Raw genomic sequence first — 88,966 nt, 5'->3', positions numbered from 1 at the left:
GCGGTCGCCCACCATTTGTTGGTCGTCGGCCTTCGCGCCCCCCGCCCGCGGCGGCCACTACCTCACTTCGAGGAGCCGGCCAGCGGCCGGCACTACCTCACCGGGCCGGCACTACCTCACCGGGCCGGCACTACCTCACCGGGCCTGCATCACCCCGCCGAGGCCCCTGGCCGCGCCTGGGCCTTCCAGCCTGCCGCAACCTCCACTCTGGGGCGGGGCAGATCATGCAGCTGCATGAAGCGCTGGGCGTCTACCGGTCTGCCGAGCAGATAGCCCTGCAGGTAATCACAGCCCAGCCGTTCCAGGTAGGCGCGCTGACCGGCGGTCTCGACCCCCTCGGCCACGATGTCCATGTCCAGGGCATGCCCCAGGGCCACGATCGCCGAGACGATCACCACATCCTCGGAGCTGTTTTCCAGGTCGCGCACGAAGGCATGGTCGATCTTGATCTCGGTGGCGGGAAGGCGCTTGAGGTACAACAGGCTGGAGTAGCCGGTACCGAAGTCATCGATGGAGATGCCCACCCCCAACGCCGCCATGGCCTGCAACAGGGTCAGGCTGGCCTCGGTATCGCGCATCACCGTGTTTTCGGTGATCTCCAGGATCAGCCGGCGCGGCTCGATGCGATGGGTCTGCAGCGCCTCGCGGACTTCCTTCAGCAGGTTGGGCGAGGCGAACTGGATCGGCGAGAGATTCACCGACACCGTCCAGGCGTCATGCCCGGCGTCGTGCCACACGCGCAGCTGGCGGCAGGCTTCATCCAGTGCCCAGCGCCCGATCTCGTTGATCACGCCGCTGCGTTCGGCCAGCCGGATGAAGCGGTCCGGCGGAATCAGGCCCTGTTGCGGATGCCGCCAGCGGATCAACGCTTCGGCGCCGCTGATCGATTGCCCGGCGACGCGGGTCTTGGGCTGGTAGTGCAGGAACAGCTGCTCGCTGCCGATGGCGCGGCGCAGGTCGGCCAGCAGCTGGAACTGCTGCTCGGCGCTGTCATTCATCCAGTCCGCAAACAGCACGTAGGCGTTGCGGCCGGCCTCCTTGGCCTGGTACATCGCCGCATCGGCGAAGGCCATCAGCTGGCGCTCGCTGGCGGCGTGGTCCGGGCAGATCGCGATGCCGATGCTGGCGGTCACCTGCAGGTCGTGGCGCGGCAGCAGTGGCTCGTTGCCGACGGTCTGGATGAGGCGGCTGGCCAGTGTCGCCACGTCCTCGTCGTTCTCGATCGGCACCACCAGCACGAACTCATCGCCGCCCAGCCGTGCCAGCATGTCCGCCGGCCGCAGCAGCTTGCGGGTGCGGTCGGCGACGGCCACCAGCAGCGCATCGCCGGTCTGGTGGCCGTAGGCATCGTTGACCTGCTTGAAGCCGTCCAGATCCATGAACATCACCGCGAAGCGGCTGCCGCGCTGCTCGGCCTCGGCCAGGGCCTGCTCGATGCGCTGCTGCAGCAGCCGGCGGTTCGGCAGGCGGGTCAGGGGATCGTGCAGGGCCGCCTGGGTCAACTCCGCCTGCGCATCATCCAGCGAGCTGCTCAGGTTGGTGTTGCGCAGCCGCAGCAGCTGCGCCTCCATGCGCTGGTCCAGCCAGGACACGATCAGGACCACCGCCAGGATCGCGATGGTCAGGGCCAGCACCACCAGTGCCAGCCATTGCGCCTGCAGCCCATCACCGGCCGCAGCACCGCAGATGCTGTCCGCCGGAAAGCGGGCGGCGGCCATGCCGGTGTAATGCATGCCCACGATCGCGGTGCCCAGCACCAGTGCCGGTGCGGCGCGGTCGCGCAGGCGGTGGTGCGTGCTGCGCAGGCGGAAGGCAATGAACAGGGCCGTCCACGAGGCCGCCACTGCAATCAGCAGCGACAGCGCCACCCAGCCGGCGTGGTAGTCGATGCCGGGCTGCATGTGCAGCGCGGCCATGCCCAGGTAATGCATCGAGGCGATGCCACTGCCCATCAGCACGGCGCCAAGCGCCAGCCGCCCGTGCGGCAGGGTCGGCTGCGAGACCAGCCACAGCGCGAAGATGGAAGAGGCCATGGCGGCCAGCAGCGAGACGGTGGTCAGGCCAAGCGCATAGCCGAGGGGGATCGGCAACTGGAAGGCGAGCATGCCGATGAAGTGCATTGACCAGATGCCCAGCCCCATCGCGCAGCCGCCGCCGACCAACCACAACCAGGTGGTGCGGCGCGTGGTGGCGGTCGTCACCCGGCTGGACATATCCAGCGCGGTAAAGGAGGCCAGTACTGCGACAAGGAACGAAATCACCACCAACCACGGGGTATAGCTGCCGATCAGCATGGAAGACACTCTCCCTGGTCAACATCTGAGCGATACGACAGGACGCACGGCCATCACCGCAAAGACACGGTGAAGATTCTGTCGTTGCGTTGCAAAGGCACTGCCGTCGAGCGGTCAAGACTACCGTCAGGCCCCCGGTGCCCCGCAAGTGGCGTGAGTGCCCCCAACCCATGGCGGCAGGAGGTGTCCCGCCGCGTGTCCCGGGTCAGCGGCTGACACTGTCGGCGGCATCGAAGGCCGCATCGAACAGGCGTTGCACCGGCGGCCCCATCTCGCCGGCCAGCACGGTCAGCAGGAACAGGCCCAGCAGCAGTGCGACCGGCAGGCCGAGCTGGATCGGGTTCAACGCAGGCGCTGCACGAGCCAGCACGCCGAAGGCCAGGTTGATCGCCAGCATCGCCACGGTCAGCGGCAGTGCCAGCGTGAGCGCGCCACGGAACACCTGCAGCAGGAAGGTCGGGGCGATGCTCAGGAATGCCTGCGGATCGGGCAGCGAGGTGCCGATCGGCAAGGCCTTGTAGCTGTCCATCAACAGCGAGATCAACGCCAGGTGGCCGTTGACGGTGAAGAACAGCAACCCGAACAGCAGATAGAACCACTGCCCGATCACGCCGGAACTGCCGCCACGCAGCGGGTCGCTCATCTGCGCGAAGGCCAGGCCGGTACCCTGCGCGACCAGCTCGCCGGCCATCGCGCCGGCTTCGAAGACCAGCCTCAGCAGGAAGCCGATCGATACGCCGATCGCCAGTTCGCGGGCAATGGTCAGCACCGTGGCCGCATCGAAGCCGGTCCATTCCGGCACCGGCGGCAGCATCGGCGACAGCGCGATCGCCAATGCGCCGGCAAGCAGCACGCGGATCCGTGACGGCACCGCGCGTGTACCGATCAGCGGCATGGCCATCAGCATCGCGCCGATCCGCAGCATGGTCCACAGGATCGTGCCGATCATGCCGAAGGCCTGCAGGCCATCGGCGGCCATCTGGGTCGCGGAATCCACGGCGGCTGCCTCAGCCGATCAGATGGGGAATGCGCTGGAACAGCAGCGTGGTGTACTCGACCAGGTGGCCGATCAGCAGGCTGCCCAGCGCGAACAACACCACGGTCAACGCCGCGGCCTTGGCGACGAAGGCGATGGTGGGTTCGTTGAGCTGGGTCGCGGCCTGGACCACGCCGACCACCACGCCGACGATCAGCACGGTGAGCAGCAGCGGGCCGGCAACCCACAACACGGTGATCAGGCCACCACGCAGTTCGGTCAGGGCAAGTTCGGGCGTCATGTCAGTCTCGGGTCCGTTTCGATCAACAGGGTGGGGCGGTCAGACCGCATTGAAGCTGGCGGCCAACGTGCCCACCACCAGAACCCAGCCATCCACCAGCACGAACAACAGGATCTTGAACGGGGCGGAGACCAGCATCGGCGAGAGCATCATCATGCCCATCGACATGAGTACGCTGGCCACGACCAGATCGATGATCACGAATGGAATGAAGATCAGGAAGCCGATTTCGAAGGCGGTCTTGAGCTCGCTGGTAACGAACGAGGCGACCAGGATCGGGAACGGGATGGCATCCGGGCTGTCGTAGGTGCCGTGGCCGGCCATGCCGGCAAAGGTCATCAGATCGGTCTCGCGGATCTGCGCCAGCATGAAGGCGCGCAGCGGCTGGGTGGTCAGGGTCCAGGCCGTCTGGAAATCGATCTCGCCGTTGAGGTAGGGCGCCATGCCGCTGCCCCACGCCTTCTGCCACACCGGCAGCATCACCATCGCGGTGAGGAACAGCGCCAGGCCGAGCAGCACCTGGTTGGACGGGGTCTGGCCGGTGCCCAGCGCCTGGCGCAGCAGGCCCAGCACGATGATGATGCGGGTGAAGGCGGTCAGCACCAGCAGCATCGACGGGATCAGGGTGATCGCCGTCATCAACAGCAACGTCTGCAAAGGCAGGCTGACCGGCTGCCCGCCGATCTTGCCGACATTCACATCCGGCAGTGCCGGCACACCCGGCACGCCGGGCGCGGCCCAGGCCAGGGCCGGCAGCGCGCACAGCAGAGCGGTCAGCAACAGCGGCAGGTAACGGGTCCAGGAAGTACGGGGGCCACGCATGGTCAGGGTTCCTTGCGCAGCCGCTGTTGCAGCAGCTGGGCGAAATTCGGGAGGTGTTTGAAATCGGGAAGGCGCGCCGGCGTCGGGGCCGGCAGGGGGTCGGGCAGCTGATGCAGCGTGTTGATGCCACCGGCAGTGACGCCCAGCAGCAGCTGGGTGCCATTGACCTCGACCACCACCACGCGCTCCTTCGCGCCGACGGTCAGGCTGGCGACCACGCGCAGCCCCTCGGCCGGGCGGAAGCCGCTGCCGGGCATGCGCTTGAGCAACCAGCCCAGCCCGACGATCAACGCCAGCACGCCGAGCAGTGCCAGCACCGCACCGAACATGCCCGGTGCAGCGGCGGCATGCTGGCCGACCTTGACGGTCGAGGCGCCGGCCGCGATCAGCAGCCCGGCACTCAACGCAGTCTCCGGATCCGTTCGCTCGGGCTGACCACGTCGGTCAGGCGCACGCCGAAGCGGTCGTTGATCACCACCACCTCGCCATGGGCGATCAGGGTGCCGTTGACGAACACGTCCAGCGATTCGCCGGCACCGCGCTCCAGTTCCACCACCGAGCCCTGGTTGAGCTGCAGCAGGTTGCGGATCGGCAGGCGGGCGCGGCCCACTTCCAGCGACAGCGTCACCGGCACATCCAGGATCACATCCAGGTTGAGCTCGTCGCCGACCGTGGTGTCATCGGACTGCAGCTGGGTGAACTGTGCCGGTGCCGGCGCGTTGGATTCGATATCGTTCATTGCGGGTCTTCCTGCAGTACGGGAACGCGTGGGCGGATGCCCGGGGGATGGGTGGCGGTGATCTTCACCGCGTTGAAACCGTTGGCGACGCCGAACTCGCCGGTGAACACCGGCACGTTTTCCACGCACACCGGCACCTGCTTGGGCAGCTCGATCGGCAGCACATCGCCGATCTTCAGCTTGGTCAGGTCGCGCAGGCTCATGCGCTTGGTGGCCAGTACGCTGGAGAGCGTGACCTCGGCGATGTTGAGCTGCTCGCGCAGCATCACGCCCCAGCTGGCATCGCGGTCGTTGCGGTCGCTCTGGATGCCCGCGTCAAGCAGCTCGCGGATGGGCTCGAGCATCGAGTAGGGCAGGGTCACGTGGATGTCGCCGCCACCGCCGTCAAGCTCGACATGCAGGCGGCAGACCACCACGTACTCGCGCGGCGTCACGATGTTGGCGAAGTGCGGATTGATCTCGGAGTTGATGTACTCCAGCTCCACATCCATCACCGGCGCCCAGGCTTCCTGCAGATCAGCGAAGGTCTGCTTGAGCAGCAGGTGGATCACGCGCATCTCGGTGGCGGTGAACTCGCGCCCTTCGATACGGGTCGGGTAGCGCCCATCACCGCCGAAGAAGTTGTCCACGATCGCGAACACCAGCGTCGGCTCGAACACGATCAGCCCGGTCCCGCGCAGCGGCTTGAAGCGGATGAGGTTGAGGTTGGTCGGCACGTACAGCGAGTGCATGTAGTCATTGAACTTGATCAGCTCGATGCCACGCACGGAGAGTTCGGCCGAGCGGCGGATCAGGTTGAACAGGCCGATGCGCCACAGGCGCGCGAAGCGCTCGTTGACCATTTCCAGGGTCGGCATGCGGCCGCGGATGATGCGGTCCTGACTGGCGAAATCGTACGAGCGCGCCTCGCCGGGCGTGGGCGCATCGAGGTCGGTCTCAACCGCACCGGAGTCCACGCCATGCAGCAGGGCATCGATCTCGTCCTGGGAAAGCAGGTCATTCATGGTCGCCCTTACTGGGTCACGAAACTGGTGAACAGCAATTCGTCGGCACCGGGCTTGCCGGTCTCGGCCTTGAGCAGCTTCTGCACTTCAGCCAGTGAACTGGCCTGCAGGCGCTCTTTGCCGGCGCGGTCGGCGATGTCGCTCGGCTCGACCTGGGAGAACAGCATCAGCAGCTTGGCGCGGATGGCCGGCGCATGCAGCTTGATCGCCTCCATCGCGGCCGGGTCGCGGCTCATCAGCTGCACTTCGACCTGCAGGTAGCGCGGGCCGTCGAAGCTGCTGTTGAGGTTGACCACGAACGGCGGCTCAAGGCCGAAGTACTGCGCCGGGGCAGGCACCGCGGATTTGCTGGCGGCCGGCTTGGCGGCCTTGTCATCATGCTTGGACTGGGTGAAGTACCAGACCCCGCCACCGGCGGCGCCAGCGGCGAGCACCGCGACCAGGGCGGTGACCAGGAGCGGACTGCGCGGCTTGGCGGCCTTGTCCTTCTCGGCGGATTTCTTGGTTTTATCGGCGGCTGCGGCCACGAGGGGAAGCTCCAGAGGATTGCTTCCTGCCTACATGCAAAGGCCGTGCCTGAATGCTGAAGACGACGTGTCGGCTTTCTGGCGGCGCGGTGGAGCCCGCGCCGCCGCGTGCGATCACGCGTAGGCGTCGACCAGCCCGCGCTGGCGGATCAACTGCGAGGGCGACAGCGTGGTGTCGGCCAGCGCCGGTTCTCCGTCCTCGCCATTCATTCCGCCGCGGCCATCGCCTCGTCCGCCATCGGGCGCGGTCTGCTGGTGGCCTACATCGGCATTGCCAAGCTGGAAGCCCTGCTCGCCAAGCAGGTCGCGCAGGCGCGGCAGGCTGCTTTCCAGTGCATGACGCACGTCGGCGTGGGCGCTGGTGAAGCTCGCATGGACCTTGTCGCCGTCCAGTTGCAGGCGCACCTCGATCGGACCGAGGTCGTTCGGGGTGATCTTGATGTGGGCGTGGCCGATCTTCTGGTCCGCCAGCCAACCGACGCGCGCGCCGACGGCATCGTCGAAATCCTCACCCCCCAGATGCGGGGTGGTGGTAGGCGAGCCGGTGAACAGGCTGGCCACCGTCGGCTTGGCCTCGGTCATGCCCTGCAGTGCATGCAGCATCGGGCTGGCGGGGGCATCGGGGCCGTCGTTGGTGGCCGTGTTCAAGGCGTCCGTGAAGGTTTTGAGCAGCAAGGCATCGTCGGCCGGCGCAGCCTCGGCAGCCAAGGCGGGCAGGGCGATGCTGCCGTCGGTGGATGGCGCGGCAGCCAGCACCGGCGGGGTCGCGTTGGCGGCCGGGGCTGCGGTGGCCACGGCCGGCAGGGCCGCATTGGCGCCCGCGGCGGCGCCGGTCGCGACGGGTGTGACGGGCGTGGGCGCCGGTACCGGCAGGCCGTTCAATGCCAGCCCGGCCAGCCCCAGCGGGGGCCATGCGGCCTCGGTGTCGTCGGCCGGTTCGGCGGCCGGCTTCTCCGCCGTGGCCGGTGCCGTGGCAGCGGTATCGGGGGGGGCGACCGTGTCGTCTGCCTTCCTGGCGCCGGGCCTGGCGGGGCGTGTCGCGGCGTCCTTGTCCTGGCTGGCGGTGCCGGTCGTGGCGCTCTTGCCTGCGTCGCGGCTGCTGCCGGCGTTGCGCGGCGTGTCGTTGCGGGGCGCCTCGCGACCTGGCTTGAGCAGCGCGTCAAAGTCCCGACGGTCGGTGCCGCGGGTGCTGTCCGCGCGGGGGCTGGACGAGGTGCCGCCCGCACTCTGTGCGGAGGCGGCGCCGCCGAGCAGGCCGGAAGGCATCACGGGCTGCCTCCGTTCTCGCCTTCTTCGCGCTGCGCCTGGCGCGAACGGCGGGCGCCGAGATCGTCCATCTCGCGCTGGTCGCGGCGGTCGGTGACCACCTTTTCCTGCGCGCGGTAGCTGGCGGCGAGCTGTTCCAGCACCTGCTTGTCCCGGCTGGCCAGCAACAGGCGGGCGCGCTCGGCGTCCACCTTCTCGCGGTTGTTGTCCACGGTCTGGCGCTGCTGGGCGACCGCACTGTCCAGGCGATCCAGGAAGGCGCGGCGGTTCATCAGCTGGGCCGGGCTGGTGGCCGACATCTGGGCACCGGCGTATTCCTCGGCGTAACGGCGCAGCTCATCCAGGCGCGACACATGCGTGTCGAGCGCACGCTGGCGCTCGGCCAGGTCGCGGGCGACCTCGTCTTCGTGGTCCTGGGCTCGTTTCAGCAAGGGGTCGAAGCGCTTGGATTGGATCATGGCTTAACTCTCTGGTTCCACCAGCCGCTTGAGGGCGGCCTGACTGTGCGGCAGGTCGGCGGCTTTGCCGACGTCCTGGCCGAGGAATTCAACAATGTCCGACCAGCGCTCCAGCGCCTCGTCGGTCGCCGGATCGTTGCCGCGCTGATACGCGCCGATCGCGATCAGGTCGCGGTTGGACGAATACGCCGAGACCAGCCGCTTGAGCTTGCGGATGCGCAGGCGCCACGGTTCGTCGGCAATTTCCGTGACCACGCGGCTGACCGAGGACTCCACGTCGATGGCGGGGTACAGGCCGCTGTCGGCGACGCGGCGCGAGAGCAGGATGTGGCCGTCAAGAATCGCGCGTGCGGCATCGGCGATCGGATCCTGCGGATCATCGCCTTCGGTCAGCACGGTGTAGAACGCGGTGATCGAGCCGCGGCCCTTGGCGCCATTGCCCGCGCGTTCAACCAGTGCGGGCAGCTTGGCGAATACGGAGGGCGGATAGCCGCGGGTGGTCGGCGGCTCACCGACGGACAGGCCGATCTCGCGCTGGGCCTGGGCGAAGCGGGTCAGCGAGTCCATGAGCAACAGCACGTTCAACCCCTGGTCGCGGAACCACTCGGCGATCGCGGTGGCGCGGTAGGCACCGTGCAGGCGGGCCAGCGGCGGGCGGTCGGCCGGGGCCGCCACCACCACGGCGCGGCGCAGGCCTTCTTCGCCCAGCGTGCTTTCCACGAAATCGCGGACCTCGCGGCCACGCTCGCCGATCAGGCCCACCACGATGACATCGGCGGCGGTGTAGCGGGTCATCATGCCCAGCAGGGTCGATTTACCGACACCGGAGCCTGCGAACAGGCCGACACGCTGGCCGCGACCGATTGGCAGCAAGGCGTTGATGGCGCGTACGCCCACGTCCAGCGGCTGGGTGATCGGCTCACGCGAGAGCGGGTTGATCGAGACGCCGGCCATGCCGACGGTGCCTTCGGCGCGGATCGGGCCCTTGCCATCCAGCGGCACGCCGTCGCTGTCGATCACGCGGCCGAGCAGGCCTTCGCCCACTTCCACGCCACCGCGGCCGAGCGAGGGCACGACCCGCGCATTGGGCAGCAGGCCGTGCAGTTCGGCGCTGGGCATCAGGTAGGTGCGTTCACCGGCGAAGCCGACCACTTCGGCATCGACCCAGCCACCGTCGGCCACCTCGACCTTGCAGCTGGCGCCCATCGGCGCTTCACAGCCGACTGCTTCCAGCGTCAGGCCAACCGCGCGGCGCAGCACGCCTTCGCGGATCAGGCCGCGGCCATGCGCGGTATCCGGGCGGATGTTGTCCAGCCGCGACGCCAGCCGCAGGTTGCGCGCGGCGGTCCAATCGGCGGGTGGGGGCAGGGTATCGGTGTTCATGGGGTGGTTCCGGCTTTGCGGATGACCGCATCCAGGGCGCCGCGCAGGCGTGCATCCAGCGTGCCGTCGATGCGCACGGCCTCGGCATGCACGCGCAGGTCGCCGCGGCTCAGGCTCAGATCCGGCGTCAGGCGCTGGTTCGGGGCCAGGTTGAGCACCGGCGCCAGCGCAGCGATGTCGTCCGGATGCAGGCGGACCTCCACATCGCGGCTCGCGCCACCAACGGCATCCACCGCTTCATTGACCAGCTGCGCCAGCAGTTCCGGTTCGGCCTCGTAGGCACGCCCGACCAGGTTGCCGGCCACCCGCACTGCCAGCTCGCCGAGTGCGGCGACCACTTCGTTCTCCAGTCGCACCAGTGGCCGGCTGAAGTTGTCCAGGATGCCTTCGATCTGCGCGATCAGCCGGCGCACTTCCGCCTGGCCCTGGGCCAGCCCTTCGGCGTGCCCCTGATCGAAGCCGTCTTTCTCGGCGCTGTCCTGGATCGCCTGGATTTCTTCCAGGGTCGGCAGCTGCAGCAGCGGTTCCGGCTCGTGCTCCGGATCCGGTTCGGTGAGCTCGAACTGCTCTTCCGGCGGCGGCTCGGGCACCGCCAGCAGGTCCGGGGCAAGCCAGCGCACGGCGTTGTTCACAGCATGGCCTCCGCGTTGCCGCCAATGGTGACGGTGCCTTCATCGGCCATCCGCTTGACGATCGCCAGGATCTCGCGCTGCGCCACTTCCACATCGGACAGGCGCACCGGGCCGCGGGCTTCCATGTCTTCGAGCAGGATTTCAGCGGCACGCTGGGACATGTTGCGGGTGATCTTGTCGCGCACCTTGATGTCGGCGCCGCGCAGGGCCAGGCCGAGGCGCTCGCCGCTGACTTCGCGCAGCACCAGCTGCAGTTCGCGGTCGTCCAGGTCGACCAGATCGTCGAACACGAACATCAGGTCCTGGATGCGGCCGCTCAGCGGGGCATCGATGCGGGCGATCTCGCCGAGGATCGCCTGATCCTGGCCGCTGTCCATGAAGTTCAGAATGTTGGCCGCACACTGCACGCCGCCCACGTTGGACGACTTCAGGTTCTGGTTGCCGGCGAACTGGCGCTCCATGATCTCGTTGAGTTCATTGAGCGCGTTCGGCGGAATGCCATCCAGCGTGGCGATGCGCAGCAGTACGTCCACGCGGGTGCGTTCGGGCAGCAGCTTGAGCGCGTCGGCGGCCTGGTCGGTTTCCAGGTGGGCCATCACGATGGCGATGATCTGCGGGTGCTCGTTGCGGACCAGGTCTGCGACGGCACGCGGATCCATCCACTTCAGCGCGTCCAGGCCGGTGGTGTTGCGCCCCAGCAGGATGCGGTCGATCAGGCTGCCGGCTTTTTCGGTGCCCAGCGCCTGCACCAGCATGTTGCGGATGTAGTCGTCCGAGCCCACGCCGAGCGAGGTCTTGGAGCCCAGCTCGCTGCCGAACTGGTCCATGACCCGCTCGACCTGCTCGCGGGTGATGTCGGTCATGGTCGCCATCGCGATGCCGATCTTCTGGACTTCCTTGGGCTCCATGTGGCGCAGCACTTCGGCCGCGTCCAGTTCACCCAGCGAGAGCAGCAGGACGGCAGCGCGCTGAACGCCGGTCAGCGGGGGAGGTGCATCAATCATTGGCCACCCAGCCCTTGACCACCTGGGCCACGCGCTTGGAATCGGTCTTTACAGCTTCACGCGCCATGCGCAGTCGTTCCTCGTAAGAGTCCACCGGCAGCGCCAGCGGTTCATGTCCGGCCGCGTGCAGGCGCTCGCTGCCGATCGCCGGCAGCCCTTCGCCATCGTCGACCAGCTGCACATCGGCACGGTGGGGTTCCAGCTCGTCATCCTTGGGCTTGGTCTGGCCGGTGATCGAGCGCAGCGCCGGGCGCAGCACACCGAACACCAGGGCCAGCACCACGATCGCGCCGAGCAGCAGACGCAAGGCGTCCTGCACCTGGGGCAGCTCCCACCACTTCGGCCCTTCGACCGGCGTCACTTCGCGCACGAACGGGGCATTCATCACCGAGACCGTGTCGCCTCGTTCGGCATCGAAGCCGACCGCCTGCTTGACCAGCGCTTCGACGCGCGTCAGCTCGGCCGCCGAGAGGGCCTGGTCGGCCATCTTGCCGTTGGCACCGGCGCGCGGCACGTTGTCCACCAGCACCGCCACCGAGACGCGCTTGATGCGGCCGGCCGGCTGGCGGGTGTGCTGCAGGGTGCGGTCCAGCTCGTAGTTGCGGGTCGCGTTCTTGGAGGTTTCCGTCGGCGCCTGCGCCGTGGCCGGCGCGGCCGCCGGGCCGGGCGGGGTATTACTGGCAGCCCCGGGCACGCCCTGCGGGCCGGGCACGTTGCTGCTGTTTTCGCTCATCTGCTCACTGCGCAGCTTCTGCGGCTCGCCGTTGTAGAGCTCGCGGGCTTCTTCGATCACCGAAAAATCCATGTCCACGCTGACTTCCGGGTTGACCCGGCCGGGGCCGGTCATCGGCTCGAGCAGCTCGCGGATGCGCTGATTGAACGAGGTTTCCTGGCGGCGCACCTGCTCGAACTGCGCGGCATTCATGGCCGCTTCGCTGTTCGGGTCGGAGACGCTGAGCATGCGCCCGCTCTGGTCCACCACAGTGACGCGCTCGGGCGCCAGGTCCGGGATGCTGGCGGCGACCATGTGCACGATCGCATCGATCTGGCCGCGTTCAAGCTGCTGGCCACCGCGCAGCTCCAGCACCACCGAGGCACTGGCCACGTCACGCTGGCGGGTGAAGGCGCTGGGCTTGGGGATGGCCAGGTGCACGCGCGAATCACGGACCGGGCGCAGCGTGTTGATGGTGCGCGAGAGCTCGGTTTCCAGCGAGTGCTGGTAGCGGGCGTTTTCCATGAACTGGCTGACGCCGAAGCCCGGGTCACGCTCCATCAGTTCGAAGCCCAGACGGCCGCTGTCGGTCAGGCCGGAGCCGGCCAGCTTCAGGCGGGCATCGTGCAGGTTCTTTTCCGGCACGGTGATGCCGCCGGTGGCGGGATCCAGCTGGAAGGGAATCTGCGCCGCGCGCAGCAGGTCGGTGGCCTCGGCCGTGGCCTTCTGGTCCAGCCCGGTGTAGAGCGGCACCATGCCCGGCTTCTGCGACCAGAAGAACACGAACAGCCCTGCCGCCACGGCCACGGCGATCATCGCCATCAGGCCGAGCCGACGGGTGATCTGCAGGCTTTGCAGCCGGTCGAACCACTGCCCAGCCTTTTCGGTGTTCAGCGATTCTTTGGAGAGCGACAGGGCCATGCGTTTCTATCCTTACAGCGGCATGTTCATCACGTCCTGATAAGCCTGGACGAGACGGTTACGGACTTCCACAGTGGCGCGGAAGGCGATCTGGGACTGCTGCGAGGCGACCATCACTTTGGCCAGGTCCGCACCGGGTTCACCCAGTTCGAAGGATTTGGCCAAGGCGCCGGATTTCTGCTGCGCATCGTTGACGCCGGCGATGGCGCCGCGCAGCGTTTCGGTAAAGCTCGGGCCCTGGATCTCCTGGGGGGACACCAGACCCTGGATGGCATTGCTGCGCGGCAGCTCCGTCAGCGGACTGACGGCGGGCTGCCCTATCTGGGTCTGGAAGGTGCGGATCTGAGAAAGGATCGAGGTGACGGAGTGCGACATCTGGAACGTTCCGAAGCAGGGGTGGGTTACACGGGAATACGTTGCAAGTGCCGTGCCGAAACAGATGAGTGGTTCAGTTTTGTAGGGGTGGCGCGGGTTTGCGTATTCAGCGGCGCCTGCAGGCGCGGCCGTGATCTTCGTCAGGCGCCGGGGAGTGGCCGGGCGGCGGTGTGACGCGGTGGCGTGCCGGAGAGTCGACGCCGGAAAACCGGCGGAGGGTGCTCTGAGCCTTCGAGGCGGAGACCATTTGACAGATCCACAAAAAAGCCCGGGACAGGCCCGGGCTTCTGGTTTCCACGTGTTGATCGGCTCAGCCAGCCAGTTCGGTCTGGTCGCGCTCGATGCCGTACTTGCGCAGTTTTTCCACCAGGGTGGTGCGGCGCAGGCCGAGCAGCTGGGCGGCGTGGGCGACGACGCCCTGGGTGCGTTCCAGCGCTTCGTTGATCAGGTTCAACTCGATGTTGGCCATGTGGTTGCGCAGGTCCAGGCCGTCGTCGGGCAGGGCCGGGGCGCGGCTGACGGGGCCGTTGCCGTTGTCCAGGGCCGGGGTGCTCTGGGCGCCCGGGGTGTGGAAGGAGAAGCTGCGCAGGTCCAGGCGTTCGTCGGCCACGGCGGCTGGCGCCGCTACGGCCACCGGCGCGGCGGCGGCGAAGTCACCGCGATAACGGGCCGGCAGGTCCTGCACGCGCACGTTGCCACTGGGGTGCAGCACGGCAAGGCGCTCGACCAGGTTGGTCAGCTCGCGCACGTTGCCGGGCCACTCGTACGCGGCCAGGGCCTGCAGCGCTTCGCCGGTGAAACGCACTTCACCACGCCCGGTACGGGCCAGCTGGCCGGCGATGGTGGTGACCAGCGCGGGCAGGTCTTCGCTGCGCTCGCGCAGGGCCGGCACATCGATCGGGAACACGTTGAGGCGATAGAACAGATCCTCGCGGAACTTGCCGTCGGCGATGCGCGATTCCAGATCGCGGTGGGTCGCGGCGATCACGCGCACGTTGCAGCGGATGGTCTGGTTGCCACCGACGCGCTCGAAGCTGCGCTCCTGCAGCACGCGCAGCAGCTTGACCTGCATCGGCAGGCTCATGTCGCCGATTTCATCCAGCAGCAGGGTGCCACCCTCGGCCATTTCAAAGCGGCCCTTGCGGGCGCTCAGTGCGCCGGTGAAGGCGCCTTTTTCGTGACCGAACAATTCGCTTTCCAGCAGGTCGGCCGGAATGGCGCCGCAGTTGATCGCCACGAACGGGCCATCGCGGCGGGGCGAGCGCTGGTGGATCGAGCGCGAGACCACTTCCTTGCCAGTGCCCGATTCGCCCAGCACCAGCACGGTGGTGTCGAACGCGGCGACCTGCTCGATCATCCGGCGCAGCTGGGTGACGGCCGCGCCATCGCCGGTCGGGCCCTGGTCCTGCACGGCGCCGGCCTGGTGCTCGGCATCCAGGCGCTTGAGGCTGGCACGGCGCAGCAGGCCTTCCATCTGCGCGTGGCGCAGCGGCGCTTCCAATGGCCACACATTGGCCTCGTGCAGGCCGAACTGCTGGGCGAATGCGGTGGTGTCGCCGTCGATCAGCATCACCGGCGGGGGCAGGGCACCCTTGCCCAGCCAGGCGAACAGCGCGTCGCTGCGGTCGGAATTGTCCAGCCCGCCGATGATCGCGGCCATCCAGTCGTTCGGGCGGTGGCGGGTGATGTCGAAGTCGTTGGCATCGGCCACCCAGCGCGGGTTGAAGTCCATGAACTCCAGCAGGGCGACGGTGCGCTCGGCGCGGACGGCGTCGTTGTCCAGTACCAGGATGCGGGATTCGCTCATGATCCGTTCCCCTTCAGGCCTTCCAGGATCGGCATCACTTCCTGGATGTAGGACAGCTTGCTGACGAAGTTGTCGGCCCCGGCGCGCAGCGCATGCTCGCGGTGTTCGGCGTCATCGAAGTGGCTGGCGATGACGATGTACGGCGCATCATCCTGGGATTTGATCAGGCGGGTCGCCTGCAGGCCGCCCATCTCCGGCATGGCCAGATCCATCAGCACCACCTTCGGGCGCAGCGACTCGGAGCGTTCGATCGCTTCCAGGCCATTGGCGGCGCTGCCGATCACGTCGAGCCAGTCGACCTTGCGGAAGTGGCGCATGGCGGCATTGATGAAACCTTCGTGGTCGTCGACCAGCAGGACGGTGAGCTTGTTCATGTCTTCCATTTCCTTCAGCCCACCCGGGCCAGGAGGTGCGGGGTGCTGGCATGGCTGCGGCGGCGTTCGCGCGCCGGGGCGATGTCCAGTTGTTCGCGGTATTTTGCAACGGTACGGCGGGCGATGTTCACCCCTTGACGCGAAAGCAGGCCGGCGATGGCTTCATCGGCCAGCGGCCGGGAAGCCGGTTCGGATTCGATGAGACGGCGCACCATGGCCTTGACGGCCTGGCCGGAGACGCTGGCACCTTCCAGGCGCACGGCGAAGAAGTGCTTCAGCTCCAGCGTGCCGCGCGGGGTCTGCAGGTACTTGCCGGTGGTGATGCGCGAGACGGTGGACTCGTGCATGCCGATCGCGTCGGCCACTTCCTTCAGGGTGAGCGGCGCCATGGCTTCTTCGCCACGGGTCAGGAAGCCGGCCTGGCGTTCGATGATCACGCGCGCCGTGCGCAGCAGGGTGTCGTAACGCATCGACAGGCCGCGGGTCAGCCAGCGCGCTTCCTGCAGCATGTCACGCAGCGGCTGCGCCGCTTCGCTGGTCTCGGCCAGGGCCTGTTCGTAGTGCGGGTTGATACTGAGGCGGCGGCTGGTGGCCGGGTTCAGCGCGACGCGCCAGTGACCATCGGCATGCCAGGCGACCACGTCCGGAATCACGACGCCGTTGCTGTCCGGCAGCAGGCTCTCGCCCGGGCGGGGCTGCAGCGACAGGATCAGCCGGACGGCCTCATGGATGTCGGCCACTTCGGCATCCAGCTGCTGGGCCAGGGCCGGGTAGTCGTGTGCGGCCAGCGCGGCCAGGCCATCGTCGAGGACGCGCTGGGCGAGGTGGCGGGCCGGCACGCGGCCGGGCAGGGCGCGCAGCTGCACGCTCAGGCATTCGTACAGGTCCTGCGCGGCCAGGCCGATGGGATCGCCGTGCAGGATTCGCTGACGGACCGCTTCCACACCGGCAGCGTCCACATCGCAGCGCGCACTGGCGAGCAGGGTCAGCTGGGCAAGCGGGGCATCCAGATAGCCGGCGTCGTCGCAGTGCTCCAGCCAGAAACCAGCCACCGCCAGGTCGCGGTCATCCAGCTCCATCGCCAGCCGCTGCAGGGCGCGCAGCTGCGGATCGGAGGACTCGCCGGCTGCCACGCGCTGCATGCGGTCATCGTCACCGTCCTGCCAACCGGCACCGGCCACGTCCCACATGGTGCTTTCCGGCAGTTCGTCGAAGGCGGCCACATCCTGGGCGGTGGTGGCTTCGGCGGTGTCGGCAGCCACCGGCTCCGGCGCTTCTTCGATCTCGAGCAGCGGGTTGGTCTCGAGGGCGCGGCGGATTTCCAGTTCCAGCTGCATGCCGTCGAGCTGGAGCAGCCGGATCGACTGCAGCAGTTGCGGGGTGAGGTGGAGCTGCTGACCCATCTGGGTCGACATGGAGGCTTTCAAAGTGGTGTCCCGTTCGCACCGACTCCCCGGTGCGTTATGGAACACATCTTGCTTCTCTTCCCGTACGCCGGGAATCAGGGGGTTCCTGAGTCGGGTCGTCAAATCCCTGACAGCGTGTAGGGGCCACCCCTACATCGGCGCGGTATTTTGACGGGTGTCCGGGGTCGAGGCCTTGTTCTTCCGTGCCAGTCCGCCTGATCGGGCTTCAAAAATCCGTCGCCCTGCCCGGTGGACACATGCCGTGCGCCGGAGAACCGGCGCGAATCACTCCAGCTCGTGCTGATGACGGGCGGCGAGCAGCACCAGATCATTGGCACGGCGGCAGCCCAGCGACTCCATCATGCGGGCGCGGTGCGTCTCCACCGTCTTGACGCTGATGCCCAGGTCCGCCGCGATTTCCTTGTTGCTCTCGCCCTTGCCGATCTGACGCAGGATCTCGCGCTGGCGCGGCGACAGTGCGGCCACACCGACCGGCTTTTCCCTGCCCAGCATGGGCGCCAGCATCTTGGCCGAGATCTGCGGACTGAGGAACACCTGACCGGCATGCGCGGCGCGCAGGGCGAGTTCGAGTTCCTGCGGGGCGGCATCCTTCACCACGAAGCCGACCGCGCCACGGTCCAGCGCATCGCGCACATGCACGGCATCGTCGTGCATGGTCATCATCACCACGCGCGAGCCGGGCGTACGCAGCAGGATGTCGCTCAGGGCTTCCAGGCCGGTGCGGCCGGGCAGGGACAGGTCCATCAGGACGACGTCCGGGGAATGCTGCACGCTCAGCTGCAGCGCCTGCTCGGCGTTGCTGGCCTCGGCGATGACCTCGACGTCGGCAAAGCCCTGCAGCAGGCGACTGAGGCCGGCACGGACCAGGGTGTGATCATCGACGATGAGAACGCGCACAGGCTGCTTGGGGAGCGGGGAGGCCGTCACCTTAACGGAGTGAAGGCCTACCGCCAAGCCGAATACGTCACAGTCGGGGCCGTACGGTCAACGCAGGCGACGCGCTTCGGCGATCTGGCGGCGGTGCAGGCGGAACAGATGCCGCTCCAGGGCCATTTCCAGCGCGTCGCTCAGCCCTTCGAAACGCAACCACAGGTAATGCGCGCCCGAGCCATTGGCCGCTTCGGCCACGATCACCACGGGCAGGTCGATATGGTCGGGCAGCCAATCGCAGGGCTGCAGGCGGATCACGCCCATGCTGCCCGGTGCGGCGCCGCTGCGGCTGCCCTGTTCCAGGCGGATGCCACGGCGTGACCAGCGCAGGGGGCGCAGTGGCAGGTCCTGCGCACTCTGCCGGACCAGGCGGCCCAGCAGCACCATGACCAGATCGAGCTTGGCTTCCAGGCGCTGCACCTGAAGCGTGGCATCGCTGCGGTCGTCATGACCGTCATCGCTGCGGGCATCCTCCACCAGCGCCACGCTGCGCAGCAGGGTCTCGGCCGTGCCGGGGCGGATCACCGCGCTGCCGATGCGGAACTCGGCCGGCAGCGCCACTTCGCAGCTCAGCGTCTCATCGAACAGCTCGCTTTCGGCCGGGTGATGGATGGCGCTGGTGCGAAGCTCGTTCATGTCAGGGATTCTGCGCAAAGGCGCGCCTGTGCGGCGCGGGGTGGGTGGCGATGGTCACGGCCAGGGCGGCTGGCACCCTCGCGTTGGCGCATCATGAACAGCATGATGCGCTGCTGGCGTGCCTGTAGTGAAGCCAGGCCCGGCACGTCGGACAGGGCTGATGGGCCGGCCAGATAAGTGCGCTGGGCGGCATCGAGGGCATCAAGCTGGCGACCCGCTTCGACGAGGTTCTCATCGTGCAGGGCCGCTTCCAGTGCATCCAGCCGTGCGTTGATGGAGCCGAGCGAGGCGATCACAGTGCCTCTGCCTGCAGGTAGGCGTGGGCGGCGCGGAGGGAGCGACCGCTGTGCTGCAACTGCGCGGCAGCTTCGTCGCGAAGCTGGACCATGCGCGAGAGCACGCGCTGCTGATGGTCGCGCAACGCCTGGATCGCAGCATCGGTCGGGCGTTCAACCACCAGCGACAGCGCCGCGACCGCCTGCAGATGGTCGGTTATCAGGCGTTGGCTGGCTTCGTGGTCGCCGCTGGGCAACGCAGCTTCCAGGGTATCCAGGGTGTCGTGGAGCGGGCGCAGGTTCATGGCGCAGCAACCGGCCGCACCTGGCGGTGGTCGGCCGGAATGGCGTTCCACGCCGAGTCGATTTCCATCACCAGTCCAAGGGCCTCTTTCAGCGCCGTCGGATCGTTGTGCAGGTTGGCCTCGGTCAGGCGCATGATGATGAAATCGTAGAGTGCCGAAAGGTTGGCCGCGATCTCTCCGCCGGCCTCATGATCCAGCGACCCGTTGAGGTGCCCGACGATCGCGCAGGCTTCGCCGATAGCCTTGCCCTTGCGCGGCTGATCATTGCGCTGCAGCGATGCTTCGGCGGTACGGATGCGTTCGCAGGCGCCGGCCAGCAGCAGGGCGACGAGCTTGTGCGGATCGGCATCGACCACTGAAGTGGTGACGCCGACCTTGCGGTACTGCTCGGCGAACTGCCGATTGGGACCGTACATGTATGGACTCTCCTGAGTTGCCTGCGTGCCGGAGTACCTGCGCGGTTGGCGCAGCGTGGCACAGGTCTTACTGGGTTATCGGCGCATACGGCCGCCGACTTGAGGCTGCCGTATGCAAAGGGGGAAGGCAGGGCGGATCAGCTGGTCAGCTGCGAGGCCAGCGAGCTGCTGGCCGATTGCATCTGGGTGACCAGCGTTTCCATGGCGGTGAACTGCTTGGTGTAGCGATCGGAGACTTTTTCCATCCGCGCATCCAGGTCGTCCAGTTGCTTTTCCAGCGCCTTGATCTGTTTGTTGAGCGAGCTGGTGCGCTGGGTGATGGTGCCCGTGGTCGCATCGAGATTGCTCTTGAGCAGCTCGGTCAACGGCTTGCCCATGGCGCCCTCGGCGCCGAACAGTTTCGTGGCGGCCTCGGGATTCTTGGACAACGCCGTATCGAGCGTGGTCGAGTTGAGGCTCAGGGTGCCATCGGCGGCGATGGTCACGCCCAGCGCCTTGAGGTCGTTGACGTTTGCGCTTATCTGGCCGCGCAGCTGCTGCTGCAGGCCGCGCACCATGGCATCGCCGGTCATGGTCGAGGCGGTGCCGGTTTCGGCGTTGTAGGCGCTGGAGTTCTTTAGCGTGGACTGGATGGAGTTGTAGGCGGTGATGAACGCGTTGAGGTTGGTCTTGAGCGTGCTGTTGTCCGGGCTGATGGTCAGCGTCTGGGTCTCGCCTTCCTTGGCCTTGGTCAACGTCAGGCTGACGCCCGGCACCAGATCGGTAATGGTGTTGGAGCTGCTGGTCCGGGTGAACCCGTCCACCACCACCACTGCATCCTTGGCTTCGACCATGACATCCATCGTCGAGGCATCGGTACCATCGTACTGCAGCGCCGCGAGCCCGCCGTTGCCACCGCTGGCGCTGACCTTGAGGGCGCCCTTGCTGCCGGCGTCGACCGCCGTCAGCACCAGGTGCTCGCCATCGTCGGCGGTGACGACCGCCGCAGTCACGCCCTTGCTGGCGGCGGCGGAATTGATCTCCGCCGCGATCTTGGCCAGCGTTGCGCCCGCTTCGATGGTGACACTGACGCTCTTATCGCCATAGCCGATCGTCAGCGTGCCGTCACCGACGACCGCCTCTTTCTCATAGGCCTTCGAACTCAGCTTCTGGTTCTGCGCCAGGGATTTGACTTCCACCTGGTGGGTACCCGCGGCTGCCTTGCCAGCCGTGGTGCTGGTATCCAATGCGGCGGTGAAATTGGACTCGGTCGGCGTGCTGGTCTTCAGCCCGGGGGTGGCCATGCCCTTCGTCAGCGCGGTCAGTGCCGTCTGCAGACCGGTCATGCCGCTCTTGATGGTGCCCAGCGCCGAGAGTTTGGCGCTGGCGGCCACGCCGGCGGTATTGATCTGCTTTTCCCGGGGTTCGCGCTCCTTGGCGACCAGCTGTGAAACCAGGGAGGGAATGTCGAGGCCGGAGCCAATCGTGCCGAGGGCCATGAAGGGGATCCTTGTTCTGGGGCGGGCCGTGCGGATGTCCTGCATCTGCTATCGGCGGGTGATGGACGAGCTTGAGCGCCTGGGCGCATCCCGGCGTGCTGCAAGCTCTGTGCCACGTTTGCTCCGGACACGAAGAAGGGGGCTTTCGCCCCCTTCCCGTTACTGCAAGGTACTACCGCTGGATCAGCGCAGCAGGCTCAGCACGTTCTGGCTGGACTGGTTGGCCTGGGCCAGCATGGCGGTACCGGCCTGCTGCAGGATCTGGTTGCGGGTCAGCTCGGCGGTTTCCGAAGCGTAATCCACGTCGCGGATGCGGCTACGGGCTGCGGACATGTTCTCCGACGAGGTGTTCAGGTTCGCAACCACCGAGGTGAAGCGGTTCTGGATGGCGCCCAGGTCAGCTCGCGAGGAGTTGATCGAGTTCAGGGCGGCGTCCATTGCCAGGATGGCGTTGTCGGCGCCACCTACCGAAGAGATGTCCAGATCGGCGAAGCCAACCGTTGCATCGCCCTCCTTAAAGGAGGTGGCACCGGCCAGGACGGTGGTTGCCTTTGCATCGGTGCTGCCAACCGAGAGCCCGGTGGCCTTGCCGAGGTCTGCAGCGAGACTGCCGCCGATCTCAAAGTCCTTGTCTGCGGAGGTCAGCTGCAACTTGCCTTCAATCATCGATGCACTGACGCCAGTCACGTGGGTTTTGGCGTTGATGGCGTTCGTGAGCGCAATAGCGCGATCCCCAGCGTTGCTGGCTGCGCCCACTTCGATGCTTTGACCATTGATCGTAAATTCGCCTGCCTTGATCGCTGCAAAGCTCGCCGTCGCTTCGGCACCATTGGCGCTCTTCGTGGCGATGCCGGCGATGGCCGGGTCGGCGGTGTACTCTGCGCTTGCTACAGTGGTTGCTCCAAAATTGGAGCCATCGGCGCGGACCACGTCAAGCTTTCCAGCAGTCATAGCCTCAGCGATCGAGGCTTCGCCACCCAAGTCAAGGGTGAAGCCATTGACTGCAGTTTTGCCGTCTGCGCCAAACGAGGCCGTAAACGCGGCAGCGACGCTTGCGCTATTGACAGTGCCGGTGATGGAGATGCCTGCAGAATCGTTATTGTCCGCAGTGAAGGTAACGGCGAAGGTGCTGTCGGTGTCGCCGCCCGTGCCGCCCGTCACAGCGCCGACCGTGAGGCTTGCGGGCTTTGCGGCAGCTGCGGTGGCGCCGGTCGGAGCGGAACCAGCGGCCGAGGCTGCACGCGTCGCGGTGGTCCAGTTGCCCAGCTTGCTGATGTTGGCGTTGGCGACCTGCGAGATGTTGATCGTCTCGCCCTGATTGGCGCCGATCTGGAAGGCCTGGTTGGTGAAACTGCCGTCCAGCAGGTTGGTGCCGTTGAAGTTGGTCTGCTCGGCGACGCGCTGGATTTCCTGCTTCAGCAGCTGGACTTCGGCGTTCAGCGCCTGGCGGTCCGAAGCAGAGTTGGTGGCGCTGCGCGATTGCACGGCCAGTTCACGGACGCGCTGCAGGTTGTTGCCGATTTCACCGAGGGCGCCTTCGGCGGTCTGGGCCAGCGAGATGCCGTCGTTGGCGTTGCGGGCGGCCTGGTTGGCGCCGCGGATCTGGGTGCTGAAGCGCTCGGAGATGGCCAGACCGGCCGCGTCATCCTTGGCACTGTTGATGCGCAGGCCCGAAGACAGGCGCTGGATCGTGGTGGCCAGGTTGGTGCCGCTGGTGCTCAGGTTGCGCTGGGCGTTCAGCGACATGGTGTTGGTGTTGATGACTTGTGCCATGGTGCGGTTTCCTTGTTGGCAGTGTGTCCGGCAGAGCAGCCTGACCGGTTTCGGGGGGCAGTGGCTGGCGCCCCACCAAGGGGTGTGCTACCGCTGCTGAAATCAATAACGGCACTGCACGTCCTGCCTTTAGCGGTCTTTGCTGTTTTTTTCCCGGCGGCCAACGAAAAGGCCCCGCCATCTGGATGGCGGGGCCCGTTGTGAGCTCACTACCGGCGGCGGCTTACGACTGCAGCAGTCGCAATACGTTCTGCGGCACCTGGTTGGCCTGGGCCAGCATGGCCGTGCCCGCCTGCTGCAGAATCTGGCCGCGGGTCAGCTCGGCGGTTTCCTGCGCGTAGTCCACGTCGCGGATACGGCTGCGCGCGGCGGAAAGGTTTTCCGAGTTGGTGTTCAGGTTGGCGATGGTGGAGGTAAAGCGGTTCTGGATAGCACCCAGGTCGGCGCGGGCCGAATTGATCGACTGCAGCGCCGCATCCATGGCCAAAATCGCATTGTCAGCGTTCTCTTGGTTAGAAATGTCCAGTTCGGCAAAACCGGTCGCGGGCTCGCCGACCTTGAACGACGTTGCGCTGGCAATTGGCGCTGCCGCGGCTGCGTCGGTGCTGCCGACGGCCAGGCCCGTCGCTGCTGCCAGGCCGCCGGCAAGGGTGCCGCCAATGACGAAATCCTTATCCGGCGAGCTCAGCTGGAGCTTGCCATCAATCAGGGAGGCGGTGACGCCGGTCTTGTGAGTTTGGGCGTTGATTGAATTGACCAGAGTGGTCGCGCGCTCGCTGGCATCCTTGGCAGCGCCGACCTCGATGTTCTGACCATTGATGGTGAACTCGCCCGCAGTGATCGCGTCAAACTTGCTGACCGCGGAGACGCCATCGGTGCTTGCTACGGGGAAGCCCAGGCTGGCGGCAGTCGTATAGCCAGTCGCCGATTCCGTGACGTCGATGTTCGAACCGTCGGTGCGGACCACTTTCAGGCTGCCGGCCGCAACGGCTGCAGCGACCGTGGTGCTGGCACCGAGATCCAAGGTGAAGCCGTTCACCTCGCTCTTGCCGTCTGCACCAAAGGTCCCCTGCAGGGCCGTGGCAACGCTGGCGTTGTCGACCGTACCGGTGATGTTGATGCTGACCGACTTGCCGCTATCGGCAGTGAAGGTGGTGGCCAGGGTGCTTACGCCAGTGCCACCTGCACCGCCCACAATGGTACCGAGGCTTACAGTAGCGGGCGTGGCTGCCGCAGCGGTCGCGCCGGTCGGCGTGGTACCCACTAGCGAAGCGGCGCGGGAAGCCGTGGTCCAGTTTCCCAACATGTGTACATTCGCATTGGCGATCTGCGAAATGCTGATCGTCTGGCCCTGATCGGCACCGATCTGGAAGGCCTGGTTGGTGAAGCTGCCGTCGAGCAGATTCGTGCCGTTGAACGTGGTCTGTTCGGCCACGCGCTGGATTTCCTGCTTCAGCAACTGCACTTCGGCATTCAGCGCCTGGCGATCGGAGGAGGAGTTGGTGGCGCTGCGGGCCTGCACGGCCAGCTCGCGGATGCGCTGCAGGTTGTTGCCGACTTCGCCCAGTGCACCTTCAGCGGTCTGCGCCAGCGAAATGCCGTCGTTGGCGTTGCGCGCGGCCTGGTTCAGGCCACGGATCTGGGTGGTGAAGCGCTCGGAGATCGCCAGGCCGGCCGCATCATCCTTGGCGCTGTTGATGCGCAGGCCGGACGACAGGCGCTGGATGGAGGTGGCCAGCGAGTTGCTGCTGGTGGTCAGGTTGCGCTGAGCATTCAGCGACATCGTGTTGGTGTTGATGATCTGTGCCATGTTGCGTCTCCGTGGGTGCTCTATTCGGGTCGGGTGGGTCTGGCGCGGGATGCGCCCTGCGTGGATTCAGATGAAGGGAAGGGGGATCAGCGGATCATGTTGAAGAGGGACATCGACTGCATCTGGCTGAAAATCGTCTGTGCGGCCTGGAGAGCAGCGCTCTCCAGCTTGTACTGGCCGATGGCATCGGCGTAGTCGAGGTCACGCATGGTCGACAGCGTGGATTTGACGGTGACAGCGGTGGATTCACGCGCACTGGCCGCGCTGTCGATGGCGGCCAGTTGGGCACCGCCTTTGGCACGCGCATCGATCATGTTTTCCGATGCGCGGGTGATATCGCGGATGCTGGACTGCAGGGTGTTCTGCAGTGCCGTGCGATCGCTGTCGGTCGACGGATCAGCTTCCAGCGCGCTGACCAGCTTGTCCAAGGTGGAGAAGATGTCGCGTGTATCCGCATCGCCAACGTTGAACGCATCGCCTGCGGCGGGCTTGCCTTCGATACGAAGACGAACCCCGGCGACCACGATGTCTTCCCCGGCAGCATGCGTGCCAGTGCCGACTACGGCGCCGCCGGCGTCCAGAACTTCGTAAGCGCCGTCGCCGGCATCGGTGAAGTGCACGGTCAGCGAACCGCCTGCCCACGCGCCGGTGCCGTCGCGACTGACCGAGGTCAGCAGGCCGCTGCCGGTGTTGGCGGCGCTCGCACTGGCATCCACCGCGCCATCGCCGGTGCGGATGCGCATGAAGATGTCGCTGCCGGGCAAGGCGTCGGACACCAGTTGCCCGGGGGCGACCTCCACCTGTCGCTGGCTCTGGTCACCGGTGTAGCTGACGCTGCCGCCGGTGAGCAGGAAGGGGGCGTCAGCATCGTTGTTTCCGCCGAAGAGGTAGCGGCCACTGCCGTCTTTGGAATTGGCCAGCGACAACAGGCTCTGCTGGATGGTCTTCAGCTCGCTGACGATGGCCTTCAGGTCGCTGCTCTTGGGTACCGGGCTGTTGGCCTGGATGCTCAGCTCGACCGCGCGCGACATCAGGTCGTTGACCTGCGCCAGCGCGTTCTCCTGCATGCCGAGGCGGTTCTGGACGTTGTTGGCGTTCTTGCCCAACTGCTCCAGCCCGGCGACGACACGATCCAGGCCGACGGCAGCGCCGGCCGAGACCGGGTCGTCCTTGGCGGAGACGATCTTGCTCCCGGTGGCGATCTGGTTCTCCAGATGGTTCAGCTTGGCCTGCTTGGCCAGCATCAGCGAAACCGACTGGTTGAACATCATGCCGGTAGAGATGCGGTTGTTCATGAGCGTACGGCTCCCAGGATCGTCTGGAACATGGTGTCGGCGGTGGAGATCAGCTGCGATGCCGCCTGGTAGGCCTGTTGAAGGCGGAGCATGTCGGCCGCTTCCTCATCCAGGTTCACGCCGGAGATCGAATCGCGTGCGGCCTGGGCCTGGTCGGTGATCACCTGCTGGGCCTGCAGCGAGTACTCGGCCGAGCGGGCGGCGGCGCCGACCTGGGTGGTCAAGCCGCCCAGCGCGCCGTTGAGCGTCACCGTGCCTGCATTGAACGTTTTGGCGTCTTCGACCTTGGCCAACAGCAGCGCATTGCTGTTGTCCGAGGAACCGGCCGGGGTCGGCCCGATGCTGAAGGTGTCCCCCTGCTTGGGCGCACCGTCCAGCACGAAGCTCCAGCCGTTGGCGGTGATGGTCTGCCCGGCGGTGTAGGTGTTGGGTGCCCCGCCATCGATGGTGTATTCGGTGGCACTGATGAACACGATCGCCGCCGGATTACGCAGCGCCGCGTTCTCCGCGTCGGTCACCTTGACCCCGGTGAGCTTGCCGGTGCCGGTGTTGGCCATCGCGGCGGTGCCCTTGATCGGCGCGGCGGCGGCGATGCGCGAGGTGTCGGTGATCGCCACTTCCATGCTGCCGGCCACGCCTGCGGTGGGCTGCAGCAGGAAGCGGTCGTCCTTGGCCGGCGCGCCGCTCATGACCAGGCTGACGCCATTGAGCACCAGCGGGTCGGTTGCGGTGCCGGTGCCGGTCATCGGGATCGCGGCGCCGGTGTCGGCACGGGTGGCCTGCCACTGGGTGCCATCGAACTTCATCACGATGTTTTGGCCATCCAGCTTGGACAGATCGCCGAAGCTGGCGCTCATGCTGGCCGTGCCGGTGTTGCTGCTGTTGGCGGTGATGCGTGGGTTGCCGATGGTGAAGAAGTCGCCGCCCATGTTGCCGTACAGATCCGCGCCCTGGCGGTGGACGTCGTTGAAGCTGCTGGCCATGCCGATCGCCAGCTTGCCCAGCTCGGCCTGGGCCGGGGTCAGGACGGTATCGCGGAACTCCAGCAGGCCACCGATCTGGCCACCCAGTGTCTTGCCATTGATGGTGATCTTCTGGCCCTGGCTTTCCAGCGCCAGCTGCAGGCGCTCGGGCTGGTACGGATCGGTGACGGTGGTGACCTTGGAGGCGGTGGTGCCGACCACCAGGGCCTGGCCGCCGGCGGTGTAGACATTCATGATGCCGCCGTCCTGCATCACCGCGTTGCCGCCGGTGTAGCCGACCAGGTTGGCGATCAGCTGGTCCCGGCGATCGAGCAGGTCCGGGGCGGCCGTGGCCGCGTTGCTGCCGATGGAGCCATTGAGCTGGGCGATCTCCTGGGCCAACCGGTTGATCTCGGTGGCGCCGGCGATCAGGCCATTGTTGACCTCGGCATTGAGGTTGTTGAGCTGGGTATTGAGCTGCTGAAAGCGGTTGGCCAGGGTCTTGCCGCTGTCCAGCACGTTCTGCCGGTCGGCGCTGCCCGAGGCGTTGGACGAGAGTCCGCTGACCGAATCGAAGAAATTCGACCAGACCCCGGCGACGTTGGTGGAGGCGTCGGAGAACATGGCATCGACCCGGTCGGCCATCGTGGACAACTGCTTCAGGCGCGCCAGCTCACCGCTGCCATCGAGCAGGCGCGAGATGGCCAGCTGGTCCGCCACGCGGCGGACATCGGTGATGCGGGTGCCATTGCCGACGTCGCCATACCCGTAGTTCTGCGGGTTGGCGGTGGCGAAGTCCACCTTCTGCCGGCTGTAGCCGGGCGTTTTGATGTTGGCGACGTTGTGGCTGGTGGTCGCCAGGGCCCGCTGGAAAGCGAGCAGGGCGCTGGTGCCGGTGGAGAGTACGCTGGACATGGGTTACCTCAACGACGGATGACACCCAGCCCGGTCGGGCTGGCGGTGCTGGCAAAAGTGCGGCCCAGGCGCTCGCCGGCATCGCTCACCGCCGCGACGGCGCGCTCGATGGTCGGGCCGCCGGCGATCGCGGCGATCTTGGCCGCGTAGGTCGGGTCGGTGGCGTAGCCGGCGCGCTGCAGCCCCTGCGCAAAGCTGCGCACGTTGCTGCCGGCCTGGAGGGCGTTCTGGTAGCGCGGACTGGTCTTGAGCAGGCGCACGTAGTCGGCGAAGCTCTCGCCCACCGAGTTGTAGGCGCGGAAGCTCGCCGTCTCGTTGCGGCGCACACCGTTGACGTACTCGTGGGTGCCGCTGGTGGCGCGCTCACCCTGCCAGCCATTGGCCTTGATCCCGAATAGGTTGTGCGAGCTGTCACCGCCACTGCGGCGGACCAGCTTGCGGCCCCAGCCGGTTTCCAGCGCGGCCTGGGCGACCAGCGCCTTGGCATCCACGCCCAGTTCGCGCGCGGCCTGCTGCGCATGGCCCCAGATGCTGGCCACGAAGCCTTCCGGCGTGTGCGGGCCGAGCTCGGCGGCGGCTGTGTTGGCCGCCAGGGTATCGGCGGCGCTCGGGCCGGTGGCCGTAGTGCGGTTGACGCCGGTCCAGCGGTCATCGGCCATGGCCCAGTCGGCGCTGGCTGGATCGGTCACAGGGGTCGCCGCATAGGGATCGCTGCGGCCGATCGCCTCGTGCATCTGGCTGCTTTCACGGCCGGCAATCAGGTCCAGCGCGCGTTCCATCGGCTGCAGCACCGCGGACGGTGCATCGCCGTTCAACTGCTGCAGCAGGTCGACCTCGCGCGGCGCGGACGGCGTGGTGCTGGCCGGCAACGGCATGCCGGCGGCCGGTGCATTGAGTTGATAGGCACGCAGGGCCGCGGCCGGGTTGAGCGTGGTATCAACCGGCTTGGCCGTCTCGCCCTCGGCGCCGCCCAGCTGGCGCGCGATCATGCTCGACAGCCCCAGGCCGCGGCCGCGGGTCATCGCATCGGCGATCTTCTGGTCGTACATCTCGCGGAACATGGTGTTTTCGCCGGGGAACAGCGAATCGCCGAAGCTCGCCTCGCGCATGCTCTTGATCAGCATCTGCGCGAACTGGCCTTCCAGCTGGCGGGCAACCTTGTCGACCTTGGCCGGGCTGTTGGGCTGGGCGGGATTGAGTTCCAGGGCCGGTTGGATGCGCATGTCAGATCACCTCGAGTTCGGCACTGAGCGCGCCGGCCTGCTTGAGGGCTTCCAGGATGGCGATCAGATCGCCCGGGGCCGCGCCCACGGCATTCACCGCGTGCACGATTTCATCCAGGGTGGTGCCGCCGTTGAACTTGAACATGCGGCTGCCATCGTTGGTCGCGGTGATGGTCGACTGCGGCGTCACCACGGTCTGGCCGCCACTGAACGCGCCCGGCTGGCTGACGTTGGCGTTCTCGTTGATGGTCACGGTCAGCGAGCCATGGGAGATCGCCGCAGCGCCCACGCGCACCTGCGCGCCGATCACCACCGTACCGGTACGCGAATTGACCACCACCTTGGCCGGCGCACTGCCGGGGGTCAGTTCCAGGTTTTCGATACGCGCCAGCAGGCCGATGCGCGCGCCCGGATCGGACGGCGCGTTGACCGCCACGGTGACGCCATCGATCGCGCGGGCGGCGCCTTCACCGAAGGCGGTGTTCAGTGCCGCCACCATCCGCGAGACCGTGGTGAAGTCGTTCTTGTGCAGGTTCAGGGTGATGTCGCCACCGCCGCTGAACACATCCGGCAGCGCACGCTCGACGGTGGCGCCATTGGGAATGCGGCCGACGCTGGGCACGTTGACCGACACGCGCGAGCCATCCTTGCCCTGCGCACCGAAGCCGCCGACGATCAGGTTGCCCTGGGCGATGGCGTAGACCTGCCCATCGGCACCGCGCAGCGGCGCCATCAGCAGCGAGCCGCCGCGCAGCGAGACCGCGTTGCCCACCGAGGAAACGGTGATGTCGATCGGCTGGCCGGGCTTGGCGAACGGCGGCAGCTCGGCATGGATGGCCACGGCCGCCACGTTCTTCAACTGCGGGTTGACGTTGGCCGGTACGTTGACGCCCAGCTCGCCCAACAGGTTCTTCAGGCTCTGCACGGTGAAGGGCGCCTGGCTGGTGCGGTCGCCGCTGCCATCCAGGCCGACCACCAGGCCGTAGCCGACCAGCGCGTTGCCACGCACGCCGCCGACCTGGGCCAGGTCCTTGATGCGCTCGGCGGAGGCGGGCGCGACCAGCGCGAACACGGCCAGCAGCGCCAGCACGGCACGCGTCGCGCCGTGCGACACCACGCGTTGCGTCACCATGTAGAGCGACGCCGCGCGTCGCTGCTTCGCCACGTGGGGGTACGCCATGCGTCGCTGCCCGAACAGGGAAAGGGAGAAGGTCATGTCAGGCTCAGTACGGCGCCAGCGCCGAGTTGAAGAAGCGGCTCAGCCAGCCCATCGCGTTGGATTGGGCGATCGCGCCGCGGCCGCCGTAGACGATGCGGGCATCGGCAACGCGGCTGGAGGGAATGGTGTTGTCCGGGAAGATGTCCGCCGCGCGCACGATGCCCTGCACCTGCACCAGCTCATCGCCCCGGTTAAGGCGCAGGTTCTTGGCGCCCTGCACGACCAGGTTGCCGTTGGGCAGGCGCTGGATCACGGTGACCGTCACGCTGCCCTGCAGGCGGTTGCTCTGCGCGCTGGTGCCCTTGCCGGTGAAATCGCGCGAGCCGGCGGCGCTGGCACTGAGGATGTCCTTGCCGCCGAGCGTGACCGGGGCGCCGAAGATGGTCGGCGTGCCGATGCTCAGCTCCGACTCTTTCGAGGTGGAGGTGTTGGCGGTGGTCTGCGCGGTGGTGTTCTCGGTCAGCGTGATCGTAAGCAGGTCGCCCACATCGCGGGCGCGCCGGTCCGAATACAGCTGCAGGCCGGGGCCGGCGGCGTAGATCGCACCGGCCGTGGCCTGGGCCGAGGGCGGCATGATCGGTTCCACCGGCGCCATGGCCGGGTAGGGGCGGACATCGCCGGCGATCACGCAGCCACTCAGGGTGGCGACGATGACGGCGGCGGCGAGCAGGCGGAGGGCAGGGGCAAGATGCGACATGGCAGGTTTCCGGGTCGACCGATCAGACGTTCTGGTTGAGGTAGCCGAGCATCGCGTCGGTGGTGGAGATCGCCTTGGCGTTCATCTCGTAGGCGCGCTGGGTTTCGATCATCGAGACCAGTTCTTCCACCACGTTGACGTTGCTGCCTTCCAGCGCGCCCTGCACCACGGTGCCCAGTCCGTTCAGGCCGGGGTTGCCGTTCTGCGCCGGGCCGGAGGCGGTGGTTTCCAGGAACAGGTTTTCACCGCGCGCCTGCAGACCGGCCGGATTGACGAAGTCGGTCAGGGTCAGCGCGCCGATCTCCACCGAGGCGGCGTCGTCGGCCATCTTCACGCTGATGGTGCCGTCGGTGCCGATGGTGAGCGACTGCGCGCCTTCGGGAATCTGGATGCCCGGCTGCACCGGGTAGCCGCTGTTGGTGACCAGCTCGCCATCCTGGTTGCGCTGGAACGAGCCATCGCGGGTATAGGCCGAAGAACCATCCGGCATCTGCACTTCAAAGAAGCCGCGGCCGTTGACCATCACATCCAGCGCGCGGCCGGTCTGCTGCTGGCTGCCCTGCTCGAAGTTCTTTGAGGTGGCGACCACGCGCACACCGGTGCCCAGCTGCAGGCCCGACGGCAACTGCGTCTGCGCCGAGGAAGCGCCGCCGGGCTGACGGACCTGCTGGTACAGCAGATCTTCAAAGCTGGCACGGTCCAGCTTGAAACCGGTGGTGTTGGTGTTGGCGAGGTTGTTGGAAACCACCGACATGCGCGTCTGCTGCGCATCCAGTCCGGTCTTGGCGATCCACAATGCCTGGTTCATGGCGTCATTCCTGTGTTGTAGCGGGTGGCCGCGTGGTGCGGCCCTTGCGAAGGGCAATGCATGGCGCGTGCCAGAACGGCGCCGGGATTACGTCACGGCGCGCGGTCAGCCGCCCAGGCGCAGCAGGCTGTTGGCGCTGCGCGCGTTGTCATCGCCGTGCTTGATGACTTTCACCTGCATTTCGTACTGGCGCTGCAGCTGGATCATCTGCACCAGTGCACCGGCGGCATCCACATTGCTGCCTTCCAGCTGGCCGCTTTCCAGCGACTTGCCCTGGGCCTGCACGAACGGCTGCTGTGGGTCGGTGTTGCGCATCAGTCCATCCAGGCCGCGTTCCAGCCGTGCGTCGTCGGCCTGCACCACGCGGATGCGACCCACGTTGGCCATCGTCTGCGGGCCTTCGCCCAACGGAATGATCGAGATCGTGCCGTCGTTGCCGATGTCCATCGCCTGGTGCGGCGGGATCGCGATCGGATTGCTGTTCTCATCCAGCACCGGATGGCCGCCGGCGGTCACCAGCTGGCCATTGGGCGTGATCGACAGCGCCGCGCCCCGGGTATACGCCTCACCCGCATTGGCGCCGGGTGCCTGCACTGCCAGCCAGTTGCCGGCCTGCAGGGACAGATCCAGCGGGTTGCCGGTGATCTGCTGGGCGCCCATGCGCCGGTTGAAGCCGGCATCCACGTGCAGGGCATCCACGCGCGAGGCATAGCCGGTCCCCTTGATCGGGAAGGCCTCGGTGTTGGCGAGCGCCTCCTTGAAGCCGGGGGTATCGGTGTTGGCCAGATTGTGCGACAGCGTGCCCTGCGCCTGCAGGGAAGCGCGTGCACCGGTCATCGCGACGTAGAGTGCCTTGTCCATCGGTGTAGTCCCATGTTGCGGTCAGTGGCTCATCAACGCAGGTTGATGATGGTCTGGGTGATCTGGTCCTGCGTGGAGACCATTTGCGAGTTGGCCTGGAAGTTGCGCTGGGCGGTGATCATGTTGACCAGCTGCTCGGTCAGGTCGACCGTGGAGGCTTCCAGCGAACCGGCCTGGATCTTGCCCAGGTTGGAGCTGTCCGGTGCACCGGTACGCGGGGTGCCGGAAGCGAAGCTCTCCGTCCACAGGTTGTTGCCCTTGGCTTCCAGGCCCTGTGCGTTGTTGAAGGTGGTCAGGGCCACCTGGCCCAGCGCCTTGTCGTCGCCATTGGAGTAGCGCGCGTAGACGATGCCCTCTTCGGAGACGGTGATCTCGTTGAGCTTGCCCGCTGCATAGCCGTCCTGCTGGGTGTTGCGCAGCGCGAACTTCTCGCCGTACTGGGTCGAGCCGCTCAGGTTCAGCGACATCGACAGCACGCCGGCGCCGGTGGTCGGGGTGAACGGATCCATGACGATCTGGCCGTTGGCCGGGCTGGTCAACGCACCGCTGTCGGAGAACTGCAGCGTGGTCGGGGTACCGGCAGCCTTGCCGTCCACATAGTTGTAGACCTGCCACTCGTTCGGGTTTTCGGTCTTCACGAAGTAGGAGGTCTGGGTGTGGCTCACGCCCAGCGAGTCGTACACGGTGATGCCGCCGGTGGAGTGGTTGTAGCTGTTGGAGTCGGTCGGGTCGAAGGTGTCGACCGTCGGCTGCTTGGCGTTGGCCGGCAGGGTGAAGCTCACATCGACCTTGCCGGTCTGCCGCGGCGGGCTGTCGGTGGTCATCAGCTGCAGGTCGGTCAGGCGGCCGGCATCGAAGTTGGTGCCGTCCGCGTTCGGGGCGAACACCTGCAGGCGCGCGCCCTGCGGGTTGGTCACGTAGCCGGCCTGGTCGGTCTGGAAGTTGCCGGCGCGCGAGTACACGCGCTCACCGTTCATGGTCAGGGTAAAGAAACCTTCGCCGGAAATGGCCATGTCCAGGCTGCGCCCGGTCTGTTCGTTGTTGCCCTGCGAGAACTGCTGGGCGACGTTGGTCACCCGCACGCCGGAACCGACCGCGTTCTTGGACAGGCCATAGCTGGTGGCCGAGAACAGATCGGCGAACTCCGCGCGCGACTGCTTGAAGCCGGTGGTGTTGACGTTGGCGATGTTGTTCGCGGTGACGTTCAGATCGGCATTGGCTGCGTTGATGCCGGACAACGAGACGTTGAAGCCCATGGGATGCTCCTGTGGATGCGGGTAAGGCGGCTCAGCTGATGCGGAGCACGTAGTCGATCGGGGCCGTGCCCAGACCCTTGAGGTTGAGGTACAGGCCGTCCGTGCCGACCGTGACGCTCTCCACCGGGGCCTGCACGTAGGTGTTGAGCTTGGTCTTGGTGCCGGCGGTATCGGTATGCGAGGCGGCGATGGTGTAGGTGCCTTCGGCCATGCGGTTGCCGTTGGCGTCCTTGCCGTCCCAGTCGAAGGTGACTTCGCCGGAGGCCTTGGCTTCCACGCTGATCTGGTTGACCTTGACGCCGTTGGCATCGGTGATGTCCACCGTCACGAAGCCGGCGCCGGGCGCGGCGACCATGCCGGTGACGTCACCGTCCTTCTCCAGCGCGAGCTTCTCCGACGGCACCAGCACTTCGTGGCCGACCAGGGCCGCGCCGCGCAGGATCTGGTCGCTGGACATCGAATCCTGGAAGCCCTTGACCGTGTTGTTGAGGTCGGTGATGCCCTGGACCTGCGACAGCTGCGCCATCTGCGCGACCATCTGGGTGTTGTCCATCGGCTTGAGCGGGTCCTGGTGCCGCAGCTGCTCGGTCATCAGGCGCATGAAATCGGCCTGGTCCAGGGTGCTCTTTTTCTTGCTGGTATCGCTGTTGGGCGCGTTCAGGCCCAGCGCGGTGTAGATATCGCTGCTGTTCTGGCCAACGCCGTTGGTGCTGCTCATGGGAGGGGATTCCTGCGGTAAGAGGGTCAGCGACCCATGGTCAGCGTGGCCAGCGCCAGTTCCTTGGCGGTGGTCAGCATTTCCACGCCGGCCTGGTAATTGCGCGAGGTGGAGATCAGGTTGACCATCTGCGCGACCGGATCCACGTCGGGCTGGTAGATGTAGCCATCGGCATCGGCGAGCGGGTGGCCCGGCTCGTAGCGCTGGATCGGCGCGGCGTTGCTCTGGCTGATTTCCTTGACCTGCACCGTGGTGATGTTCGGGTCGGTGCGGCTGGTGACCGACTGGAAGATCGGCTCCAGCGGCTTGTAGACCGCATCGGCCGACCCGGCGACGGTATCGGCGTTGGAGAGGTTGGAAGCGATGGTGCTCATGCGCACGGACTGCGCCTGCAGCGCAGAGCCGGCGATATCGAAAATGGGCAGATTGCTCATGGCTTATTGCCCCGTGATCGCGGTGAGCATCGAGCGCACCTTGGATTCGACGAAGCTCAGCGAGGCGCGGTACTCCAGCGCGGCGCGGCCATAGGCGGCGCGTTCGGCATCCGGGTCGACGGTGTTGCCGTCGATGCTCGGCTGCACGCCTTCCTTGGCGATCTGGAACGGGTTCAACCCGCCGCCGATCTCATAGTGCTTTTCACTGGTGGTCTTCAGCAGACCGTTGCCATCCAGGCCCTGGGCATTGCGCAGGGCGGCATCGAAGTCCAGGTCCTGGGCCTTGTACCCGGGGGTGTCGGCATTGCTCAGGTTGCTGGCGATCAGCTTCATCCGCTGCTCGCGCAACGGCATGGCCTGGGCGTGGACACCCAGATAGTTCGAAATCAGATTGGGCATGACGCACTCCCACGGGACGATGCCTGGGGCAGTGCAAGCGGCGTGCCAGAGGGGCGGCAGAAGAGAGGGGCCGGTGCCCGGCGGCATCATTCACGCCGGGAGATTCACCACGCCAGGGAGGCCAAGGCCCCGCGTGGAGTCAGGAAACAGCCCTCAGCGTAGATCCACGCCATGCGTGGATGCCGTCAACCAACCCGAGGGAGGGCGCCGACACCAAGGCCGGCCGCCCTTTACGCCGCCATCGCCACCTTGCGCAGGCGGTCCAGCAGGAAGTCCGCCAGCTCATGCGGGGAGTACTTGGCCACGAACGCGTTCGCACCGACCCGCTCGACCATCGCGTTGTTGAATACGCCCGACAAGGACGTGTGCAGCAGCACGTACAGGCCGGCCAGGCCCGGGTGACGCCGGATTTCCGTCGTCAGGGTGTAACCATCCATCGCCGGCATCTCGATATCGGAGATCACCATGGCGTAGCGCTCGGCCGGGTTCTCGCCCGAGGCGTGGATCTGCAGCAGGTGGTCCAACGCCTGCTTGCCGTCCGACAGCAGGGTCGCCCCGACCCCCAGCTGGTCCAGCACGCTGCGGATCTGCTGGCGGGCCACGCGCGAATCGTCCACCACCAGCACCTGCATCGGCGGGGCATCGGGGGGCAGGGCCATGGACGGGTCCAGCACCGCTTCGCCCCGGATCTCGGCGATGTCGGCCAGCACGCTTTCCACGTCGATCACCTGGATAAGCTCGCCCTGGAAGCGGGTCACCGCCGTCAGGTAGCTCGATTCGGCGCCCAGTTCCGGTGGCGGATGGATGTCTTCCACCGCGATGTTGACGATGCGTTCCACCCCACTGACCAGAAAGCCCTGGATGGAGCGGTTGAACTCGGTCACCACCAGATAGCCCGGCGCCTTGTCGGCATCGGGCTCACGCTCGGGATGGCCGATCGCCAGGCCCAGGTCCAGCACCGGCACCGAGCGGCCACGCACATCGGCCACACCGGCGAACTGGCTGGGCAGCCCGGGCACCTGGAACAGATCCGGGCGCCGCAGGACTTCCTGCACCTTGAACACGTTCACGCCAAAAAGCTGACGTCCCCCCAGCCGGAACAGCAGCAGGGCCAGACGATTGTGGCCGGCCAGGCGCGTACGCTGGTCGATGCGGTTGAGCAGGTCATGGGACATGGGCTTGGTATCGGCGGCGGTGGCGATGACTTGAGCGCGGCGTGCGCCAGGCTTCGGCACGGCGCTTGCATCGTGCTGCCCATGTTCCTTGCCCCTGGAGTGCCCATGCGTTCTCTTGTCCTTGCCGCGCTGGTGCTGGTGGCGCCCGCCTGGGCCGCCGGCGGCTGGCAACCCGTGGACAGCATCCGCCAGGCGGCGCTGGGCACCCTCCCGGCCGGCAGCGAAGGTGACACCACGCTGGATTCGGCACTGCGCCTGCCGGCCTGCGGCCAGCCGCTGGCGGCCCAGCCAACCGGCAGCAGCACCGTGGAGGTCAGCTGCCCCGATGCGGGCGGCTGGCGCCTGTTCGTACCCGTAAAAGTGCGTCGCAACCAGACGGTGCTCATCCTCAACCGTGGCGTGGCCGCTGGAGAAACCCTGGCGGCCGCCGATATCACCACTGGCCAGCGTGATGCGGCCCGGATCGCCGGCGCCGCGTTGGCCGATCCGGCCGCGGCGGTCGGTCGCGTGGCACGCAGGACCCTCAGTGCGGGCAGCCTGCTGTCGGCCAATGACCTGGTCGCGCAGCGGCTGGTGCGGCGGGGCGACAGCGTCGCGCTGGTGTCGCGGCGGGGCGGGGTGGAGGTCCGGGTGGCCGGACGCGCCATGGCCGATGCCGGCGAAAACGAGCGGGTCTCGGTCGAGAACCTGTCGTCCCGCAAGATCGTGCAGGGCACCGTCGCGGCCAGCGGTGACGTTTTAGTGACGCGCTGAACACGATTGTGAATACGCGCCACTTTTCCGGCAAAACCTGCAATATTCCCCTAAAGATGGCGTCCGCCCGGCCGTTATCCCTTGTGAACCGCATTCCCAGGACAACTCCATGAGCCAGAAAATCGACGGCAACCTCCCGGCCACCGCCCATCTGCGCAGCGTCGCTCCGGGTAACAAGCCGAGCGTCAGCACCGATGCCCCGGCCCGGCCGGTGGAAGCCGCTGACAGCCTGCGCCTGACCGGCGAAGCCACCAGCCTGCAGACCCTGCAGCGTGAATTGTCCACGGCGCCGGCGATCGATGCCGGGCGTGTGCAGGCGGTGCGCGATGCGCTGCAGAACGGCAGCTACAAGATCAATCCTGACGCGATCGCTTCGCGCATGCTTGAGCTGGACCAGCAGCTGCAGGGATGAAGCTGGCGATGAGCGAGCCGCTGCAACGCCTCAGCGATGCCCTGGACGTCGAACGCCAGGCATTGGTCGAGCATGACGTGCACGCGCTGATCCGTGCGACCGGCGCCAAACTGGAAGCGCTTCGGGCGCTCGAGGCCGCGCTGCCGGTCGGCCAGGCCGAACGCGTGCAGGAACTGGCCGAGCGCAACCACGCCAACGGTGTGCTGCTGTCGCGCCGCCGCCGCGAGGTCAACTGGGCCCTGCGCCAGCTCGGCCGCAGTGAAGAATCCTCGGCGTATGACGCCAAGGGCCAGTCGCACATCCTGCATACCCGGCGGCCCCTCGCGGTCGCCTGATCTCCCCGTCTGGCGGCCCCCGGCTGCCGATGTGAACGTCACCGCGTATATTGAGCGCCTGTTTCCAGCCGCCTCGATGTGACCGTGACCGTAACTTCCGCCCTTGTCACCGCCCCGTTGCCCCCGCATCCGGTCCTGCTTGCCCTGTTTGAACGGATCAAGGAGGGCGTGCTGCTGTTCCGCGAGGATGGCAGCGTGGCGCTGGCCAATGCCGCCGTCAGCGAGATCCTCGGCCAGGCCGAGCGCGATGCCGCCCTCACCCCGGCGCAATGGCTGCGCCAGCTGCTGCCACCGGATGCGCTGGAACAGGCGCGCCTCAACGGCCACTGGAACGGGAGCCTGCCGGTCGACGAGCGCATGGTCATCGCCCACGTCTACCATCATGACGATGGCGGCCAGCGGCACTATCTGGCCCTGTTCCGCCGCATCGAAGGCCAGGAGGATTACGAGCGCGAGCTGCAGCAGCGCCATGCCGAACTGCGCCAGGCCTACCTGCGCCTCAACGGCACCCAGGAAAAGCTGCTGCAGTCGGAGAAGATGGCCTCGATCGGCCAGCTCGCCGCCGGTGTGGCGCACGAGATCAACAACCCGATCGGTTATGTGCACTCCAACCTCGGCAGCCTGCAGGAATACCTGCGCAGCCTGTTCACCGTGATCGAAGCCTATGAGCGGGCCCTGCGTGCGCCGGACCCGAAGGCGCTGATCCCGGAAATCGATGACATCCGCCAACGCTTCGACATCGATTTCATCAGCCGCGATCTTCCGCAGCTGATGGCCGAATCACGCGAGGGCATCGAGCGGGTGACCCGGATCGTGCGCGATCTGAAGGACTTCTCGTATTCCGGCCGGGATGAGTCGTGGAAGCTGGTGGACCTGCATGCGGGCCTGGAATCCACGATCAACATCATCTGGAACGAGCTCAAGTACAAGGTGACCCTGCACCGCGAGTTCGGCCAGCTGCCGCTGGTGGAGTGCCTGCCGTCGGAGTTGAACCAGGTGTACATGAACCTGCTGCTCAACGCCGGCCACGCCATTGCCGACCGCGGCACGATCCATGTGCGCACCGGGGTGGAGGGCGACACGGTCTGGGTGGAATTCGAAGACACCGGCGGCGGCATCTCGCCGGACCTGCGCCAGCGCATCTTCGATCCGTTTTTCACCACCAAGCCGGTCGGCAGCGGCACCGGGTTGGGGCTGTCGATCTCCTACAGCATCATCAACAAGCACCATGGCCGCATCGATCTGGAGAGCACGCCGGGCGTGGGCTCCAAGTTCCGGCTGGTGCTGCCGATCAAACAGCCGCGCTGATCCGACAACGGTTGCGCCAGCTGCTGGCCCGCATTGCGCGGGCTTTCAGGCATCGCGTTCGGTTGGGCAAGAGCAGCCGACCAACGGTCGGCTCTACCAGGATCTCCGGCGCGTGCAACGTAGAGCCGACCGTTGGTCGGCTGCCGCCTCAATCCGCCTCAATCCGCCTCACTCCGCGTCAATCCGTCTAAATCCGTCTAAATCCGCCTCAATCCGTCTAAATCCGCCCCAATCCGACTCACTCCGCGTCAACCGCCGGCAGCGCTGGCGCCGGTGCCGTGTTCGCCCGGCGCTGCTCCTCGTGGGTGCGGAATGCCTGGTGGATGTGCTTGCGCAGCTCATCATCGTTCCACGGCTTGGTCAGAAACCGGTAGATGGCGCCACGGTTGATCGCGTCGGTCACGGTGTTGAGGTCGGTGTAACCGGACAGCACCAGGCGGATCGTATCCGGGTAGAGCATCTTCACCCGGCCCAGGAACTCGGTGCCGCTCATGTCGCTCATGCGCTGATCGGACAGGATCACCTGCACGTCGTTGATGGCCAGCAGATCAAAGGCATCGCGCACGTTGCCGGCAGCGAGAATGCGGTAACCGTCGCGACGGAACAGGCGCACCAGCGAGCGCAGCACGTTTTCTTCGTCATCCAGCAGCAGCAGCGTGCGGTCCGGACGGGTTTCTGCGAAGGCCTCCGGACGCAGGTAACGGCGGCGCAGGGTCATGCCGGCGGCATCGGCCGACATCGGCTCGCCGAACAGATAGCCCTGGAACACATCGCAGTCGTTGCGGCGCAGGAAGCCGAGCTGGGCCTGGGATTCCACGCCGTTGGCGATCACGGTCATGCCCAGCTGGTGGCCCATGGCGATGATCGCGCGGGCGATCGCGGCTTCGCGGTTGCCGGCCGGCGCGCTCTTGATGAAGCTGCGGTCGATCTTGAGCTTGTCCACCGGATACCGGACCAGCGCGCTGAGGCTGGAATCACCGGTGCCGAAGTTGTCCAGGCTCAGGCTGATGCCTTCGTTGCGCAGGTTGACCAGGGTTTCGTGCACGAAGTTGACGTTGTTGGTCAGCGCGCTTTCGTTGATCTCCAGCGTCAGCATCTGCGCCGGGACGCCAGCGGCCTGCATCAGCGACATGACCTCGGCGAAGAAGTTCGGGCGCAGCAACTGCAGGGTGGATACGTTCACTGCGATGGTGAAGTCATCGAAGCCCTGGTCGCGCCACAGCTTGGCCTGTTTGAGCGCGCCTTCCAGCACCCAGGTGCCGATCTGCACGATGATGCCCAGGCGCTCGGCGGTGCGCATGAAGCGCTCCGGCACCAGCATGCCCAGCGTGGGCGATTGCCAGCGCAGCAGTGCTTCCATGCCGACCACGTGGCCGTCGCGGGCGCTGACCAGCGGCTGGTAACGCAGTTTGAGCTCGCCATTGGGGATGGCGTCGACAATCTGGCGCGCGATGATGCTCTCGCTATGTGCGCTGGACGGTGTATCCACCGCGTGGATGCGCACCGCATTGCCGCCTTCGCGGGCGGCCTGGTGCAGCGCATCTTCGGCGTGGTCGAGCAGGCGCGACACGCCGGTGCCGTGCTCCGGGCACAGGCTCACGCCCAGCTTGCCGGTCATGAACAACGTGTACGGCAGCACCGACAGCGGCAGCTCCAGCTGCTGGCGGATTTCCTCGGCCAGGTCCTCGGGCAGCGGCATGTCCGCAGTGCGCGGCACGGCCAGCAGGAATTCATCGCTGCCGTGGCGCCACAGCTTGCCGCGCCCGCGCAGGTGGTGCTGCAGGCGTTGTGCGACCAGCACCAGGGCCTGATCGCCCACCTCCGCACTCATGTTCTCGTTGACCGAAGCGAAGTGGTCGATATCCACGTGCATCAGCATCAGCGGCGTGCCGCCAGAGGCAGCCTCGGTCACCATGGCCTGCAGCTCGGGGTTGCCCGCGCCCAGGCGGGGCGGTGCATCCTCGATGCTGACCAGGGGCAGGGAAGGGTTCCACATGGGTCAGTGTTCCAGAGCGTCGTGAGCCGTCGCGCCGGCGGCGCGGTACGGCAGGTAAAGGTCGATCAGGGTACCGGCGCCGTGCGCCGATTCGATGCGTAATGTGCCACCCACGCTCTGCGCGCGCTCGCGCATCACGATCAGGCCCAGGCCGCGCGGGCCGTCCGGGTCGAAGCCCTCGCCATCATCGCGGACCTGCAGGTGCAGGCCGTGGTCGTCCACATCGCGCAGGTGCAGGTTGACCTGGCTGGCGCGGGCGTGGCGCAGTACGTTGGTGAGGCTTTCCTGTGCGATGCGGAAGCACGCCTGCTCGATGTCGCCGGCCGGGCGTCGGGGCAGGGACTGGATGTCCGGCAGCAGTTCGATCGCCGCCGAGCGGAACAGCACGCCGGCCTGCCAGCGCAGTGCCGCTTCCAGCCCCAGCGCATCCAGCTGCGGTGGGCGCAGCAGGGTGGAGATGTCGCGCAGCTTGCCGACGGTCGCATCGGCCAGCTGGATGATCTGGGCAAGGTCTTCATCGCGGCGGGCGGCGTCCTGCTCGTCCTGGGCGGCGTAGGCAGACAGTTTCATCGCGGTGATCGCCTGGCCGATGTCGTCGTGCAGATCGCGCGAGATCGCCCGGCGCTCGTCCTCCTGCAGCGAGAACAGTCGCCCGGCCATCGCCTGCAACTCACGGTTGCTGGTTTCCAGCGCCTCGCGGATGCGCTCGGGCTCGCTGAGGTCGCGCACGATCAGCAGCTTGCAGTTGCGCCCGCCGTAGCGCACATCGCCGACCGCCAGGCCGGCCTGGAAGGCCTGGCCGTTGAAGCGTCGCATGCCGATCACTTCGCCAGCCCCGGCGCTCTGCAGGGGCAACTGGGCGAACAACTGCGCCCGCACGCGGGGCAGGTCGTCGTCGGTGACGAGGGCGGCCAGCGGTTCGCCGAGCAGGGTGTGGTGGCCGTAGCCGAATTGGGTGGCCGCGCAGGCATTGGCGTACAGCACGTGCTCCTCGGACAGGATCACCACGCCATCAGGCAGTACCCGCACCAGCTCGCGGAATTGTTCTTCGCGCTCACGCAGCAGGCGCCGCGACTGCTCGCGCTCGGTGACATCCTGCAAGGTGCCCAGCACGCGCGGGCGGCCGGCGTCGTCCTGGCCGCTCTCGGCGCGCAGGTGCACCATCAGGGCGCGCCCGTCCATCGCCAGCAGCGGCAGTAGTACATCGATCTGCACGGGCTCGCCGGAGCTCATCTCCTGCAACAGTTGTTCGCTGAGCGCCGCCGTGGCCGGATCGGCCGGCACCAGCAGCTCATCGAACCGGTGCCAGCGCCGGGCGTCGGGCGCGCGCCGCCCGAGCAGGCGATACACCTGATTGGCGTACCGGCCCAGGCCAGTGGCCGGATCGATCTCCCATGCGCCGATGCGCGCCATCTCGTGCGCTTCTTCCACCCGGGCCAGCGCCTGGTCGCGGCGCAACAACGCCTGGTCTTCGCGGGTGCGGTCGATCGCGATCAACAGACGCGCGCGACGGCCGCCGTAATCGATGAAATTGCTGCGCATCTCCATCCGCCGGGTGCTGCCGTCACTCAGGAGCAGGTCGGCGGTGATCACGCACAGTTGCTCGGGATTGACGCGGATGTGGTCCAGCTTGGCCTCCAGCATGGCCTCGTGCCCGGGCGGCCACAGCGCGGTGATCGGCATCGCGGTGAAGGCCTCGCGGCTGAAGCCGAAGAAGCTGGCCGCGGCCGGGTTGACGTCCAGGATCGCCAGCGACGCCAGGTCGTAGACCAGGATCGGCCCGGGATTGCCTTCGAACATCTGCCGGTGGCGCGTTTCCGAACTCTCCAGCCGCGCGTGGGTGTGCAGCACGTGCTGGGCCAGCGGGCGCAGCAGCAGATAGATCAGGGCCGCGCTGGCGACGACGAAGAATGTGCCCTTGATGGTCTGCCACTGCGCGGCCGTCTGCAGATCCCCGGCCACCAGCTTGACCGCCGCGTCGCTGCTCAGGATCCACACCAGGGCCAGCACCAGGTAGGCCACGACCACACGCCAGCGGTCGCGGCGCAGATCGCGTGCCAGCGGGGTCTCGGCAGCGGGTTCGGAAGGGCCTGGCAGGCGGGTCGACATGGGGCAGGGCGGGGCCAATCGGACAAGGCGAGTGTCATCTTACCTGCCCCGGGCGAGGATGCAGGGCACCAGGGAACTCAATAAACCGCAATCTCCGCCGTTAACGATTGCGTTCCCCGGTTGTCGGGTGCGTTATCGGAGTTACAGGGCGTGGACCAAGGGATTATCGCGAGTCTGCTGCAGCACCCATTGGCCTCGGCGCTGGTGATCCTCGACCGTGCTGGTCGCCCGATCGCCGCCAACCCGGCCGCGCGCGAGCATGGCCTGCCGGCGACGGTCGCCGCCTACGGGGAGGTGCTGGAAGACCTGCGCCTGCTCGCCGCCGACGGTGGGCTGGTGCCCTGCCAGCTTCCCGGCGGGCCCGGTGGTCGCTTCGATGGCTGGATGCGCGCGGTGCACGATCCGGATGGGCACCTGCTGGCCTTCACCCTGAGCGTGCCCGAGCCGGTCGCCGCCTATGCGGGCAGCCGCTGGGAAGTGGCTCTGGATCACGCCGGGCACGGGCTGTGGGATTGGGATCTGCCCAGTGACAGTGTGCGCCGCTCACGGCGCTGGGACGGCCAGCCCATCGAGGATTTCCACAGTCATGCCGACGGTGTCAGCGCGCTGCTGGAGAACGTCCACCCGGACGATCAGCCCGCGGTGCGCCTGGCGATGGATGCCCACCTGCGCGGCGAGAGCGATGCCTATACCACCCAGTTCCGTGCCCGCCATCCCAACGGGGAGTGGCGCTGGGTGCTGGATCGCGGCCGCGTGGTCACCCGCACGGCCGACGGCCAGCCGCTGCGGATGGTCGGTACCCACACCGACATCCAGGCCCAGAAGCAGATGGAAGCCCAGCTGCGCGAGCAGCAGGTACACCTGCGCGAAGCCCAGCGGATCGCCAGCATGGGCAGTTGGTCGTGGGATCCGGAGGCGCGCCAGTTCTGGTGGTCGCCCGAGTTCCGGGCGTTGCTGGAGACCGGTGACGCACCGCTGCACGGCCGCCGCCACTGGCTGCGCCAGCTGGAGCCGCACTCCCGCGGCCGGCTGCGTGGCGCCTGGCGCCGGATGTGGCGCGATGGCGCGGCCACCACCCTGGAGCTGGAGCTGATTCGTGACAACGGCGGTGCGCTGCACCTGCGCGTGTGGATGCAGCCGTTGATCGGTCCGGACGGGCGGATCCAGCGCCTGCTCGGGCAGGTCCAGAACATCACCGAGCAACACCAGACCGATGCGCTGATCCGCTGGCGCACCGAGCTGCTCAATCGCGTCTCCGCGCTGGGTCGCATCGGCGGCTGCGAGATCGAGGTAGGCACCCGCCACATGCAGTGGACCGAGGAGTGCTATCGCATCCACGGCCTGCGCAAGGAGGCGATCAGCCTGGACCAGGCACTGAGCCTGTACACCCAGGACTCGCGCGACGCGTTCGAGGCGGCCCTGTTGCGGATCGCCGAGGGCGGGCTGCCCGAGCAGCTGGACCTGTGTTTCTACCGGCAGTCCGGGCTGCGCATCTGGGTGCAGGTGCTGATCGAGCTGGACCGCCGCGATGGCCTGCCGACCCGCTTCGTGGTGCTGTTCCGTGACATCACCCGCGAGCGCGAAGCCAACGAGCGCATTGAGCTGCTGGCGCATTACGATCTGCTCACCGGCCTGCCCAACCGCATGCTGCTGCGCGAGCAGACCGCAGACGCCATCGAGGAAGCCCGCGACCGCGGCAGCCCGCTGGCGATGCTGTTCATCGATCTGGATGGCTTCAAGACCATCAACGACACCTTCGGCCACGCCACCGGCGATGCGCTGCTCAAGGCGGCCGCCTCGCGCCTGCACCAGAGCCTGCGCAACAACGACCTGTTCGGGCGCTTCAGCGGGGACGAGTTCATCGTGGTGCTGCGCGACCTGGCCGCGCCGGAAGACGCGGGCCACGTCGCGCGCAAGCTGATCGCCTCACTGGCCGAGCCGCTGCACCGCGGCGAGAGCACGTTGAAGGTCGGCGCCAGCGTCGGCATCGCGATGCTCGACGACAGCCGCCAGGATTTCGAATCACTGCTGCGCGCCGCCGATGCGGCGATGTACGCGGCCAAGGAAGCCGGGCGCAACACCTACCAGTATTACAGCCAGGACGCGCTGGCCAAGATCCAGCGCAAGCTGGAGATCGAGCACGCGCTGCTTGGCGCGATCGAACGCGAAGAGTTCACCCTGGCCTACCAGCCCCTGATGCATGCCGAGAACGACCAGCCCCCGGCGATCGAGGCGCTGCTGCGCTGGCATCGCCCCGGCATCGGCTACTGCAGCCCGGCCGAGTTCATCCCGATAGCCGAGAAGTGCGGCGAGATCGTGCGCATCGGCGACTGGGTGCTGGCCGAAGCCTGCCGCCAGGCCGCCGCGTGGGACGCTGCCGGCCTGCAGTTCGACCGCGTGGCGGTGAACGTTTCGGCCGTGCAGCTGCGCGACCGCGGCTTTGCCGAGCGCGTGATCGACATCTGCCACGCCCACGGCTGGCCACCGCAGCGCCTGGAGCTGGAGCTGACCGAGTCCGCCCTGATCCGTGACACCGAGGTGCTGCGGCATTGCTTCGATGTCCTCGAGCGCCACGGCGTGCCGCTGGCCGTCGACGATTTCGGCACCGGTTTCTCGAACCTGCATTATCTCAATCGCTTCCCGGTCGGCCGCCTCAAGATCGACCGCAGCTTCGTGCAGGGCATGCTGCACGATGCCGGCACCGCCGAAGTCACCCAGGCGATCGTGCATCTGGGCCATGCGCTGGGCATGAAGGTCGTGGCCGAAGGGGTGGAGACCGAGCAGGAAGAGGCGATGCTGCGCCGCCAGGGCTGTGATGAGATCCAGGGCTACCTGTACTCGCGCCCGCTGGCCCCGCGCGATCTGGCGCAGTGGTTGAAGCTGGGTACCCAGACGCCGCCACGCGAGAGTTATGCGGCGGTGACGCAAAGCGTTTGAGGGCGGCGTCGTCGCCCTGTGCGGGGCTTCCCGCCTGACCTGACACTGAGAATCAGGCGGGGGTGCCAACGGCGTCGCCAGCCTTACTGGTGCAGCGCCCTGGCGAGATGCGGGAGGACTTCCTTTGCAGTCGATCCTCGCCACCAGCGACTCTCACAACAGGATGGGCAGGCAGCAATGGCCGAGCGTGCGTTTACGTTCGGCTGTGTAGCATTCGATCCGGTAGTAGTCGCGCATCGGCAGGCTCACGCCAGGCAAGGCGGTAGGATATCCATGTTGAATGCCTTTCGCGGATCCGCGACGGAGCAATTGCGCTCCGGTAACTGCATCGATACAGACTGATCGGGAGACGTGGCGGATGCCGCGCCGTCAGCGCGCAGCTGCACCCAGATCATCACCGCTCAAGCCCAGATCCCAGGCCAGGCCGGCGAGGGCAGGATCGATCGCGGGTGGCAGTGCGGCAATGGCGGGCGAGGGGCGCCTGGCCAGCTGCGCCAGTTCCTGCTGGGCAAGCTGCTCCAGCCGGGCGATCAGGGCGCGGCCCTGCAGTGGCGCAGCCGCAGGGGCAGGTGCGGCTGCGAGAGTGACGGCGTCACTGCCCGGCACCGCCGGCTCCAGCTCGGCGGGGACAACAGAGGCAACCGACAGCAGGGACGCGTTCAACATCAGGTAATCATCTGCAGCCAAGGCGGGTAGTGCAAGCACAACGGCCCCGGGGTAAACCGGGGCCGCAGGGTGTGCCGGGAAGGGCACGGTAAAGCTGGATCAGAACAACTCGACCGCGCCGGCGGCCATGCTCTGCTGGGCGACGGCCTTGTGCGGCGGGCGCTCCCACTCGGTGCGCATGTCGCGCAGGCGGGTGCCGGTGCGCTGCAGGGCGGTCACGACTTCTTCGTCGAACACGCCGCCACTGCGATGCAGCAGTTCCTGCAGGGCCACCGCCTCGCGGTTGATCGCGGTCAGGCGATCCAGGTGGGTATGCACGCCGCCCAGGGCCTGGGTGGCGATGTCCTCGAACTGCAGGGCACGCACGGCTTCGGCGACGCTGCTGTCGATGGCGCGGCCGCACTCGGAGATCTCACGCATGCCGTCACCCAGCGATGCGTTGATCTGGGCCACGTTGTCCAGCATCTGCGCGGCTTCATGGCGCGCTTCGCGGGAGCGGTCCATATCGCGGGAGGCCATGTGCGAGACGGTCTCGCGCACCTTGGCGATGGCGTCCTTGGAGCTGTGGGCCAGCTTGCGGATCTGCTCGTTGAAGGTGGTGGAGCGCTCGGACAGGTTGCGGACTTCGTCGGCGACCACCGCGAAACCGCGGCCGGCTTCACCAGCACGCGCGGCCTCGATGGCGGCGTTCAGGGCCAGCAGGTTGGTCTGGTCGGCAATCGACTTGACGTCTTCCAGCAGCGCGAAAATGCCATCCAGGTGCTGCGCCATCTGGTCGATGTGCTGCACGGTGGTGCTGCTCTGGCCGCTGACCTGCTCCAGCGCCTCGACCAGCTGCTCCATGCGATGGCTGGCGTGCTGGGCGAAACGGGCCACGTCGACGCCGGCACCACCTTCGTCACCGGCGCGGTCGACGATACGGGCCAGGGCCTGGCTCTGCTGGCGCGACTTGCGGTTCATGGCATCGAAGCTGCTGCCCAGGCCACCGACCGCATGTCGGATCAGATCGCGGGCACGTTCGACCTCGCCACGCGAGCCTTCGATTTCGTTGCCGACAAACGAGCGCAGCTCGGTCAGCAACTGGTCCTGCTCGCGCAGGATGCGGGCCTGCTCAGGCGAACGCTGGGTCTGGGCGCGGGCGCTCCACCAGGCAAACCCGAGCCAGCTGAGCGTCATCGTGCTCAGGATCGCCCAACGCAGGGCGGCTGGCCACTCGAAGCCGATGGCAAAGGGAAGCAGAAGGGTCAGGACCAGGGGGGCGGCCAGACGGATGAAGAGGCGTGAGTACATGGACGTTCTCGGGGAGGTGCACGGATGCTGTATCGGCCGTACCCCGGTTTGCTTTAGCCGTCCGCATGATTTTTCCGCCCGTCGCCCTCGACCCAAGGGGCACGAGGCTGGGCCGCCGATCCCGCCGGCGGCCCCTCCACCGCGGCTCAGCGCAGCTGGCGCGCGACCGCTTCGAGCATCGTTTTGCGGGAGAACAGGAAGTCCCAGTACTGGCCGCCGGTCTGGCGCCACAGCACCGCCGAGCGGACCGCCGCCAACAGCAGGGCGCGGATCTCGGCGACCACGCCGGCCTGGCCGAGGTAGTGCGGATTGCCCTGGACCATCACGCGCGGCTTGAGGTTGCTGATGGTGTCTGCGTACAGGCCACCCAGCGCGGCGAGCACGTCCGGGTGGGCGCTGTCGCCGAGCTCGCTGGCCTGGGCCTGGGCGCGCTCGATGCCGGTGCTGACCTTGGCTACGATCTCGTTCTCGCGCACGAACCGGCGCTCCAGCTGCAGCACGGACAAGGCCAGGCGAGGCAGGTGCTCATCCTGGCCCTGGCTGCTCAGGTAGTTGTGCAGCAGGCGCAGGCCCGGGGCGACATTGCTGGCGCTGCCGTAGATCTCCTGCGGGCTGGCCGCGTCAATGCGGAACACGCTCTCCACCGCGGTGCGGACCACGGCGGCTTCGGAGTGGCCGGTTTCGGCGATGCGGCGGACCTGCTGCAGGGCCTGGGCGATGCCGGCCAGAGCAAGAACGCGGTCGTCGACGGAAAAACTCATGCAGCAGATACCTCGAAAGGAGAAGGGGTGGCGCGAAGGCGCTGTTCCAGGGGGGCATCGGTGGCGGCGATGACGGCGCCGCCAAGGCAGACCTCATCGTCATACAACACCAGCGATTGACCGGGGGTGACGGCACGCTGCGGCCGGGCGAAGCGCACCTCCAGGGTGCCGTCATCGCGCACAGACACCGTGCAGGGTTCATCGGGCTGGCGGTACCGGGTCTGGGCAGTGCACGCGAACCGGCGCGCGGGCGGGGCGCCGGCGATCCAGTGGGCGGCCTCGGAGTGCAGCCGGGTGGACTGCAGCCACGGGCTCTCGCGGTCCTGGTCCACGTACAGCACGTTGCTGGCGACGTCCTTGCCGACCACATACCACGGCGCCGCCGGCCGGCCTCGCACGCCGCCGATGTTCAGGCCCTCGCGCTGGCCGAGCGTGAAATAGAACACGCCGGGATGTTCGGCGATCAGGGCGCCATCGGGATCGCGGATCTCGCCTGTTTTCGCCGGCAGATAGCGGCCGAGGAACTCGCGGAAGTCGCGTTCGCCGATGAAGCAGATCCCGGTGGAATCCTTCTTGGCGTGGGTGGGCAGGCGCGCGTCCCGGGCAATCCGGCGCAGGTCGTTCTTCTGCAGATCGCCGATCGGGAACAGTGTGGCGGCCAGCTGTTCCTGGCCCAGCTGGTGCAGGAAGTAGCTCTGATCCTTGCTGCGGTCGGCACCACGCAGCAGTGCCCAGCGGCCGCCGACCTGCGCGACGCGGGCGTAATGCCCGGTCGCGATGCGCTCGGCGCCGAGCTCACGCGCGGCATCGAGGAAATGCTTGAACTTCACTTCGCGGTTGCACAGCACGTCCGGATTGGGCGTGCGGCCGGCGGCGTACTCGGCCAGGAAGTGTTCGAACACCCCTTGCCAGTACTCGCTGGAGAAATCGCGGAAGTGGAACGGGATGCCGAGCAGGCCGCACACGGCCACGGCATCGCGGCGGTCATCTTCGGCGCGGCAATCGCCGCTGCCGTCATCGGCCCAGTTCTGCATGAACAGCCCGGCCACCGGCTCGCCCTGCTGGACCAGCCGCCAGGCCGCGACGGAGGAGTCCACGCCGCCGGAGACACCGACCATGATGCGCGGGGTGCTCATGCAGCCTCCTTGACGATGGAGAGCGGGTGGCGCTGGCCCGCCAGGTAATCTTCGACCACCTGCCAGACCAGTGGGCTGCGCAGGCGGTCGGGATCGGCCTTCAGCTCGGCCGGGGTCAGCCAGAGCGCGCGCAGGATGCCGTCGTCCAGCGGCCGGTCGGGATCGTGCGACACCGGTTCGGCCGCGTAGGCAAAGCGCAGGAACGGCGTGCCATCCGGGGCGGTCCACTGGTAGGTACCGATGAAGGCGCTCAAGCGCACCGTCCAGCCGGTCTCTTCCAGCGTTTCACGCACGGCAGCCGCCGCCAGCGATTCGTCCGGCTCCAGGTGCCCAGCGGGCTGGTTCAGCACCTGGCGCCCGTCGATCGCCTCCTCGACCAGCAACAGACGCCCATCACGCACCACCACGGTGGCCACGGTGACATGGGGCGTCCAGCGCGGTTCCTGCACGGCATTCACTTCAGTATTCGTCCTGCTCGGTCAGTTCGAGCTCCATGGCGTCCGCAGTGCGGATGGCCGCATCGATGGCGTCGCTGAGTTGCTCCGGGGTGGCAGTGGCATCGACCTTGACCACGAACATCGCCAGCTGGTCCTGCTTCACCCAGGCACCCATCTTGGCATCCTGCGAGTCTTCCAGCAGGCGGTTGGCGACGGCAGCGGGGAACTGCTTGCCCGGCGAATTGTAGGCCGGCGACCAGATCTCACGGATCTTGTGCTTGCCGAACTCCTCGACGGTGGAGCGCACGAAGGCCAGCTGGCTGCGGCCATCATCCATGTCGAAGACCATCTTGTAGTCGCCGTCCTCGTCCACCTCGTAGGTGTACTTCAGCGTGTCCAGGGCACGCCCGACCGCCTTGTCCGGCTCGGCCGCATGGGCGCCGGTGGCAGTCACGGCCAGCAGCAGTGCGGCAGCAATCCTTTTCATGAAATCCCTGTGAAGGTCTGGTTGGAGAGTGCAGATTGTGAAGGGCGGCGGGGGGCAACGTCCAATCCGGGGGCTGGAGGCCTATAATGTGGGGATGCCCCGCGAGACTTCCCACGAAACTCATCACGACCATGGCGTGCTGCTTGAGCCTGCACGCCCTGAGGTCGCGCCACCGCCGATGTACCAGGTGATGCTGTTGAACGACGACTACACCCCGATGGATTTCGTGGTGACGGTCCTGCAGCACTTCTTCTCGATGGATCTGGACCAGGCCACCCAGGTGATGCTTCACGTGCACACCCGCGGTCGCGGCGTGTGCGGGGTATTCACCCGCGAGGTCGCCGAATCCAAGGTCGCCCAGGTCAACGAGTTCTCGCGCATGAACCAGCATCCGCTGTTGTGCACGATGGAAAAGGCCAGCGGCTGACGTTCTGGCGGGCCTGCACTGCGTGTGCCCGCGATCCGCACTGTTCCACCAACACTGACATCCGGCCCTCAGCGGCCGGCGTGTCCCTGCGTCGTGCCTGCTACGAAGCCTGCTCTGGCGGTCCGACGATGGCACGCGCGCCAGTCCCTCCCGGCGCCACCCGCGGGCCGCTGCAGCACCGTTGGCTGGCCGTGACATTGCCATCACGGCAAAGCTGCCATTTCGTGGCCGGAAGATCGTGCATGATGGAGGCTCGTCGAATGGACGGAGCGGTCAGGCAAGTGCTAACGCCGTCTGAACGCACTGATCCGCTAGGGTGATGGAAATCGTGAAGGTTGGCCGCATATTGTTCCTAACTGCCGCCGGAGTTAATCATGTTCAGTAAAGACCTCGAACACACCATCGGACAGTGCTACAAGCGCGCCCGTGAGGCCCGGCATGAATTCATGACGGTGGAACACCTGCTGCTGGCACTGCTCGACAACCCGTCCGCCCAGGCCGTCCTCAAGGCCTGCGGCGCGGATGCCGACCGCCTGCGCCAGGAACTGGAACAGGCCATCGAGGCCTCGGTCTCGCGCCTGGCCGAAGATGATGGGCGCGATACCCAGCCGACGCTGGGCTTCCAGCGCGTGCTGCAGCGCGCGGTGTACCACGTACAGTCCTCGGGCAAGAAGGAAGTCACCGGCGCCAACGTGCTGGTGGCGATCTTCGGCGAGAAGGACTCGCACGCCGTGTACTACCTCAACCAGCAGGACGTCACCCGGCTGGATATCGTCAACTACCTCTCCCATGGCATCGCCAAGCTGGGCGAGGAGGGCGAAGTGCCGCCCGCCGCCGATGGCGAGGGCCGCACCGAGGGTGCCGAGGGCGAAGGCAAGGGCGATGCCCTGGCCGAGTTCGCCAGCAACCTCAACGACCAGGCCCGCAACGGCAAGATCGACCCGCTGGTCGGCCGTGCCGATGAAATCGAGCGCACCATCCAGGTCCTGTGCCGTCGCCGCAAGAACAACCCGCTGTACGTGGGCGAGGCGGGCGTGGGCAAGACGGCGATCGCCGAAGGCCTGGCCAAGCGCATCGTGGAAGGGTCGGTGCCGGATGTGCTCGCCGATGCGGTGATCTATTCGCTGGACCTCGGCGCGCTGGTGGCCGGGACCAAGTACCGCGGCGACTTCGAAAAGCGCCTGAAGGGGGTGCTGACCGCGATGAAGAAGCTGCCCAATGCGGTGCTGTTCATCGATGAGATCCACACCATCATCGGTGCCGGGTCCGCGTCGGGCGGCACCATGGATGCCTCCAACCTGATCAAGCCGGCCCTGGCCTCGGGCGAGCTGCGCTGCATCGGCTCGACCACCTTCCAGGAATACCGCGGCATCTTCGAGAAGGATCGGGCCCTGGCCCGCCGCTTCCAGAAGATCGACATCGTCGAGCCGACGGTGGGCGAAACCTACGAGATCCTGCAGGGCCTCAAGCCCAAGTACGAAGCGCACCACGGCGTGACCTACGCCGATGACGCGCTGCAGGCTGCGGTGGATCTGTCGGTCAAGCACATCAACGACCGCCTGCTGCCGGACAAGGCGATCGATGTGATCGACGAAGCCGGTGCCCGCCAGCGCCTGCTGCCGGACGGTGAGCGCAAGGAACTGATCGACATCGAGGAGATCGAGACCATCGTCGCCAAGATGGCCCGCATCCCGGCCAAGCAGGTCAGCGCGACCGACAAGGACGTGCTCCAGCATCTGGAGCGCAACCTGAAGATGGTGATCTTCGGCCAGGACCCGGCCATCGAGACACTGTCCTCGGCGATCAAGCTGGCCCGCTCGGGCCTGGCCAATCCGGAAAAGCCGATCGGCAACTTCCTGTTCTCCGGCCCGACCGGCGTGGGCAAGACCGAGGTGACCAAGCAGCTCGCGCTGCAGCTGGGCATCGAGCTGGTCCGCTTCGACATGAGCGAGTACATGGAGTCGCATTCGATCAGCCGCCTGATCGGTGCCCCTCCGGGCTATGTCGGCTTCGACCAGGGCGGCCTGCTGACCGAGAAGATCGTCAAGACCCCGCACTGCGTGCTGCTGCTGGACGAGGTGGAAAAAGCCCACCCGGACATCTTCAACATCCTGCTGCAGGTCATGGACCGCGGTGTGCTGACCGACACCAATGGCCGTGAGGCGAACTTCAAGAACGTGGTGCTGGTGATGACCACCAATGCCGGCGCGGCCCAGGCCTCGCGGCGTTCGATCGGCTTCACCCGCCAGGACCATGCCACCGACGCGATGGAGGTCATCCGCAAGAGCTTCACGCCGGAGTTCCGCAACCGTCTGGATGCGATCGTGCAGTTCCAGGCGCTGGGCTTCGAGCACATCCTGCGCGTGGTGGACAAGTTCCTGATCGAGCTGGAAATGCTGCTGCAGGAAAAGCACGTCAGCCTGTCGGCCACCCCGACCGCGCGCGACTGGCTGGCCCACCATGGCTTCGATCCGCTGATGGGTGCCCGCCCGATGGCGCGCGTGATCCAGGACAAGATCAAGCGTCCGCTGGCCGACGAGCTACTGTTCGGCAAGCTGGTCAACGGTGGCAAGGTCAGCATCGACGTCCGCGACGACCAGCTGTTTGTCGAGACCGAGGCCGAGCCGGAGCGTCTGTTGCCGGCCACGGTGTAATCGGGTCGCAGGTGTTGTCGAGATGAATGCAAAAGCCCCCGAAAGGGGGCTTTTGTTTACGCGGGCGTGGGTGCTTGGCCGATCACTGGCGCGCGCGCGCCTTGCGTGTGAATTCCTCGGCGGTGATCGGATCAACGGCACTGATCGCGCAGCTCTGTCCATTGGTGCGCAGCTTGCTGGCCCCTGCGCCGCAGAGTTGGCCCTCCCGGCCGGGCGTGACAAAGGCGAGCTTCGGCGACATCGCGGCGCTGCTGCAGGAGCGTTCGAAACGCACCAGGTAATGCTGGTCGCCATTGCGCAGCAGCACGTCGCGGTCAGCCCCGTTGCGTACCAGCTGTTGATCCGCAGAGAGCGTGATGCAGTCGCCGGGGGCTGTGGGTTCGGCGGCCTGGGCCGACGCGGCGGCCAGACAGGTGATCAGGAGCAGGGGAGACAGGTACTTCATGGCGGGGGCCATCGGGTCATGATCCGGATTGGATCGACCGCCAGCGTGGACCGTTGCGTGCCAGGGCGAATCTGCATCAAGGCATCCTGACCGACGTCAGGGTGCACTGGGTCAGGGTGTCGCTTGGCAGGGTAAGGCCGCTGCCGGCAGAATGCCGCCCACGCGAAAAGGCCAGCACCTGGCTGGCCTTCTGGCGGGAACAACCCCCGGACCGCTTATTTCATGCGGTAGGTGATGCGACCCTTGGTCAGGTCGTACGGGGTCATTTCGACCTTGACGCGGTCGCCCGTCAGGATGCGGATGTAGTTCTTGCGCATGCGGCCGGAGATGTGGGCGATGATTTCATGCCCATTTTCCAGTCGTACGCGGAAAGTGGTGTTCGGCAGCGTCTCGCTGACGGTGCCTTCGAACTCGATGGAGTCGTCTTTCGACATGTAGTCCTGTGCAGTTCTGTAACCGGCCGAGCTGGCCTGAAGAGCGGGCATTTTACGCGCGTCGGGCGTTTGATGCAAAGTTTTGGTTAAGGCCGGTCCGGATCAGCGATTTCGGCGGCGGCCAGTGTGCCGAACAAATCCACCCAATCGCCTGCGGCGGCTGGCTGTTGGACCTGTTCACGGGCCAGCGCGAGAAAGCGCTGCCGGGGCCAGTGCTCAGCGCCCATGCGCAGCAGATGGTCATTTTCGACCTGCGCATCGATCAGCGGCCACCCCCAGCTGGCCAGCCGATGGGCCAACCCGGCCAGGGCGACCTTGGAGCCGCCCGAGACCGCACTGAACATGCTCTCCCCAAAGAACATCCGCCCGATCGCCACCCCGTAGATGCCGCCGACCAAGGCATTGCCATCGAACACCTCCACCGAGTGCGCGAAGCCGAGACGGTGCAGGTCGACGTAGGCGTCGCGCATGTCGCGCGTGATCCAGGTGCCGTCCTGGCCCGGGCGCGGGCTGGCCGCGCAGGCATCGATCACCTGCTCGAAACAGTTGTCGGCCCGTAGCGTCCAGGCGCTCTGCCGGAGCGAGCGGCGAAAGCGGCTGGACAGGTGCACGCCGTCGGTACGGAACACCATGCGCGGGTCCGGCGACCACCACAGCAGCGGCTGGCCTTCGGAGAACCACGGAAAGATGCCGCCGGCATAGGCGTTGAGCAGCCGCACCGGCGAGAGGTCGCCGCCGAGCGCCAGCAGGCCATCCGGATCGCGCAGCGCGGTCTCGGCGGGCGGGAAGGGAGCGTCCGGCGCATCGTCCAGGCGCCAGGGCAGCCGGCGGGTCATGCCAGGTCGGCCTTGAACGGACTGTGCGACGCCAGTACACGTGCGTAGTGGGCGACCTCGGCGCGCTCCTGTGCGCACCACGCAACCAGTGCCTCGGCAAAGGCGGGCTCGGCGATCCAGTGCCGGCTGCGCACCCGGTGCGGCAGGAAGCCGCGCGCCAGCTTGTGCTCACCTTGGGCGCCGGGCTCGAAGCGGGCCAGTCCTTCGCGCAGGCAGTAGGCGATGCCCTGGTAGTAGCAGGTCTCGAAATGCAGGCCGGGCAGGGTGGCGCCGCCCCAGTAGCGCCCATAGAGCGTGTCCGCGCCACGCAGGCACAGCGCACCGGCGACCGGCTCGCCATCGAGCACGGCCAGGAACATCACCAGCGCGCGCGGCATCGTCCGGGCGAGATGCTGCAGGAACGGCAGCGTCAGCGCGGGCGAGTTGCCGTACTCGGCGAAGGTCTGCAGGTAGAAACCGTGCATGGCGCGCAGATCGGCCTCGGTCGCCTCATCGCCATGCACGATGCGATACGTGACGCCGCTGCGCGCGAGCTTGGCCCGTTCCTGGCGGATGTTCTTGCGGTGCTTGTGGTCCATCGCGCCGAGGAAGTCGTCGAAGGTCTGCCAGCCACCGGGGTTGTGCCACTGGAACTGGATGTCTTCGCGCAGCAGCCAGTCCGGGCTGAAGGCGGGGTCTTCCTCGGCGGGGTGGAAGTTGATGTGGGCCGAGGACCAGCCCAGGCGTGCCACTTCGCCCGCCAGCGATGCCAGCAGCGCGCCACGATCCTCCGCTGTGCCGGCAAGTAGACGCGGGCCGGTCACGGGCGAATACGGCACCGCGCCCAGCCACTTGGGGAAGTAGTCCAGCCCGTGCTGGGCGTACGCGTGCGCCCAGGCGTGATCGAACACGAACTCGCCGTGCGAGTTGTCCTTGAGATAACCCGGGATCGCCGCGACCAGGGTGCCCCCGTCCCACAGGGTGAAGTGGCGCGGCCGCCAGCCCCATTCGGGACGCAGGCAACCGTGTTCTTCAAGGCCGGCGAGGAAGGCGTGCGACAGGAAGGGGTTGCGGCCGTCGTGCAGGGCGTCCCAGGCGGCGGCGGGGACATCGGACAGGCGATGCAGGAAACGTGGATCGGGCATGGGCAGAGGATAGAGCAGGTGGGACGGGCGCAGGGCGGGCGGAACGTACCGGCCAGTAAAAAGGCCGGTGAATGATTCACCGGCCTTCGTGTGCTGCGCGATTCGGGCGTCAGATCAGCTCGCCTGACCCTTCGCATCCAGATAGCGCTCGGCATCCAGTGCGGCCATGCAGCCGAAGCCGGCCGAGGTGATCGCCTGACGGTAGTGCTGGTCGGCCACGTCGCCGGCGGCGAACACGCCTTCCACCGAGGTCTGGGTGGCGTTGCCGCCCAGGCCCGAGCGGATGTCCAGGTAACCGTTGTTCATGGTCAGCTGGCCATCGAACAGGCTGGTGTTGGGGTGGTGGCCGATCGCCACGAAGAAGCCATGGGCCTCGATGTCACGGGTGCTGCCGTCCAGCGTGGACTTGACGCGCACACCGGTCACGCCGGCGTCGTTGCCCAGAACTTCGTCCACCTGGTGGTGCCACACGGTCTCGATCTTGCCGGCGGCGACCTTGGCGAACAGCTTGTCCTGCATGATCTTTTCCGCCTTGAGGGTGTCGCGGCGGTGGACCAGGTAGACCTTGCGGGCAATGTTGGACAGGTACAGGGCCTCTTCCACGGCGGTGTTGCCGCCGCCGACCACGACCACGTCCTGGTCACGGTAGAAGAAGCCGTCGCAGGTGGCGCAGGCGGACACGCCGCGGCCCTTGAAGGCCTCTTCGCTGGGGATGCCCAGGTACTTGGCGGTGGCGCCGGTGGCGATGATCAGGGCGTCGCAGGTGTACTCGGCGCTGTCGCCGATCAGCTTGAACGGGCGCTGGGAGACATCAGCGGTGTGGATGTGGTCGAAGATGACCTCGGTCTCGAAGCGCTCGGCATGCGCCTGCATGCGGGTCATCAGGTCCGGGCCCATCAGGCCGTGTGCATCTCCAGGCCAGTTGTCCACCTCGGTGGTGGTCATCAGCTGGCCGCCCTGCTGCAGGCCGGTGATCACGACGGGCTTGAGGTTGGCGCGCGCGGCGTAGACGGCGGCGGTCCAGCCGGCCGGGCCGGAACCAAGGATCAACAGGCGGGAGTGCTTGGAGTTGCTCATGTAAGCTCGCAATAGAAGGTAGGGCGGGACACTGGCAGGGTGATTGCGCGGCGTCCGAGCGAAGTCATAGAGTGGCGGCAGGGGCGGGGCGATTCAAGGCGCGCAGTGGAACGCGGCGACCCGCCAGGCACGACGCCCATTCCGGTGCCGGAGTTTTGACGCTGGCCGTGCTGGCCAACGGCCGGCACCTACCGGGGTGGGATCCAGTCGTTTATTATCAAGCACTAACAGTGCATTCCCAAGGTGTGGTCTAAGGTGGCGAAACAGGTCCCGGAACGAGCCAAGGCGTCCGACAGCAAGGCAGCGCCGCGCAAACCGGCCGGCGAGGACAATCCGCGCCGGCAGCGCCTGTGGCGCGACCTGGGGTTGATCGCGGTCGCCCCGGCATTGCTGTATCTGGTCGCCAGTCTGTTCACCTACTCGGCCACCGACCCTGGCTGGTCGCATACCGGCAGCGTGGTCGCGCCGGTCCACAACATGGGCGGTCGCGCCGGTGCCTGGATCGCCGATGTCCTGCTGCAGCTGTTCGGCTACATGGCCTTCGTGCTGCCGATCGTGCTGGGCGCACTGGCCTGGATCGCGATGTTCGGCCTGAAGCGGGAAGCCAAGGGCGAGCATGACCTGGATCCGGCGCTGCGCCTGGTCGGCCTGGTCGGTTTCCTGATCGCCGGCACCGGCTTCCTGCATCTGCGCCTGTTCGTGGCCGATGTGGCCCATGCCGGCGGCATCCTCGGCAAGCTGGTGGGCAGCTCGCTCAGCGTCGGTTTCGGCGCATTGGGCGCCAACCTGTTCGTGCTGGTGCTGCTGCTGGCCTCGATCACCCTGGCCACGGGCATCTCCTGGTTCGTGGTGATGGAGAAGATCGGCAACTGGGTGCTGGCGCTGCCGCCGCTGTTCAACAAGAAGAAAGAGCAGGCCACCGAGTGGCAGCAGACCCGCGCGATGCGCGAGGAGCGCCAGGAAGTGCGCAAGGTCGACGCCGAGGTCCGCGCCAAGCGCGAGCCGGTCAAGATCGAGCCGCGCCCGGAGCCGGTGCTGGAGAAGAGCGACCGCGCCAAGCGCGAGACCCAGATTCCTATGTTCCGCGGGGTCAATGGCGATGGCTCGGACGTGCCGCCGCTGGCACTGCTGGACGATCCCAAGCCGCAGCCCAAGGGCTACGACGAGGGCACGCTGGAAACGCTGTCGCGCCAGATCGAGTTCAAGCTCAAGGACTTCCGTATCGATGCGCAGGTGGTGGGTGCCTATCCCGGCCCGGTCATCACCCGCTTCGAAATCGAGCCGGCCCCGGGCATCAAGGTCAGCCAGATCAGTTCGCTGGACAAGGACATCGCGCGCGGGCTGTCGGTCAAATCCGTGCGCGTGGTCGATGTGATTCCGGGCAAGTCGGTGGTGGGTCTGGAGATCCCCAACGTCACCCGCGAGATGATCTATCTCTCCGAGCTGCTGCGCTCCAAGGAATACGACAAGTCCGCCAGCGTACTGACCCTGGCGCTGGGCAAGGACATCGCCGGCCGCCCGACCGTGGCCGATCTGGCGCGCATGCCGCATCTGCTGGTGGCCGGCACCACCGGCTCGGGTAAGTCCGTGGCGGTCAACGCGATGGTGTTGAGCCTGCTGTACAAGGCCTCGCCGAAAGACCTGCGGATGCTGATGATCGACCCGAAGATGCTCGAGCTGAGCGTCTACCAGGGCATCCCGCATCTGCTGGCGCCGGTGGTCACCGACATGAAGGAGGCCGCCAACGGCCTGCGCTGGTGCGTGGCCGAAATGGAGCGGCGCTACAAGCTGATGAGCGCGGTGGGCGTACGCAACCTGGCCGGCTTCAACAAGAAGGTCAAGGATGCCCAGGACGCCGGGCAGCCGATGATGGACCCGCTGTTCAAGCCCAATCCGGAACTCGGCGAGGCCCCGCGCCCGCTGGAGACGCTGCCCTTCATCGTCATCTTCATCGACGAATTCGCCGACATGATGATGATCGTCGGCAAGAAGGTGGAAGAACTGATCGCGCGCTTGGCGCAGAAGGCGCGTGCGGCCGGCATCCATCTGATCCTGGCCACCCAGCGCCCCTCGGTGGACGTGATCACCGGCTTGATCAAGGCCAACATCCCGACCCGTATCGGCTTCCAGGTCAGCTCGAAGATCGATTCGCGCACCATTCTGGATCAGTCCGGCGCGGAAACGCTGCTCGGCCATGGCGACATGCTGTACCTGCCGCCGGGTACCGCGTTGCCGGACCGCGTGCACGGTGCGTTCGTCTCCGATGAGGAAGTGCACCGCGTGGTCGAACATCTCAAGGCCAGCGGCCCGACCGACTACATCACCGGCGTGCTGGACGAAGTGCAGATGATGGGCGATGGCGTCGTGGTCGGCCCCGGTGGCCTGCCCGAGGCGGGCGGCGGTGGCGGCGATGAGTCCGATCCGCTGTACGACGAGGCCCTGCGCATCGTCACCGAAACCCGCCGTGCCTCCATCTCCGGCGTGCAGCGTCGCCTGAAGATCGGCTACAACCGTGCTGCGCGCCTGATTGAAGCGATGGAGGCGGCTGGCGTGGTCAGCCCGCCCGAGCACAATGGCGACCGCAGCGTGCTGGCGCCGCCCCCGCCCAAGTAACGCCGGGCGCGGCCTGGCTGTATGGAACCCGGGCGCTGCCCGGGTGTTGCCGAGCACAAGGAACCTGCAATGAAGCCGATGATCTGGACGATGCTGGGCGCCATGACGCTTGCGCCGGCAGTGGCGTGGGCCGATGCCCAGCCCGTACCGGCACCCGCGACACCCGCGACACCCGTTGCACCGACCACCCCGGGCGGGCAGGGCGGCCCGGCCGCGGGCGCTGAAGCGCAGGCCAGCAACAACTTCAGTTTCGTACGCTATCGTGCCGACTACGTGGTGCGCCCCGATGCGGGCAATACGCAGACCGAAGAGTACGACATCCTGCTCAAGACCAAATCGGCGGTCGAGCAGTTCAGCCAGGTGCGGCTGAGCTACAGCGAGAAGATGGAGACGCTGGAGGTGCTGCAGGCCTACACGTTGACGGCGGACGGCCAGCGCCGCGACGTGCCGGCCGACCGCATCTATACCCAGGAAAGCTATTCCAGCGCGGCCGCGGCGATGTACGCCGACCGCAAGGTGCGCGTGGTGGTCTTCCCGAATCTGGCGCCCGGTACCCGCGTGGTCTACCAGACCCGGCGCACCCAGAACACGCCGTATTTCCCGGGCTACTTCGGCCTGTGGGAAACCTTCAGCGTGTTCACCCAGTACGACGATGCCCGCGTGACCCTGAGTGCGCCTGCCGATCTGCCCATGCAGGTGGAACAGCGTGGCGTGCAGGGCAGCCAGGCGCCGCGTGTGCGCAATGGCATGGCACGCTGGGAATGGACGTACCGGCGCACGGATCCACTGAAGGCGCAGAACTGGTCCGCCGCCGCGTGGGAGTACAGCCCCACCATCATGGCCAGTACGTATCGTGACTGGTCGCAGGTGGCGCAGGCCTATCAGCTCAAAGGTGGCGAGGCCGCCGCGGTCACGCCGCAGATCCAGGCGCTGGCCGACGAGCTCACCCGTGGCATCACCGACCGCCGCGAGCAGGCCGCCGTGCTGTACGGCTGGGTGGCGCAGAACATCCGCTACGTGGCGGTGTACCTGGGCAACGGCGGGCTGGAGCCCAACCCGGCGCAGAGCATCCTCGACAACCACTACGGCGACTGCAAAGACCATGTCGTGATCCTGGAGGCGTTATTGGCTGCGCGGGGCATCCAGAGTACGCCGGTGCTGATCGGTGCCGGCGGTGGGCCGACGCTGCCGGCGATTCCGCTGCTGGGCCGTTTCGACCACGCCATCACCTACATCCCCGAGTTCGACCTGTACCTGGACTCGACCGCGCCCTATGCGCGTGTTGGCCAGTTGCCCGAGGGCGATCTCGGTGCGCCGGTGCTGCATACCCGCCAGGCCGTGCTGGCGCGCACCCCGGCCAACGATGCCTCGCGCAACGGCACCGGGATCGAGGCGGCGTTCCGGTTCGATGCGGCGGGCAATCTGTCTGGCCAGACCGTGCTGCACCCCAGCGGCGTGACCGAAATTGGCATGCGCGGCGCCTTCGCGCGGCTCAACGCGCAGAACCGGGCGCGTGCCGAAGAATCGATGATGGCCGCGTCCGGCTTCGACGGGAGTGGCGCACTGACACTGCTGGGCGACCCGCAGGACCTGACCCGGCCGTTCAACTTCCGCTATGACTTCCAGGCCAGCGACTACGTCGATTTCGGCGCGGTCGGCGGGATGGGGGTGCCTGACGCACCGGGGAGCCAATCGTTCCGCGACCTGTACGCCAGCACATCGGCGCCGGACAACGCCACGCCGTTCTACTGCAACGACAGTCTGCGCGATGAGCGCTACCAGCTGACCTTCCCGGCCAACGTGCCGATCGTGGCGATTCCGCGCAGCCAGCACTTCGCCAACGCGGCCGGTGAGTATCAGGTGGAGTGGACGCGCGACGGGCAGGTGATCACCGCGCGCCATCGACTGCACCAGCGCGCCGTGCGCGGGGCCGATGCGCTGTGCCTGCCGCAGGACTATGCCGCCTTCCGCGAGCTGTACCAGCAGGTCCGGCGCGGGTTCCGTGGGCAGGTGGTGTACGGGGATCTGAAGACGGTGCAGGCTGGCCCGTGAGGGCGCTGGATGGATCTGGTTTCCAGCGCATAATGTGTCCCTGATCGCCCATTCAGGATTGAATGGGCACACTGCCTCCCATCCTTCCCATTCGCCTGGATACCCGCATGCACACCACTTTCCGCCGCTCCCTGCTTGCTGCCACCCTGGTTGTCGCCAGTGTCGGTTCGGCGTCGGCCTGGGCGGGCGCCCGTGATGAGCTCAACCGTTTCACGCAGGGTCTGAAAGGTCTGGACGGGCAGTTCAGCCAGCAGGTGTTCGACAGCAAGGGCAAGGTCAAGGAAACCACCAGCGGCCGCGTTGCGTTGTCCGCGCCGCGCCTGTTCCGCTGGGAGTACATCAAGCCGCACGAACAGTTGATCGTGGCCGATGGCAAGAAGGTCTGGGTGTATGAGCCGGACCTGGAGCAGGCCAGCGTGCGCCCGCAGGGCCAGGAAGAGCAGAACAGCCCGCTGACCGCCCTGATCAATCCGGCGCTGCTGGACAAGCAGTACGACGTCAGCGAAGAGGCGGCCGTGCGTGATGGCCTGCAGTGGCTGGCGCTGAGCCCGAAGCGTGATACCGATACCGCCTTCCAGTACGCCGCACTGGGCTTCAATGGCCAGGGCCTGGCCCGCATGGAAGTCGTGGATGCGGTTGGCCAGCGCACGGTGATCAGCTTCACTGGCTGGAAGCGCAACCCGAGCTTCGCCTCGGGCACCTTCAGCTTCACCCCGGCCAAGGGTGTGGACGTCATCGGCGAATGACGGTGTAGTGCCGGCCGCTGGCCGGCATGCCCGCTGCAATCTGCCGCGATACACTAGACACGTGGCCAGAAACCGAACGACTTTCAATGGGCCCGATCTGCTGACCGTGGATCGGGACAACATGCGTCCGCTCGCCGAGCGGATGCGCCCGCAGACGCTGGACGAGATGGTGGGCCAGAAGCGCCTGCTCGCACCGGGCAGCGCGCTGCGCCGGGCGGTCGAGTCCGGCCATGTGCACTCGATGATCCTGTGGGGCCCGCCAGGCTGCGGCAAGACCACGCTGTCGCTGCTGCTGGCGCATTACGCCGATGCCGAGTTCCGCGCGATCTCCGCCGTGCTGTCCGGCCTGCCGGAGGTGCGCCAGGTGCTGGCCGAGGCCGCGCAGCGCTTCGCCGAGGGGCGCCGCACGGTGCTGTTCGTGGACGAGGTGCACCGCTTCAACAAGGCCCAGCAGGATGCGTTCCTGCCGCACATCGAGCGCGGCACGATCGTGTTCGTGGGCGCCACGACCGAAAACCCCTCGTTCGAACTGAACTCGGCGCTGCTGTCGCGCTGCCGCGTGCACGTACTGGAGTCGGTGTCGCCAAGTGACATCGTCGAGGCGCTGGAACGTGCGCTGCAGGACACCGAGCGCGGTCTGGGCGCGGAGCATCTGCAGGTGGCACCCGAGGCGTTGCTGGAGATCGCAACCGCAGCCGATGGTGACGTCCGCCGTGGGCTGACGCTGTTGGAGATCGCGGCCGAACTGGCCAGCGGCGACGGCGGGCGGATCAGTCCGGAGATGCTGGTGCAGGTGCTGGCCGATCGCACCCGTCGTTTCGACAAGGGCGGCGAGCAGTTCTACGACCAGATCTCGGCGCTGCACAAATCCGTGCGCAGCTCCAACCCCGATGCCGCGCTGTACTGGCTGACCCGCATGCTCGATGGCGGCTGCGATCCGTCGTATCTGGCAAGGCGCCTGACCCGGATGGCGATCGAGGACATCGGCCTGGCCGATCCGCGCGCGCAGTCGATGGCGTTGGAGGCGTGGGATATCTATGAACGCCTGGGCAGCCCGGAGGGCGAGCTCGCCTTCGCGCAACTCGTGCTTTATCTGGCCAGTACCGCCAAATCAAACGCCGGCTACGCCGCCTTCAACAAGGCCAAGCAGGAAGTGCGCGAGACCGGTACCCAGGAGGTTCCGCTGCACCTGCGCAACGCGCCGACCAAGCTGATGAAGGAGCTGGGCTACGGCAAGACCTATCAGTACGATCACGACGCGGACGGGGGAATTGCGCTGGATCAGACCGGCTTCCCCGATGCGATGGGTGAGCGCGTGTATTACGAACCGGTGCCGCGCGGGCTGGAGATCAAGCTGAAAGAGAAGCTGGACCGCCTGCGTGCGGCGCGGGCACAGGCGCGGGCAGAGAAAGGCGCTGACTGATGGAAGGCCTGGGCCTGTGGTGGCAGCAGCTTGGGCTGGTGATGGCCGGTGGCGCACTGGGCGCGGCGCTGCGTTTCATGATCGGCGATGCGATGCTGCGCCAGTTCGGGACTGGCTTCCCGTGGGGCACGCTGACGGTGAACCTGGTCGGCGCGTTCGTGGCGGGTTACGTGATGATCTGGCTGCAGAGTCGGGGCACGGCCGCAGTGTACTGGCGCGCCTTTCTGATCGTGGGGATCGTGGGCGGGCTGACCACGTTCTCCTCGATGATGCTCGAGTCGCTGGTGTTCACCCGTACCGATCGCAGCCTGATGGTGCCGCTGTACCTCGGGGTGAGCCTGGTCGGCGGGATGCTGCTGGTGTGGGCGGGCGCGCGCGTGGCAGAGGCGTGGCGCTGACGCTTGCGTCGCAAATGCAGAAATCCACGGAAAACGCTGGATTAAAGTGATGTCTCACGATATCGTGCGCGCCCCCGTTTGCATCCTCGTCCGTCATGCGCGATGAACAAGACCCCGGAACACTGGAACTGACGCTGCCGCGCAAGCGCGGCCGTCCGCCCACGTTCGGCTACGCGATGACCGATGCGCAGCGTGCGGCCCGCTACCGTGCGCGCCGCGCCGGCCAGGCCGGTCACGCCGATGTGCGCAACTGCAGCGACATGGTGCTGCTGGACAAGATCCGTGCCTCGATCACCAGCAAGGACCCGGAGCTGACCGGTTTCCTGGTGCACGTGCTCTGGCAGCGCTACCCGCTGCAGCTCAAGTAGGCGCGCCCGCCCGCTCCTGGTTGAGCAGCTTGGCCAAGCGCAGTGCCAGCGCCTTGACCAGCGGGTCGGCGGTGGCGCGATGGAGCAGGGCGATCTCGAACGTATCGATCGGCGGCAGGCCCTGTTCGGCGCCGAGCACGGTGTGATCGCGATTCAGGGCGCGTGCCGGCAGCAGGCTGATGCCCATGCCATCGGCTACCGCGCCCTGGATGCCACTCAGGCTGGAGCTGGTGAAGCTGATCCGCCAGCGGCGGCCGAGTGCTTCGATGGCATCGATGATGTCGTCGCGATACAGCCCGCGCGGCGGGAAGGTGACCAATGGCACCGGATCCAGGCCGATGCAGCCATTGCGGGCACTGTCGATCCAGACCATGGTCTCCGGCCAGCAGGCAACGGCGGCGCGGCTGTTGCGGCGCTGCTTGACCAGGATCAGATCCAGTTCGCCGTGATCGTAGCCATTGGCCAGGTCGCGGCTGAGGCCGCTGGTGACTTCGAGCTTGACCTGGGGGTGCTCGCGGTTGAAGGCGCCCAGCAGCTGGGTGGTCGCGGCGCTGACGAAATCCTCCGGCACGCCCAAGCGCACCGTGACGGCCACCGTGGTGCCGGCCAGCGCTTCCAGCAGCTGATCGTTGAGCGCCAGCAGCTGACGCGCGTGGCCCAGGACGAGCTGCCCGGCATCGGTGGGGTGCACGTCGCGGTTGCCGCGCACCAGCAGTGGATGGCCCGCCATCTCCTCCAGCCGGCGGATCTTCTGGCTGATGGTGGATTGGGTGGAGTGCAGGCGTGCGGCGGCGGTGGTGAAGCTGGCGCAATCGGCCACCATCACCATCGCGCGCAGCAGATCAAGATCGAACAGGGTGCGATTCGGTTTTTCACTGGCGGTCATGCTGCCATTGTGGAGCGCAATGGCAGCGGCCGCCATGGCAATGCAGGGCGGCTAATCGCCCGTGGGCATCGGCTCGGCATCGGCAGGGCGCTGCGTCAGGCTGCGGGCCACCCGTTCGGCGGTCTGGCGAAGTCGCTCGATGAGCGCTGGTGGTCCCAGTACCTCGAACTCCAGGTCCATGGCCAGCAGCCAATAGATCACCGAGCCAAGCGGGTTGGCGCCGCAGCGCAGCAGGCAACGCCCCGCATCCACGACCTCCAGTACGCCAGTCGATGCGGGAATCTGCTGACGCAGGGCAGCCAAGGGCGCGTGCAGGATGATCCGCGCCTCGTCGGGGTACTGCCCGAGCGACAGTGCCTGGGCGACCCACCGGCGCAGATCGCCTTCGCCGGGCCCGGCGCGCGGCGCGAAATGCGCGCCCACCACGGGCGTGCTGGTGATGCGATCGATGCGGAAGGTGCGCCAGTCGTCGCGTGCAGGATCCCAGGCGACCAGATACCAACGCCGGTCCGTGTGCACCACGCCTTGGGGCTCCACCTGGCGTGAGCTTGGCTGGCCATCGCGGTCGATGTACTCGAAGGCCAGTTGCAGCTGGTCGCGGCAGGCGGCAGCCAGAGTGGTCAGCCGGCCGGCATCGACCAGCGGGCCGATCTGGTCCGTCGGCAGGATCGCCGAGCGCAGCGCGTCCAACCGGGGGCGCAGGCGCGGGGGCATGGCCTGCTCAAGTTTGACCAGCGCGGTGATCGCGGTCTGCTCGATGCCGCTGATCGTGCCGGTCACGGCCGTCCGCAATGCGATCGCTGCTGCGAGGGCTTCCTCATCGTCCAGCAGAAGCGGGGGCAGGGCGCGGCCCGGGCGGAAGGCGTAGCCGCCGGCGACACCGGTGCTGGCGTGGATGGGATAGCCCAGCTGGCGCAGCCGGTCGATGTCGCGGCGGAGCGTGCGTGGATGGATGCCCATGCGCTCGGCCAGCATGCCGCCGCCCCAATGCGGGCGCGATTGCAGCAGGGACAGCAGGCTCAGCAGGCGGGCGGAGGCGGTCAGCATCGAGAAAGCGTAGCAGCCATTGCGGGCGGGTTCTGTCCGCAAGGGTGGCTAGCCTTGAGGCCACGGTGCAGGACCACTTCGGTCGCACCCCTGACCACACTCAAGGAGTTCCAGATGTCCCTCGTCTTCTATTGGCACCCGATGTCCAGCGCCACCCCGATCGCCTGCGTCCTGGCCGAACTGGCCGTCCCTCATGAGCGGGTCAGGATCGACATCCGCGCCGGCGAGCAGCGCACGGCCGACTACCTGGCCATCAATCCCAACGGCAAGGTGCCGTGCCTGGTGGTGGATGGCACGCCGATGTTCGAAGGCCTGGCGATCCACCTGTGGCTGGGCGAGCACTTCGGCGTGGCCAAGGGTCTGTGGCCGCACGACGGCACACCGGCGCGGCTGGAGGCGATGTCGTGGTGCACGTGGGCATATGTCACCTATGGCGCGGTGATCGGGCGTGTGTGGCTGGCCACCACGGACGATGCGCTGCGCGATGCCGACCATGCCGCCGCCGCAATCCGCACCGCCACCGCGCTGCTGGACCTGCTGGAGGCGCGCCTGTCGCAGCAGCCTTGGATGCTCGGTGAGGCTTACTCGCTGGTGGATCTGGTGGTTGGCCAGGTGGTCGGCTATGGCACGTATCTGGGCGCTGCGGTGGAGGCGCACCCGGCGGTGGCCGCCTGGCTGCAACAGGTGCAGGCGCGGCCGGCGATGCAGGGCGCGGTCTGAGCGGGGTACTGTGTATCGGGAATGTGCATGACGCGCATTCCAAAATTTAACTGGTGAATGGACCGGGCCCGACCGTAAGGTGGCCCGGTTCTCCATTTTCCGGTGCACTGCCCATGTCCCTGCGTCTTGCCCTTCCCGTGCTGCTTGCACTGGCCCCTTCCGCGTTCGCGGCCGAGCAGGCCGACCTTATGATCCGGCATGCGACCGTGGTCGATGTGGAGCATGCCTCCACCGTGCCGGACCAGACCGTCGTGGTACGCGGCCAGGACATCGTGGCGATGGGCAGCGATCGTGCGATGCGCAAGGCGTGGAAGGCCCGCGAGGAGGTCAACGGCAAGGGGCGCTATCTGATTCCGGGCCTGTGGGACATGCACGTGCATTTCGGGGGCGGCCCGGATCTGATCGAAGAGAACAAGGCGCTGCTGCCGCTGTACATCGCCCATGGCATCACCACCATCCGTGACGCGTCCGGCGATCTGCCCGAGCAGGTGCTGCAGTGGCGCGGCGAGATCGCCAGCGGCCAGTTGGCCGGCCCGCAGCTGTTCACCTCGGGTGCCAAGATCGAAGGCATCAAGCCGGTCTGGAAAGGCACCATCGAAGTCGGTTCGCAGGCGGATCTGGATGCGGCGTTCGTGCGCCTCAAGCGCGACCGCGTCGATTTCGTCAAGATCACCGACAGCACGCTGACGCCTGAGTTGTTCCTGGCCGCGGTACGTGGCGCGCGCGCCAACGGGTTGCGTGCGTCCGGGCATATCCCGATGGCACTGACCGTCCAGCAGGCCGTCGATGCCGGCATCAGCTCCATCGAGCATCTGGACTATGCCTACAAGGCCGGCGTCAAGGACGAGGCCGCCATTGCGGCGGACTTCGCGGCCAAGCGCATCGATCGCGCGCAGGCCAACGCACGATTGGATGCGGGCTTCGACCGTGACACCGCCATGGCCGCCTATCGCGGTTTCGCAGCGAAGGGGGTGTTCGTGACGCCGACCCTCAATGGCGGGCGCATCCTGGACTTCCTGGACCAGGACGACCATCGCGACGATCCCTATCTGGCCTACATCGGCCCAAAGCTGCAGGCCACCTACGCCTGGCGCGTCGAGCGTGCGGCCAAGGCCACGCCGGCACAGATCCAGGCGCGGCATCAGGAGTACCGCCAGGTCGCCGCGGTGCTGCCGATGCTGCAGCAGGCCGGGGTCACGATCATGGCCGGCACCGATGCGGGCTTCCTCAACTCGTTCAACTACCCCGGCATCGGCCTGCATGACGAACTGTCACTGTTCGTCAAGGAAGGGCTGACCCCAGCGCAGGCACTCTCGGCGGCCACGCGCGCGGGCCCGGCCTGGTTCGGCACGCTGGATCGTTACGGTGCGGTCGCGCCGGGCAAGGCGGCCGATCTGGTGTTGCTGGAGCGCAATCCGCTGGAAGACATCGAGGCCACACGCAGCATCCAGTACGTGGTGCTGCGTGGCCAAGGCTATGACCGCAAGGCGCTGGATGCGCTGCTGGCCCAGACCAGGGCGAAGGTCGCGGCCTGGAAGGCGGAAGAAACGAAGGAGTAATGGAGGCGAGCGCGCTCACCGGCGTGGTGGGCGCGCTCCGGCCTGGACAATGCGCCGGGCTGCGGCAATGTCAGCGAGGTGCAGTTGACGGTGCGGCCGTCGGCAAAGCGCGCGGTCGCGCTGCCATCGGCGAACGTGGTCTGCTGCACCTGCCGTTGCATCGGATCGGCTCAGTGGGCTCCCGCGCCGGGCGTGATGGCAATGCGCTGCCCCAGCGCATGCGCCGTCTGCAGATGGGTGTGTGCATCGCCCGCATCTGTTTCCAGCAGCAGCGTGGAGGACAGTACCGGCGCGCCGCAGTAGTCGAAGATGCCGGTGTCGATCTGGGTCTTCATCGCCTCGGTATAGCCGCGCTTGTGCCACGTGCGCTCATCGGCGCCACCCAGGCCGACCAGGTGGACAGGCAGGTGCCCGAGTTTCTTGAGTACGCCCTGGCCGCTGCTGTCGTCGTAGGCCCAGCCACCGGTAAAGACCCGGTCGATCCAGCCCTTCATCAGCGCCGGCATGCTCCACCAGTAGACCGGAAACACAAGGACCAGCGCGTCAGCCCGGTCCAGGCGGGCCTGTTCGGCCAGAACATCGGCGGGAAAGGGCGCCTGACGATGATGGCCCTTCAGGTCGTCCTGGGTGAAGCGGGGGTCGAAGCCCTCTGCAGTCAGGTCGGCCAGTTCGATTGTCGCGCCGGCGGTTTCGGCGATGCCGTCGGCAATGCGGCGGGCGACGGCGTGGGTCAGTCCGTCGGGGTCGGGATGGGAGGTGACGATCAAGGTGTGCATGGGATTCCAGAAAGAGGCGGAGGCTGTATACTTTTGGTAAGTTACGACTCGTAAGTTACGATTGGTATATAGCAATGTCAAGTCCGCACGATCCTGCCTCTGCCACCCCTCGTCGCCGGATGAGCCGCGACGACCGCCTGCGCCAGTTGCTGGAGGTGGCCTGGCGTCTGATTCGCGAGGAGGGTACTGACGCACTGACGTTGGGGCGCCTTGCCGAGCAGGCCGGGGTGACCAAGCCGGTGGTGTATGACCATTTCGGCACCCGCGCCGGACTGTTGGCGGCGCTGTACCAGGATTTCGATGCGCGCCAGGGCGTGGTGATGGACGCGCGGTTTGCCGACAGCGGTTCGACGCTTGCGGAGAAGGCGCAGGTCATCGCCGATGCCTACGTGGCCTGTGTGATGAAGCAGGGGCGTGAGATTCCCGGCGTGATCGCCGCGCTGGCCGGCTCGCCCGAGCTGGCGCGCATCAAGCGCGAGTACGACGTGGTGTTTCTCGAGCAGTGCCGCGCGCTGCTCTCACCGTTTGCACCGGCCGGCGCGCTGCCCTTGGCAGGCCTATGGGGCATGCTCGGCGCGGCCGAAGGGCTCTCGTATGCGGCGACGACGGGCGACATCACCCCTGAGCAGGCCGTGCGCGAACTGGCGGCGACGATCGCCGCGATGGTTGCGCGCGGCTGAGCGTTCTACCGTCTGTTTGGCAGTGTCATGCGCGGCGCCGCCGAGGATCGGGCGCGTATGATGTCCCGCCTTGTTGGACTGGATGCCATGCGCGTTTTCCTGCCTGTTCTTGTACTTGCTGCCGCGATCGGTGCGACGTTGCCTGCGACCGCTGCGACCGCTGCGACCGCTGCGACGGTTTCGTTGAATGCGCGCCTGGAGGCGGCCTCGAGTGTGCAGGTCAACCAGGTGCCGGTGAGCGGCGCACCACTGATCGGGCGTGTGCAGCAGTTCCGCAACGGCGACAGCCTGATCAGCCTCGGCGACGGTGAGGGTCAGCCGGTCGTGCTGACCCTGTGCAAGGGCAAAGCACATCTGAATCTCGAGGCGAGCTGGCCGGGCGCGCCCGCGGCGAAGACCCAGGAAGAGAAGCAGATGCGCGCATACGGCATGTACATGGCGGTGATGGGCGGGATGGCGATGGTGCAGGGGATCACGGGTGATGCCCTGGCGCTGCCGGCCGAAGGACAGACATCGACAGCGCAACGCGAGACGTCCTGGGCCTATGGCAAGGAGCTGTACGCGGTAGCGGTGACTCATGCGGTCGGCGGCGAGATCCGGATCAAGATGACCAAGACGGAGAACACCACCCGGACGCCGTCCTCCGGTCCGGATGACATCGTCAATACTGACGGTGACAAGGCAGCACGCCTGGCCGAACTGGACCCGGTAGGGACATCGCGCGAACTGGTGATCGCTGCGGCGCCCATGGCGGAGGGCGTGCCGGACGCGATGTCGTTGCAGGGCTGGATGTCCGCCAGTGGCAAGGGCGGCGCGACGGTAGGTGCGGCGCGCAAGGCCTCGGGCGATTGCGCGCGCTGAACCGGGTGGCGCAACGTCAGTGATACCCATTCTCATTTGAGTTACACTGGCGCGATAGCACCGTCCCTCGCTCCGGGTAGTCATGATTGTTTCGTCGTCGCTGATCTCTTCCGTATCGCCGTGGTTGCGCACGCTGGGCGTAGCGACCGCCATCGGCATGGCGGCGTTGTCGCCCGCTTCGGCGCAGCAGCGCAATCCCGAGCAGAAGGTCGGTGAGACGGTGCTGGATCAGCCGGCGCAGAGCTATCGCTTTGAACACTTCGTGCTCGACAGCCCCGACAAGGCCCGCCGCTGGCGGGTGAATGTCGGTGTGCCGGCCAAGGCCTCGGCCACGCCGGCACCGGTGCTGTACATGCTCGATGGCAACGCCGCGGCGATGGTGCTCGACCAGGCGATGCTTGCCGATCTGGCTGCGCATGCCGCGCCGGTGCTGGTGTTCATCGGCTACGACAACGATCTGCGCATCGATTCCCCGGCGCGCACGCGCGACTACACGGCGTGGATCGATACCGCCGACGACGAGAACGGCACGTCGCAGTCCAGCGGTGGCGGTGCGTATGCGTTCCTGGATCTGATCGAGCGCCGGATCAAGCCGGAAGTGCAGCGCCGTGCCCGCATCGATCTGCAGCAGCAGTCGCTGTGGGGCCATTCGCTGGGCGGCCTGTTCGTGGTCAGCACGCTGTATACCCGGCCGGCCGCGTTCCAGCATTACGTGTCGGCCAGCCCGTCACTGTGGTGGAGCCAGGGCGCCCCGCTGGGCGACATGGAGCGCCAGTTCATCGCCAACGCCCAGGGCCAGCCGGCCCAGGTCACGGTGATGCTGGGTGGCGACGAGCGCACCGGCAACCGGGGCGTGCGTGACATGACCAATCCGCGCGTGGTCGCGCATCTGCGCCGCATTGGTGGCGCCACGCCCGATGCAGCGCAGCAGCTGGCCGCCCGCCTGGCCAAGGTGCCGGGCCTGACCGTGCAGTACCGCGAGTTCCCCGGCCTTGGCCATGGGCCGATGCTGCCGGCATCGCTCAAGGCGACGCTGAGCCAGTTGTATGGCATCACCGATCGCAGCGGCACACCCGCGCCGGCCCCCTGATTTTTTCGTTACCCCAGGCAGTTCCGTGGCCCTGTGCCACCGCCGCAACGGACCGCGGCCACGCCAAGGCAAGCACTGTGACAACGCGCCAACCGGCGCGCCCCCAACAGAAGGAGTCTGCTGATGTACACCCTGAAAACCCTCCCGCGCGTCGCCACCCTGGCCCTCGCGCTGTCGCTGGCCAGCCCGACCGTGTTCGCCCAGCCGGTGTTCGATGCGCCGGCCAACGGCTTCCGTGGTGAAGTCGTCAGCCGCGGCCAGAACGTGGTGCCGGGCAGCGACGCCGAAGTGATCGGCCGCCAGTTCGTGCCGGGCCAGCAGGTCACCCTGCTGCGCGGTGAGACGGTACTCAATGCCACGCCGTACGTGGTCGATGCCGAGGGCAACTTCAAGGGCAGCGTCGCGATTCCGGCCGATGCCGTGCCCGGTCAGCAGCCGGTGATCGTACGCGCCAGCCAGCCGTCCGCGGCCACGGTGCTGTCGCTGCGCGTCTCGCCGAACCTGCCGCTGAGCGGCCAGCAGAACTTCAGCCAGACCTCGGCCAAGCTGGTCCAGGGCCTGTACCAGTCCGCGTACAGCGCGGCCAGCAACGCGGTGTTCGTCACCGCTGCCGTCGGTCGCCCGCCGGTCACCCAGTCGCAGCTGCTCAAGCTGGACCCGAAGACCCTCAAGGTCACGACCAGGATCACCCCGGCTGAAGTGCCCGGCGGCAAGGGCGGTGCAGTGTTCGCGGTGTACGGCGTGGGCGTGGATGATGCCAACGGCAACGTGTGGGTCACCAATACCCGCCAGGACACCGTGGCCGTGTATCGCCAGAAGGACCTGTCGCTGGTGCGCCAGTTCGATGTGGGTGCGGTGCCGCATGCCCGCGACATCGTGGTCGACGGGCGTCATGGCAAGGTGTTCGCCTCGGCCGCCGGCGAAGATCATCTCTCGGTATTCGATGCCCGCACCCTGCAGCCGCTGGAGTCGATCACCCTGGCCTCGGGCGTGGACGACAAGAAGTTCGTCCCGATGAGCCTGGTGCTGGATGAAGCGGCCGGCAAGCTGTTCACCGTCAGCATCGGCACGCCGGAAGCGGCGGTGATCGACACCACCACCGGCAAGGTGGAGAAGGTGATCGATCTGGGCAACGCGATCAGCGCCTCCGGCGTGGCCTATGACGCCTCGGCCGGTCGCCTGTACGTGGCCTCGCAGGGCACCGACAACCTGCTGATCGTCGATGTCGCCAGCGGCAAGGTGCTGCACGACGTGCCGGTCGGCGCGGGTGCGCTGAACGTGGCCTTCGAGCCGGTGTCCAAGCTGGCCTATGTGACCAACCGCGGTGCCGGTACGGTGACGGTGGTCGATGGCAACGGCAAGGTGGTGGGCAACCTGGATGGCGGCACCTTCCCGAACCATGTGCGTGAAGATGGCAAGGGCAACGTGTTTGCCGTCAACAAGTCGCGTGATGCCCAGGATCCCAAGGGCGACCGCATCACCCGCATCAGCACCCGCGCGAACTGAGTTTCGCGCAGTGCGTTGCACTGGCGGCGGGGCGATCAGCCCCGCCGTTCTGATGAAAGAGGAACTGCCATGAAGTCGATTGTTGTCCGCCGCAGCCTGCTGGCGTTGTCCCTGGTCGCCGTGATTGCCGGGTGCTCGAAAGAGCCTGCCGCGCCGGCTGCCGATACCGCCGCCGCATCGGCCGCGCAGCCCGCCGAAGCGCTGCCGGCGAGCTGGCAGCGTGTGGTGGGTGTGGACGTACCAGACATTGAAGGCGCCACGCAGCAGTTGCCGGCACAGGTCACCTCCGATGACGGTGTGGCCACCACGGTGACCGATACCTCCAGGATCATTGCCGGTGGCGATGACATCATCGCCGTGCTCGAAGCGCTCGGCCTGGACGAGCAGGTGTACGCCGCGCCGCTGCGCTCGGCCACCGAATCCGGCCGCAAGGCCCCCAAACAATTTCTGTTCAACCGCACCACCGGTGTGGAGGGCGTGTTGAGCCTGCAGGGCACCCTGTTCCTGGGCAACAGCCTGCGGCGCCATTCCGATCTGGCCGCCAAGCTGCGCGGTGCAGGCGAAGCGGCGGTGATCGTCGACGATCTGCAGCCGGCCGCGGACAAGGTGCGCAAGGTCGCCGCCGCCGTCGGCATGGCCGAGCAGGGTGAAGCACTGGCTACGAAAGTGCAGTCGCAGCTGGATGCGGCCAAGGCCAGTGGTGCCGCGTTGGCATGGCACCCGCGCGTGATCCACGTGTCCGCGACCGGTGCCGGCGGCGCGCCGACGGTGGCGGGCTCGGACAGCGCCTCGGGCAAGCTGATCACGCTCGCCGGTGGCATCAACATCGGCGACGAAGCCGGTGTGGCCAATTATTCCGCGCTGAGCAACGAAGGCGTGGTGGCTGCGGCGCCCGATGTGATTCTGGTGACCGAGAACGATCTGGCCCTGTTCGGTGGCCAGGCCGGGCTGTGGCGCGCCTATCCAACGCTCCGGCAGACGCCGGCCGGTGCGGCCAACCGCGTGTGGGTGATGCCGGATGTGGAGTTGAAGTCCGCCAGCGTCGCCTCAGGCAGTGGCGCGGTGGCGCTGGCCGCGGCATTTGCAACCGTGCCACGCCCGTGAGTGCTTGAGGCATGGCGGTGTTGAGTCCTGCGCGCCGGCGCGGCGCGACCGTGTTGATCTGGGCTGCGGTGGGGTTGCTGATCGCAGTCATCGCCTCGTTCGCGGTGGGCCCGTTGCGGCTGCCGCCGATGGAGGTGCTGCAGGCGATCGGCGTGAAGCTGGGGCTGGCCGATCCGGCCAGCGTCAGTACCCGCGATCTGGCAGTGGTCTGGCAGCTGCGCATTCCGCGTGCCTTGCTGGGCGCGATGGTGGGCGCCGCACTGGCGATGGCCGGCGCGAGCCTGCAGGGGTTGTTCGGTAATCCCTTGGCCGACCCCGGCATTGTCGGCGTGACCCAGGGCGCTGCCTTGGGTGCGGTCTCGGCGATCGTGCTCGGTGCCGGCGCCTTCGGTGCGTGGACGCTGCCGCTGGCGGCCTTCGCCGGTGCCGGTGGCGCGATCACATTGACGTATCTGTTGGCGCGGCCGGGGCAGGGCACCGGCACGGCGACATTGCTGCTGGTCGGCATTGCGATCGCGGCGTTCTGCTCGGCGATGATCGGATTCCTGACCTACATCGCCAGCGAGAGCGAGCTGCAATCGCTGGTGTTCTGGCAGATGGGTTCGTTGGCCCAGGCCGACTGGATGGACGTGGTCGCGGTGGCGCCCGTGTTCGTGCTGGGCACGATCGCGCTGCTGCGTCTGGCCACGCCCTTGGACATGCTCGCGCTCGGTGAGCGCCAGGCCCAGCACCTCGGGCTGGATGTGAAGCGCACGCGGCTCAAGTTGATTGCCTTCAGCGCGCTGCTGGTCGGTGCCGCCGTCGCCTTCGCCGGCTCGATCGGTTTCGTCGGCCTGGTCGTGCCGCACGTCGTGCGCCTGCTGGTCGGCCCTGGCCATCGCTGGCTGCTGCCGGTCTCGGGCGTTGCCGGTGCGCTGTTGATCGTGGTCGCCGATACCGCCGCACGCACGCTGGATCCGCCGTCGGAGATTCCGCTGGGCCTGTTCTCGGCCGCACTGGGTGCGCCGTTCTTCCTGTGGCTGGTGATGCGTCAGCGCCACCGGAGCGGCGCATGAGCGCACTGCTGCAGTTGCAGTCGGTGCAGTTGAGCCGCGGCGCACGACGCATTCTGGATGACATCACGCTGGATTTCGTGCCGGGCACGGTCACCGCGCTGGTCGGGCCGAACGGCGCGGGCAAGTCGACGTTGCTGGCGGTGGCCGCGGGCGATCTGGAGGCGGATCAGGGCAGGGTGCTGCTGCGTGGGCAGGCGCTGCCGGACTGGAAAGCCAAGCCGCTGGCACGCGAGCGCGCGGTCATGCCGCAGGAGCACGCGGTGCGGTTCGCGTTCCGTGTGCATGAAGTGGTGGCGATGGGGCGGCTGCCGCATCCGCCGGATCCGGTCAAAGACGCCGCCTGCATCGCCGATGCGCTGGCGCGGGCGGACCTGCATGCGTTGATCGAGCGGGAAGTGGAGCATCTGTCCGGTGGCGAGGCCGCGCGCACGACCTTTGCCCGCGTCCTGACCCAGGACACCCCGCTGCTGCTGCTGGATGAGCCGACGGCGGCGTTGGATCTGCGCCATCAGGAGCGCACCCTGCGCGCGGTGCGCGAACTGGCCGATGCCGGCGCCTGTGTGATCGTGGTGCTGCATGATCTGAATCTGGCCGCTGCGTATGCGGACCGGATCGTGTTGCTGGAGCAGGGCCGCGTAGCGGCCGATGGCACGCCGACCGAGGTCCTGACGCGGGAACACATCGAGCGTGTCTACCAGCAGCCGGTGCTGGTGCTGCGGCATCCGCAGCGCGATGTCCCGTTGGTGGTGGTGACCGACGCGTAGCGCCGGGCGTTACCCCGGCGCCGCCACCCTTTACCAGCCGAAGCGCGCCGTCGCCATCACGGTGCGGCCGCTGCCGTAGTAGCACGACGACACGCCGGTGCAGGTGGATACGAAACGCTTGTCGGCCAGGTTGCTGGCGTTCAAGGCCAGCTGCACGCGGGTGCTGCCGAACTGCCCGAGGTCGTATCGGATCGCAGCATCGAACAAGGTGTACGACGGGATCAGATACAGGTTGGCGCTGTCGCCGTAGCTCTTGCCGTTGTAGCGCGCCCCGGCGGCCAGGCTCAGGCCCTGCAGGGCGCCGCCCTGGACGGTGTAATCCGCCCAGAACGAGGCGCTGTAGTCGGGCACCATGATCAGTTCCTTGCCCTTGTACTGATCGCTGCGGGTCATCTCCGAGTCCATCCAGGTGGCTGCGCCGATCAGGCTGAAACCCTGCGTGGGAGTGACGCGGCCTTCCAGCTCAACACCGCGGATGCGGCCTTCGCCGTCCTGGATCGAGCACCGCGCGTTGCCGGTGTTGCCGCAGCTCATGTGGCTCAGATCGGGATCCTGGGTGACCAGGTTTTCCTGGCGCAGGTCGTAGGCAGCGAGCGTGATCAGGCCGTCGATGCTGGCCGGCTGGTATTTGACGCCGGCCTCCCACTGCTTGCCATACACCGGATCGAACGCGTGCCGATCAAAACTCTGCAGCGCGCTCGCGGTGGAGGGCTGGAAGGATTCTGCGTAGCTGACATCGGGCGTGAAGCCGCTGTCGAACACGTACAGCAGGCCGGCATTGCCTGAGAACGCCTCGCTCTTGATCACGCTGCGCGGCTGCAGCACCGTCGCACCCGTCACCAGGTTGCGGGTGGTGCTGGAGGAATCATCCTTGGTCCAGTCATGCCGGCCGCCGAGGGTCAGGCGCCATCGGCCAAGCGCCAGCTGGTCCTGCAGGTACAGCCCGCTCTGGCGGTTGATGCCTTCGGTGGGGCTCAGAGAGGTGACACGCGGCGTATACCCGCTGTAGACCGGGTTGAAGATGTCGATCGGTGCCGGGTTGCTCATCGCGCCGCGCACGCCTTCCCAATCGGCCTTCTGCCAATCCCAGCCCAGCAGCAGGGTGTGGTCGACCGCGCCGGTGGCGAAGCGTGCCTGCAGCCGCGTGTCCAGGGTATCGCCATCGGAATCGCCGGTGCCGTAGGTGGCGCGGCGCTTCTGGGTGCGGCCATCGGCGTTGAGCGCACCATCGGTGACCACGCCGCGGTACAGCGAATCCACATGCGTGCGTCGCGCGCTCTGGCTCAGGGTGAGGTGATCATTGAACTGGTGCTCGAACAGCCATCCTGCGGTCCACATCGTGCGGTCGAACGTGTTCCAGCTCGGCTCGCCGATGAAGGTGGTGTTCTTCATGTGGCCATACGGCGTGGCGTTGAGCGTGCCGGCCATCGGCAGGAACTGGTAGGTCGAACCGCCGTCATCCTTCTGGTACAGGCCGAGCAGGGTGATGCGGGTGCGCTCGGCCATCTGCCAGGTGTAGCTGGGCGCCAGGAACCAGTGCTTCTGTGCGGTGGGCTTGATCTGGGTGTCGCCGTCGCGATACAGGCCGACCAGGCGGAACAGGTGGTCGTTGTCGGCCGTGCCGGCGCCGACGTCGAACGCCGCGTTGTACTGGCCATTGGCATCCACACCCACGCGCAGCTGCTGCTCCTGATCCGGCGTCGGCGTCTTGCTCACCTGGTTGACCATGCCGCCCGGGGCGACCTGGCCGTACATCACCGCCGACGGGCCCTTGAGCACTTCCACCCGCTCCAGGTTCCAGCTGTCGAACATGCTGCGGTTCCACTGCGTGCCCTGCGGCGCGCGCATGCCGTCCAGGGTGACGTTGTTCGCCCAGCTGCCGGCATCGAAGCCACGGATGCGGAAGTCATCCACGCGGTTGTCGATGCCCGAGCTCTCCAAGCTGACACCGGCGACATAGCGCATCGCATCGTTGAGTGACTGCACACCGCGCGCATCCAGTTCCGCCCGCTCGATCACCGATACCGATTGCGTGGTCTCGGCCAGCGTGGTGTTGGTTTTGGTCGCGCCGCTGATGCTGTTGGCAGCGCGGTAGGCATTGACGCGCACCGCGTCCAGATCGGTGGCGGTCTGGGCGTATGCGGCGGGGACCAATGCGGTGGCCAGGCAGGCGAGGGCCAGCAGGTTGGGGCGCAACCGGCGCGGAGGCAGTGGCAGGGAGCAGGGCATGGGCAACAACTCGAGAACGCGGAGGAAGGGGGCGCTGGCGTGCCGTCTCGTGGTCGTACGGCGTCAGCCTTGCGGGGGTCGCCGTAGGCGACGCATGGGCCACCATTTTAAGGATTTCCGGTGTATACGCAATTGCGAACCATTCGCATATCTGCGACCGGCTCGATTTGATTGTGCCAATTTAAGGTTGCATGTTCGCCACTGATGCCCAGTGTTGCGCTGGTGGTGCGAATAAAGACTTGTAGCCGGCCATCAGAGGTCTACAATGCCGGCTACACCGCAGGTGACCCACATGACTTCGATGCCGCTTCTGACGTTTTTTACCCTGACCCGCGATGTCGCGGCACGGGCGCGTCTGCCAATCGGAGTGCGAGGCTGCTGACCGGAACACCGGTCACCCTGGACCCCACGCAGAGCGCCCACCGGGCGCTCTTTTCGTTTCCACGTAGCAGAACTGTCTGAAGGAGAACGTGCCATGCACCAGATCGCCGAGCCCCAAACCTGGCCGCACGCCCGTTAGCCAACGGCGGCGTGCGGCTCCCCGATGTTGGCAGCGAGACCTATCCCATGAACACCCATACCCAGACCCTTACCCTCCGGCGCAACCTCGGCATCATTGCCCACATCGACGCCGGCAAAACCACCCTCACCGAGCGGCTGTTGTGGAAAACCGGCGAGATCCATCGCGTCGGTGAGGTGCATGACGGCGCGGCGACCACCGATTTCTCGGCGATCGAGCGCGAGCGTGGCATCACCATCGGCGCGGCCGCCGTGCAGGCCCATTGGGCACCGCGCGACCAGCCGATCCATCACCTGACCCTGATCGACACCCCCGGCCACATCGATTTTGCGATCGAAGTGGAACGGTCCCTGCGCGTGCTTGATGGCGCGGTCGCGGTGTTCTCCGCGGTGGACGGGGTGCAGCCCCAGTCCGAATCGGTCTGGCGCCAGGCGCGTCGCCACGGTGTGCCGCTGATTGCCTTCGCCAACAAGATGGACCGCACCGGGGCGTCCTTCGAACGCGTGCTGACCCAGCTGCGCGAGAAGCTGCGTGCCACGCCGTGGGCGCTCGGCGTGCCGATCGGGACGGAAAGCCAGTTCAACGGCTGGGTGGACCTGGTCGACCGCAGCACCGTGCATTGGGATGACAAGGGCACTGCCTTGCGTCATGCCTGGACGACCGATGAGGCTGCCCAGTGGATGCCGCAGCGCGAGGCGCTGATCGAGGCCGTGGCCGATGCCGACGACGTGCTGGCCCAGGCGTGGCTGGAAGGCGCGCCAATCGACAACGCACAGCTGCGCGCGGCGATCCGTCGCGGCACCCTGGCCGGTGCGGGCGTCCCGGTGCTGGCCGGCGCCGCGTTCAAGAGCAAGGGCGTTGAGACGCTGCTGGATGCGGTGGTCGACTATCTGCCCTCGCCATTGGATCGGCCGGCGGTGGTGGCCACCGAGAACGGCAACGACGTGCTGCTGCCACCGGACCCGGATGGCCCGCTTGCGGCGCTGCTGTTCAAGATCACGCACCAGAACCACGGTGCGCTGAGCTTCGTGCGGGTGTACTCGGGCACGCTGAAGGTGGGTGATGCACTGGCCAGTTCACAGCATCCGCAGGGGCGGCGTGTCAGTCGCCTGGTGCGGGTGCAGGCCGACCAGACCCACGACATCAAGCAGGCCGTGGCCGGTGACATCGTCGCGGTGCTGGGCTGGAAGGATGCGGTCAGTGGTGAAACGCTGAGTGCGCCCTCGCGCCCGCTGCTGCTCGATACGATCCAGGCGCAGCATGCGGTGCTGGCATGGCGGTTGACGGCGGAGAAGGCCTCGGACCTGATCCGCGTCAGCCAAGGGTTGGCCAGCCTGGCGCAGGAGGATCCGTCGTTCCGTGTCGACACCGATGCGGACAGCGGTGAAACCCTGATCTGGGGCATGGGCGAGCTGCATCTGGAGGTGATGGTCGAGCGTCTGCGCACGGAGTGGGGCGTCGCCATCCGCACCGGCGAGCCGCGCGTGGCCTACCAGGAAACCCCGAAGCGCGCGGTACAGCGGGTGGAGGGCAAGGTCGCCAAGCAGACCGGCGGCCAGGGCCAGTTCGCCCAGGTGCTGATCGATGTGACGCCGCGCGAGGATGGCGAGGTGACCTTCGTCGACCGCACCGTCGGCGGTGCGATCCCGCGCGGGTTCGTCAACGCGGTGGAGAAGGGCGTTCGCGCGGCATTGGGCGAAGGCCCGCTGGGCCATCCGGTGGTCGGTATCGAGGTGACGCTGGTCGATGGCCAGACCCATGTCAAGGACTCCTCGGACATGGCCTTCCACCGCGCTGGCAGTGAGGCGGTGAAAGCCGCGCTGGCCGAGGCGGGCACGCAGCTGCTGGAGCCGGTGATGGAGATCGCCATCCACGCGCCGTCGGCGAACGTCGGCGATGTGGTGGGCGACCTCAACCGCCGCAGCGGGCGGGTGGCCTCGATCGAGGACCAGGATGGGCAGGCGGAAGTGCTCGGCTATGCACCGCTGGCGCGACTGGGTGGCTACACCACCTCGCTGCGTTCGCTGACCCAAGGGCGCGCGTCCAGCGACATGCGCTTGAATGGGTATGAGGCGGCGCAGACGGCCTGACCGTCGATGTGGAACGAGAAGAGGGCCGGGCAACCGGTCCTCTTTTTCCGTGTCAGCGTTGGTAGTCCGCACAGCGCCGGATGCCCGCCCGCAGCTAGAATGTCTGCCGCAATGTCGCACGCAGCCAACGGCCGCAGCGACCGGATTTTTCCTTGGAGTACGGCCATGAGCAACACGCATTTTTATCCGATCGGCACCCCCGGCCAGCCGTGGGGCGATGCCGAACGGGCCCAGTGGCGCGCCAATCAGCAGCGCCAGCGCAGCTACCACGACGATGTGGTGGCCGCGCTCGAGCGCTTGGGCGAGCGTTTCGATGTGGTGCAGTACGGCCAGCTGGACTACGCGCCGGATCATTACCCGCTGTTTGCGGTGGTCAGCCATGCGTGGGATCCGGCACTGCCGACCGCGCTGGTGACCGGCGGCGTGCATGGCTATGAAACCAGCGGCGTGCATGGCGCGCTGCAGTTCCTGGATCAGCATGCCGAGGCGTATGCGGGCCGTATCAATCTGATCGTCGCGCCCTGCGTCAGCCCGTGGGGCTATGAGCGCATCCAGCGCTGGAATCCCGATGCGATCGATCCCAACCGCAGCTTCCGCGGTGAGGGCCAGATCGAAGAAGCGGCCTCGTTGATGCGCTGGATGGCCGCGCGTGGCGATGATCTGCTGGTGCACCTGGACCTGCATGAAACGACCGACAGCGATCTGCATGAGTTCGATCCGGCGCGCTGCGCCCGCGATGGCATCGCCCTGGTGCCGGACATCATTCCCGATGGCTTCTACGTGATCGGCAACAGCGAAGATCCGCAGCCGGCGTTCCAGCAGGCGTTGATCGCCGCGGTGGAGAAGATCACGCACATCGCCCCCGCCGACGCCAATGGCGAGCTGATCGGCATGCCGCTGCAGTCACCGGGCGTGGTCTGGGGCGAATCGCGTTCGATCGGCGCCTGCGCCGGGTTCACCGACGCGCTGTACGCCACCACCACCGAGGTGTACCCGGACAGCCCGCGGACCTCGCCGCAGGAATGCAACGATGCGCAGGTCGCGGCGGTATGCGCTGGCCTGGACTTCGCCCTGGCCCATCCGCGCGCCTGATCGCCCCCTTCCCGCCCCCCGCCGGCGCGCTGGTGCCAAGGCGCCCGTGCGCTATCATCGGCCATCAGGGACGGGGGCGTCTGGCCGGAGAGGCTGGCGTCTTGGGAGCGGGGATGATGAGTGGCGATGTCACGCAGTGGCTGCACCGGTGGCGGCGCGGGGATCCGCAGGCGCAGGCGCATCTGTTTGATCTGATCTATCCCGCGCTGCGCGAGATGGCAGCAGCCCGTATCGGCCAGCGCCATGCCGACGTGACCCTGCGGCCGACCGCGTTGATGCATGAAGCGCTGTTGCGGGTGATGGGCTCGGACGTGGAGTTCGTGGATCGCGCGCACTTCCTCGCGCTGGCGGCCTTGAAGATGCGCGCGGTGCTGGTGGATTTTGCGCGCAGTGGCGCGGCAGCCAAGCGCGGGGCCGGGGCGTGGAACCTGACCTTGTCGCATGCTGATCAGGACGTGCCCTATGCGCCGACCTGCGACTACGAGGTCCTGGCGCTGCACCAGGCGTTGAACCAGCTCGCCGGGCACGATGAGCGCGCCGCACGTGCGGTGGAATACATGTATTTCGGCGGGATGGACCGCCAGGAAATCGCGGTCGTGCTGGAGGTGTCGGTGCCGACGGTCGACCGCGATCTGCGCTTTGCGAAGGCTTGGCTCAATCAGCGCCTGGCCTGATCGGGGGCGTTATCGTGACAGGGGGATGGGGCAATGACGGATGACCGCTGGCAGCAGCTGCGCACGATGTTCGATGCGGCGTGCGAACTGCCGCCGACCGCGTGGCGCACCGAGCTGGGGCGGATGACCAACGATCCGGCCCTGCTGGATGAGGTGATCGAGCTGCTGGAAGCGCAGACCATGGCGCTGGACAGCGCGCAGCGCCCCCTGCGCGAGTTGATTGTCCAGCTTGCCGAGCCGGATGTGCAGGTGGGTGAACGGATCGGTCCTTGGCGGCTCACCCGGCGCGTGGCCAGTGGCGGCATGGGAGCGGTGTTCCTCGCCGAGCGCGCTGACGAGACCTACCAGCAACGGGTGGCGATCAAGTTGCTTCGCGGCTTGCCGACGACCGAGATCAGCCAGCGCCTGGCCGCCGAGCGGCAGATGCTGGCCGGGCTGGAGCACCCCAACATCGCCCGGTTGTACGACGGTGGCAGCACCCCTTCCGGCCAACCCTATCTGGTGATGGAGTACGTGGACGGCGAGCCACTGGACCGCGCCTGCTGTGACCGTCCGCTCGATCTTTCCCAGCGCCTGCAGCTGTTCGTTCGGATCTGCCGTACGGTGCAGGCCGCGCACGCACGCCTGGTCGTGCACTGCGATCTCAAGCCCAGCAATATCCTGGTGCGCGCGGATAACGAGCCGGTGCTGCTGGATTTCGGCATCGCACGCTGGCTGGACAGCGCAGCCGAGTCCCGCGCCGACCGTTTCTACACGCCGGTCTACGCCAGCCCTGAACTGATTGCGGGCGAGCCGGTGGGTGTCACCACCGACGTGTACAGCCTCGGTGTGATCCTGGTCGAGATGCTGGCCGATCGCCGGCTTGGCCATGATGGGCAGCCGGCGGGTGCCGCGGTTCCGTTGCCCAGCCGCTGGGCGCGGCCATCGTGCGCGTGGCGAAAGCACCTGGAGGGGGACCTCGATGCGATCGCGGCCAAGGCCAGCGCACGTGACCCGGCCCAGCGCTATGGCTCGGTGGAGGCGCTGGCGGATGACATCGAGCGCTGGCGGACGCATCACCCGGTGCGGGCGCGTGGCGGCCGAGCGGGCTACCGCACGCACCGGTGGCTGCGTCGGCACTGGCAGGCGGCCGGCGTGGCCGTCGCGGTGACGGCCATGGCGGGCGGCTTCGTCTGGCGATTGAGCGAATCCAGTGCGCGCGCTCAGGAAGAAGCGGCGATCGCCGAGCAGGTCAGCGAGTTCCTGGTCGCCGCCTTCGATGCCGCCGATCCGCGCGAGCGCGGTGCACGCGGCACCGAAGATGTCAGTGCACGCGCAGTGCTCGATGCCAGCGCGGCGCAGGTCGATGCGGAGCTGGCCGATTCGCCGGCGTTGCGGGCGCGCCTGCAGAGCGTGCTGGGGCGCGCGTACCAGAACATCGGCCTGCCCAAGCAGGCCGAGACGCTGCTGCGCAGCGCGGCTGAAGGCCTGGCATCGCCGTCGGTCGATCGCGCGCGCCTGGCCGCGCAGACCTACAGCGATCTGTCGGTGGAGATGAGCAACGGCAAGCGGGGCGAAGAAGGCCTGAAGTACGCCGAACGTGCGCTGCAGCTGCTTGATCGCGAAGACGATGCACGCACGCGCGCACATGTGCTGAACTCGCTGGGCCTGGCCTACAGCCAGCTGGAGCGCTATCCCGAGAGCGAGGCGGCGTTCCAGCAGTCGCTGGCAATGCGCAGCACCGTCCGCGAGCCGGGCACGGAAGGCGGCACCGCCACGGTGATGCAGAACATGGGGCTGATGTACCGCAACCGCGGTGAGCTGGACAAGTCCGAGCAGCTGCTGCGCGACTCGCTGGAGATCAAACGGCGCCGCAGTGAGACCAGTGCCGATTACCAGCACGGACTGCACGCACTGGCCATGACCCTGCAGGAAGGCGGCAAGCCGAACGAGGCTGCACCGCTGCTGCTGCAGTCGCGCGATCTCAGCCTGCAGCTGTATGGACAGGACAGTTCCCGCACGGCCCTGGCGTACTGCGAGTTGGCCTTGCTGCACATGGATCTCGGTCGTTACACGGAGAGTGCGGAGGGCTTTGATACCTGTCTGCGCATCAGTGCGCTCACCAGTGGCGAAGACAGCATCGACCACGCGATCAACCTCAACAACTACGCCAACCTGGAAGAAGCCCGCGGCGATATGGGCAAGGCGGAGCAGCTGTACCGGCGCTCGCTGGCGATCCGCCGCCAGGTCCTGGGGCCGGACAAGCCTTCCAGCCTGCGGGCAGAGATGAACCTGGCGCGGCTGCTGATGCGCAGCGGTCGTGCCGACCAGGCCGGCCCGCTGATCCAGCGCGTGTTGCCGATCTGGCAGCGGATCAGCCCGGCCGACGCGCCGGATCTGCGCATTTCGCACCTGGGCGAGATCGAGTGGATGATCCACCGCGGGCAATCGGCGCAGGCAGAGCAGGCGCTGCTGGCGATGGCGCCGATCGTACCGTCGATGTCGCCGCCGTTGCAGCTGCGCTACCAGCAGATGCAGGCCGAAGCGGCGCTGCGTGCCGGGCAGGCCGCCTTGGCGGCGACGCGCTGGCGCGCGGTGCTGGAGGGCAATGTTGCGTTGTTCGGGGCAGAAGCGCCGTCCGTGGCACGCTACCGCGTACCGCGTACCGCTGGCCGAGGCGCTGCAGGCCAACGGCGAGCGGGAGGCTGCGCGCCGGCAGATCGCGCAGGCCAAGCCACTGCTGGAGGCAGAGCTGGTGCCCGGCGCACCCTATCTGCAGCGACTGCATGCGCTGGAGGAGCGCCTCAAGGGTTAGGCGACGCCCCGCATCAGCTTTTCAGCCACCCCTGGCAGCCCGCACTGCCGTCGTCCGAGGTGGCCGCCTTTGCGCACGTTGCGGTCATCCGCGCCTGCAGCCGGGTGAGGCTCTCCGCGCCGTGATGCTCGCGGCTCCACGCCTGCAATGCGGTACCGAGCCGTTCGAAGCGCTGGCGGGTGCGCTGGTGGTAGCCGGCCGGCTGCACGGCGAGATCGGCGATCACCTCGCCCGTGGCGGTCTCGATCGCCGCCGCATCATCCGGGCTCAGGCGCAGCAGGCCCTCCACGTACAGCACGCCCCACTGCACGCGGGTGGCCGGCCCCTGTGCGCCCTGGTAGGCCTTGTGCAGCCAGGCGATGGCCGAGGCCTTGTCGCCGCGTTCTTCGGCAAGGTCGGCCAATTCAGGCATGTAGTAGTACGGCGTCTCACTCCGATCAAGCTCGGCGAGCAGCAGTTTCTCTGCCGCAGCGTCGTCGTCGATCTGGCGCAGCACGTACACCGCGGTGCTGATCGTCGCTTGGCGCTCGTGCAGCGTGGTCGCGGCCGCATCGGCGGCGGCGACGCGTTGCGCCGCCTTTGTCTTCAGCGCGGCCGGAATGGGCTGGTCGGGGTGCTGCTCGCGCTGCAGGGCGAGTTCGGTGATCACCGTGCCCAGCCGCGCATCGGCCTTGTCGCCGAGTGCGTGGTCGGCGGCATCCAGCGCCTTGAGCAGCTGCACTCCCAGCTGCTGCGCCTGTTCCGGCGTGGCACTGGCCAGCGCCACCAGGGCAGGGCCTTGGTAGCCCAGCAGGTCACGATTGGCCCGGACCTCCGCGGGTGCTGCAAGAACGGCATCGAGCAGGGTGCGGGTGCGGGTGCGTTGCGCCGGTGTGGGTGTCTTGTCCGGCTTGCCGGCGCCGAGCGCCAGTAACGCGAACCGCCGCTGCAGCGCAGGCTCGGGCGCCGCCGTGGCCAGTTGCTGCAGCAATGACGCTGCATCACGTTCACCGGCGAGGCGATTGGCATCCACTTCCCAGCCGTAATCGCCGAGCACGCGCCAGTCGTCGGCGCTGACGTCCCCGGGTGTGCTCAGGGCGTGCTGCAGCACCTCGCTGACGGCCGTGCGGCGGCCGGCGGCCAGGGTGAGTGCGCGGGTCAGCGCTTCACTGTCGTTGCCACCGGCCAGGCGGGTGAGCTCGTTGCGCTCGGGGTCGAGCACGATCAGCGTCGGGTAGCCGCGCACGCCGAAGCGCTCGCCCCAGGCCTGTGCGCCTTCTTCGTCGCCATCCAGATAGACGGGCACGTACTGCCGGGTCAGCGCGATGAAGGCCGGATCCTTGAACAGCGTGGCCTTGAGCTGGTTGCAGGGCGGGCACCACACCGCGCCCCAGTACAGCAGCACCGGTTTGCCGCTGTCGCGCGCCTCGGCGAAGGCGTCGTCCACGTCGCCGTGGCGCCAGGCAATTTCCGCAGGCGCCTGCCCGGTCGCAGCAGGCGTGGCGGTGGCAGCGGGGGAGGGGGCAGGGGTGCAGGCAGGTAGCAGGGTGACCACACCCAGCAGACCAAGGGACAGAGCAAGGCGCATTGAGGAATCCAGAAGGGGAGGCAGGGCAGGAGGCGTGCTTGATTGTAGGAAGCGTGGGCAGCTCCGGCCGCATCCCCTTGATTCGGATTGCTCATGACGGCAGGCCTTGCCGTGATAAGGC

At 67.2% G+C, this 88,966-nt stretch carries 82 protein-coding genes and 1 pseudogene; 26 read left to right on the top strand and 57 right to left on the bottom strand.

Annotated elements, in window-relative coordinates:
* Positions 1 to 149: 149 nt before the first annotated feature.
* From ABE483_RS02650 to ABE483_RS02460, 39 genes and pseudogenes are all read right to left on the bottom strand, one after another.
* Positions 150 to 2,294, bottom strand: coding sequence for an EAL domain-containing protein (locus tag ABE483_RS02650; protein WP_346481061.1), 2,145 nt, complete (start codon positions 2,292 to 2,294; stop codon positions 150 to 152).
* A gap of 205 nt (positions 2,295 to 2,499) precedes the next feature.
* Positions 2,500 to 3,291 carry a flagellar biosynthetic protein FliR gene (gene fliR, locus ABE483_RS02645; protein ID WP_313211871.1) on the bottom strand — a complete coding sequence of 264 codons (792 nt, stop codon included), beginning with the start codon at positions 3,289 to 3,291 and terminating at the stop codon, positions 2,500 to 2,502.
* A gap of 10 nt (positions 3,292 to 3,301) precedes the next feature.
* Positions 3,302 to 3,571, bottom strand: a complete 270-nt coding sequence (locus tag ABE483_RS02640) for a flagellar biosynthetic protein FliQ (RefSeq protein WP_019184809.1) — start codon at positions 3,569 to 3,571, stop codon at positions 3,302 to 3,304.
* 39 nt (positions 3,572 to 3,610) lie between these two features.
* Positions 3,611 to 4,393: a flagellar type III secretion system pore protein FliP gene (fliP, locus tag ABE483_RS02635; protein WP_121036736.1), complete on the bottom strand. Its 783-nt coding sequence runs from the start codon at positions 4,391 to 4,393 to the stop codon at positions 3,611 to 3,613.
* A gap of 2 nt (positions 4,394 to 4,395) precedes the next feature.
* Positions 4,396 to 4,797: a flagellar biosynthetic protein FliO gene (fliO, locus tag ABE483_RS02630; protein WP_313211870.1), complete on the bottom strand. Its 402-nt coding sequence runs from the start codon at positions 4,795 to 4,797 to the stop codon at positions 4,396 to 4,398.
* On the bottom strand, positions 4,794 to 5,132 hold the full coding sequence (gene fliN / locus ABE483_RS02625) for a flagellar motor switch protein FliN (protein WP_121036738.1): 339 nt from the start codon (positions 5,130 to 5,132) through the stop codon (positions 4,794 to 4,796). The genes fliO and fliN overlap by 4 nt, the downstream gene beginning before the upstream one ends.
* The gene (gene fliM / locus ABE483_RS02620; protein WP_313211869.1) at positions 5,129 to 6,136 is read right to left on the bottom strand and encodes a flagellar motor switch protein FliM; all 1,008 of its coding nucleotides are present in this window, start codon (positions 6,134 to 6,136) and stop codon (positions 5,129 to 5,131) included. Before fliM ends, fliN begins: the two co-directional genes overlap by 4 nt.
* 8 nt (positions 6,137 to 6,144) lie before the next feature.
* Positions 6,145 to 6,663: a flagellar basal body-associated FliL family protein gene (locus ABE483_RS02615; RefSeq protein WP_346481051.1), complete on the bottom strand. Its 519-nt coding sequence runs from the start codon at positions 6,661 to 6,663 to the stop codon at positions 6,145 to 6,147.
* Between the two features lie 114 nt (positions 6,664 to 6,777).
* Complete coding sequence (locus ABE483_RS02610; RefSeq protein ID WP_346481060.1) at positions 6,778 to 7,929, bottom strand: flagellar hook-length control protein FliK; 1,152 nt, start codon at positions 7,927 to 7,929, stop codon at positions 6,778 to 6,780.
* On the bottom strand, positions 7,929 to 8,387 hold the full coding sequence (fliJ, locus tag ABE483_RS02605; RefSeq protein WP_070471607.1) for a flagellar export protein FliJ: 459 nt from the start codon (positions 8,385 to 8,387) through the stop codon (positions 7,929 to 7,931). Before fliJ ends, ABE483_RS02610 begins: the two co-directional genes overlap by 1 nt.
* A 3-nt stretch (positions 8,388 to 8,390) precedes the next feature.
* A complete protein-coding gene (locus tag ABE483_RS02600) occupies positions 8,391 to 9,770 on the bottom strand; it encodes a FliI/YscN family ATPase (protein ID WP_313211866.1) in 1,380 nt (459 codons plus the stop codon).
* The gene (locus ABE483_RS02595) at positions 9,767 to 10,402 is read right to left on the bottom strand and encodes a FliH/SctL family protein (protein WP_088435059.1); all 636 of its coding nucleotides are present in this window, start codon (positions 10,400 to 10,402) and stop codon (positions 9,767 to 9,769) included. The genes ABE483_RS02600 and ABE483_RS02595 overlap by 4 nt, the downstream gene beginning before the upstream one ends.
* Positions 10,399 to 11,385, bottom strand: a complete 987-nt coding sequence (gene fliG, locus ABE483_RS02590) for a flagellar motor switch protein FliG (RefSeq protein ID WP_026070041.1) — start codon at positions 11,383 to 11,385, stop codon at positions 10,399 to 10,401. The genes ABE483_RS02595 and fliG overlap by 4 nt, the downstream gene beginning before the upstream one ends.
* 13 nt (positions 11,386 to 11,398) lie before the next feature.
* A complete protein-coding gene (fliF, locus tag ABE483_RS02585) occupies positions 11,399 to 13,039 on the bottom strand; it encodes a flagellar basal-body MS-ring/collar protein FliF (protein WP_313218265.1) in 1,641 nt (546 codons plus the stop codon).
* A 12-nt stretch (positions 13,040 to 13,051) separates the two neighbouring features.
* A complete protein-coding gene (fliE, locus tag ABE483_RS02580; RefSeq protein ID WP_313211863.1) occupies positions 13,052 to 13,414 on the bottom strand; it encodes a flagellar hook-basal body complex protein FliE in 363 nt (120 codons plus the stop codon).
* Positions 13,415 to 13,724: 310 nt separating this feature from the next.
* A complete protein-coding gene (locus tag ABE483_RS02575; protein WP_313211862.1) occupies positions 13,725 to 15,221 on the bottom strand; it encodes a sigma-54 dependent transcriptional regulator in 1,497 nt (498 codons plus the stop codon).
* Positions 15,218 to 15,595, bottom strand: coding sequence for a response regulator transcription factor (locus tag ABE483_RS02570; protein WP_026070040.1), 378 nt, complete (start codon positions 15,593 to 15,595; stop codon positions 15,218 to 15,220). The genes ABE483_RS02575 and ABE483_RS02570 overlap by 4 nt, the downstream gene beginning before the upstream one ends.
* 14 nt (positions 15,596 to 15,609) lie before the next feature.
* Positions 15,610 to 17,022: an RNA polymerase factor sigma-54 gene (rpoN, locus tag ABE483_RS02565; protein ID WP_346481050.1), complete on the bottom strand. Its 1,413-nt coding sequence runs from the start codon at positions 17,020 to 17,022 to the stop codon at positions 15,610 to 15,612.
* A gap of 264 nt (positions 17,023 to 17,286) precedes the next feature.
* The gene (locus tag ABE483_RS02560; protein ID WP_121036749.1) at positions 17,287 to 17,919 is read right to left on the bottom strand and encodes a response regulator transcription factor; all 633 of its coding nucleotides are present in this window, start codon (positions 17,917 to 17,919) and stop codon (positions 17,287 to 17,289) included.
* Between the two features lie 87 nt (positions 17,920 to 18,006).
* Positions 18,007 to 18,588, bottom strand: a complete 582-nt coding sequence (locus tag ABE483_RS02555) for a PilZ domain-containing protein (RefSeq protein WP_313218271.1) — start codon at positions 18,586 to 18,588, stop codon at positions 18,007 to 18,009.
* Positions 18,585 to 18,884, bottom strand: a complete 300-nt coding sequence (locus tag ABE483_RS02550; protein WP_346481049.1) for a hypothetical protein — start codon at positions 18,882 to 18,884, stop codon at positions 18,585 to 18,587. The genes ABE483_RS02555 and ABE483_RS02550 overlap by 4 nt, the downstream gene beginning before the upstream one ends.
* Positions 18,881 to 19,168, bottom strand: a complete 288-nt coding sequence (locus ABE483_RS02545) for a hypothetical protein (protein WP_346481048.1) — start codon at positions 19,166 to 19,168, stop codon at positions 18,881 to 18,883. The genes ABE483_RS02550 and ABE483_RS02545 overlap by 4 nt, the downstream gene beginning before the upstream one ends.
* The gene (gene fliS / locus ABE483_RS02540) at positions 19,165 to 19,584 is read right to left on the bottom strand and encodes a flagellar export chaperone FliS (protein ID WP_019184789.1); all 420 of its coding nucleotides are present in this window, start codon (positions 19,582 to 19,584) and stop codon (positions 19,165 to 19,167) included. The genes ABE483_RS02545 and fliS overlap by 4 nt, the downstream gene beginning before the upstream one ends.
* A 137-nt stretch (positions 19,585 to 19,721) precedes the next feature.
* Entirely contained in the window at positions 19,722 to 21,062 is a 1,341-nt protein-coding gene (fliD, locus tag ABE483_RS02535; protein WP_346481047.1) for a flagellar filament capping protein FliD, read from the bottom strand.
* A 183-nt stretch (positions 21,063 to 21,245) separates the two neighbouring features.
* Positions 21,246 to 22,835 (bottom strand): flagellin, encoded by a 1,590-nt coding sequence (locus tag ABE483_RS02530; protein WP_346481046.1) that lies wholly within the window; start codon positions 22,833 to 22,835, stop codon positions 21,246 to 21,248.
* Positions 22,836 to 23,058: 223 nt separating this feature from the next.
* The gene (locus tag ABE483_RS02525; protein WP_237772090.1) at positions 23,059 to 23,316 is read right to left on the bottom strand and encodes a flagellin; all 258 of its coding nucleotides are present in this window, start codon (positions 23,314 to 23,316) and stop codon (positions 23,059 to 23,061) included.
* A gap of 723 nt (positions 23,317 to 24,039) precedes the next feature.
* Positions 24,040 to 24,645: pseudogene (locus ABE483_RS02520) on the bottom strand (flagellin); the annotation flags it as partial.
* 86 nt (positions 24,646 to 24,731) lie between these two features.
* A complete protein-coding gene (flgL, locus tag ABE483_RS02515; protein WP_346481045.1) occupies positions 24,732 to 25,940 on the bottom strand; it encodes a flagellar hook-associated protein FlgL in 1,209 nt (402 codons plus the stop codon).
* Positions 25,937 to 27,817 carry a flagellar hook-associated protein FlgK gene (flgK, locus tag ABE483_RS02510; RefSeq protein WP_346481044.1) on the bottom strand — a complete coding sequence of 627 codons (1,881 nt, stop codon included), beginning with the start codon at positions 27,815 to 27,817 and terminating at the stop codon, positions 25,937 to 25,939. The genes flgL and flgK overlap by 4 nt, the downstream gene beginning before the upstream one ends.
* 8 nt (positions 27,818 to 27,825) lie before the next feature.
* Complete coding sequence (flgJ, locus tag ABE483_RS02505) at positions 27,826 to 29,040, bottom strand: flagellar assembly peptidoglycan hydrolase FlgJ (RefSeq protein WP_313218277.1); 1,215 nt, start codon at positions 29,038 to 29,040, stop codon at positions 27,826 to 27,828.
* A 1-nt stretch (position 29,041) separates the two neighbouring features.
* The gene (locus ABE483_RS02500; protein ID WP_346481043.1) at positions 29,042 to 30,256 is read right to left on the bottom strand and encodes a flagellar basal body P-ring protein FlgI; all 1,215 of its coding nucleotides are present in this window, start codon (positions 30,254 to 30,256) and stop codon (positions 29,042 to 29,044) included.
* A gap of 7 nt (positions 30,257 to 30,263) precedes the next feature.
* Positions 30,264 to 30,956, bottom strand: a complete 693-nt coding sequence (flgH, locus tag ABE483_RS02495; protein ID WP_346481042.1) for a flagellar basal body L-ring protein FlgH — start codon at positions 30,954 to 30,956, stop codon at positions 30,264 to 30,266.
* Between the two features lie 22 nt (positions 30,957 to 30,978).
* A complete protein-coding gene (gene flgG / locus ABE483_RS02490) occupies positions 30,979 to 31,764 on the bottom strand; it encodes a flagellar basal-body rod protein FlgG (RefSeq protein ID WP_346481041.1) in 786 nt (261 codons plus the stop codon).
* A gap of 105 nt (positions 31,765 to 31,869) precedes the next feature.
* Complete coding sequence (locus ABE483_RS02485; RefSeq protein WP_121036760.1) at positions 31,870 to 32,625, bottom strand: flagellar basal body rod protein FlgF; 756 nt, start codon at positions 32,623 to 32,625, stop codon at positions 31,870 to 31,872.
* Positions 32,626 to 32,657: 32 nt separating this feature from the next.
* A complete protein-coding gene (gene flgE, locus ABE483_RS02480; RefSeq protein ID WP_346481040.1) occupies positions 32,658 to 33,881 on the bottom strand; it encodes a flagellar hook protein FlgE in 1,224 nt (407 codons plus the stop codon).
* A 31-nt stretch (positions 33,882 to 33,912) separates the two neighbouring features.
* Positions 33,913 to 34,599 (bottom strand): flagellar hook capping FlgD N-terminal domain-containing protein, encoded by a 687-nt coding sequence (locus tag ABE483_RS02475; RefSeq protein WP_313212292.1) that lies wholly within the window; start codon positions 34,597 to 34,599, stop codon positions 33,913 to 33,915.
* 26 nt (positions 34,600 to 34,625) lie between these two features.
* Positions 34,626 to 35,033: a flagellar basal body rod protein FlgC gene (gene flgC / locus ABE483_RS02470; protein ID WP_088435081.1), complete on the bottom strand. Its 408-nt coding sequence runs from the start codon at positions 35,031 to 35,033 to the stop codon at positions 34,626 to 34,628.
* Positions 35,034 to 35,036: 3 nt separating this feature from the next.
* Positions 35,037 to 35,432 carry a flagellar basal body rod protein FlgB gene (gene flgB / locus ABE483_RS02465; protein WP_152150781.1) on the bottom strand — a complete coding sequence of 132 codons (396 nt, stop codon included), beginning with the start codon at positions 35,430 to 35,432 and terminating at the stop codon, positions 35,037 to 35,039.
* A gap of 230 nt (positions 35,433 to 35,662) precedes the next feature.
* Positions 35,663 to 36,607 (bottom strand): chemotaxis protein, encoded by a 945-nt coding sequence (locus ABE483_RS02460; protein WP_070471614.1) that lies wholly within the window; start codon positions 36,605 to 36,607, stop codon positions 35,663 to 35,665.
* Between the two features lie 105 nt (positions 36,608 to 36,712).
* Between ABE483_RS02460 and flgA the strand changes: the two genes are divergently transcribed.
* From flgA to ABE483_RS02440, 4 genes are all read left to right on the top strand, one after another.
* Entirely contained in the window at positions 36,713 to 37,360 is a 648-nt protein-coding gene (gene flgA, locus ABE483_RS02455; RefSeq protein WP_313218283.1) for a flagellar basal body P-ring formation chaperone FlgA, read from the top strand.
* A gap of 109 nt (positions 37,361 to 37,469) precedes the next feature.
* A complete protein-coding gene (gene flgM, locus ABE483_RS02450; protein WP_313212294.1) occupies positions 37,470 to 37,772 on the top strand; it encodes a flagellar biosynthesis anti-sigma factor FlgM in 303 nt (100 codons plus the stop codon).
* Between the two features lie 2 nt (positions 37,773 to 37,774).
* Positions 37,775 to 38,107 (top strand): hypothetical protein, encoded by a 333-nt coding sequence (locus ABE483_RS02445; RefSeq protein ID WP_026070037.1) that lies wholly within the window; start codon positions 37,775 to 37,777, stop codon positions 38,105 to 38,107.
* An 84-nt stretch (positions 38,108 to 38,191) separates the two neighbouring features.
* A complete protein-coding gene (locus ABE483_RS02440) occupies positions 38,192 to 39,415 on the top strand; it encodes an ATP-binding protein (RefSeq protein ID WP_313212295.1) in 1,224 nt (407 codons plus the stop codon).
* 238 nt (positions 39,416 to 39,653) lie between these two features.
* On the opposite strand, the gene ABE483_RS02435 is transcribed toward ABE483_RS02440, so the two are convergent.
* Entirely contained in the window at positions 39,654 to 41,411 is a 1,758-nt protein-coding gene (locus ABE483_RS02435) for an EAL domain-containing protein (RefSeq protein ID WP_313212296.1), read from the bottom strand.
* A 3-nt stretch (positions 41,412 to 41,414) separates the two neighbouring features.
* Complete coding sequence (locus ABE483_RS02430; protein ID WP_346481039.1) at positions 41,415 to 43,520, bottom strand: PAS domain S-box protein; 2,106 nt, start codon at positions 43,518 to 43,520, stop codon at positions 41,415 to 41,417.
* A gap of 150 nt (positions 43,521 to 43,670) precedes the next feature.
* Here ABE483_RS02430 and ABE483_RS02425 point away from each other — a divergent pair, with 150 nt between their 5' ends.
* Complete coding sequence (locus tag ABE483_RS02425; protein WP_346481038.1) at positions 43,671 to 46,457, top strand: EAL domain-containing protein; 2,787 nt, start codon at positions 43,671 to 43,673, stop codon at positions 46,455 to 46,457.
* A 369-nt stretch (positions 46,458 to 46,826) separates the two neighbouring features.
* Here the strand turns inward: ABE483_RS02425 and ABE483_RS02420 are convergent, their stop codons facing one another.
* From ABE483_RS02420 to ABE483_RS02395, 6 genes are all read right to left on the bottom strand, one after another.
* A complete protein-coding gene (locus tag ABE483_RS02420; RefSeq protein ID WP_346481037.1) occupies positions 46,827 to 47,123 on the bottom strand; it encodes a hypothetical protein in 297 nt (98 codons plus the stop codon).
* Positions 47,124 to 47,222: 99 nt separating this feature from the next.
* The gene (locus tag ABE483_RS02415) at positions 47,223 to 48,413 is read right to left on the bottom strand and encodes a methyl-accepting chemotaxis protein (RefSeq protein WP_121036770.1); all 1,191 of its coding nucleotides are present in this window, start codon (positions 48,411 to 48,413) and stop codon (positions 47,223 to 47,225) included.
* 146 nt (positions 48,414 to 48,559) lie between these two features.
* Positions 48,560 to 49,174 (bottom strand): high frequency lysogenization protein HflD, encoded by a 615-nt coding sequence (hflD, locus tag ABE483_RS02410; protein WP_152150794.1) that lies wholly within the window; start codon positions 49,172 to 49,174, stop codon positions 48,560 to 48,562.
* Positions 49,171 to 50,310: a tRNA 2-thiouridine(34) synthase MnmA gene (gene mnmA, locus ABE483_RS02405; RefSeq protein ID WP_313218289.1), complete on the bottom strand. Its 1,140-nt coding sequence runs from the start codon at positions 50,308 to 50,310 to the stop codon at positions 49,171 to 49,173. The genes hflD and mnmA overlap by 4 nt, the downstream gene beginning before the upstream one ends.
* On the bottom strand, positions 50,307 to 50,768 hold the full coding sequence (locus ABE483_RS02400; RefSeq protein WP_313212301.1) for an NUDIX hydrolase: 462 nt from the start codon (positions 50,766 to 50,768) through the stop codon (positions 50,307 to 50,309). The genes mnmA and ABE483_RS02400 overlap by 4 nt, the downstream gene beginning before the upstream one ends.
* Position 50,769: 1 nt before the next feature.
* The gene (locus tag ABE483_RS02395; protein ID WP_313212302.1) at positions 50,770 to 51,234 is read right to left on the bottom strand and encodes a YbjN domain-containing protein; all 465 of its coding nucleotides are present in this window, start codon (positions 51,232 to 51,234) and stop codon (positions 50,770 to 50,772) included.
* A gap of 94 nt (positions 51,235 to 51,328) precedes the next feature.
* On the opposite strand from ABE483_RS02395, the gene clpS reads away from it, so the two are divergent.
* Positions 51,329 to 51,661 (top strand): ATP-dependent Clp protease adapter ClpS, encoded by a 333-nt coding sequence (clpS, locus tag ABE483_RS02390; RefSeq protein WP_121036775.1) that lies wholly within the window; start codon positions 51,329 to 51,331, stop codon positions 51,659 to 51,661.
* Positions 51,662 to 52,035: 374 nt separating this feature from the next.
* On the top strand, positions 52,036 to 54,315 hold the full coding sequence (clpA, locus tag ABE483_RS02385; protein ID WP_313212303.1) for an ATP-dependent Clp protease ATP-binding subunit ClpA: 2,280 nt from the start codon (positions 52,036 to 52,038) through the stop codon (positions 54,313 to 54,315).
* 82 nt (positions 54,316 to 54,397) lie between these two features.
* Here the strand turns inward: clpA and ABE483_RS02380 are convergent, their stop codons facing one another.
* From ABE483_RS02380 to trxB, 5 genes are all read right to left on the bottom strand, one after another.
* Positions 54,398 to 54,760: a hypothetical protein gene (locus ABE483_RS02380; RefSeq protein ID WP_070471582.1), complete on the bottom strand. Its 363-nt coding sequence runs from the start codon at positions 54,758 to 54,760 to the stop codon at positions 54,398 to 54,400.
* 215 nt (positions 54,761 to 54,975) lie between these two features.
* Entirely contained in the window at positions 54,976 to 55,194 is a 219-nt protein-coding gene (gene infA, locus ABE483_RS02375) for a translation initiation factor IF-1 (RefSeq protein WP_005409596.1), read from the bottom strand.
* Between the two features lie 86 nt (positions 55,195 to 55,280).
* Positions 55,281 to 56,030, bottom strand: a complete 750-nt coding sequence (gene aat / locus ABE483_RS02370) for a leucyl/phenylalanyl-tRNA--protein transferase (RefSeq protein ID WP_346481036.1) — start codon at positions 56,028 to 56,030, stop codon at positions 55,281 to 55,283.
* A complete protein-coding gene (locus ABE483_RS02365) occupies positions 56,027 to 57,154 on the bottom strand; it encodes a GNAT family N-acetyltransferase (RefSeq protein ID WP_313212305.1) in 1,128 nt (375 codons plus the stop codon). The genes aat and ABE483_RS02365 overlap by 4 nt, the downstream gene beginning before the upstream one ends.
* A 114-nt stretch (positions 57,155 to 57,268) precedes the next feature.
* On the bottom strand, positions 57,269 to 58,231 hold the full coding sequence (trxB, locus tag ABE483_RS02360) for a thioredoxin-disulfide reductase (RefSeq protein ID WP_102788476.1): 963 nt from the start codon (positions 58,229 to 58,231) through the stop codon (positions 57,269 to 57,271).
* A gap of 255 nt (positions 58,232 to 58,486) precedes the next feature.
* Between trxB and ABE483_RS02355 the strand changes: the two genes are divergently transcribed.
* From ABE483_RS02355 to ABE483_RS02330, 6 genes are all read left to right on the top strand, one after another.
* Positions 58,487 to 60,844 (top strand): DNA translocase FtsK, encoded by a 2,358-nt coding sequence (locus ABE483_RS02355; protein ID WP_121036781.1) that lies wholly within the window; start codon positions 58,487 to 58,489, stop codon positions 60,842 to 60,844.
* A 78-nt stretch (positions 60,845 to 60,922) separates the two neighbouring features.
* Entirely contained in the window at positions 60,923 to 62,896 is a 1,974-nt protein-coding gene (locus tag ABE483_RS02350) for a DUF3857 domain-containing transglutaminase family protein (RefSeq protein ID WP_346481059.1), read from the top strand.
* 107 nt (positions 62,897 to 63,003) lie between these two features.
* The gene (gene lolA / locus ABE483_RS02345) at positions 63,004 to 63,642 is read left to right on the top strand and encodes an outer membrane lipoprotein chaperone LolA (RefSeq protein ID WP_070471577.1); all 639 of its coding nucleotides are present in this window, start codon (positions 63,004 to 63,006) and stop codon (positions 63,640 to 63,642) included.
* 121 nt (positions 63,643 to 63,763) lie between these two features.
* Positions 63,764 to 65,065 carry a replication-associated recombination protein A gene (locus ABE483_RS02340; protein WP_313211037.1) on the top strand — a complete coding sequence of 434 codons (1,302 nt, stop codon included), beginning with the start codon at positions 63,764 to 63,766 and terminating at the stop codon, positions 65,063 to 65,065.
* On the top strand, positions 65,065 to 65,463 hold the full coding sequence (gene crcB / locus ABE483_RS02335; protein ID WP_313211036.1) for a fluoride efflux transporter CrcB: 399 nt from the start codon (positions 65,065 to 65,067) through the stop codon (positions 65,461 to 65,463). Before ABE483_RS02340 ends, crcB begins: the two co-directional genes overlap by 1 nt.
* Before the next feature lie 95 nt (positions 65,464 to 65,558).
* A complete protein-coding gene (locus ABE483_RS02330) occupies positions 65,559 to 65,831 on the top strand; it encodes a hypothetical protein (protein ID WP_019184750.1) in 273 nt (90 codons plus the stop codon).
* On the opposite strand, the gene ABE483_RS02325 is transcribed toward ABE483_RS02330, so the two are convergent.
* Together ABE483_RS02325 and ABE483_RS02320 are read right to left on the bottom strand one after the other, a co-directional pair.
* On the bottom strand, positions 65,824 to 66,717 hold the full coding sequence (locus ABE483_RS02325) for a LysR substrate-binding domain-containing protein (protein WP_346481035.1): 894 nt from the start codon (positions 66,715 to 66,717) through the stop codon (positions 65,824 to 65,826). The genes ABE483_RS02330 and ABE483_RS02325 overlap by 8 nt on opposite strands.
* Positions 66,718 to 66,768: 51 nt before the next feature.
* Positions 66,769 to 67,764, bottom strand: a complete 996-nt coding sequence (locus ABE483_RS02320; RefSeq protein WP_346481034.1) for a WYL domain-containing protein — start codon at positions 67,762 to 67,764, stop codon at positions 66,769 to 66,771.
* 114 nt (positions 67,765 to 67,878) lie between these two features.
* Between ABE483_RS02320 and ABE483_RS02315 the strand changes: the two genes are divergently transcribed.
* On the top strand, positions 67,879 to 68,484 hold the full coding sequence (locus tag ABE483_RS02315; protein WP_346481033.1) for a glutathione S-transferase family protein: 606 nt from the start codon (positions 67,879 to 67,881) through the stop codon (positions 68,482 to 68,484).
* Between the two features lie 113 nt (positions 68,485 to 68,597).
* Entirely contained in the window at positions 68,598 to 70,043 is a 1,446-nt protein-coding gene (locus tag ABE483_RS02310; RefSeq protein WP_346481032.1) for an amidohydrolase family protein, read from the top strand.
* A gap of 170 nt (positions 70,044 to 70,213) precedes the next feature.
* On the opposite strand, the gene ABE483_RS02305 is transcribed toward ABE483_RS02310, so the two are convergent.
* Positions 70,214 to 70,819 carry an NAD(P)H-dependent oxidoreductase gene (locus ABE483_RS02305; RefSeq protein ID WP_346481031.1) on the bottom strand — a complete coding sequence of 202 codons (606 nt, stop codon included), beginning with the start codon at positions 70,817 to 70,819 and terminating at the stop codon, positions 70,214 to 70,216.
* A 119-nt stretch (positions 70,820 to 70,938) separates the two neighbouring features.
* Between ABE483_RS02305 and ABE483_RS02300 the strand changes: the two genes are divergently transcribed.
* The 7 genes from ABE483_RS02300 (at position 70,939) to ABE483_RS02270 (ending at position 77,879) form a co-directional block, all read left to right on the top strand.
* Positions 70,939 to 71,499, top strand: a complete 561-nt coding sequence (locus ABE483_RS02300; RefSeq protein ID WP_313211030.1) for a TetR/AcrR family transcriptional regulator — start codon at positions 70,939 to 70,941, stop codon at positions 71,497 to 71,499.
* Between the two features lie 27 nt (positions 71,500 to 71,526).
* On the top strand, positions 71,527 to 72,360 hold the full coding sequence (locus ABE483_RS02295) for a hypothetical protein (protein WP_346481030.1): 834 nt from the start codon (positions 71,527 to 71,529) through the stop codon (positions 72,358 to 72,360).
* 82 nt (positions 72,361 to 72,442) lie between these two features.
* On the top strand, positions 72,443 to 73,450 hold the full coding sequence (locus ABE483_RS02290; RefSeq protein ID WP_346462293.1) for an alpha/beta hydrolase-fold protein: 1,008 nt from the start codon (positions 72,443 to 72,445) through the stop codon (positions 73,448 to 73,450).
* Positions 73,451 to 73,573: 123 nt separating this feature from the next.
* Positions 73,574 to 74,956, top strand: coding sequence for an ATP-binding protein (locus tag ABE483_RS02285; protein WP_346481029.1), 1,383 nt, complete (start codon positions 73,574 to 73,576; stop codon positions 74,954 to 74,956).
* A gap of 69 nt (positions 74,957 to 75,025) precedes the next feature.
* Positions 75,026 to 76,060, top strand: a complete 1,035-nt coding sequence (locus tag ABE483_RS02280; protein WP_346481028.1) for an ABC transporter substrate-binding protein — start codon at positions 75,026 to 75,028, stop codon at positions 76,058 to 76,060.
* A gap of 20 nt (positions 76,061 to 76,080) precedes the next feature.
* Positions 76,081 to 77,115, top strand: coding sequence for an iron ABC transporter permease (locus ABE483_RS02275; RefSeq protein WP_313219192.1), 1,035 nt, complete (start codon positions 76,081 to 76,083; stop codon positions 77,113 to 77,115).
* The gene (locus ABE483_RS02270; protein WP_313211025.1) at positions 77,112 to 77,879 is read left to right on the top strand and encodes a heme ABC transporter ATP-binding protein; all 768 of its coding nucleotides are present in this window, start codon (positions 77,112 to 77,114) and stop codon (positions 77,877 to 77,879) included. The genes ABE483_RS02275 and ABE483_RS02270 overlap by 4 nt, the downstream gene beginning before the upstream one ends.
* A 30-nt stretch (positions 77,880 to 77,909) precedes the next feature.
* Here the strand turns inward: ABE483_RS02270 and ABE483_RS02265 are convergent, their stop codons facing one another.
* Positions 77,910 to 80,108, bottom strand: a complete 2,199-nt coding sequence (locus ABE483_RS02265; protein ID WP_346481027.1) for a TonB-dependent siderophore receptor — start codon at positions 80,106 to 80,108, stop codon at positions 77,910 to 77,912.
* A 567-nt stretch (positions 80,109 to 80,675) separates the two neighbouring features.
* On the opposite strand from ABE483_RS02265, the gene fusA reads away from it, so the two are divergent.
* From fusA to ABE483_RS02245, 4 genes are all read left to right on the top strand, one after another.
* Positions 80,676 to 82,718 (top strand): elongation factor G, encoded by a 2,043-nt coding sequence (fusA, locus tag ABE483_RS02260; RefSeq protein ID WP_346481026.1) that lies wholly within the window; start codon positions 80,676 to 80,678, stop codon positions 82,716 to 82,718.
* A 165-nt stretch (positions 82,719 to 82,883) separates the two neighbouring features.
* Complete coding sequence (locus ABE483_RS02255; protein ID WP_121036800.1) at positions 82,884 to 83,810, top strand: M14 family metallocarboxypeptidase; 927 nt, start codon at positions 82,884 to 82,886, stop codon at positions 83,808 to 83,810.
* Between the two features lie 116 nt (positions 83,811 to 83,926).
* Positions 83,927 to 84,484 carry an ECF-type sigma factor gene (locus ABE483_RS02250; RefSeq protein ID WP_313218314.1) on the top strand — a complete coding sequence of 186 codons (558 nt, stop codon included), beginning with the start codon at positions 83,927 to 83,929 and terminating at the stop codon, positions 84,482 to 84,484.
* A gap of 33 nt (positions 84,485 to 84,517) precedes the next feature.
* Positions 84,518 to 87,403: a serine/threonine-protein kinase gene (locus tag ABE483_RS02245; RefSeq protein WP_346481025.1), complete on the top strand. Its 2,886-nt coding sequence runs from the start codon at positions 84,518 to 84,520 to the stop codon at positions 87,401 to 87,403.
* Here ABE483_RS02245 and ABE483_RS02240 read toward each other — a convergent pair.
* Positions 87,292 to 88,845: a thioredoxin family protein gene (locus tag ABE483_RS02240; protein ID WP_346462303.1), complete on the bottom strand. Its 1,554-nt coding sequence runs from the start codon at positions 88,843 to 88,845 to the stop codon at positions 87,292 to 87,294. The two genes, ABE483_RS02245 and ABE483_RS02240, sit on opposite strands and share 112 nt — an antisense overlap.
* Between the last annotated feature and the right edge of the window lie 121 nt (positions 88,846 to 88,966).

Origin of the sequence: Stenotrophomonas sp. TWI602 (assembly GCF_039674045.1) — a bacterium.
In the GTDB taxonomy this organism is placed as follows: Bacteria; Pseudomonadota; Gammaproteobacteria; order Xanthomonadales; family Xanthomonadaceae; genus Stenotrophomonas.
Note: the sequence above shows the minus strand (reverse complement) of the source record. Positions and strands in the feature narration are given on the sequence as shown.

Excerpts from the sequence above, each read along its gene's own strand:
- ABE483_RS02650 (WP_346481061.1), bottom strand. The coding sequence starts at position 2,294 with ATGCTGATCGGCAGCTATACCCCGTGGTTGGTGGTGATTTCGTTCCTT.
- ABE483_RS02640 (WP_019184809.1), bottom strand. The coding sequence starts at position 3,571 with ATGACGCCCGAACTTGCCCTGACCGAACTGCGTGGTGGCCTGATCACC.
- fliP (WP_121036736.1), bottom strand. The coding sequence starts at position 4,393 with ATGCGTGGCCCCCGTACTTCCTGGACCCGTTACCTGCCGCTGTTGCTG.
- fliN (WP_121036738.1), bottom strand. The coding sequence starts at position 5,132 with ATGAACGATATCGAATCCAACGCGCCGGCACCGGCACAGTTCACCCAG.
- fliM (WP_313211869.1), bottom strand. The coding sequence starts at position 6,136 with ATGAATGACCTGCTTTCCCAGGACGAGATCGATGCCCTGCTGCATGGC.
- ABE483_RS02610 (WP_346481060.1), bottom strand. The coding sequence starts at position 7,929 with ATGCCTTCCGGCCTGCTCGGCGGCGCCGCCTCCGCACAGAGTGCGGGC.
- fliJ (WP_070471607.1), bottom strand. The coding sequence starts at position 8,387 with ATGATCCAATCCAAGCGCTTCGACCCCTTGCTGAAACGAGCCCAGGAC.
- ABE483_RS02600 (WP_313211866.1), bottom strand. The coding sequence starts at position 9,770 with ATGAACACCGATACCCTGCCCCCACCCGCCGATTGGACCGCCGCGCGC.
- fliF (WP_313218265.1), bottom strand. The coding sequence starts at position 13,039 with ATGGCCCTGTCGCTCTCCAAAGAATCGCTGAACACCGAAAAGGCTGGG.
- fliE (WP_313211863.1), bottom strand. The coding sequence starts at position 13,414 with ATGTCGCACTCCGTCACCTCGATCCTTTCTCAGATCCGCACCTTCCAG.
- ABE483_RS02575 (WP_313211862.1), bottom strand. The coding sequence starts at position 15,221 with ATGAGCGAATCCCGCATCCTGGTACTGGACAACGACGCCGTCCGCGCC.
- ABE483_RS02570 (WP_026070040.1), bottom strand. The coding sequence starts at position 15,595 with ATGAACAAGCTCACCGTCCTGCTGGTCGACGACCACGAAGGTTTCATC.
- ABE483_RS02555 (WP_313218271.1), bottom strand. The coding sequence starts at position 18,588 with ATGAACGAGCTTCGCACCAGCGCCATCCATCACCCGGCCGAAAGCGAG.
- ABE483_RS02545 (WP_346481048.1), bottom strand. The coding sequence starts at position 19,168 with ATGAACCTGCGCCCGCTCCACGACACCCTGGATACCCTGGAAGCTGCG.
- fliS (WP_019184789.1), bottom strand. The coding sequence starts at position 19,584 with ATGTACGGTCCCAATCGGCAGTTCGCCGAGCAGTACCGCAAGGTCGGC.
- fliD (WP_346481047.1), bottom strand. The coding sequence starts at position 21,062 with ATGGCCCTCGGCACGATTGGCTCCGGCCTCGACATTCCCTCCCTGGTT.
- ABE483_RS02530 (WP_346481046.1), bottom strand. The coding sequence starts at position 22,835 with ATGGCACAAGTCATCAACACCAACACCATGTCGCTGAACGCCCAGCGC.
- ABE483_RS02525 (WP_237772090.1), bottom strand. The coding sequence starts at position 23,316 with ATGGATGCGGCGCTGCAGTCGATCAATTCGGCCCGCGCCGACCTGGGT.
- flgL (WP_346481045.1), bottom strand. The coding sequence starts at position 25,940 with ATGAACAACCGCATCTCTACCGGCATGATGTTCAACCAGTCGGTTTCG.
- flgK (WP_346481044.1), bottom strand. The coding sequence starts at position 27,817 with ATGTCCAGCGTACTCTCCACCGGCACCAGCGCCCTGCTCGCTTTCCAG.
- flgJ (WP_313218277.1), bottom strand. The coding sequence starts at position 29,040 with ATGCGCATCCAACCGGCCCTGGAACTCAATCCCGCCCAGCCCAACAGC.
- ABE483_RS02500 (WP_346481043.1), bottom strand. The coding sequence starts at position 30,256 with ATGACCTTCTCCCTTTCCCTGTTCGGGCAGCGACGCATGGCGTACCCC.
- flgH (WP_346481042.1), bottom strand. The coding sequence starts at position 30,956 with ATGTCGCATCTTGCCCCTGCCCTCCGCCTGCTCGCCGCCGCCGTCATC.
- flgG (WP_346481041.1), bottom strand. The coding sequence starts at position 31,764 with ATGAACCAGGCATTGTGGATCGCCAAGACCGGACTGGATGCGCAGCAG.
- ABE483_RS02485 (WP_121036760.1), bottom strand. The coding sequence starts at position 32,625 with ATGGACAAGGCACTCTACGTCGCGATGACCGGTGCACGCGCTTCCCTG.
- flgE (WP_346481040.1), bottom strand. The coding sequence starts at position 33,881 with ATGGGCTTCAACGTCTCGTTGTCCGGCATCAACGCAGCCAATGCCGAT.
- ABE483_RS02475 (WP_313212292.1), bottom strand. The coding sequence starts at position 34,599 with ATGAGCAGCACCAACGGCGTTGGCCAGAACAGCAGCGATATCTACACC.
- flgC (WP_088435081.1), bottom strand. The coding sequence starts at position 35,033 with ATGAGCAATCTGCCCATTTTCGATATCGCCGGCTCTGCGCTGCAGGCG.
- flgB (WP_152150781.1), bottom strand. The coding sequence starts at position 35,432 with ATGCCCAATCTGATTTCGAACTATCTGGGTGTCCACGCCCAGGCCATG.
- ABE483_RS02460 (WP_070471614.1), bottom strand. The coding sequence starts at position 36,607 with ATGTCCCATGACCTGCTCAACCGCATCGACCAGCGTACGCGCCTGGCC.
- flgA (WP_313218283.1), top strand. The coding sequence starts at position 36,713 with ATGCGTTCTCTTGTCCTTGCCGCGCTGGTGCTGGTGGCGCCCGCCTGG.
- flgM (WP_313212294.1), top strand. The coding sequence starts at position 37,470 with ATGAGCCAGAAAATCGACGGCAACCTCCCGGCCACCGCCCATCTGCGC.
- ABE483_RS02435 (WP_313212296.1), bottom strand. The coding sequence starts at position 41,411 with ATGTGGAACCCTTCCCTGCCCCTGGTCAGCATCGAGGATGCACCGCCC.
- ABE483_RS02430 (WP_346481039.1), bottom strand. The coding sequence starts at position 43,520 with ATGTCGACCCGCCTGCCAGGCCCTTCCGAACCCGCTGCCGAGACCCCG.
- ABE483_RS02420 (WP_346481037.1), bottom strand. The coding sequence starts at position 47,123 with ATGTTGAACGCGTCCCTGCTGTCGGTTGCCTCTGTTGTCCCCGCCGAG.
- ABE483_RS02415 (WP_121036770.1), bottom strand. The coding sequence starts at position 48,413 with ATGTACTCACGCCTCTTCATCCGTCTGGCCGCCCCCCTGGTCCTGACC.
- hflD (WP_152150794.1), bottom strand. The coding sequence starts at position 49,174 with ATGAGTTTTTCCGTCGACGACCGCGTTCTTGCTCTGGCCGGCATCGCC.
- mnmA (WP_313218289.1), bottom strand. The coding sequence starts at position 50,310 with ATGAGCACCCCGCGCATCATGGTCGGTGTCTCCGGCGGCGTGGACTCC.
- ABE483_RS02395 (WP_313212302.1), bottom strand. The coding sequence starts at position 51,234 with ATGAAAAGGATTGCTGCCGCACTGCTGCTGGCCGTGACTGCCACCGGC.
- clpS (WP_121036775.1), top strand. The coding sequence starts at position 51,329 with ATGCCCCGCGAGACTTCCCACGAAACTCATCACGACCATGGCGTGCTG.
- clpA (WP_313212303.1), top strand. The coding sequence starts at position 52,036 with ATGTTCAGTAAAGACCTCGAACACACCATCGGACAGTGCTACAAGCGC.
- ABE483_RS02380 (WP_070471582.1), bottom strand. The coding sequence starts at position 54,760 with ATGAAGTACCTGTCTCCCCTGCTCCTGATCACCTGTCTGGCCGCCGCG.
- infA (WP_005409596.1), bottom strand. The coding sequence starts at position 55,194 with ATGTCGAAAGACGACTCCATCGAGTTCGAAGGCACCGTCAGCGAGACG.
- aat (WP_346481036.1), bottom strand. The coding sequence starts at position 56,030 with ATGACCCGCCGGCTGCCCTGGCGCCTGGACGATGCGCCGGACGCTCCC.
- ABE483_RS02365 (WP_313212305.1), bottom strand. The coding sequence starts at position 57,154 with ATGCCCGATCCACGTTTCCTGCATCGCCTGTCCGATGTCCCCGCCGCC.
- trxB (WP_102788476.1), bottom strand. The coding sequence starts at position 58,231 with ATGAGCAACTCCAAGCACTCCCGCCTGTTGATCCTTGGTTCCGGCCCG.
- ABE483_RS02350 (WP_346481059.1), top strand. The coding sequence starts at position 60,923 with ATGATCTGGACGATGCTGGGCGCCATGACGCTTGCGCCGGCAGTGGCG.
- lolA (WP_070471577.1), top strand. The coding sequence starts at position 63,004 with ATGCACACCACTTTCCGCCGCTCCCTGCTTGCTGCCACCCTGGTTGTC.
- ABE483_RS02340 (WP_313211037.1), top strand. The coding sequence starts at position 63,764 with ATGCGTCCGCTCGCCGAGCGGATGCGCCCGCAGACGCTGGACGAGATG.
- crcB (WP_313211036.1), top strand. The coding sequence starts at position 65,065 with ATGGAAGGCCTGGGCCTGTGGTGGCAGCAGCTTGGGCTGGTGATGGCC.
- ABE483_RS02330 (WP_019184750.1), top strand. The coding sequence starts at position 65,559 with ATGCGCGATGAACAAGACCCCGGAACACTGGAACTGACGCTGCCGCGC.
- ABE483_RS02325 (WP_346481035.1), bottom strand. The coding sequence starts at position 66,717 with ATGACCGCCAGTGAAAAACCGAATCGCACCCTGTTCGATCTTGATCTG.
- ABE483_RS02320 (WP_346481034.1), bottom strand. The coding sequence starts at position 67,764 with ATGCTGACCGCCTCCGCCCGCCTGCTGAGCCTGCTGTCCCTGCTGCAA.
- ABE483_RS02315 (WP_346481033.1), top strand. The coding sequence starts at position 67,879 with ATGTCCCTCGTCTTCTATTGGCACCCGATGTCCAGCGCCACCCCGATC.
- ABE483_RS02310 (WP_346481032.1), top strand. The coding sequence starts at position 68,598 with ATGTCCCTGCGTCTTGCCCTTCCCGTGCTGCTTGCACTGGCCCCTTCC.
- ABE483_RS02305 (WP_346481031.1), bottom strand. The coding sequence starts at position 70,819 with ATGCACACCTTGATCGTCACCTCCCATCCCGACCCCGACGGACTGACC.
- ABE483_RS02300 (WP_313211030.1), top strand. The coding sequence starts at position 70,939 with ATGAGCCGCGACGACCGCCTGCGCCAGTTGCTGGAGGTGGCCTGGCGT.
- ABE483_RS02295 (WP_346481030.1), top strand. The coding sequence starts at position 71,527 with ATGCGCGGCGCCGCCGAGGATCGGGCGCGTATGATGTCCCGCCTTGTT.
- ABE483_RS02290 (WP_346462293.1), top strand. The coding sequence starts at position 72,443 with ATGATTGTTTCGTCGTCGCTGATCTCTTCCGTATCGCCGTGGTTGCGC.
- ABE483_RS02285 (WP_346481029.1), top strand. The coding sequence starts at position 73,574 with ATGTACACCCTGAAAACCCTCCCGCGCGTCGCCACCCTGGCCCTCGCG.
- ABE483_RS02280 (WP_346481028.1), top strand. The coding sequence starts at position 75,026 with ATGAAGTCGATTGTTGTCCGCCGCAGCCTGCTGGCGTTGTCCCTGGTC.
- ABE483_RS02270 (WP_313211025.1), top strand. The coding sequence starts at position 77,112 with ATGAGCGCACTGCTGCAGTTGCAGTCGGTGCAGTTGAGCCGCGGCGCA.
- ABE483_RS02265 (WP_346481027.1), bottom strand. The coding sequence starts at position 80,108 with ATGCCCTGCTCCCTGCCACTGCCTCCGCGCCGGTTGCGCCCCAACCTG.
- fusA (WP_346481026.1), top strand. The coding sequence starts at position 80,676 with ATGAACACCCATACCCAGACCCTTACCCTCCGGCGCAACCTCGGCATC.
- ABE483_RS02255 (WP_121036800.1), top strand. The coding sequence starts at position 82,884 with ATGAGCAACACGCATTTTTATCCGATCGGCACCCCCGGCCAGCCGTGG.
- ABE483_RS02250 (WP_313218314.1), top strand. The coding sequence starts at position 83,927 with ATGAGTGGCGATGTCACGCAGTGGCTGCACCGGTGGCGGCGCGGGGAT.
- ABE483_RS02245 (WP_346481025.1), top strand. The coding sequence starts at position 84,518 with ATGACGGATGACCGCTGGCAGCAGCTGCGCACGATGTTCGATGCGGCG.
- ABE483_RS02240 (WP_346462303.1), bottom strand. The coding sequence starts at position 88,845 with ATGCGCCTTGCTCTGTCCCTTGGTCTGCTGGGTGTGGTCACCCTGCTA.